This window comes from Proteus sp. fly-1067, assembly GCF_040139345.1.
GTDB classification, from domain to species: domain Bacteria; phylum Pseudomonadota; class Gammaproteobacteria; order Enterobacterales; family Enterobacteriaceae; genus Proteus; species Proteus vulgaris_B.
The window spans coordinates 57,672-173,014 of sequence record NZ_JBEEUL010000007.1; the positions used below are offsets into that span (position 1 = coordinate 57,672).

Below are 115,343 nucleotides of genomic sequence, written 5' to 3' on the forward strand. Positions count from 1 at the left end.
TACGATAAAAATTATTTAAAATTAAATTTTAATTTAATCAAAAGATTTAAATAAAATTTAAAGTTTTAATAAGAATTATTCCCACTAATTATTCTATCTATATTATTAGAAACTCTTCTTTTAATGACTACCTTTTATAAAGTATTGTTACCATGATATTTTAATCTTAATGCCATTTGTAACAAAATATATTTTCCATAAAGTAAATTTGAACTATCTCCCTTTCTTCCTTTCACTACATGAAAAATCAACCATATGAAAAATAAGCATAAATAATTTTATTTTCATTATCTTATTAATGTTTTTTCTAAATCACATAAGAAAACTTTGTAACACTGTACATAAGACATTATTAAATAAACTACATAGAATCCACCTGTACAGAAATTGAAGTCATTTTCTATATTCAGAATTAGTATTAATTATAAAAAGCAAAGTAATAAGAGTTGATTGTGAATTTTATGATTAATACTAAAAGCTATTGTATCTAAGATTATATTTCTATTAGAACTATCTTTTTTAATTTCTTATATCTATTGGTTCTTTTAGTTAACTTATGAGCAATAAGGATAAGCGGATCTTAGAGTAAATAGCACTTAATATGATTTATTAAATACTATTTATATCAATCACTAGGGGTCAACAATGTCTATTTTAACAAAAAAATTACTTCCAATGGCTTTCGTTATTTCAGCAATAACGGCAAGTACAACAGTTTCTGCTGAAGAGCAAACAGGTCAAATTTCTTTCACTGGTTTAATTTATGCATCAACTTGTACCATTGATATTAATGGCACCGGTTCTGATGGTAACGTTAATATGGGGCGTTATGCTACCAGTGAATTTGACGGTACAGGTAGCGAAGTAGGAGGAACTGGCGGTAATGGTAAATTAGATATCTCTTTAATTAATTGCCCACCTCAAGGTAAAGTTAAATTAAAACTAGAGGGTAAAACAGATAGTAGCTCTAACCAAATTTTGGCATTAGATAATCCTAATGATACTAACACCGCAAAAAATGTCGGTATTCATATTTATGATCATGATGATTTAGATGTTCCTTACAATATTAATTTTGCTGAAGAATATGACATTAAAGATAATGGAGATCTTAAATCTAAAACATTATCTTTTATTGCCAAATATGTCAGCACTGATAATGACGTTGAAGCAGGTCGTGCTGATGCAACATTAAATTATACTCTGACTTATCAATAATAAATAAATGCAGGTTAATTATTATATTAACCTGCATATCTTAAAGAGGTACTTTTTGATGATATTTAAAAAAATGCTATTAGGACTAGGCTTAATATTTAGCTCAATCACATCTAGCTTTGCTGGATTTGGTTTAGAAACAACCCGTGTTGTTTATAATGAAAGTAATAATAATGAAGGATTTGTTGCATTTAATAGCGATAAAAATACTAATTATTTATTACAATCTTGGGTCGAAGATCTTAATGGGAAACTTACCCAAGATTTTGTTATTACACCACCATTAATTAAATTAATAGCTCAACAAAAAAACACATTACAAGTGACTAAAAATACAATCTTACCTAATGATATTGAATCTATGTATTGGATAAATGTTAAATTTGTCGCACCAAGTAATGAGAACTTAGAGAATGTACTTCGCTATTCTATGACCAATAGAATTAAATTAATTTATAGACCTCAATCTCTTAAAAATGCCAATATTGAAAAAGAAATCAAAACGTTAAATTGGAATATAAAAAATGAAAACCTCGTAGTATCAAATAAATCACCTTATTTTATCAATATTGGGAAGCTAATAATCGATGGTAAAGAGATTGAAAATATACCTAGTTTTCTTTTACCAAAATCAGAAACAACAATTAATGTAGGTAAAACACTTCCGAGCAATAAGAAAATAGAATTATTTTATATCGATGATTTTGGAAAAAGTCTTCCAGTGGAATTCTCATTATAATAAGAGACGTTATTCAATATGAAAAAGACAATGGATAATTATTTAAATAAATCGCCACTCCATTTATTTATTGTTGGTGTTTTATTCGCTTCTTTTAATACATCTGCAAACGATTATTATCCTGCTAATCTATTAAATATTGAAGGAAGTACACAGCAAGTTACCAATGAAGATCTTAATGTCTTTAGAGAGAATAATATTGCTCCAGATAGTTATACTGTAACACTTTTTGTGAATGACAATCGCATATTAACTCGTGAATTTGATTTCATTCTGATGGAAGATGAGGATGGTAATAAAATATTAGCACCTCGCCTTTCCGCTGAAGAATGGTATAACGCAGGTATTGATCTCCCTCATGATGTGATTAATAAAAACAAAAATAATGATTTTATTAATCTCAACGATATTAACAATACCAGTGGTTATCTTGATCTAAATAGAAAAAAATATATTTTAACAATACCACAGTTATATGTTAACGAAGATAGACTAAAAGAAAATGAAATAAAAAATTGGGATTCAGGTATTCCTGCATTATTAGTTAACTATGCCTTATCTTCATTCAATAGCCGTAGTCATGGTAATACAACAGACAGTTATTATGGCAATATTCAAACCCAAGTTAACTTAGGACCTTGGCGCTTTAATAACTATTCAACCTGGACAAAGAATGAGAATGGCGATAAAAAATGGAATACGCTAAGTAATGTGATTTCTAGAGCAATCACCAGTATTAATAGTGAATTAATGATTGGTGATCTTTATTCTTCTTCACAACTATTTGATTCAGTAAAATTTAGAGGCATTAAATTAGTCACTGATAGATTAATGACACCAACACAAAATAGAACTTATGCACCGAGTGTTTCTGGTATTGCCAATTCAGAATCTATAGTGACTATTACCCAAAATGGCCAAGTCATTTATAAACGCAGTGTACCTGCCGGGCCTTTTAATATCACTGATTATTATCCGATGAACAGTGGGGGAGATTTACATGTTAGCGTTACTGAAGCCGATGGCTCTGAAAAAAATTTCATAGTCCCCTTTTCTTCTATTGCCAATCTTGAACGAAAAGGTGAAATAAAATATAGCTTTTCAACCGGTAAATATGACGGTAACAATAGCGGTGATGGCGCCTATGTTGTTCAAACTGAGGCTTTCTATGGTTTAACTGACTACGTTACTCTTTATGGCGGCGTGCTTGTTGGTGAAAAATATCAATCTGTTGGTATCGGAACTGGGCTCAATTTAGGTAGCTATGGTGCAATAACCTCTGATTTACTATACGCAAAATCTTCCACTAATCATGGTAATGACGCATTACATGGTAATGCCATTAGAGTAAATTATTCTAAAAATATATCAGTTACAGATACAACACTTTCATTAGTCGGCTATCGTCATTTTGATGCCAACTTTCTTAATTTTACGCAAGCAATGGAACACAAGGATACAAAATATAATCCTAATAATGGATTAAAAAATGAATATACATTCTCCATTAACCAGCCTTTATTTTCTAATAATGCATCAATTAATTTAAACTCTGTTATTTATAAGTATGTCGATGGCAAAACTGTTCACTCTTATAATACAGGTATTAATAGCTCTATTAATAAAGTTAGCTATAGTATTTATTATACTTATTATGATGGTAGTCGTTATAACGATAAGAATAAAAATAGTCATGATTTAAGTATGAATATTAGTATTCCATTCTCATGGAATGAAAACTACATTTGGGCTAATTATGGTATTTCGACTAATAATGATAGCCAAGTATTACAAACCGCACGTCTAAGCGGAACCTATGGTGATAAAAACCAAGCCAATTGGGATGTTTACCAAGGATATGGCAATAAAGGTGTTAATTATAGTGGTGGTTTAAACGGCTCTTATAAAGCACCAAACGCTGTCGTTAATGCAGGATATTCATATACAGAAGATAAACAAAATATTAACTACGGTATTAGTGGAGCATTAATAGCAACACAATATGGAGCGGTATTTACGCCTTCATTACAACAAACAAACGCATTAATATTGACCAAGGATACCTCTGGTATAGAAGTGATTAATGGTCAATCTATTAAAACCAATAATAGTGGGTTAGCGGTTGTTTCTGGCATGTCTCCTTACCAAAAAAATAGCATTAGCGTTAATACCAATTCAATACCTAGTAACACTGAAATCTCGAACAATATTATTAGTAATATTATTCCGACCAAAGGTGCATTAGTGTTGGCTGATTTTGATGCCAAAAAAGGATTTAAATTCCTACTAACATTACAGACACCGGATAAAAGTACCATTCCAATGGGCGCTAAAGCCGTGATTGATAATGATGATACACAATTAGTAGCAAGCTTCCATCAACTCTATTTTGTTGCCAATAAACCACAAGGCAACATTCAAGTTTCATGGACTATTCACGGTGAGCAGAAAATCTGTCATGCAACTTATGACATTAATAACAAAGCGCCAGTTAATGGTTTATATATTTTAGATACTGAGTGTAAATAAGGAAATAAAATGACTAACTTAAAAAATAAGATGAATAAATTATTATTTCTAATTTTTATCCTTAGTTTATCTTCTCTCTCTTTTTACAGCCATGCGGCACCAGATTGTGTTAATAACGGGGGTATTAAACATGGCACGATGGATGCGAGAGGTGGCACAATTGAACTAAAAGGAATGGTCAAAAAAAATCAAGAAGTAGCCCGTTTTACATTTAAACGTGATGGCTCTGATGTTGCTGTTGCGGATTGTCCTGATGGTGCTGAGTTTTATGCTTATGCAACATATAGCGAGGCAAGTGGTGTAATGCCAACGTATTATATGGATATTGATGGTAGACCAGCTTATTACGTTGTTCGAAATGCCCCTATAGTCGGCTTAGATGATTATGCTTATGTTCTAATCGAAAACCAGTCTGGTCTTGCATTTAGAAGCCAACCAGGGCAAGAAGTCCCCGTTAATGCACCCAAGCTTAATACTAGAGACGCGACGGTAATTGTTTACGCCACTAAAGATAACCCTAAATCACAGCGTTTTACGACTCAATATATTGGCTCTATATTAATTAATCGGTTTAATTCAGGTGGTGGTACGACAGCCGTTGGCTTTAGTTACCGTTTATCGGTAAATATTATCAGCGCTCCCACATCATGCAGTGCAGAAAATACTAACCTTGAAATGAATCTCCCTAAAATGCCAATTACTGCATTTTCTAGCCTTGGTTTTCCACGCGATAATCAATATGCTGAAGATAATCTTAGAATAAATTGTACTGGTAATGCTTCCGCTAAAATTAAATTGATGGCACATAATACGACAAGTTATGACGGGCAAAAAACAATTATAAAGCCAGATAATGAAGGTGACGGTAATAATGCCAAAGGTGTAGGCTTTGTGGTTTCAGCCCCTCTAAATGATGATACAGTATTAATTAATAATCAGTTTGTGAAACTGGCTGATTTAACCAGTGGGATCAATAATGTTCCATTAAAAACTGAATATTATCGTTATGGTGATGAGGTAAAACCCGGCAAGCTTAGTGCCTCTGCAAACTTTGTATTGGAGTTTAATTAAAAAGTCTTTGATAATTAAATAATCCACAATCTTTAAAAGAAAAAAACGCTATTCATTTTAATAGCGTTTTTTAATCAATAAGAAAGAATTAAGGATAAGCAGCTATTAATACGGCTGTACCACTATAATTACCCCCACTAGCATTTGTTCCTTTTAAAATACTTTCTATTTGGATCTGCTTATATTGCCCCACTCTAGAAGTAAATTTCTGTCCTCGATGACCAGTCTCAGCATCAATCATTTCAATTTTGCTATAGATAGTACTATTTGTGCCATCGACTTTTAAAGGTAAACGCTGTTGAGGATCACCATCTTTGGTATAAAACAGTTCAAATTCAACGGGGGTTGGAACAACGTGATCACAAGAGAAATTAATTGGTCTAACAACTCGGCTTTCATACTTTTCAGCATTTAATACACCGTGATTAATAATTAGACTTCCACCTACATCAGTTCGACATTCTGCTGGGGAAATAATAGTACCACCAATTAAACGCATAGGTGCCGTTACGCTAGATACTGGCATCATTTGTGGTAACTTAGCCATCGTTTGAGCTAATGGGAATGTACTGTATGCACGAGAATATCCCGCAAATTCAGAAGAAGGAATAACCGTGATCCCATCTAGGTTTCTCTTTTTTACATAAACAGATACTTCAAATGGAAATTGATAAACAAAGCTTTTCATAGTAGCAGTACCACTACCTGTTTGGCATATACTAGCTTTATAATTTATCCAATTATCCACCATTCCTTTATTTGAATAAATAGTCACAAAAGTATTAAAACTTAATTGATAGAGAGGTAATCCATTAATTGTTGCAGCACCCGGTGCACGAGGAATATAAGTAAAAATCCTATGAAAACCTTCTCTCTTAACCGGTTTTACACTAGCATCCTCTTGATAAAAAGCCCCCGTACAATTAACTCGTCCTGATGGGCGTAATCCCTTATCACTGATAACATAAGTCTCACCGACTTTATAATAATAAACACCATCAGTACCAACAGTAGGTATATTGGATATTTTCGCATTCCGACTTAAGTCAATAATATATCCATCTTGAGAACTTTGTGCCGTGCTTGTATATATTTTAGCAGGTGCCGCTACTGCATTGTTTGTTAACAATAGTCCCGTTACAAAAATAGTGTAAGAAATTTTATTTAGCACTATTAAAAAACTCTTCATATCAACCTCTAATTATAATCAACTAATAACGAGACATTAGCTGTAAAAGGTCCCATTTTAAGCTGTGAGCCAGCTTGATTTGATACCAACTGAGTACTTAGTGAAATTTTTCCTGAATTACTACTACTAAGGATCGGTGTAATACGTTCATAACGCTGAACATTAATTTTACGTTTACCACTGGTAATATCAGAAAATTCAATACCTAATTGAGCTGTTGTTGTAGCTAATACATCAGTACCATTATAAGAAAAATAACCATTATCTTTAGGAGAAAGATATAAGTTCATCATTTTATTTAAGTTACAATCTTTAATTAATACATCAAAGGTTTTAGGTGGTGTTTTTACTATTGCATTAACATCTACATTTTGAAAATCAACAAATAGCTCTTTCGCGCCTTTAGCATCCGTCACTGTACATGCCGGATTAATTAAGGTCGCATTAACTGTAATATAAATTTCAGCAGATGAAATAGGTACATATAATAAGCTAATAGTTAGCGCTAGTATTATTTTTTTCATTATCGCCTCCTATTGATAATCAATATTAAATGTAATTGTCGATGAAAATGCACCCTCTTTTAAATCCCCAGTGACAGGTGGGCGTGCATAAACCTTAAAATTCAATAAATTTTGTTCATTTTGACCTGTCACCAAAACACGAGCCATATCAATTTTTTCATTAAATTTAATGACTGTATCGTTATTATCCAGTAGACCTAATAAAACATTAGAGCCACCTTCTGTTTTTAAATAGCTAATACCTTTATCTGTTACAAGAGTATTGCTATTTAATTTTATTGAAATTGTTTTATTTAAATCACTCACATAACAATCAATAATGGGTATAGAAAAATCGACAGGTTGAGAACGGCCATATTCATAAAGATATTTGCTACTAATTTTATTAAGCTGAACCTCTAAGTTATAAGGTGATTCAGGGAGCTTACACCCTGTAGAAACTAGATTTCCCATAAAAGAAATATCTAATGAACCACCCGCATAGCTATAAGTAGAAAGGCTACATAATGGCAATAGTAGATAAATCAACTTATTCATAATATATCTCCATCAGATAGCTATGAGCACCTAATTCTCGCGCTTCAAATTGCAATGCATTTTTACCATTTTGTAATGAAAATTTATGCTTTGATAAAACACGATCATATTCAATAAAAGATAAATTAATCGGTGTCGGTGCTGTCATATTTTTAACAGTCTGTGGAGCAAAAGAATTACCCATACCACATTCAGATAAATTCGCTGTAATTAAAAAAGCGTCATAACTTAGAAATTTATTTTTTGGACGATAAGTTTTTATTTTGTAGTCAATAAATTCACAGGGCGAACTGACAAGATTTGCAGTGACATAAATATAGCCACTGCTTTTATTGTTATATGCACTTTCTATCGTCTCAGTAGAATTTAATAAAGGTTTTGTTTCAATAGTAATTATTTTGGCATAGGCATAACTCCCAGATAATAAAATTATCATAGATAAACAGCTATTTTTTAGATAACGAAATTTCCGGGAATTCATATTCTATTCCTTATGTTACATTTCTTTTGCTACTGTGCATTTAGCTTGATCACACTTAAATTGCAGCGTCGGTTTTCCGCCATAATCATTAATAATGGTCATATAGGGAACATTTGTTTTAGGTACAGCAACTTCATAATCTGATTTAGGTGGGATCATCACAACACTAAAGGCGCCTGTTTCAGATGCTTTTTGTGTTGAAGCCAATCCAATCACAGTTAAATAAAAAGGTGTCACGTTATTCACGGTATACCCTTTCGCGGATGGTGTTAATGTCACATTATGGAACCACATGCTGTCTGCTTGTGACAGAATTTCTGCAGGACGATAGAACAGTTTTACTCTACTTTGTAATGCAATTTGTAAAACATTCGCTTCTTCAGATTTAGGCGGAACTTCACGTAAGTTATAGTAAAAAACAGTCTCTCTATCTTTTGGTAATGATGCGATAGAAGGTGTCGTACTAATTTGTACAATACTTGATGATTTAGGATCTAGACGCTGGATTGGTGGCGTCGCAATTAATGGCCCTGTTGTTAATTTTTTTTCATTAGCATCATCAATCCACGTTTGTGCTAAATAAGGAAGTGTTGGATTATCATTACGAATAGTAATGTTAATCGATTTTTCAGTTCCAGGAAAAATCACTCTCGTTCTATCTAGTGTTACTGCACTTTGAGCAACACTAGAGATCCCCATTAATGAGATAAAAAGAGTGGAAATGACAGTTTTATTAAATTCTTTTTTCATTTACGGTTAACCTTATTAGTATCACTTACATGGCATTAATAGCATCTGTGTTTTTGGATCAATGGTTTCAGGTAAATTAATGGTGCAACGCTTTTCATTTCCCCAGAAGACGCCCAGTTCTTCATTTTCAGCAACACCCACTACCCAAGCTATACCTTCGTCTCCAACAATACCTAATTCCACATTATCTTTATTACGAATACTTGCCCCAAATGGTGGGTGTTTACCATCACTCATATTAACTGTGGCAAATAACTTATAACCTTTAATTACTTTCATTTGGCGATAACCAATTGCACCTCTTGTTAAAGTGACATCTGTCATCGTATCAATAGCGTCATAGTTATCCGGTAATGCACTTACATCAATCGCTGCTGATGAACTACGGAAACTAGTAACACTTGGTATAACTGCTAATCCAAATGCGTTTGTTTTTACTGATTCACCTTCAATTGGAACACCCGCTATTCCCGGAGTTTCAATAAGTAAGCGTGTATCCCCATAAGCAGGTTGATGAAGCACAAGGCCATGAGATGTTCCTGTTAAACCACCAGAAAGTGTTCCGCTTAAACTTTTATATTGACTAGGTACATAACTTGCACTTGCAGCAAGGTTTGCAAGACTCATATCTTTACTGACATAACCACTAAATGAAGATTCTGAATCCACTTCTTTTCCATGTGTTAAGCCTGCATTCATACTGTAGCTTAAACCTTCATCATATCCACTATAGCCCACGTTATGGTTGTAACGTCCTTTTCCATCTGTTTTTGTATATTGTTCAGAGAAAGTCAGGTTGCCACCTTGATCGAAAGGCACTGATACATACAAACTTAACGTATCATCATTCACACCTTCACGCTGAGAGCGAAAAGCTGAGAGTGTTAAGTTAATATCGCGGATCTTCACTTTAGATAAAGAGAATCGCGTATTTGCATAAATACCATATTGCGTTTGAGAACGACTATTCCAGAAAGTATTATGTTGATAATTAAGTGATAATGAGAAATTATCAAAATATTTATTTAAATAAATTTGGTAACTTTCTTTTGGAGAATAAGCATCCTGCCCAGTTCTTCGCTCTTCCATAGCTTGGCTTAAGGTGCGATAGTCTTCATCCGTAAAACGATAACCAGCAAAGGTAATATTGGTTTTTACTTCATCAAATGATTTCGAGTAGTTCACACGATATGAACGACCTTGTTTATCACTCTCTGATAATTTGGCAAATGATTGGTTGATATCAAAAGAGAGCGCACCAAACATAGAAAGGTCACGCCCAACACCAACGGCAACAGATTGGTAGTGTTGAGATAATTGGCTACCACCATATAAGCTCCATGCATTACTCACACCATAGGAAATTTCACCGCCAATTGCTGTATCACCCGTTAATCTATGATCTTCATAACGTGATTTACCCCCCACCAATTTATAGCGGATTTGCCCAGGACGAGTTAAGTAAGGCAGTGTTGCAGTAGAAATAGTAAATTTACGCTCTTCACCATTATCTTCACGAATAGTGACATCTAATTGCCCTTGGATAGAGCTATCCAAAGTCTGAATTCTAAATGGTCCAGGTGGAACCGTTGTTTCTAAAATAATACGATCTTGGCTTTTAACAATAATGGTTGCATTCGTTTTTGCTACACCAACAATTTCTGGCGCATAGCCCACCAACTTAGGTGGTAACATACGATCGTCACTTTCTAAGGTGATACCCGTGTATTGCCAAGCATCAAATAATTGTGAATAAAAATAGTTTTCACCAACAGTTAATGTCGCAGCCAACGCTTTAATAGAACGATAAGCATAGAAACGATTGAAATCAAAATTATGTGATTCATGTTTATCACTGCTATTTCCGCCGTTTTCTTTCTGGTAACTCATACTATAGTCACTACGAAAACGCCAAACGCCCATATTAAAGCCACTGGTACCATTCATAGATGCATAAACAGATTTAGAACCTGAATTATATTTAGCACCGCTGAGTGATAACGTGTAATCAATAAATGCACCTACAATACCTTCCTCCCAACGCGAAGGAGGTACCCATGAAGGATCTGAATATTGTAACCACGTTTGTGGAACCGTTAATTTAAGCGCGAGTGCGGGCAAATCAAATGTTAAATTTGTCCCCGTTAATGGGGATAAATCTAAACATTGACCATCATGATGTGTTAGAACTTTTTTTTCTGCTTCTTCTGTTAATCCTAATTTTTCAAGATTATTACTAGGCACACAGACAGTATTAAATATATTTTCTGAAGATGCTGTTTTTTCAATTGGATAAACAGAGACTTTTTGACTAGGGCCGATCCTTTCACCATTACTAAAAATAGTAAGATGGTAATCCCCTGGCATAATATAGCCAGCACTATTAAATTGGCTGATATCAATATTTGCAGCATCGGAAGCATCAAGAATATCTGTATTAAATTCGACAGAATAAGCGTAGAAGCACGGTGACATTGTGAGTAATAAAACTACTTTTGCCATATTTTTTGAAATTAGCATATTCATTCACCGTGATAATGTGATCAAAAAAATAAATTTATTATCTATTTATAATCGATTGAAAAATACACAAATGCAGAGTGCTTTCCTGCTTCTATTATTTGATTAGTAAAAGCAAGTTCAATTTGATAATTTAATATAGGTTCTCTTTTTGCATCTTTAGTATGATATATAAGATGATCAATATAATAAGGCTTATTAGGGGTAATTATATTCTCATCTTCATCTAAAATATAAAAACCTAGTCCATTAGAGCTTCCAGACATCGAAAATATAGAATCATTATTAGCTTCTAATCCATTAAATTGAATATTTAATGCTTTCTTATCTGTATCACTATATTGACTAACACAACTCGATAATCTTATATAAAATTTCTTTCTTAAATTTTCTCTCTTTACTTTATTATCAATGGCAGATAACGATATATCTCCAAATTGGATGTATTGATAACGATCTTCCATTTCAATAGAGCAAGGCGATGCTATAATTGAGCCAACTAATGATGCATTGCCTTTGAGAACTTTAGGTTTTACCACGTCATCAAAAGCAAAAGAGACTGATGATACAAAAAATAGTACTCCCATCGTATTTAAAATAGTCAGATACTTATTTTTATTAAATTTCATCATCTCATTACCATTATTTAAATATGTATAGGGGAAAATCCCCTATACATATATTGGTGCATTATTCGTATGAAATACGGAAGTCAGCGATAGCAGAAAATTCGCCTTCTTTAACTTCTTTAGATGCATCAACAGCTTTAGCTAAAGCAGTGAACTCAAGTACGTTAGTACCTTGTTTGTTACGCATTTTAGCTAAGATATCAGTAGCTTCACCAAATTTGTAAGTATCGATAGCGATACCAACGTTGTTAGCTTTAGTTCTGTCAGTTGCTAACAGTGTATTTGTTGCATCTGCATATGAACGTCCGTCAAATTGGATTTTCATAGTTTTAACAGGTAACCAGTCGCCATTTTCATCTTTTTTGAATTTGTCGAAGTTACACTGTTCTAATTTAATAGTGAATGCTCTTTCTCTTTCATTACCTTGCTCTAAGAACACACGAGAAATTTCACCAAATTTAACTGTTTGATTTAGACTTTCGTCAGCGATGTTACATGGAGAATCAACAACTGAACCAACGAAGTTAACTACGCCATTATTATCAGCAATAGAACCGAAAGATGCTAAAGATAATGCAACTGCAGCGCCAACGATGCTTAATTTCTTAAATGTCATTATGTATACCTCAAAAGTAAGTTAATATCTGACTAGCGTCATTTTTTAAAATAGTAGAGCTTATCTTTATTAGATTAAGATATTTAAAAAACCTTGATCTAATTACCTAGATATTATTAATGGAATAATTAATTTATATTTTCTAATTACTCCACCAAATTTCGTTACGCACATACTATAACTTGAAATATTTCTTTTCAATTTGTAAAAAAACTTAAGGTTAAATAAAAAATAGTAATTATTTTTAATGAAATATAGGGATAAAAGATCAAAAAACATCAAAAAACGATCAATAACAAGTGTAATAAACTAAAAAGCAAATTAGGATAATCCGCATATGAGCAGAAGATTAATTTATTGATACTCGCATTGTGATTAAAAATAATATTATTTACCATAAATTAAGACTATTCTTGGTCATTGATATTCAATAAGAAACATCAAAATTACACGTAAAACACGTAAAAAATACACATATTTAATTTTATTAACAATCTTGAAACAAAAGTGGAGAAAAATATGGAATGAATATATATCAATAATCACATTTAATATTACTAATCCAGATAACTTTTTAAATCAAAAAAACAACAATAGAATTATTGTCTAATAAATTCTATTATTAAGTCCTTATTTACCCATCTAAAACAGAACGCCAACATAATTGTATGGTTATATTTTCACACACAAATAAATTAAGTATTATTACCTAATTATTTAAATCTCTTCTTTCAGAGAAGAAACTTTCGTTTGTTAAAAACAAGTAGCAAAAAAAACATTTTACTCACAATCAATATTGAGATACTTAACTCAACTTAATATATTAAATCTCACTTAAATTAATCTATTAGTTATTAAATAAAGTTAATTATCGTAATGTTATACTTGTAAATACTAAAAATAGAATATCTGATAACTACTTATTATTAGAATAATCATGTAACTATTTTTTATATTTTGGATAAATAATAATATCTATATTTCCTTCATAAACATTTATTATCTTAATTCGATATACATTAAACAATGATAGAAAGAAAAGTGAATTTATTCTCTTTAGTAAGCTTTTCATAATCACTGATAGGTTTGCACTATTCACTAACTGAGTAGTAGGAACTGGCTAGTTATATTATAAGTAGAGTTCTAATCAATTAAGCTTCACTGTGTTACATTGCATACAATCGTTATCACATACTGTTATAATTGTGTCGCAATATCACGTATCCATGCCTTTAATGGGCTCGACAGCTATGCCTGATCACTTCTTATTGGTCGCGCATTGATCACAGAGAAGCTTATCGAATGCATTAAATTCTTTTTCTGTTCTTCTTTAACTTGATGCTATTGAGTATACATTGGAAGCTCGAAAAGCAGGTAACATACTAATATGTCAGGGATTCCAGACATAAAAAAAGACGCTTTTAGCGTCTGATTTTTGGTGCGAAGGCCGGACTCGCAAAACAAGACTAACAACATGAAATTTAAATAATATATTTTTAGTGTTTATTTTTATACCCGTAAATGTACCCATATTAAAAACATTGCATTGATAGATATAAAAATTAGGACAATATTTGGTTTATACTTTATCAGCCTAAAACATGCTAATAAGTCGAAACCATGAAAACGATAAACGAGCTCAGAAAAGAAGCATTAAAATTTCGAGAACTACTTAACAACTGTGATAAATCAAATACGGAACTCGTAATAGATTGTTTTCCTATTATGAGCTGTAAGCTTTCCTCGATGCTTGTAGCATACCATTTTAAAAAAAATGGAGATTCGTTATAATCAACTACATACCCTAAAATTATTTAATCGCTTTCAATATTCAAAGTAGCACTCATCAATAATATAAAATAGGTGATACCAAGGAGTATATTTGCTAAATAATAGTTTTAACACTAAATAGTATCATTTAGTTGAATGAATAGTAGCCATTCCATTAACACCCCTAGATTTTTTGAATGAAGAATAAGGATTGAATATACTTCTTATTATCTGCTAGGACGTTAACCTAAGTTGCAAAAAAAGCTTCATTAATTCTACATATTCAGAAGATCTCTGCTCAATCTCATTTTTATCAGCTTCTGACAACCCATGTAGATAACCATTCCTAAGTTGTCTGGCACTCTTGCTCCCTCTATTTCCAGTCCCCCCCTTATAAATTAAATCTAAAGACTCATATTTAAAATATAAGTTAAAATGTTCCAAAGCATTTCTTAAAGTACCTATATTTAATGCACTTTTATTATTTAAATTTTTATCTTTTTGATAAAAAGATTGCAATTTTGCAGCAAAAACTTCACAACGAAGATAAAAGTCAATAAATTCACCAACCTTTCCTTGGCATGAAAAACCAGGGGCTGCTTTAACTACACTCTCTAATCCTAAATTTCTTCGAGCAGATAATACTGAGTTCTGTCGATGACTTCTTTCTCTATTAATCATAAATACCCATAGTTAGCTAAAACCTTCGAGAGTACATATCACATATCACATATCACATATCAAAAGTCCCACTTTTTCGAATTATATCTTACTTCTTTAAGCATTTATGTGACTAAATTTACAATGATTAAAACGTAAATAAATTTTATATATAATCTTCTAGTTTTAGCGTTCTAACCTAAACTCAACACTTTGTAGTGTCATATTTATAAATAGGTTATATACTTAAAACAAATAAATCTCTATGTAGATAGAATCTTAGCTAATGTTTAATTATATTTATAAGGGATCTCATGGCAGTAGCTCCTCAAGTTTTTCCACACACAGCTATTTCTACGTGGAGTGGATTTGTCTATCAGGGCAAGTTGGCGCTGTACCATTGTCTGAAGATGATGTCCTCAGACTATGAAGCGAACCGGGATTTGAAGCTGCAGTTGGAAAGTCAGGATGACTTCGCGATTTTTCGTCACCAGCAATGCCTGTCAATGCATCAGGTCAAAGCGTACAAGGATACGCGTTTTTCTGCCTACAGTGATGGAATCACGACTCAACGGGATAATGCGAGGCAGCGGAGAGTGCCACTCGCTTATTTTCATGTTGCCCGCTCAGTAACAAATATCCCAGCAACATTTGATGCTGACTATACACCAGTGAGATTTTATGCTTATCCCATTCCCCCCGATGAAGCCGGTAATGTCACCCAATCATTTTGCCCGCTGAACCAAGTTGACATATTTATTCGAAATGAACTCTCCAACCTACTTATTAATATTGCAAGACAACCCTCCTGGAAAAATAATATTGTTGTCAATATTCAGAACACGCTGGAAGCAATGATAAATACGAAGGTCATTATGACCCATAGCAAGATACACGAGTCCACTCGTCATCAAACTGTAATCGCTGCCAGCGAGTTCATCGAGTTTTCAGAACTGTATCGCGTAATCGAAGCTGATGATTATGCCCCGTATGAGAATGAAGCATTCTTCCTTAGCCGTCTACAGATTGATATTGGTACGTACTACCAAGAATTTTGCGAACGCCAAGACGGCCTCTCTCAAACAGCATGTCAAAAATTAGATGACTATCTGGCTACCATTACTACACTAAATGCTGAGGGAATGAAGACATTTCTACGAGCAACTATGCCGCATAAAAAGGGACGTTTTAAAACACTGTTTGAATTTAAAGACCAATCACTCGATCGTGATGCAATGCGACTTGGGATGTTTACGATTTTCTGGAAACTAGTTCAAGCTGCACGTAATGATAGTTCTGCCGTTACATTTTCGTGGTTGAATGAAGGAGTTTTTTATTATCCAACAGGTATTTACCATGCTACAGAACATCAGGATAGTATTTGTCGTGACATCATGGAACAGGCTATTAACGAAGATGTGGAGTGCTTATTTGAATCTGGTGCACTTATCACTAGCGCCATAGATAGACCTTCAATCTCAAATGTGATCGTAGGTATTGACTCGGCGGAGGGAGTTGATACTCCTGAACGCGAATTACTAAAGGAAAACCGCATAGGGAATTATAAGAAGATAGCTATGATTTCTTTAAACAATGTACCTGAGAGTTTGAAAGATGCAGAACTTGATTGAACAGCTATTTGAGTCAAGAGGCTTGACTCGTAATCTCTCCACAGACTTACCACTATACCAATATAATTGTACTAAAAAGACAAATTATTGGCTAATAATCCATGATGAACCAACAATCACCCCTGAAAGTCAAGCTGAGTGGTTACATAAATGCAAAAATGCTACTGTCGATCCTGCTATTGAAAAAAATATTAACTTATTGATTGTATGGAACACTAGCAGCAGCAAAGTGCTCGCCAGTAAGCAAGCTCACCATATAGAAGAAGATTACTACTTCTTTAAAAAGCATGTACTTCCTTACACGACCAAAGAATTCGAAGCACTACGTGAGCAGATTGATCTTCAGGGCTTTACAACCATTTTTCAAGAATCAATTACTGCCACAGATACCTTTACTGAGTATAAAATGCGCTACCTAGAAGGAGGCTGGCAAAGTCTATTATACAGAATTGCAATAAAGCTTCCCTTTATCTCCATTAATAGCTCGGGTACTTCCGATCTAACCAGCCTCGAACGCAATATTCGAGAAAAGATCCTGCGGACAACTAATCCTAATATACTGGTTGCAACAGATTCGGCTATTGACTCTCTAGCAAATCAGATCTCCTCGCCGAATATGCTGCCAGAAGATTTATTAACTTTAATGGATGAAAAATTATCTGAGGCCGGCTATGAAAGTGATTATTAAACGCCTAGAAGTACGTAACTTCAAAGTTTTTGAAAGGCTTGAGTTAACGCTTGAAAGTGACCATCTCATCGTTCTTGATGGCCCTAACGGTTTCGGTAAGTCATCTTTTTTTGATGCCATAGAGCTCTTGCTAACAGGAAAAATCCGTCGCTATATCGAGCTTGAAGAACTAACTGTAGATCGACGCCGCCTGAAAACAGGCTGTCCTTGGTTATTTAAACAAGCTAACGACAATGACTGGCTTTCAATCCGTGCAGAGATTGTAGTAGATGGTCAGAGTCATTTTCTTGAGAGAGCAGCCAGTAAAGCCGCACTAGACGAACATAAAGGTATCGCTGATCTGAGTTTATCCCTTTATAGACTAGTAAGCTTCAATGCCGAACGGGGTGAAGCCATTGTACAGGAGGAAAGTTATATTTCGGCCTTACTTGGTGAGCAATATAAGCGTGATTTTGAATTATTTCATTATGTCGAGCAAGAAGAAAATACTCGGTTATTAAAACAAAAAGAAAAAGACAGGCAGGGTCAAATTGCACATCTTTTTGATATTGGAGAAATTCAGGACAAAATTGATAACATTGAACAAGCATCGGCCAAAATAGGAAATTTGTGTAATCAACAGAAAAAAAACGAGCTGAAACAACTTCTGAATAAATGGGAAACAGCTAAGCACCAGTTGTTACCTGCAGGTAGTTCTGTCACATACGAAAGAATTATTGAAGTTACGGATCAACCATGGGACCGTGATATAGTAGCGTTTGATGTCCAACAATTTGAATAGTGGCTATCAGTAGATGGAGAATTATTTCGAGTAGGACGATTTGTAAGTAATTTCGAACATTACAAAAACCAACTCTATAATAATGACTTGGTGAATAAACTCCTACCGAAAAAGGAACTACAACAGCGTCTTTTAATGTTTTATCGTCCTCTTGCACACATAGAAAAGTGGGTAGCAGAGGTCGCTTGCTTTGATGCCGCACTAGCAATAAGTAATGCCTTCAAAGATATAATAAAGGCCATTAGTGAAGATCGCCTATCGATTACAGCTCCATTGGCGCTGCTCCTTCCACCCAATATCACGGCTGAGGAGTTTCAGCAACAGGTCGTAGGACTTAAACAGCTGTTAACCACCACAGATAAAGTTCAGGAATGCCATGCAAAACTGATACAGACACGTGAACAATTATTAAATGCATTCAAGGAGCATCAATCGCATTGCGATCCTACAAATATTTGTCCGACATGCGGGCATTCTTGGCCGACTGTAGCAACACTTATTGAAGGAATTGAAAGCCAGAGCAAATTACTTGAAGCTTTAGCTGCTCAACAAAATAATCAATTCACACAAGCGCTAGCAAGCTTCCGATACAACTGGCAGGAGCCCATCGAACTTGCTCTGCAGTTCTATCTGGAGCAAAATAAAGAGATCATTGAGCGTAAGCGTCAACTCGTAAGCTTCACTGAAGTACAAATCCATTGGCTGAAAAATTATTATCAACAACTTCAGACCGCAGGTATCAGTATTCAGGATCTTCTATCTGAAAATTTCGAGCTTGTAACACAGCAGGCAACAGACGAACTAGAACGTCAGGTTCGGAAAAAATTTAAACCCTTAGACGATAGCTGCATTTTTGATGACTACGAGAGGATTTATCGTGAAATCTTTAAAAACGATCCACAAGCTGTTAAACAAGTTACCCCGCAACGACTTGAATCAAAAAAAATCTATCTGGGACAACAGCATGCAATTGCATCTTCTAAATTTATCTTAGAGCGTGAACAAGAGTACAAAAAAGCGGAGCTTCTATTTAAAAAATCTACTAAGCTTAAAGCTCATCTACGTAAGCTAAAAGAAATCTATGAAAATGAGAAAAGATTATATCTTGAATCCATCGTTAAAGAAATTGAGATTCTTTTTCATATCTACTCTGGCCGACTTATGCAAAATTATCAGCAAGGGCTAGGTATTTTTATAGAAAATGACGGTAATTCAATTGCTTTCAATGAAACACCAGGTCATGTTCATGATGCGGTATTTTCCATGAGTTCAGGACAGCTTTCAGCACTAGTGCTATCATTTACGCTCGCGCTGAACCAACGGTACGCAAAACACTCTCTATTACTTGTAGACGATCCTGTCCAAACGCTAGATGAAATTAATGTAGCAGGATTTATAGAGTTACTGCGTACTGAATTCCAAGATCGCCAGATCATTATGTCAACGCATGAAGATCGTATGTCAGCATATTTCCGTTATAAATACAAAAAATTCGGTATGTATGCCAGTCGGATCAACTTTATGGAACAATCTCGTTTTCCCTTTGATACCCAATAAATAAAATTGTTATAAAATAGATAGTAGTACATTATTTTGTGAAAACAATGTACTACTATTCTATTGCTATATTATTTCTCTACCAGAAAAACACTCATACATCTTTTCTGTCATTACCCACAGTGCCTTATTCAATTTAATATCCCCATCTATACCATTCACAGAACGAGTACGAGCGCGTTTACCTTTTGCATTTCTGCCTGACAATCCCCCCTTGATTAAATTCTCCTGCAAACGTTGGTACACAGTCCACAGATCATCTTTCTTATCTTCCCAACGGCGAGGCTGTAATACTTGTTCTTCGGTAATTGGTTGATACTCTTCGCCATAACGATATGTGAGTGCCGCTTGTGCCAAAGCTTGTTGTGCTGGTGGCGGTAACAATAAAGACTGCATCTGTTCTCGCTTTTCAGCGACAGCATCAAACGTTTCCAGTACTTCATAAGCCCCTTCAATCACCTTGCCAACAACATCACCTTTGTGCGGTACACGCACTTCGCCGAAGGTATCTCCACACACTAGCCCATTTTGGCACACGGCTCTAAATAAGCCCGGTAACATTTGATAACTGCTTGAGCCATCATGACTATTAAGTAAGATAATTTCAGGCACTTGGATTCCTGTGATTTGGTCATGACGACGTAGGCGTAACATATGCTTGGTATGCTCTCGACGACTCGTATCACGTACACGAGTTTGGCAAGCAAAGAACGGATAGAATCCTTCTTTTTGAAGGCTATCGAGTAATGTAATGGTAGGGATATAGGTATAACGGTCACTTCTCGACTCATGTTTTTCTTCAGAGAAAACACTGGGTACGGTACAAAATAATTCTTCCATCGTTAATGGCCGGTCACGACGAATACTATTGGCACGCCCAAAGCGTGAGGCTAATCGACTCATCATCAATTCCTTAAATAATGTATTGGGTTGGATAACTAAACGAGTTAAATACAGTGAAATAATGCAGACAAAGATAAGAAAAACAGGGTGAATATAGGGGAAAGAGTAAATCGTAAAATGCGTAAAATAGATTAATCAATCAAGTAGAAGATGGAGTCCGCTTCAGGGTGTTGCGAAGCAAAATCCCGCAGTTGATAAAAACGTTCACACATCACCTCGCTTTCGGTTTTAAATGACCACAGACTAAAAACCAATAAACACACGACAATCCCCATCGCGTGAGGGGAAACCTGTGCTTCATGCCCGTTATTAGGATTGATTAATAGTAGTTTCTCTTCCGATAAATCTGGGTAAAGGTAAGCACCTTGATTTGATAACGTACAGAACGACCAAAAACCGCCGTGATAATCAGGGCATAATTGGTCGAGCGTGTGGAAGATAACGGATTCTATTTTTAACCATTGTGGAATAGCACCGAAGTGCTTAAACCAAAAATTATCACGATGACGTAACGAAACTTCTTTAGAAATAATTTGTTCAAATGAAGACATCATTAATTTCCTTGTTGAGGGCATAAAAAACGAGGCGTGATGAGCCTCGTTAATTGGGATTAAAATGTTAATGAAGGCAAATCAGGATGAAGTGAAATCAACCCCCTATCTCGATAATTAGGATTTAAAAAGAGCTTGTATACTTTTATCCACTACACTGCCAACGATAACAGCACACGTAAACGCCGCACCTAAGCGCGCGGTTTGGCGGTTATCATCACTGAGTTCAGGGCATTGTTGTAACGCTTCATCCACTGCCTTTTGGGCACAGTAAGCGGACGCTAAAACCACCAATGCCCCACTGGCTTGGGCTACCCATCGACATAACGACATAGAAAAACCTCAAAAAAAGCCACTCAATGTGAGTGGCGAGTTAAAGGATAATGTGTTGAAAAAACCATCAACGTATATTGACTCATTGAGGACCAGACCACGTATCTGATTCTAAGGTTAGAAAGGATGCACATTGAGGCTCACCCACTTTACAGACCTTAGTAGCAATAGATTTAGCAGGCCATTGGCGTGAAGCGCTATACTCAAGTCCTTGGTTATCCACACATCCCACTTTTAACCAATTGGCTTGCGCCCCTGTATTAAAGTAAATACTGCTGATACAGGTAATAGCTTTTGGGGCGGGCTTATTTCCCGATTTTCGCCAATCAGTTTCTGAAATAAGTTGCCCTGCTGGCAATCCTGTGCGCCATTTGCCTTCCCGTTTATCATTTTCAACTTTTAACGTTTGGGCAAATTCTGGCGTTAAATAATAGGTATAACGGTCAGGTTGAATTTCACCCGTTAAATAAAGTGCACTTGCGGAAGGGATAATCACTGCACTCATCATGAGTAAACCGATTTTCTTAAACATCATAAAATTCCTTAATTAGATTATTCATACGATAATGAAAAACACCTATCACTTATAAAGAAGAGAACGTGGCTTTAATGATGGCGTCAGATATTCCACCAATAATCACTACCGTTATAAAGGCCATTAGCAGTCGCACAGCGCGTTGTAAGGGAATGGAGACATCATCGCGCAACATATTCACTTCACAGCGAGCTTGGGCTTGATAGGCGAGATAAAGCGTAGTGACGGTGCCCAATAAGCTTGCGACACCTCGATTAAATGAAAACATCATAAAACTCCTTATTGTTCACTGGACTAAGAAGGCGAAGTCAACGCCTTGATATAGTGAAAGTGAGGTAATGCGGTAATAAATTGCGGTTGTTGTATTAAGTGTTCTATCTCCTTTTGTTTTATAAAGGTGCGTTGGGTGACAAACACATCACTCATCTCTTTCATGTAGAAAACCTGTATCGCTTTCTCTTTGGCACCACAAAAATACCAATAACCATCAAAGTAAATCAGCTTATAAGGGGCAATCCCTTTAACGGTGGTCTCACGATACAAAAACTGAATGCAGCGTTTATCAATGATGGCTTGAGTCAGTACGGCAAACGCCCCAAATAATGAAGGTGAATGCTGGGGAGCCTCGTGATAAATCAGATAAGGTGGTGCTTCCTCGGTGTCTAATAACACCGAGATAAGTTTTCTATCGAGAGAAGGAAAGAACGGCACCATGCTCGTCATGGACGCAAATTGCAGAATATCTTTATCGGTTCTAAAAAGACGTTGTGATTTTGCCAACCAATAACAACCGTCTTTGTATTCCAAATCGAGATAAATCAATCGTTCATTAAAATCACGCTGTAAGGTACGCACTGACACATTAAACTCTTGTGCCAATGCCACCAGAGACAACGTTTCACCTTTAAACAACTGAGTCATAATAAAGGCCAACCGTTGTGCTAAGCGGTCATGACGATGTTGAGACAATGACATAGACGTTATTCCATTAAAGCCAGCAAGAGAAAATTGACATTAGTCGTGAGAAAGGTGTTTTTGGCGTAAGTAAGCCACAATAATGCAAGCTGGTACCGTGACACGGTAGGCGGGCCCTGCGATATCAGACAGTAACCAAGCCGAACTGAGCGCAAGGCCAATAGGTCCTGCGATAAACGATAGTGCGCGTTGAGCCACAAACAGCGTACCAAAGGTAGCAACACCACCTAAGGCGTTAATCACACTGATAGCCGATAAGGTTGCAAGTTCTAAGGCTGCAAAACCGGATGTTCTGATGGCTGCCTGCATGGCAATTAACACCAGTTGCGGAGTGGGATTGGTGAGATTTAATTGTAATTCTTGAGCCAGTGTTTTTAATTCCTCCTGCGTCATGTTGTCTAAGCTTTTTTCAAAGACTTTTAATAAGAGATTTAATTCAATAGTTTCTGTTTCACTGTTTTTAGCGTAATTCACCGCCAACTTACCACAGACGTCCGTTAATATTTCACGGTATAGCACGCCTTTATTGCCGCGAAATAAACTGACGACACTATTAGCACCATAGGTTTGTAATTCAGCACAAATGGCAGGCCAGTATTTTTGGTGATTAGGATAGAAGAGTTGATATTCTGGTGTGCTTGTTAAGGTTTCAGACCACCGTTTTTCACCATCTTTAACGTCATGTATTAATACCGATAATAATAACGATAAGTCTTCATTACTGCATTGCCCAATAAAGGATAAATCTGTATCAATACGATAAGTTGCCATCTTTGTATACCTCATTAAATATAAGATGGCATTACTATAAAATACTCATCTGACAGGATATGGCAGGCAAATTGATTATTTTCGACAAATAAAAAAGCTGAAACGACAGGGTATGTCGTTTCATTAATAAAGCTTTTTGTTTGGCTTCGAGTTATTAATATATATCTAAGATTTTTTTGATTTATTATCTAGTTTATATTCATCTTCAATAAGTTTTGTAATTAAATCAACAATAGTCATATCATAAACTTTTGATAATTCATCAAGATGCTCTTTTACACTAGCATCTATATCACAATTAAGTGTTTTTTTACCCTCTCGTTTTTTCCTATAAACACTCTGTTTATAAGCACGAGTTGCATCGTTTATTAATTGTTTCTTTATTGCAGAATGACAATTCCAACTTCTCAATACACCGTATATAGAAAAATAATACTCATCACCTGAATTAGGACTAAATAAATGAAGGGTATCTATCCTATCTCTTCTTAAAAAGGCTTCATTATTATCGTATCTTTCAATATAATTCCACATCCACTTACAAATACGTTCATCATTTATATCAAGCCACTTTATTTCTTTTACCTTTTTATTATTTATCACCCATTCATTTCGCATCCATTCCATTAACTCCTCTTTATTTTTAAAACAATCATAATCACTACTAATAGGCTTATCATTATAGATAACATACTCATCAAAAAACCTTTTTATATTTTTATATCTTTCCTTATGTGAAAAAGTATTCTCACTGATATTTAAATCACTCAACCATTTAACTTCTGAATATACACCAATAATATTAAATTTAAGTCTACTCGCTAACATCCCCCAACAAAAAGCACATGCTAACTCATCACTCAACCAATCAAAATTATCTTTAGGAAGAAGATTATTATTTAAATTAAAAATAAAATCCTTAATATCGTATTCATCTAATCTATCTCTATCATAAATATCATTTGCCATTTTTATTGATGAATTAATGTTGCTGGGATCAAATTCATCCAAATCATTTCCCCTACCAAAATAATAAATAAAATAAGTGATCTTTCTAATATCTTTTTCTTTTATTAATGCTTCAAACTCTGTCATGATTAATCCTTGTACAATACTACGTAGTTAAAACGTACTAACAATATAGTTATTTTGTATTAATTAATGTGACATAGTCTTGAATATGTATAAATAAAGTATAAAAAAAGGATTAATTACGTACTTATTTTGTAGTAGATTTTTATGATTTAAACTATACAACACAGCGTGAATCCTGGGGAAATACTATTAAATTTTCAAAAACACATCATTAATATACTACCTATTATTAACAAATAACTTCAGAGTGAGAGATTTCAATCAACACATAAAAAATTAAACCATAGGTTTCATAAAGCTTCTCTCAGTGCTTATTAATATGTTGGTATAGTAATATACCTAAGATTATTACATGATTATCTTTGTTACATATTCACTTTACTTATATGACTACCTTACTGATATACCTCGCTCTCAATGATAAAGATGAGTAAGTCATCACTAAGCACTCTCGCAGTAATATATATTAAGCATTCATATTAACTCACCAATAACGGTTCAATTAAACCATTAACAATAAATTACAAAGTAAAAAATAAACATTCTATCCATTGATATGAACAAACCCATTATCAAGGATAAATATCATGTTTATTAACTACCCTGACGAGAGTTACAATTCGTCTTACCTAACAATCATTCACGGTGTGATTAATGATGCGATAAATTCATTATCGCGTATTATTGCTATTCGTGTTGATCTCCGTTTTCCTTATTCCTCTATTGATATTCCACCTAATAATAAAGTGATGACACGCTTTATCGAATCACTCAAAGCAAAACTAATCAGTGACACGAGAAGAAAAGAGAAAGCTTGGGGTAGGCGTCTCAATAATCCATTACATTATGTTTGGGTAAGAGAGTACGGTGAAAGGAATAAACAAAAACATTACCACCTTCTTTTATTACTGAATAAAGACATCTATTACACATTAGGTCGATATAATGAAAGTGATAATAGCTTATCTTCTATTATTCAATCTGCTTGGTGTAGCGCACTTAATATTAATTATCCTGCCAATGCTTCTTTAGTCCATTTTACAGAGCACGGGAAATATTATTTAGATAGAAACTCACCTTCTTTTAAACAAGACGTAGATTCCCTTTTAACGCGTGTAAAATACTTGGCTAAGCATCATACAAAAGATTATAACGATGCTTACCGTTCGATTGGTTATAGCCTCTAATAGTCTTTTTTTACACAGAAGGGTAATGATATAGAAGTCATACTCTTCCCTTAATTAAGAGACGACTTCTGCTTTTTCATTCCCATAAAAGACAGGAGTATTATCATGAGTACACAACCCACTTCTTTATTAGACGGTGAATTAATCGATATGAAATTTATTACTCGATTTACTAAACTCACCGATAAATGGTTTTATGCACTGATTCAAAAGGGTGAATTTCCTGAGCCCATTAAACTAGGGCGAAGTTCACGCTGGTACAAACACGAAGTAGAAAATTGGCTGAAAGAACAAATTGCTAAATCAAGAAAATAATCACCTCCTATTTTTATTTATTATCTTCTTATCCATTAATTAAATTATTCCATTTCAATCACGCTTATCATGTTAATCCATGAGGAATAACTGTATCTGTCGCTTCTATCATTAATACATTTATCTATAATCTGTAACCCACCAGCCTAAATATAGCTGGTAGGTTACAGGAATCATAAGATCATTATTTAATTAAGGTAACTCGACTTCACTGATACTTGGTGTTGCATTCGTGCTACCTTGATAAATATTGGCATATCCTTGCTGCGGATAAATGATTACGGCATTTTTTTCAATATCAAAATCACAGTTAGTCATATTAGGCATTAAGACTGCTTGCTTTTTTTTTACGTTAACAACCCAAATTCCACCTGATTCACAATCCCTTCCTAACTGAGTCTGTACCACACTGTATCGCCCATTCTCTGCTAAAAGCTCACATGAAATAGACTCATCACATCCTTCAAAAGGTGAAACGCCTTGCGAAGTCTTTACCACCTCCAATTCATCCCAAGTTACTGCATAAACATTTATAGATAACAGTGATAAACTTAATCCTAGTATCAGTTTTAGCTTATTGTTCATTACGACATCCTATTTTGTCAAATTTCACTGAAAAACATAAATTATCTTAATATTGTAGCCGTTTTTTTCTGATCTTTTTATCTCATTTACTCTTATAGCAAATTTATAAAAATACTTTCTTTTCTTACCAATGAGCCTGAGTCTAATCTATCGTTTTATGGTATTATCTGAACAATAATTATTTAAACAAAAAATAAAATTAGGCATTATTAATCAGTAACTAACTGTCTATTTTCAGTATTATCATGGTCACAATAACCAATCAGTACTACTGCAAAAGTTAGCTATTTTCCACTGGTACACCAGATAAATAGGCAACTTAGAAAATGGATCTCGTTATTGTTGGAAAATAGCTCTGACTATTTGATCGATACATAGATAACGAACTAATTTAACTGACATAAGAATATACGATTAATAAATCTAAACAGGATAAGAAATGACAAGTCAACAACAACGTGCTGAATTACATCGCCAAATCTGGCAAATCGCTAATAATGTCAGGGGATCCGTTGATGGATGGGATTTTAAACAATACGTTCTAGGTGCTCTTTTTTATCGTTTTATCAGTGAAAACTTTGCTAACTATATTGAAGGTGGTGATGAGAGTATCAAGTATGCAGTGCTTGATGACAATATTATCACAGACGATATCAAAGAAGATGCAGTGAGAACGAAAGGATATTTTATTTATCCGAGCCAACTGTTTTGCAATGTAGCCGCAAACGCGAATAATAATGACAGGCTGAATGCAGATTTAAACAGTATTTTCGTCGCAATTGAAAGCTCTGCGTCAGGCTACCCATCTGAACCCGATATCAAAGGCTTGTTTGCTGATTTTGATACTACCAGCAACCGATTAGGTAATACCGTAAAAGATAAAAACTTACGATTAGCGGCTGTTCTCAATGGTGTAGAAGACCTGAAGTTGGGGGATTTTGATGAACACCAGATAGACCTATTTGGTGATGCGTATGAGTTTCTGATTTCTAACTATGCAGCAAATGCGGGTAAGTCAGGTGGTGAATTTTTTACCCCTCAGCATGTTTCAAAGTTGATAGCGCAATTGGCTATGCATGGTCAAACCCATGTCAATAAAATCTACGATCCGGCTTGTGGCTCTGGCTCACTCCTCCTTCAAGCAAAAAAACATTTTGATAATCACATTATCGAAGATGGCTTTTTTGGTCAGGAAATTAACCATACGACGTTTAACCTCGCTCGTATGAACATGTTTCTACACAACATCAACTACGACAAATTTAATATAAAACTAGGTAACACTCTGCTAGTGCCTGAGTTTAAGGATGATAAGCCATTTGATGCGATTGTTTCTAATCCACCGTATTCGGTGAAATGGATTGGTAGTGATGACCCAACACTGATTAATGATGATCGCTTTGCACCTGCGGGAGTATTAGCACCAAAATCAAAAGCAGATTTTGCTTTTGTTCTTCATGCTCTAAATTACCTGTCGTCTAAAGGACGAGCAGCCATCGTCTGTTTCCCAGGGATTTTCTACCGAGGCGGTGCAGAGCAAAAAATCCGCCAATATCTAGTTGATAATAACTATGTCGAAACGGTGATTTCATTAGCGCCAAATCTGTTTTTTGGAACCACCATTGCCGTAAATATTTTAGTACTGTCAAAACATAAAACAGATACCCATGTGCAGTTTATTGATGCAAGTGAGTTATTTAAAAAAGAGACCAATAACAATATCCTGACGGATGAGCATATCAAAAAAATCATTCAGGTATTTGATAGTAAAGTAGATACTGACTACTTGGCAAAGTCTGTCGAGTATAAAACTATCGCAAGTAATAATTATAACCTGTCTGTCAGTAGCTATGTGGAAGCCAAAAATACACGTGAAATTATCGATATCGCTGCACTTAATGCTGAGCTAAAAACGACCGTTAGCAAAATTGACCAGTTACGCAAAGATATTGATACGATTGTAGCGGAGATTGAAGGTAGTGAGGTACAGGAATGAATCAGTTAAGCTATCTGGAAAAACTGCTGGATGGGGTTGAGGTTGAGTGGAAGCCTTTAGACGATGTTTGTGATTTTAAAAATGGATTTGCATTTAAAAGTAACTTATTTAAAGAAGCTGGATTACCAATAATTAGAATCACAAACATAGATGGATTTAACGTTATTTTAGATAACGTTAAATACTTTTCACCGAATGATTACAAGGAAGATATCTCGTCCTTTGAAATATCCATAGGGGATATATTAATTGCAATGTCAGGTGCCACGACAGGAAAGGTGGGGATCTATAAAAGTGAAAAGAAATGTTATCTTAACCAACGAGTTGGGAAATTTATACCGAAAGATAACATTTTAAATAATAAATTTTTATACCATTTCTTATTATTAAATACAGAATCAATCTACATCCTTGCTGGAGGAGGAGCACAACCAAATCTAAGCTCAAATGTATTGATGTCAAAATTACTTATCCCCATTCCTTGCCCAAATAACCCAGAAAAATCCCTTGCAATCCAATCTGAAATCGTACGGATTTTAGATAAACTTACCGCCCTTACCGCTGAGCTTACCGCTGAGCTTACCGCACGTAAAAAGCAATACAACTACTATCGTGACCAGCTATTGAGTTTTAAAGAAGGTGAGGTTGAATGGAAGACATTGGGGGATGTTACTAAAAAATGGTATTCTGGCGGAACTCCAACAGCAGGTAACCCTGAATATTATGTAAATGGCAAAATTCCATGGCTAAGAACTCAAGAGGTTAAATTTACTGATATTTCAACAACTGACGTTAAAATAACTGAAGCTGCATTGAAGAATTCATCCGCAAAATGGATACCTAAAAACTGTGTCATTATAGCAATTTCTGGGGCAACGGCAGGTAGATCAGCTATTAATAAGATACCATTAACTACAAATCAGCACTGTGGCTGTTTAGAAATAGATAGTAAAAAAGCTCTATACCGCTATGTATTTCATTGGGTTAGTTTTAACTATGAAAGTATTAAAGTACTTGGGCAGGGAGCTAGAGGGGATCTTAACTCCACAATCATAAAGAATTTCAAACTACCGATTCCTTATGCCACTAATCCTGAAAAATCACTACAAGAACAAGCAAAAATTGTTGCTGTTCTTGATAAATTTGACACCCTAATAAACTCAATTTCCGAAGGCTTACCCCGTGAAATTGAACTACGGCAGAAGCAATACGAATACTATCGAGATTTATTATTCAACTTTCCCAAACCAAAATCCGTAACCAACTAATATAATCACCTCCTTGTCAGTAAGCGTATTTTGCTGACAAGGGGATCATTTATTTAATCGCCTGATACTCTATACCGTACAAGTATCACTGGCTCACCGAAAAACAGAATAATGAAAGCAGGGAGCAGTATGATGCAACAGACTAAAACGATTGCCGAATCGAATCACTTTATTGTGCTAGATAAATACATCACTGAATGGGATGCGAATGATCGCTATCAAAGTGAGGCAGAGTTAGAGCGTGAATTGATCCAAGATTTACGTAATCAAGGCTATGAATTTGTGCCCGATTTAACATCACAATCGGCTATGTTGGCGAATGTTCGAGTTCAACTCGAAACACTGAATGATGTTGTTTTTACAGAAAGTGAATGGCGACGCTTTACCGAGCAATATCTCGATAATCCCAGTGATACGATTGTCGATAAAACACGAAAGATCCACATCGATTATATTTGTGATTTTACTTTTGATGATGGCCAACTAGAAAATATCTACCTTATTGATAAAAAAAACCTGCTTCGTAATAAGGTTCAAGTTATTCAGCAATTTGAGCAAACAGGCTCACACGCTAATCGTTATGATGTCACTATATTAGTCAACGGTTTACCATTGGTACAAATTGAGTTAAAAAAGCGTGGCGTAGCGATTAAAGAAGCATTTAACCAGATACACCGTTACAGCAAAGAGAGCTTTAACTCCGATAATTCCCTGTTTAAATATCTACAAGTTTTCATTATCTCAAATGGCACAGATACCCGCTACTTTGCTAATACCACTAAACGCGATAAAAACAGTTTTGATTTTACTATGAACTGGGCACGCAAAGATAATACCTTAATTAAAGATCTCAAAGACTTCACGGCAACTTTTTTCCAAAAAAACACATTATTAAACATTTTGTTCAATTACAGTGTATTTGATATTAGTAATAATCTGCTTATTATGCGTCCTTATCAAATAGCGGCGACTGAACGAATTTTGTGGAAAATTAACAGTGCCTATCAAGCTAAAAGTTGGAGTAATGAAAATAGTGGTGGATTTATTTGGCATACAACGGGTTCAGGTAAAACCCTGACCAGTTTTAAAGCTGCACGACTGGCGACCGAACTCGACTTCATTGATAAAGTGTTCTTCGTGGTTGATCGTAAAGATCTTGATTATCAAACAATGAAAGAATATCAGCGTTTTTCCCCTGATAGTGTTAATGGTTCTGATAGTACTGCGGGGCTGAAACGTAATCTGGAAAAGAATGATAATAAAATCATCGTGACGACTATCCAGAAACTGAACAACCTGATGAAAGGTGAAACGGATTTACCTATCTACCAACAGCAGGTTGTTTTTATTTTTGATGAATGTCACCGTAGCCAGTTCGGTGAAGCGCAAAAGAATCTGAAAAAGAAATTCAAACGATTTTACCAATTCGGTTTCACGGGTACACCGATTTTTGCGGGTAAAAATGCCTTAGGAGCAGAAGATACAGCAAGTGTTTTCGGTACTGAGTTACACTCTTACATTATCACCGATGCGATTCGTGATGAAAAAGTGTTGAAGTTTAAAGTAGATTACAATGATGTTCGTCCACAGTTTAAAAGCATAGAAACTGAAACAGACGAGAAAACGCTCAGTGCTGCCGAAAACAAACATGCTTTACTTCACCCTATGCGGATCGGTGAAATCACCCATTACATTCTGAAAAACTTTAGGAAAAAAACACATCGTGCTTTTTCTGGCGCAACGGGTTTTAATGCCATGTTTGCCGTTAGCAGTGTAGATGCAGCCAAAGCGTATTATGACACTTTTAAGCATCTTCAACAGGTGGCCACTGAGCAAGATAATCATTATAAAAAACTCAAAGTAGCAACTATCTTCTCTTTTGCTGCCAATGAAGAGCAGGACGCTATTGGTGATATTAACGATGAGAGTTTTGATATTACTGCAATGAACAGTAGTTCACGGGAATTCTTAGATTCAGCTATTGACGATTATAATACTGAATTCAAAACCAACTTTAGTACTGATGGTAATAGCTTTCAAAACTACTACCGAGATCTTGCAAAACGAGTTAAAGGCCAAGAAATTGACTTACTGATAGTCGTCGGCATGTTCTTGACAGGCTTTGATGCTCCAACACTCAATACCCTGTTTGTAGACAAAAACCTACGCTATCACGGATTAATGCAAGCATTTTCTCGTACCAATCGAATTTATAATGCAACTAAGACCTTTGGTAATATTGTCACTTTCCGTGATTTAGAGCAGGCAACCGTCGATGCAATTACTCTGTTTGGAAAAAGTAATACCAAAAGTGTTGTAATGGAAAAAAGCTACATCGAGTATATGGAAGGCTTTACAGACAGCTTAACAGGTGAAGCACGACGCGGTTTTATGGATATTGTAAGCGAATTAGAAAACCGCTTCCCTAACCCTGCTGATATTGAATCCGAGAAAGAGAAAAAAGCCTTCATCAAACTATTTGGAGAATATTTACGTGCTGAAAATGTTCTGCAAAACTACGACGAATTTACCTCATTAAAAGCCTTACAAACCGTTAATCTTGATGACCCTGATGCAGTAGAAGCCTTTAAAACCGAACATTATTTGGATGATGAGAAATTTGATGAACTTCAAATAATACGTTTACCCGCAGATCGCAAGATCCAAGATTATCGCTCAAGTTATAATGATATCCGTGAATGGCAACGCCGCGAACGCGACGCTAATGCTAAAGACAAAAATACCGTTGACTGGGATGATATTGTCTTTGAAGTAGATTTGCTGAAATCACAAGAAATTAACCTCGATTATATTTTAGGGTTAATTTATGACTACAACAAAAACAACACAGATAAAGAAACGCTCAAAGAAGAAGTTAAACGTTTAATCCGTACCAGTTTAGGTAATCGAGCTAAAGAAGGATTAGTCGTTGATTTCATAGAACAAACGAACTTTGATGATATACCAGATAAAACAAGTATCATTGAAGCGTTCTATACCTTTGCACAACAAGCCCAACAACGTGAAGCAGATGCGTTAATCAAAGAGGAAAATTTAAACGACGCGGCTGCACGACGTTATATCAGTACCTCATTAAGACGCGAATATGCCACTGAAAATGGTACCGCGTTAAATGAAACGCTCCCCAAACTCAGTCCGCTTAATCCTCAATACAAAACTAAAAAGCAAACTGTATTTCAAAAAGTTGTGGCTTTTATTGAGAAATTTAAAGGGGTGGGGGGGAACGTATAACATATCATCTAATTTACTAGTACATCTGATTTTGACAATCAAACTCGTGATCATGCTAAATACAATTAGACATAGCACTACATTTTATCGTTTACGATCCCCTTATGACCGTAATTTAACCCCTTTCTAATAGGTTAGTAATACGTTTGAGGAAAAGTATATGACTAATTTTTTACCTTTTATTGGTCGTAAATATAACAATAGTATCTATGGAGTGAGAGTTATGATCTTAGGATTATCTCATTATGGTGATTACGAAGATCAATATCCCGAATTCACAAGAGATGTTATAAATGAAAATGCTTATTCAGAAGGAAATAGATTTTTTACGCTTTTAACTAACTTATTACGTTTATCTAAAATAGCACCAAGTGATGATGAAAGAAAAGCTGCATGGGAGCATGTTGTTTTTTATAACTATATACAAGATATTGTTGGAGCTACAGGAAGGATATCACCCACAACAGAAATGTGGAATGCAGCAAAACGTTCATTTTTAAATGTAGTTCAAGAATTGAAACCACAATTAATCATTGTTTTAGGTACCCAATTATGGGATCAACTTCCTGAAATTAATGGGATTGAGTGGTGTTATGTAAAGCACCCTAGCTCAGGAAACTTTTCATATGATGAAGCTTTTCAAAGTTTTCAAGAAGCGCTAAAACGTATAAAAAAATAGCTTTCACATTAGCCATCTTTACATTTAGATGTAAAGATGGCTAATGTATTCTTTAAAATCTGTGTTCATTAATATGAGCAAACTAGGTTTCGATACACAATCTCCTGTTAGATTTTCTTTATCACTTATGCATTGGATTATGAATATCAGCAAATGTGAAAGGTGAAATTTCCTTCTCTTTATTCACATCCAAATAATCAGCCCACCATTGCACCATCAAGCGCCTTTCCTCAATATGCTCTGCCTTATGAATATAAGCCGCACGCACTGAGTTTCGCTCTTGGTGGCTCATTTGCCTTTCTACTGCATCCTTCGACCATAGCCCTGACTCAATCAACGAGCTACATGCCATCGTTCTGAAACCATGCCCACACACTTCCGTCTTAGTGTCATAGCCCATCACACGTAAAGCGTTGTTTACCGTGTTTTCACTCATTGGTTTTCTTGGATTATGATCACCGATAAAGATCAGTCCGTGATTACCGCTGAACTGATAGAGCTGCTTTAATATCTCAATGGCTTGTCTACTTAAAGGCACTAAATGGGTAGTACGCATTTTTGATCCGCGATGCGAGTGCTTAACCCCTTCTATCGCTTCGCGTTCAGCGGGGATCGTCCACATGGCATTATCAAAATCGATTTCATCCCAACGGGCGAAACGCAATTCACTGGAACGAATAAAAACTAACAAGGTGAGTTTTACTGCAAGTTTAGTTAAAGGTCTTCCTTTATAATCATCGATACGTTGTAATAACTCGGGTAGACGTTTGAGCTCTAAAGCGGCTCTATGGACTCGTTTACCAGTGGCAACTGCACCTGCCATATCTTGAGCTGGGTTATAGTCGATTAAACCGCTTTGTACTGCGTAACGCATTATCGCCGTCACACGTTGTTGTAAACGAGTCGCCACATCAAGACGTCCAGACATCTCTACGGCTTTAATCGGTTCGAGGAGATCGCGTGTTTTCAGTTCGGCAATATTGCGTTTACCAATAGCAACAAAGATATTGTCCTCTAGACTTTTAAGTACTCGATGGCTATGTCCTTCAGACCACTTCTTATTGGTTGCATGCCAATCACGAGCAACCTTCTCAAAGCTATTGAATTCCTTTTGTTGCTCTTCTTTAACTTCTTTGCGTTTCTCACTAGGGTCTACCCCACTGGCGACAAGCTTTCTTGCTTCATCTCGTTTTTCGCGAGCATTAGCGAGGGAAACATCAGGATACACGCCAAATGCTAGCATCTTTTCTTTACCACCAAAGCGATAACGGAAGCGCCAATATTTAGAACCATTGGGATGAACCAGAAGAAATAGTCCGTTACCATCTGTCAGCTTATACGCTTTATCTTCAGATTTTGCAGAACGAACCTTAGTATCGGAAAGTGCCATTTTAACTATCCTCATAGCCGAATTGCGGGTACAAAACTTTATCGAATCGGCATATACCCGCAAATGTACCCACATTATTAACTTGATGTCGGTTGAGTTGAGTATACGTTGGTAGAGTTAAAATGCGAGGAAAGCCTTGCAAACACTGGATTTTAGATACAAAAAAAGACGTCTGTTGACGTCCATTGATGTTCTTATGGTGCCGAAGGCCGGACTCGAACCGGCACACCCGAAGGCGGTTGATTTTGAATCAACTGCGTCTACCAATTTCGCCACTCCGGCACTGAAGTGTATTTGGAAAACCTGCCCATTATACTTGCGTGAAGAAGCCTCGCAACAATTATTGTTAGTTTTCAGTTTGATTGGCGAAAAAAAGTGCACTTATGTTGTAGAGTTACCATAAAAGTACAATTGTGTGTTACGCAAAAGCGACTACTGTGTAGGTTTAAGTCGCATTGTATCAATCATCAAAATTCTTTGAGACAATTTGACCTGTTTTTTATTTATTTTTATTCTTTTTATGTATTTTTTATTTCACTCTAATTTATTTAAGAATAAATTAATAGCAATTATATTTACTTACTCTTCTAGAGTAATATCTTTTTTCATTAAAGTAATCTTTTAATTATTATTATCCAATAAGATCGAAATATTATTTTTTATATAACGATAAATAAAAAAAGGATCAAAACTTGGGTTAGTGTTTTGATCCAACAGTACTGCTAATAGAGGGCTTAATTTTATTTTAATGACTATAAGTTATTTTTATAGTGTCACTGCCCTTTTCTTCCCTGGTGTGAGGAAGGAGGTAGTTATATTTTAATATGATAAATAAACTTCTTTATCGGTACTGCATTTTATTGATATAAAGGTACTTATTACTAAACTAACAAACTTACTTTTAAAACAAAGGTATACATTACTACTATAACGAAAATTCTACTATCTAATATAAAGGTACTTTTTTACTGCTATAACGAAGGTACTACTATCTAATATCAAGGTATTTATAACTAAATTAATAAACTTAATTTTAAAACAAAGGAACTACTATTTAATATAATGGTGTTGAAATACTACTACTAATATATAAATAATTTTATTATTTAAGAGGCCATTTTATAATATGCCTTCTTATTGCTTCACTCTATTATTGCTGTGTTATCTTTGCTCTGTAACGCTTATATTCTCAGTCTCTCGACTTGATGTAACTATAATAAGTTTAATTTCACGTTCCCACAATCACTAAATTATTACAAAATATGACACAGTCTTATATTGCATTTATAAAATATTGCAAATAACTCTAAATTAGAATCAACTTGGATTAAAATCTTAAAAAACCAAAATTTATAGAAATTAAACACCATCCATTAACATTTGCTTGATATACACATTTTAACTTAATAATAAAGAAAAATTAATAATAGAGTTAAAATATACGATAAACGAGGGAGATTGTAACTTAACGGTAATACTTATCTCATTTTTAGATGAGAAATAGGAGAGAATTATCTTTTTATGATGCAGTTTTTCTTCACTATCTTTATATCAGAGACAATTTGACACATTTAATGTCAACTTTCTGATAACTGGCACTTGCACTGATAGACATTCTTATTTCTGATAATATAATCAAAATTTGGTTTAAATCGGATTAGAAGGCGGTGTTATGGGCATTGTTGGCTGGATTATAACGGGTATATTTGTTGGTATTATCTTAGGTGCCGTATTAAAAATGATAAAGAAAAAATAGCGCGACGCGATAAGAAAAGCACCAAATTAAAACATAAACCACTTATGTTGATCGCACTCCTTTCACCTCACTGACTTCTGTTGAAAGTAAAAATGAAAAAACATTTTCTAAAATATCTTATGATCCCAGTCGCTTTGCTGACATTGAATGCCTGTAGCCAGCATTCATCGCTGCCACCAGCAACGCAACCTTCTATGTTAAATCAGCAGAATAATAATGTACCTGAACTTACACAATGGCCTACAGCATTAAGCCCTAATGTGAGTAATGCGCGAGTGTTGTTTGATAAATACTCGTCTCAAATCTATCAAAAAAGTAATCCTCAAGGCATGGTTATTGTCATGATCAATAACTCTCAAACCTTAAATCGTGCTTTTGGAACCACAACACCAGAAAGCCGCAATACACCATCCATGAATTCACTTATTCGTATTGCTTCAATTACAAAGTTAATGACCAGTGAAGTCATGTTAAAACTACAAGATGATGGGAAATTATTAGTTACTGATCCATTACAGAAATACAATTACTATGGTGTTGATATCCCATTAGTGAGAACTCAATCACCTATCCGTCTTTATCATTTAGCTAGTCATACCAGTGGTTTTCCTCGAGAACAACCAGGTGGAAAATGGGGAAGACCCGTTTTTATTTGGCCAACTCATGGCGACCGTTGGAACTGGTTAAAAAAAGCAACATTAACATCGCCTGCTGGAGATCAAGCTGCATATTCAAATTTAGCGTATGACTTATTAGCAGATGCCTTAGTGAAAGCATCCGGTAAAAGTTATCCGCAACTATTAAAACAATATGTTACTCAACCGGCAGGAATGACCAATACCACATTGACGCCAACCCCCGCACAATGCCAACGATTATTAGTCGGGTATAAACCAAGCCCATGTTCTGACACGATAGCAGCAGCAGGAAGTGGTGGTGTGTATTCAACGCCAGCAGATATGCAACGTTGGATGCAAGGCTTTTTGACCTCTCATAATGCCATGCGAAAAGCAACAGCAAGTAAAGAGCAGTCTGTCTATTTTCCTCGTAATCGGCTCTCTTCAATAGAAGGAATGGATGTTGCGGGTCGTGCCGATGGTGTAGGTTTAGGCTGGGTTTATATGGCTCCAGCTAATGGAGTTCCAGCTATCTACCAAAAAACTGGCGGTGGTGGTGGATTTAATACCTATATGGCAACAATACCTGAATTAAATATTGGTGTATTTGTTGTGATCACTCGTAAACCAAATGGCACTAAATTTAGTGAAGTGACTCAAGGTACTAATGCTCTTGTTCGCGCACTTGCCAAAGACTTCTATCAGTAGTGTTCAGTCTCTCGCAATAGTGCTAAAAAAAGCGCCTTTAAGGCGCTTTTTGCTTTTTAGTCTGCTGCTATCTAACGATTACGCCTCATCAATAGCCATAAACTTAATGTTAGGAATAATATTCCTGGCACTAATGCTGCAATCACAGCAGGTATGCCATAAACCAAACTTAATCGTCCTGAAACTTCATTGACGATATAGAATAGGAAACCAAAAGAGATACCTGTTAAAACTCTTAATCCCATTGGCACCGTACGTAATGGGCCAAAGATAAATGACAATGCCATCAGCATCATTACTGCAACAGAGACTGGTGCAAAGATTTTTTTCCAGAAATTCAGCTCATAGTTTGCTGATTCCTGTCCACTCTGTTTGAGATATTTAACATATTGATAGAGCCCACTAATCGATAATGCATCAGGATCTAAGGCCACAACGCTCAATTTTTCTGGCGTTAATCGTGTTGGCCATTCAAGTGATACTTGTTTTTTGCCTGTGATTTTTTGTGGATCTGTTAAGTCTGACTGTTCGACTTGTTTTAACATCCACGTTTTTTTATCGACATCATAGGTTGCACTTGATGCATAACGCACAATTTCTAGTTTTCTATCATTATTAAAATCATAGAGTGTGATGCCTTGCATCTCATTTTGGCTCTTTATTCGGTTGATATGAATAAATTGGTTGCCATCTTTAGCCCACATACCACGGTTAGTGGAAACTAAAGAGTTACCCATGATTTTTTCAGCACGATAGTTACGTGCATATTGTTCACCTTGTGGTGCCCCCCATTCGCCAATCAGGACTGTCAACAGTACTAATGGAATAGCGGTTTTCATCACAGAGCCAGCAATTTGCAAACGTGTAAAACCAGATGCCTGCATGACCACCAGCTCACTACGAGTTGCCAATGCGCCTAACCCTAATAATGCACCAAGTAACGCAGCCATGGGGAAGAAAATCTGCACATCTTTAAGGATATTTAAGATCGCATAAATACCCGCATCAAGTGTAGTGAAATCCCCTTGCCCTACTTTACGGAGTTGATCGACAAATTTGATAATGCCAGATAAAGAAACCAGCAAAAATAGTGTCATCAAAATCGACTGTAAAATAGTACGCCCGATATATCTATCTAATACACCAAACATCAGGCAACTCCTTTCTTAAAGCGAGCTCGGAATTTACGCATAGGCAAGGTATCCCAAATATTCAATAAGATAGCTAAGCCAAGATAAACACCATTAACACTCCACATCGCAATGAGAGGATCAACTTTTCCTTTTTCGCCATTAGAATGTAGCGAACTTTGTAATAAGAAAAAGACCAGATAAAGCAACATTGCGGGTAACATACTTAATACTCGGCCTTGGCGTGGATTAACCTCACTTAAAGGCACTACCATCACAGCCATAATGACAACAGAGAAAATCAAGGTTAATCGCCAATGGAATTCAGCGATAGATTCTGTTTCATTAGAATGCCAAAGTTCTGTCATCGTTTTTTGTTCTACACGATTACTGCTAATGGTAGATTCACGATGCCCGATAACAGCTTGGTAGTCATTAAAATCGGTGATACGAAAATCACGTAATACAGCCGTACCTTCATAGCGAGTTCCCTCACTGAGCACAACAATCTGATTTCCGTTAGGCAATTCCTTGGTATAGCCTTTATCTGCCACCACAACCGATGGACGCTGATCTTGCGTTGGACGTAACTGTGCGAGGAACACATCTTGGAATTGGTTACCTTTCACGCTACCAAGATAAAGCACCATATTACGGTCACTGGACATTTTAAATTGTCCTTCCATCAAGGCCGCCAAACTTGGGTTTGCCTTGGCATCTTCAAGCACTTGCTCTTGATGTGCTGATGACCATGGAATAAGCCAAATAACATTCCCTGCGGCTAATGCGCTGGTCAGTAATGAAAGCAATAGTGCTGCTTGCACTAATGCTTTTTTACCTATCCCACACGCATTCATGACGGTTATCTCACTTTCAACATAAAGTTTGCTGTAAGTCATCAGAAGCCCAAGAAAGAGGCTTAATGGAAGAATAAGCTGTGCCATCTCTGGAATTCCCAGCCACAGCAGAGAAACCACGAGGTTTGTAGGAATGTTACCTTCAACAGCAGCCCCTAAAATTTCAACCAGTTTCTGGCTAAAGAAGATAAGCATCAAAATAAATAAGATGGCTATCTGACTTTTAAGGGTTTCCCGAGCTAAATATCGAATTATAATCACGCTAGTTATGCCTGTGAAAACTTGTCTTTTTGCAGGAAAATCGCTAACTTCGTTGTATATCTATCATTTGTGCATCTCAGTTAGACATTCTTGCAGCCCAAATGATATCAAAACATGCTATAAACAGGTTCCCAATAAGAACAAGCTTATAAGTTAGCTAAATTAGTTGTGTTCAATTAATGCATTTAGCTTAACATAAAAAGTAAACTTTCTATGGGGTAGATTAATGCGGATCACTATTCTAAACGATACTTTCCGTTTTTGTCTTTAATATTCAGGAGAACGCATGGAGTTTAATGTAAAAAGCGGCAGCCCAGAGAAACAACGCAGCGCTTGTATTATCGTGGGGGTGTTTGAGCCTCGTCGTTTATCTCCGATCGCGGAGCAACTTGATAAAATCAGTGATGGCTATATCAGCGCCTTATTACGCAGAGGTGAGCTGGAAGGCAAAGTTGGACAATCATTGCTGTTACATCATGTACCTAATGTTCTCTCTGAGCGCGTTTTACTGATCGGTTGCGGTAAAGAGCGTGAGTTGGATGAACGTCAATATAAACAAATCATTCAAAAAACCATTAATACGCTCAATGAAACTGGCTCAATGGAAGCAGTCTGCTTTCTCACTGAGTTACATGTTAAAGGTCGTAATAACTACTGGAAAGTACGTCAAGCGGTTGAGACTGCAAAAGACTGCCTCTATACTTTTGATCAGCTAAAGAGCAATAAGACAGAATTACGTCGTCCATTACGTAAGATGGTCTTTAATGTTCCTACTCGCCGAGAACTACCTAGTGGCGAACGTGCTATTGCTCATGGTTTAGCTATCGCATCAGGCATTAAAGCATGTAAAGATTTAGCAAACATGCCACCCAATATCTGTAATGCAGCTTATTTAGCTTCTCAAGCACGTCAATTGGCAGACTCTTCTTCAAATGTTTCTACGCGTGTTATTGGCGAAGAGCAAATGAAAGAGCTCAACATGAATGCTTACCTTGCAGTAGGCCAGGGCTCTCAAAATGAATCTTTAATGTCTATCATTGAGTACAAAGGCAGTAAAGATCCTGAAGCTCGCCCTATTGTATTGGTGGGCAAAGGGCTAACATTTGACTCTGGTGGTATTTCTATCAAACCTGCTGACGGTATGGATGAGATGAAATATGACATGTGTGGTGCTGCAACAGTCTATGGTGTGATGCGTGTGGTTGCAGAACTGCAATTACCGATTAACGTCATTGGTGTACTAGCAGGTTGTGAAAATATGCCGGGTGGAAAAGCCTATCGTCCTGGTGACATTTTAACAACCATGTCCGGCCAAACCGTTGAAGTATTAAACACTGATGCTGAAGGTCGCTTAGTGCTATGTGATACGTTAACTTATGTTGAACGTTTTGAGCCTGAGTTAGTTGTCGATATCGCAACATTAACAGGTGCATGTATGGTGGCTTTAGGTCATCACTACAGTGGATTAATGTCTAACCATAATCCATTAGCACATGAGTTAATGAATGCATCAGAACAAGCTGGTGACCGCGCTTGGCGCTTACCATTAGGTGATGAGTTCTATGAACAAATCGAATCTAATTTTGCTGATTTAGCCAATACAGGTGGTCGCTTAGGTGGTGCAATTACTGCTGGTTGTTTCTTAGCGCGTTTTGCGACGAAATATAACTGGGCTCACTTAGATATTGCGGGTACAGCATGGCGTTCTGGTAAAGCCAAAGGCGCAACAGGTCGTCCTGTTTCTTTACTGTCTCAGTTCTTACTTAATCGCGCAGGTTTGAATAGCGACGAGTAATACCGCATAATTATCAGGGTTAAGGTATTACCCTATTATTATGGTAAATAGCGCAGACTCCAAGAAGGGTATTGCAACGCAATACCCTTCTGTTATCGGGATATCATGAAAAACGCCACGTTTTATTTAATGGAACACCCATCAATACACGATGATTTACAGGCTCATGAGTGGCTTGCCTGTCAACTTACCGCTGAACATTGGCGATTAGGCAAACGTATTTTATTGGTTTGTGAGTCTCAGGCTCAAGCTGAATTGCTTGATGAGGCATTATGGGCCAGAGAACCTCATCAGTTTGTTCCTCATAATCTTGCAGGTGAAGGCCCTCGTTATGGCGCTCCTGTTGAATTATGTTGGCCTGGAAAACGTGGTAACGCACCTCGTGATCTCTTGATTAATTTGCAATCGCAATTCGTAGACTTTGCCACAGCTTTCCATGAAGTGATAGACTTTGTACCTATTGATGAACAATTGAAACAGTTGGCGCGTGAACGATATAAAATTTATCGTAGCGTCGGCTTTACTTTGACAATGGCTACGCCGCCAACCTATTGAATACGTAAAAAATATGGAAAATAAATCCGCACCGAAAGAGCCATCGCTCGACACAACTTATAATCCAGCAGAGATTGAACAACCTCTGTATCAGCATTGGGAAAAAAACGGCTACTTTAAAGCCAATGGCGATACCACAAAAGAAAGCTTCTGTATCGTGATCCCACCGCCAAACGTCACTGGTAGCCTACATATGGGCCATGCTTTCCAGCAGACCATTATGGATACCATGATCCGTTATCAGCGCATGCAAGGTAAAAACACTTTATGGCAATCAGGGACTGACCATGCGGGTATCGCAACTCAAATGGTCGTTGAGCGTAAAATTGCTGCTGAAGAAGGTAAAAATCGTCATGACTATGGTCGTGATGCATTTATCGACAAAATTTGGGAATGGAAAGCTGAATCAGGTGGCAACATTTCTAACCAAATGCGTCGTTTAGGTAACTCTGTTGATTGGGAACGTGAACGTTTCACAATGGATGAAGGGTTATCGAAAGCGGTTAAAGAAGCTTTTGTTCGCTTACATAAAGAAGATCTTATCTACCGTGGTAAACGCCTTGTAAACTGGGATCCTAAATTACATACTGCAATTTCTGATCTAGAAGTTGAGAACCGCGAAGTTAAAGGATCTATGTGGCATCTGCGTTATCCTTTAGCGGATGGGGCAAAAACAGCAGAAGGTAAAGATTACCTCATTGTTGCAACAACACGTCCTGAAACCATGTTAGGTGATACTGGTGTTGCGGTTAATCCAGAAGATCCTCGTTATAAGGATTTAATTGGTAAAGAAATTATTCTACCAATCGTAAACCGTCGTATTCCTATTTTAGCGGACGAACACGCTGATATGGAAAAAGGTACAGGTTGCGTAAAAATCACCCCTGCCCACGACTTTAATGACTATGAAGTTGGACGCCGTCATCAATTACCCATGATTAATATCATGGACTTTGATGGCAATATCCGTGCTAGCGCAGAAGTCTTAGACACCAATGGTGTTGAATCAGATGTTTACAGTACTGAAATTCCAGAAGCCTACCAAGGTATGGAACGCTTTGCTGCACGTAAAGCAATGATTGCTGAATTTGAACGTCTAGGTTTATTAGAAGAGATCAAACCTCACGATTTAACCGTACCTTACGGCGACCGTGGTGGTGTCGTTATCGAGCCTTTATTAACAGACCAATGGTATGTTCGCGCGGCGCCTTTAGCGAAACCTGCGGTTGAAGCGGTTAAAAATGGCGATATCCAATTTGTACCAAAACAGTATGAAAACATGTACTTCTCTTGGATGAATGATATCCAAGATTGGTGTATTTCTCGTCAACTGTGGTGGGGTCACCGTATTCCGGCTTGGTACGACAATGAAGGTAATGTTTATGTTGGTCGTGACGAAGAAGAAGTGCGTCGTGAAAACAATATCGCCGCTGATGTGGCATTACGCCAAGATGAAGACGTACTCGATACGTGGTTCTCATCTGCACTGTGGACATTCTCAACATTAGGCTGGCCTGAAAATACCGAAGCACTGAAAACATTCCATCCAACGAATGTATTAGTCAGTGGCTTTGATATCATTTTCTTCTGGATTGCTCGCATGATCATGATGACCATGCACTTCATCAAAGACGAAGACGGTAAACCGCAAGTTCCATTTAATACGGTTTATATGACGGGTCTTATCCGTGATGAAGAAGGCCAGAAGATGTCAAAATCCAAAGGTAACGTACTTGATCCTCTGGATATGATCGACGGTATTTCATTAGAAAACCTGTTAGAAAAACGTACTGGTAATATGATGCAGCCACAAATGGCTGAAAAAATTGCTAAACGTACTAGCAAAGAGTTCCCAGAAGGTATTGAAGCACACGGTACAGATGCCCTGCGCTTTACCTTAGCGGCATTAGCTTCAACAGGTCGCGATATTAACTGGGATATGAAACGCCTATCTGGTTACCGTAACTTCTGTAACAAGCTGTGGAACGCAAGCCGCTTTGTTCTGATGAATACTGAAGATCAAGATTGTGGCTACCAAGGTGGTGAGATGACATTCTCACTGGCTGACCGTTGGATCTTAGCTGAATTTAACAATACCGTTAAAGCCTATCGTGAAGCGTTAGACAACTATCGTTTCGATATCGCTGCGGGTATTTTATATGAGTTCACTTGGAACCAATTCTGTGACTGGTATCTTGAGCTATCAAAACCTGCGGTACACAAAGGTAATGATGCACAAAAACGTGCAGCACGTCATACACTGATTGAAGTGTTAGAAGGCTTACTGCGTCTTGCTCACCCTATTATTCCATTTATCACTGAAACAATCTGGCAACGAGTGAAGGAAGTTAAAGGCATTGAAGGTGAAACCATCATGCTACAAGCTTTCCCTGAGTTCGATGCTTCATTAGTGGATGAACACGCACTTAGCGATCTTGAGTGGATCAAAGAAGTGATTGTTGCAGTTCGTAATATCCGTGCTGAAATGAATATAGCTCCGGGCAAACCACTTGATGTTATTTTACGTGGTGCGGATGACAATGCTAAGCGCCGTGTCAGTGACAATATTGGTTTCTTAAAAGCGATGGGTCGTTTAGCTGATATTCGTCCATTAGCAGAAAGTGAAGAAGCGCCATTATCAGTGACTAAATTGGTTAGCGGTGCCGAATTGCTTATCCCAATGGCAGGCTTTATCGATAAAGATGCAGAACTTGCACGTTTAGATAAAGAGCTTGAAAAAGTAGAGAAAGATATCACAACTTTAGACAGCAAATTATCTAACGATGGTTTTGTTAGCCGTGCGCCAGAAGCGGTTGTTGCTAAAGAGCGTGAACGCTTAGCAACATGCTTAAGCGCAAAAGAAAAGCTAATCGCACAGAAAGTCTCTATCGCCTCTTTATAAGCACTATCGCTTTAAAGGCACAGAGATTGTTAATAAAAACCCGCGTTTATCGCGGGTTTTTGCTTAGTTTTTTTCAGCAAAAAATAAAACCATTTTTCACTTCATTTTTTACTATTCTCGGTTCTATACTCGTTAATATATCTTTCTATCCCTTATTTTCGCTTAAATTTAATCACCCACTAAAATATAACGCTAGAAATAAAGGGAATAGGTAAGCAAAGAAAACGAGCTAACGGTTTACAAACACGCTTAATCAATTAAGATAGTTTTCGTAGCTATCCGTGCTACTTTCAATGAAGAAGTTCCTTTCCGGTGCTCTCTCAATACGTAATCAAAAAATATTCTACTAATAAGTGAAACGATGAGTGCAACTATGACTGCAACCCAAATTATAGCCCCAAATATTATTATTCGAGCGATTGAAGAAAAAGACAATGCAGGTATTGCACGCGTTATTCGTGAAGTCTCTGCTGAGCACGGTTTAACTGCTGATAAAGGCTTTGCGGTTGCCGATCCGATTTTAGATACTCTCTATGAAGTTTATCATCAGCCACGTAGCGCTTACTGGGTTGTTGAAATGGAGGGAGAAATTGTTGGCGGTGGCGGTGTCGCACCACTTGCTGGTGGTGATGGCAATACCTGTGAATTACAAAAAATGTATCTTTCATCCAAACTGCGTGGCAAAGGCATTGCAAAAAAAATCGTTCTACAATCTCTTGAGTTCGGTAAAGCACAAGGCTTTAGCCGTTGCTATTTAGAAACCACCGACATCTTAAAAGCGGCGGTGAGCTTATATGAGAAATTAGGATTCGAATTTATTGATGAAGCCTTAGGTAATACAGGACATAGTGATTGTGAAATTCGTATGGTGAAATCACTTTAAGCGTTCTCGTTGTTCCCTACGTAATACAATAAATAAAATAAGTACGACTTTACCCGCATTTCTTATGCGGGTTTTTATTATCAAAAATAGCATCTATAAACACAAATTCTATTTTTTAAAATGATATAAAAGAACTCTATTTACCCTCTATTTGTTCAAATTGATTTATTATTAAATTATTAGCCATTTATTATTCAATAATTCCTTATCTTAAATATCATTAAAAAACACAAGTTTATTTTTTTACTCATTTCACTCTGGATAATTATATTTCACTTCTTAAGTTAAATATTTTTTAGCATCTTTTCTATTTTAAATTTTCTTATTTTTTAGATTGCTATTTATCGCTAATTTAATATCTTTATGCAGATAAAGTCATGTAATGGCTTTTATAACTCTAAAATTTAAAAGGAATTTTTCATGAAAAACTTTGTTAAAATTGCACTTATTGCTTCTGTAATTACCGTAATGACTGGTTGTACTGGTAGCGTGTACAATAAAGAAAAAGACTGTAACTACGACTACTTACTGCACCCAGCAGTTTCTATTTCTAAAATCATTGGCGGTTGTGGCGACACAAGCAAATAAGATTTAAGAAATAAACGTATTAATAAACTACATTCTGACTTATTGTTGCTAAGAAAGAATGTGGTTTTTATTATTTCATATTTTATATTTTCAACCATTTTTTATGGTTCGCATTCCTCACCACCATAAGAAATCAGAGCTTAGTGTTTCCATTTTAATGGAAGATAGATTAAATTAATCATTAATAAAATCTATTTTAGGTAATTTTATATGACATTAAGCTACAAGATTATTATCGTCACATTATTTTTATCTATTCCTATATTGGCCTATTCCTCCCCCCAAGTTAAATGCATTTCCGAAGAAAAAAACTTTTCCACATGTGAGATATTAGCAAAACAAGGAGACGATAAGGCATTATTAGTACTTGGACGTTTCTATGAAACGGGTACTGGAATTGAGAAAAATGTAGAGAAAGCAGAACAAATCTATCAACTCTTAGCAGATAAAAATGATGCTGATGGATTTAATCAACTGGCAATGCTTAAAGAAGATCAGGGTAAAAAACAAGAAGCTATCAAAGATAGGAAGGATCTAATTACAATGAATTTGCTAGATTTACTGTACTAATATGGTTTTGGTAAAAAATGTGATATCAGCCAAGCGATAAAAATATACTAAAATGCGGTAAATAAAGATGTATAAATATTTAGCCTTTCGTAGTCACCAAATTACACATTCAATCAATATGCCTATTTATTTTTAGAAGTTTGTTCATTTTTTTTGAACACCATCAACAAATTCCCCCTATTTTGTTCATCATGAGAACACTTTATGATCAGCTTCATTAAGAAATCGCAATAATCTGTATTACCTCCTTCTGTGTCTTGGTTATTGCGGTTTCTTTCCTTAACTCGGAGAACAATCATGACTATCAGACAGATTAATCATATTTATTCGGCGCCAAATTCACACTGGGTAGGTAATGGCTTTCCAGTCAGCACCTTATTTTCCTATCAGGAAAATGGTGAGAAACATAGCCCGTTTCTGCTGATGGATTATGCCGAGCCAACACTGTTTAAACCTGTTACCAATGCCCGTGGTGTAGGAGCACATCCTCATCGTGGATTTGAAACCGTAACAATCGCCTATCAAGGTGAGGTTTCTCATCATGACTCTAAAGGCCATGCAGGAACTATTACCGCAGGTGATGTGCAATGGATGACAGCCGCTTCTGGCATTTTGCATAAAGAGTATCACTCTGAAAAGATGACTAAAGAAGGTGGTGTACTGGAGATGGTGCAACTTTGGGTGAATCTGCCGACAGCGTACAAAATGACACAGCCTCGTTATCAGGCGCTGAAAGCAGAGGATATCCCTCATGTTGGATTACCTAATGATCAAGGCTATGTCCGAGTGATCGCAGGTAATTATGCTAATACCCAAGGTATCGCAATGACCTACTCACCACTTAATGTGTGGGATCTGCGCTTAAATCGTGCTGGTGTTTCACACTACAGTATTCCTGAAGGTCATAATGCAATGCTGTTTGTGGTGAAAGGTGCTGTACATATCAATGACAGTGAAATTGCCCGTCAACATGACATGGTAGTATTAGATAATTATGGCGATACACTGACATTAGAATCAATGGGTGACACCATTGTTTTAATTCTCACTGGTGAGCCAATTAATGAACCAATTGCAGGACAAGGGCCTTTTGTAATGAACACTCAAGAAGAGTTACAACAAGCTTTTGATGATTATGACAATGGCAAATTTGGTGTGATGGATTAATGGCTCTCCCCTTAAAACCAATAACACCAGTCACAAAGCAGTAATTTTGTGGCTGGTGTTATTATTTTGCACTGATAAATCAGGTACAAAGGGACAACATTTAGCAAAAATTAATGTAAACGTGATGACTTATCAGACTCTCCATCTTCGCCGTCTTCGTCTTCACCGTCTTCATCATCATACTCAGCGTCAGGATCTTCAAAGTAAGTTCCCCAACCATCGTAATAAACACCCATTTTTTCAGCTAAATTCATTAACTGTTCAACTTGAGCATCAATAAGCTCAGCATTTAAACCGCTTTCACTCACAGCATCAAAGCAAACTAAAATTTCACCTGATTCTACTTCAATTTCTTCAGGTTCAGTCACTTCATAACCTAATTTAAATACTTCAACTGCCGCTTTTTCTAGTGTTTCGAAGTTTTCACAAGAGATGTGGTGTTCGATAGCATACAGCGCATCAGGATCACTACCATCTTCAAGTAATTCTTCAATAATAAGACGTGTTTCTTCACGTTGTTCTGCTAATTCTTTGCTGTCCGCCATAATCATGCTCCGCAATAGTCTGAAAAGGTATCTTGTTCATTCTCCCACAGGGCGAATCAACACTCCATACCTAATATGATGTGCTTATCGCAGACTGTCTAAATTAAAAGTTTTTCTCTAGGGGTTGATGATGAATATTTATTGATATAAATTGAATATAAATTCAATGACAGGATATCACTCTATGAACCCTTTTTATCAAAAATCATTCTTACGTTTACTGGATTTTTCACCCGCTGAAATTCAACAACTACTTACATTGTCAGCACAATTAAAAAAAGCCAAAAAATCAGGTAAAGAAACTCAATATCTTGCAGGAAAAAATATTGCGCTTATTTTTGAAAAAGACTCAACACGTACTCGTTGTGCCTTTGAAGTTGCGGCTTTTGATCAAGGCGCCAGAGTGACTTATTTGGGGGGCGGAAGCCAAATTGGGCATAAAGAATCCATCAAAGATACCGCTCGAGTATTAGGCCGTATGTATGATGGTATTCAGTATCGGGGTTATGGGCAAAAAACGGTAGATGCCCTTGCACAATATTCAGGTGTACCTGTTTGGAATGGTTTAACCAATGAATTTCACCCAACCCAGCTGTTAGCAGACTTACTGACTATCACAGAACATCAAACCAAGCCATTATCAAAAACCGTATTTGCTTACCTTGGTGACGCTCGTAATAACATGGGAAATACTATGCTGGAAGCAGCAGCGTTAACAGGTATAGATTTACGTTTAGTTGCACCTAAAGCATGTTGGCCTGATGCAAGCTTAGTGGCTCAATGCCAAGATGTTGCCAACAAAAATGGTGGAAAAATCACACTTACTGAAAATGTGGCTGAAGGTGTTAAAAATGCTGATTTTCTTTACACCGATGTATGGGTCTCTATGGGTGAACCAAAAGAAGTTTGGAAAGAGCGTATTGCGTTACTGAAGCCTTACCAGGTCAATATGAATGTTGTTAAATTAACAGGAAACCCAGAAGTCAAATTCCTTCACTGTTTACCGGCTTTTCATGATGAAGAAACCACAATGGGTAAAGCATTAGCGGAAGAGTTTAACCTATATGGCGGTTTTGAAGTCACTGATGAAGTATTCGAATCAAAACACAGTATTGTGTTTGATGAAGCAGAGAACCGTCTTCACACCATAAAAGCCGTGATGGTAGCGACCCTTGCCAATCCGTTCTGAAATACATAATCATGCAAAACACCTATTTTTTCTCGATTAAAAAATAGGTGTTTTCTTCGTTTTATCTCAAGCTTATTGATTTTTAAATCAAAAAAAAAATTTTAGAAAAAAATAAAAGCAAACGCTTGCGTGCAAAGCTAAGATGCGTATAATGCGCCACAATTTGTCAGGAGGAAAGATGAAACAGCGCCTATTCCAATTTTTCACAAAAACACGCACCTTAATGGGTCGCAAGCGCATTCACTTTTTTCCAATAGCCCAATTTTTTGAAACCCCTCTTATTGAGGGGTTTTTTTTGGCCTATAAGAAACCACTCATCGCACAATTCATCGCTAAAGGAGAACTCTAATGACTAATCCGCTCTACCAAAAGCATATTATCTCCATCAATGATCTGGACAGGGAAGATTTGGAAGCAGTTCTTCGCGTTGCTGATAAATTAAAACAGCAGCCTAATAACGAATTGTTAAAAGATAAAGTGATAGCAAGTTGCTTTTTTGAAGCATCAACACGAACTCGTTTATCATTTGAAACAGCGATCCACCGCCTTGGCGCATCTGTTGTCGGCTTTTCTGATGGAAGCAACACATCATTGGGAAAAAAAGGTGAAACATTAGCGGATACCATTTCTGTTCTACGCACTTATGCCGATGCCATTGTGATTCGCCATCCTCAAGAAGGTGCAGCACGTTTAGCCTCTGAGTTTGCTGGTGATATTCCTGTTCTAAATGCAGGTGATGGTGCAAATCAACATCCAACACAGACTTTACTGGATTTGTTTACCATTCAAGAAACACAAGGCCGTTTAGATAATCTCAATATCGCAATGGTTGGTGACTTAAAATATGGTCGAACTGTGCATTCACTGGCACAAGCATTAGCGAAATTTAAAGGTAATCATCTCTATTTTATCGCCCCTAAAGTACTCGCGATGCCAGAGCATATTCTTCACTTGCTGGAAGAAAATGGTGTTGAATATAGCCAGCATGAAACAGTAGATGAAGTCATGCCAGAGCTGGATATTCTCTATATGACACGTGTACAAAAAGAACGTTTAGATCCTTCTGAATATGCAAATGTTAAAGCTCAGTTTATTTTAACTAGCGCTGATTTAGTGAATGTGAAAGATAATCTCAAGATTTTACACCCACTGCCGCGTATTGATGAAATCACAACGGATGTAGATAAAACACCTTATGCTTACTATTTCCAACAAGCTGGAAATGGTATCTACGCACGTCAGGCATTACTTGCCTTAGTTCTGAATAAAAACTTAGTTCTTTAATAAGGAGCACACCATGACACATGATCACAAACTAAAAGTTGAAGCTATCAAACGTGGGACTGTTATTGATCATATTCCAGCGCAGGTGGGCTTTAAAATTCTTTCACTGTTCCGTTTAACTGAAACTGATGAAAGAATAACCGTAGGTTTTAATTTACCTTCAGAAAATTTAGGTAAAAAAGACCTCATTAAAATCGAAAATGTCTTTTTAACCTCAGAACAAGCAAACCGTTTAGCAATGTATGCGCCACAAGCCACTGTCAATATTATCGATGATTACCAAGTGGTTAATAAGATGGCGTTAAGCTTACCTGAATTACTTGAAGATGTGGTGCCTTGTCCTAATAGCAACTGTATTAGTCATAACGAGCCAGTACAAAGTAGTTTCCGAGTCAAAAAACTGGCCTCAGATGTGGTATTAACCTGTAAATACTGTGAAAAAGAGTTCGAACGCCACGCGGTTATTCGTTAATTATCTTCACTATCTGCTCGCAAGGGCAGATAGTTTTTTATAAAAAGAGAATAATTACCTATTAAAAGCTTCAAGGCTATTTATATTAAAAATGAAAATAGCCTATCCTTTCTTTTTTATAAAAAAATTTACTATAACTTCGCCACTTTTATGGGCTAAAAATAGCGTCAAACCGCACTACTACTCTTCATTTATTTTCTTTTTATACTTACAGACTTTATGATAAAGCCTGACATCTGTCATATTGCTAACTTACAGCGCTGGCTATAATAGCGCCGTGCTAATCAAGCGTTAGTCTTAATCTTATAAAAACAGGAGTTCTACATGTCTTACGAAATTAATACCGATAAAGCCCCTGCAGCAATTGGCCCTTATGTACAAGGCGTTGATTTAGGTAATTTAGTGATCACTTCAGGTCAATTACCTGTTGATCCAGCTACAGGTGAATTTGTTTCTGATAATGCTGCAGAACAAGCTCGTCAGTCTTTAGAAAATGTAAAAGCAATTATTGAAAAAGCGGGTTTAACTGTTGCTAATATCATCAAAACTACTGTTTTCGTAAAAGATTTAAATGATTTTGGTACCATTAATGCCGCTTATGAAGCTTTCTTTAAAGAGCATAATGCAGCATTCCCAGCTCGTTCTTGTGTTGAAGTTGCTCGTTTACCAAAAGATGCAAAAGTAGAAATCGAAGTTATCGCTATCCGTTAATTTCATTTCAAGAATCGATCATAAAAAAGCAAAGGTCTCTTTATGAGCACTTTGCTTTTTTTATGTTCTCATTTTTTCATGATTAATTTATCGTTTCTGTTTTGGCGTATATTTACAATTCAGCTAACCCCTCTTGATGCCTGATGTAGCAAAAATACCTTGATTTAGATCAGTTTTAATGAAGATTATTTCCCTTTCAATTACTATATATTGTGTTTTAATACATCTCGATATACAACATATAGTAATTATACACATCTTATCCACAATAAGCCTGAATGCTGTGCCATCACCTGTTTTTATGGGATTTGAGCCTGTGGATAAATAGTTAAGGAGCAAGATTGTGAAAACCATAGTGATAAAACGAGACGGATGTAAAGTCTCTTTTGACCAAACCCGCATCAGCGATGCTATCAAAAGAGCCGCCGTAGCTTGTGAGATCACTGATGATGATTATTGCGATTCTGTCGCGCAATCCGTTTCACAATCTCTCGCAGGACGTTCGAATGTCGATATCCGTGAGATCCAAGACGCCGTAGAAAATCAGCTGATGGCTGGCGAGCATAAAGATGTCGCCAGAGCCTACATTGAATACCGTCATGACCGGGATGTTGCCCGTGAGCAACGCGGAAGATTAACTCAGGAAATTCGAGGTCTTATCGAACAAAGCGATGTCTCTATTCTTCATGAGAATGCGAATAAAGACAGTAAAGTTATCCCTACCCAACGTGATTTACTTGCGGGTATTGTGGCTAAACATTACGCAAAATTGCATATCCTGCCAAGAGATGTGGTACTCGCTCATGAGCGAGGTGAAATTCATTATCATGATCTCGATTATTCACCGTTTTTCCCTATGTTTAACTGTATGCTAATTGACCTTAAAGGCATGTTAAACAATGGCTTTAAAATGGGGAATGCAGAAATAGAGCCTCCTAAATCTATTTCAACAGCAACCGCAGTAACAGCACAAATTATTGCACAAGTGGCGAGCCATATTTATGGTGGTACAACGATAAATCGTATCGATGAAGTATTAGCGCCATTTGTAAAATCAAGTTATGACAAACACTATAAAGTAGCGCAAGAGTGGCAAATTGCTGATAAAGAAGCCTATGCCAATGCGCGCACTGAAAAAGAATGTTATGACGCATTCCAATCTTTAGAGTATGAAGTTAATACACTACATACCGCTAATGGACAAACGCCATTTGTCACTTTCGGCTTTGGTCTTGGTACGTCAAAAGAAGCACGTCTAATTCAACGTTCTATCCTTGAAAACCGTATGGCTGGTTTAGGCAAAAACCGCAAAACAGCTGTTTTCCCTAAACTTGTTTTTGCCATCAAAGATGGCTTAAACCATAAGTTCGGTGATCCTAATTACGATATCAAACAACTTGCGCTTGAATGTGCAAGTAAACGAATGTATCCGGATATCTTAAATTACGATCAAGTGGTTAAAGTAACGGGATCATTTAAAACTCCAATGGGTTGCCGTAGCTTCTTAGGTGTTTACGAAGAAAATGGTGAAATGATCCACGAAGGCCGTAATAACCTAGGTGTTATCAGTCTGAACTTACCGCGTATTGCCATTGAAGCCCAGGGTGACGAAGCCGCATTCTGGTCACTACTTGATGACCGTCTTGAATTAGCTAAAAAAGCGCTAATGACACGTATTGCACGTTTAGAAAATGTTAAAGCACGTGTTGCCCCAATTCTTTATATGGAAGGTGCATGTGGCGTGCGCTTAAAAGCAGACGATAACGTGTCTGAAATCTTTAAAAATGGCAGAGCGTCAATTTCATTAGGTTATATCGGTGTTCATGAAACCATCAATGCACTGTTTGGTACTGAAAAACACGTTTTTGATGATGAAACCTTAAGAAAAAAAGCGGTGGCGATTATTAATCGCCTACGTGAAGCAACAGACCAATGGAAAGCAGAGACTGGCTATGGCTTCAGTCTTTACAGCACACCGAGTGAGAACTTATGTGATCGTTTCTGTCGTTTAGATGCGGCTGAATTCGGCATTCTACCGGGTGTAACGGATAAAGGTTATTACACCAATAGCTTCCACTTAGATGTTGAGAAAAAAGTAAATCCATACGACAAACTGGATTTTGAAGCACCTTATCCTCCATTAGCCAATGGCGGTTTTATTTGCTATGGCGAATATCCAAACTTACAACATAACCTTAAAGCATTAGAAGACGTGTGGGATTACAGCTATACCCGTGTTCCTTACTACGGCACAAACACCCCAATTGATGAATGTTATGACTGTGGCTATACCGGTGAATTCTCTTGTACTAGCAAAGGCTTCACTTGCCCGCGTTGTGGTAATCACAACCCCGCGAGAGTCTCTGTTATTCGCCGTGTCTGTGGATATTTAGGTAGTCCAGATTCACGCCCATTTAATGCAGGTAAGCAAGAAGAAGTTAAACGCCGTGTAAAACATCTGGCAAATGGTCAGTTAGGTTAAGATTGTGAATTACCATCAATATTACCCTGTTGATGTTGTGAATGGTGAAGGTACACGTTGCACCCTGTTTGTTGCAGGGTGCATACACCAATGCCGAGGCTGTTATAACAAATCAACGTGGTCATTAACGTCAGGTAAGCCGTTTACCCAAGAGATGGAAGATCAGATCATTGCTGATCTACAAGACAATCGTATTAAACGCCAAGGATTATCACTTTCAGGTGGCGATCCTCTACACCCTCAAAATCTTTCTGCTATATTAAAATTGGTAAAACGCGTTAAAACGGAATGCCCTGAGAAAGATATTTGGGTTTGGACTGGCTACTTACTGGCTGACTTAACCCCAGAGCAGCAAGAAGTCGTTAACTATATTAACGTACTGATTGATGGGAAGTTCGTGCAAGAACTTTATGATCCCGCATTACTGTGGCGTGGTAGTAGTAATCAGGTGATCCATAAATTGAAATAATACACATTGAATTAACTGGAGGATGTATGCCTTTAAGTGATAATAAATATGTAAGCTTTTCTGAAGATCATGAGCTGAACTACCATTTAAAAAAATGGGGTAAAAAGCAGTCTAAAGCGAATCGAGAACAACTCGTGAAGCTAGGTACCGAATTGAAAAAGAAACTCGGTGCTAAACATCTCCAGCATACTGAAATAGATGCTGAGATAGAAAAAAATCTTTCATCATTTGAGTAACGCCTAAAAGCCCATTTCATAATGGGCTTTTTTCTTTCATCATTATCATTTAATCACCTCCGTTATCAAATGCGAATCATTTTCAAAAAAGATAGTCAGAGTGATTAGTTTTGTTTTATTATTAACACTCTTAACTATTCTTTTTATGATGATATTTGATATGAAATTAGCACTCTTCCCTTTATTTTCAATAGTTTTACTTTCTGGTTGTAGCAGTACTTGGGAACCTAAAGGTGCATCAGATTACACATTACAAGAAGCTAAAATGCTTTGTGAACTTGATGCAAATACTCGCTACCCTATTCGTAAAGAAGTACTACAACGTACTGTTTATCGCGATGTACAAAAAACATGTCGTAAAGATGATAAAGATCACTGTGGGGATAAAAAAACCTACACTGAACGTGTACCAATGACAGAAAGCTATGTTGAAGACATTAATCAAGAAGACAGAAAAACCTTCTACACCTCTTGTATGTCTTTAAAAGGGTGGGAACAAAAAAGTCATTATTTTTGGGAATAATAAGAAGTTAAGAACATAAGAGGCTTAATGACGTTGCCAATACAGCTTAGTCCCAAAACCTAACTGATTATTGACCATCTTAATTTCTTGTAATTGTAATTCCCATAAAGGCACATGGATGGCGGCTAATGCGACAGGAAAACGTAAACAATAATGTTTTCTTGCGTTGATGTCGTCCTTACCTGCCAGTAAAGCAACAGAACCTGTGAATTGAATACCTTGCAGATCGGATACTGCAATTTCTTGTGTGCTAATACTCCCTGCAACTAATAAATTTTCCTGCATCATTTGAGCATGACGAGTTTTCTTTTCAGAAAGGAAAACGAGCCTCATCTGACATTCATCAAACCAATAAAAACAATTAGCACACCAAATATCACTCAATGAACATGTTGTACATAAGGTGAACACATAGTTATTGTGTATATATTGTTTAATTAATTTGATCGAGTCTAGAGAAGTCATTATATACCTGCATAGAAACAAAAAGAGACGCTGTTTAGATGATAATTATATCATCAAAACGAGCGTCTTACCGCGTGTCTCTTATTACAGATTATTTATCGAAAATAGTTAAAATTAACGATAAATTTCAGCATTAACAGTGAGGTAATCTTCACCAGTTGCGCCAACAACTTTAAAGCCTTTTGCTCCTTCATCTTTTGCGATTTGAGCAATTTTGGTGGTTAAGCCATCTAAAGTATCACTACCTGTGATTGTGATATACTCACCATTGACAGAAGGACTTTTTGATACGCTATCAGCAGCCATTGAACCAAATGAAATAGCACTTAAAGCGAATGTTGCAGCGATTAATGTAGATTTTTTCATAATAAACTCCAATTTAATTCTAATTTTGTCAGATATCGCGGAGTGTGTCTCTGTGATGTGGATCATATTATGCGCTTTAATTTAACTTTAAAATTAGCAATAATTGCTGTTCATTTTCAAAAAAATTGAATGTTATTTTTTAAATTATAAATTTTATTGTCACAAAAATTTCACAACATATTGATATATTTAATAGATTTATTTTTGACATGGTTTAAATTACTCACTTCAAAAACTAAGAAATATTATTTATCAAAAGAAAAAGTAGCACGAAAAGGAAAAAATGATGGCTGACACAATGTGGTCACTCTATATTGTTAGAAATCGTCTTGGCTATCTTTATACCGGGATCACAACAAATGTTGAGCGCCGTTTTCAACAGCATCAGGATGGAACTGGCGCGAAAGCATTAAAAGGAAAAGGACCTTTATTATTAGAATTTTATTGTCAGGTTGGCGATAGGCAACGAGCCTCTCAGCTTGAATACCAATTAAAGCAGTTAAAAAAATGGCAAAAAGAAAAGCTGATCACAGACCAGCCTTCAGACATTGCACTGTATTTAATACAGGATAAATAAAATGAGTTAAGCGGATCAGCTAAACTGGTCAAATAAAGGTGAGTAGTTGACTAAACCGTGGATCTCTTCAACATTGCCATTATCTAACGCATAAAGCTGAAATGCCTCTTCTGTATCAGGCCATTTACAATGTAAGCCTTGAGATTTAGCAGGAATAAAACCCGATACTTGATAGTATTTAGGATCTCCCAACACTACGACTGCGCCATACCCAAATTCATTTAGGCTATCTAACCCTTCATTAATCAGTTGGCGTCCAATACCTTGGTTTTGGAACTCTGGTGCAACAGCAAGTGGCGCAAGACCAACCCACTGACAATCTATTCCATCAACATCAACTGGTGTAAAACCGATATAGCCAACTAATTGGCCTTCATCGCTAATAGCCACCATGCCTAATGTTAATAGACCTTCTTCACGTAAATGCCCGACTAAATCAGCTTCAGGGCTTGTCGGAAACACTTGGCGCAAAAGGCTATCAATAGCAGGAATATCAACAGGAATTTCAACACGTATTAGCATGAAGTTGAGCTCAGTTCATGGCTGTGCATTTTGTCTTCAGTTTCTTCTTGAAGTCCACTTTTTACAAATTCAGCCAGTTGTAATAAACCAAAACGCAACACAGATGGCATTGAGTCTAATTCAATTGCATCCATCAGGTTCTTAACATATAACCCGAGTTCTGTATCACCCTCAATTTGTAGACGGCGTTGGAAAAATAAGGTGTCAGGATCTTCTTTGCGAGCTGCAATTAAAATAAGATCATTAGCATTACCACTAAAGCTGACATCTTCTTTTTCTAAGCGACTAACCACTAATTTATCATCACGAACACTGATAAACCACTGTAAATGTAAGTCTCTTATCTCTACTTTTAGCCATTTATCTTCTAAAAAGTGTAAATCACCTTCTGCAAGAGATTCACGAAACTGCCAACTTAAAAACTGTTCTAAAATATCGCGTTGCAAAGCAAATGGGGTAACTTGTAAAGGGTAACGTAAAAAACGAGGCCCCTCTTTTACCAAATGGGTACGAATTTTGTTAAACACGTTCGGACTCCTATAAATAAATTTAGGGGCTATTGTGCCAGAAATGAACAGATATTCTGCGATCCTATATCAATATTCTGTTAATCCATTGTTCGCTTTTTGAGTTCTTTGATTTTACTTAAGTAAAAAACAAACTTCTCTGCCTTAAATCAAAACCTTTTTTTATCTTACTCATTACAATTTCCGATCATTCTTAATTTCTAAAGGGAAGTGAAGATGGAATTGCTGTGCCCTGCGGGTAATTTACCTGCCTTAAAAGCAGCCATAGATAATGGTGCGGACGCCGTTTATATCGGCTTAAAAGATGATACTAATGCAAGACATTTTGCAGGTTTGAATTTCACAGAAAAGAAGCTACAAGAAGCAGTTAATTATGTTCATCGCCACCAGCGAAAACTACATATTGCAATAAACACCTTTGCTCACCCTAATGGATTTGAACGCTGGCAAAAGGCCGTTGATATGGCGGCATCTTTGGGTGCTGATGCGCTTATTTTGGCAGATATTGCGATGCTAGAATATGCGGCTGAGCGTTATCCTCATATTGAACGCCATGTTTCTGTACAAGCCTCAGCAACCAATACACAGGCAATTGAGTTTTATCAACGCAATTTTGATGTTGCTCGTATTGTTCTTCCTCGTGTTCTATCTATTCATCAAGTGAAACAATTAGCACAAACTAGCCCAGTACCTTTAGAAGTTTTTGCCTTCGGAAGCTTGTGTATTATGGCTGAGGGCCGATGCTATCTTTCTTCCTACTTAACCGGTGAATCACCCAATACGGTAGGTGCTTGCTCTCCTGCGCGTTTTGTACGCTGGCAACAGACACCACAAGGAATGGAATCTCGCCTTAATGATGTTCTGATAGATCGCTATGCGCCTGATGAAAATGCAGGCTACCCAACACTGTGCAAGGGACGCTATTTTGTTGATGACCATTGTTATCATGCATTAGAAGAGCCAACTAGCCTAAATACCCTTTCCCTATTACCTGAATTAATGGCAATGAATATTGCCTCTGTCAAAATTGAAGGTCGCCAGCGTAGCCCCGCTTATGTCACAGAAGTCGCAAGAGTTTGGAGAACGGCAATTGATCAATGTAAGAAAGATCCCCAAAGCTTTAACACTGATCCTCGTTGGATGAATGCCTTAGGAAAAATTTCAGAAGGAACACAAACAACATTGGGTGCTTATCACCGTAAATGGCAATAATAAGGATAAGAAAATGAAATATGCATTAGGCTCTGTACTTTATTATTGGCAAAAATCTACACTCGAAGCGTTCTATGAAAAAGCAAAACAATGTGATGCTGATATTATCTATTTAGGCGAAACAGTTTGCAGTAAACGCCGAGAAACTAAACCTCAAGATTGGATTAATCTCGCCAAAGAAGTCGCTAAAAGTGGCAAACAAGTGGTTCTTTCTACCTTAGCGTTATTACAAGCGCCTTCTGAATTGAAAGAAATTACTAAGCTGGTTGATAACGGCGAGTTTTTAATTGAAGCCCATGATTTTGGCGTCATCAATATGCTTTATGAGCGCAATCTTCCTTTTGTTGCGGGTCACGGATTAAATTGCTACAACGCTTATGCGCTACGTTTATTGTATAAACAAGGCATGATACGTTGGTGTATGCCTGTAGAACTTTCTCGTGAATGGCTAAGTAACCTTCTAAACCAATGTGAAACATTGGATATTAGGAATAAATTTGAAGTCGAAGTCTTGGCTTATGGACATCTTCCTTTAGCTTATTCAGCACGTTGTTTTACTGCTCGTTCTGAAAATCGCTCTAAAGATGATTGTGAAACTTGTTGCCAAAAATACCCACAAGGCCGTGAAGTATTATCACAAGAAAATCAGCAAGTTTTTGTATTAAATGGTATTCAGACACAAAGCGGTTATTGTTACAACTTGGGTAACGATCAAACATCAATGGCAGATTTAGTGGATATTATCCGGCTTTCACCTGAATCTGACGCTATTTTTGATACCTTGCAACAATTTCGCCAAAATGCAGAAGGCCAACATCCTCTTACAACTATCCATCACCATGACTGTAATGGTTATTGGCGTAAACTAGCTGGATTGGAGTTGGTAGAATAAGTCTTTTATCCACTCTGTTTCATCTATAATAGAGTGGATTTGTCATGTTCTAAGCCAACTACTCTTAGCGTTAGCTGGCGCCTCATTTAAATAAATCTTGAGATATTTCTTGAATTAAAACCTATTTAGATCCACGGTGATGTAACCAATGTTTAAATTGGTGTGTAATATGTCTTAACTCACCATTACGTAGCATACCCACCAGCACACCTAATACCGTATAAATCACACCTAAAACAAGCATCATCACGATATCACCCAATATACTTTGGAATGACAGCCCCATTTGGTTAATCCCTGCCATCGCGTTTACAGCCCATGTAGACGGTAATGCAGATGAAATGGCAAACACCCAATCTGGCATAGCTTGTAGTGGCCATATCGTGCCAGAAATATAAAACACAGGTGTTGTTACAAATGCCAATGTCAGATAAATCATCTCAACACTGCGTAAGCATTCTGTAATTAATTTACCTAACCCTAAGACCGCTAATAAGAATGGAAATGTCAGCATCCAGACTTGATAAAGTGGAGCCTCTTGGCGATAACCCAATACCCAAGGCCATAATGCAAAGAATACAGCCGACAAAAATAACCAAATAGGAATAAGTGCAGATAATGCCCCTAAATAAACCGCTAGTGGTGGTTTTCCTTTCGGCGTACTTCTTACTGCAATACTGACTCGTACACAGGCAATTAAAAGGGAGTGTTGCAATAACATAACTAATAGACCAGGAAAAATAATCGCAGCAAAACTAACACCAGGGTTATACATTGCGATCGTTTCACCTTGGATAGGTTTTAGCAAAATCGTTGATTGTTCAATGCTAAAACCAGCATTTCTCAAAATACGTCCATTATAAGCATCTAATAACTGCTGATAAGCCAACATCAATTCTTGCTGAATTTGCCCACTGGCAAGTCGGTTTGTAGCATCACCAAACACAGGAACAGTGACATCTTTACCATTAAGAAGTTTCTTTTCAAAATTCGTTGGCACAATAATGATGGCAAATAGCTCGCGCATGATCATATCGTGGCGAGCTTCATCTAAACTATCGTAATTCTTGATACTGAGCTTTGGTGTTGCATTTAATGAGCGAATAAGAGAGTAGCTCGCAGGGCTGTGATCTTGATTAATGACCGCAACGGGTAGATCCCATAACACGGGTTTAGCATAAACCAAACTCATAACGCAAAGTGACACAATCAATAGCATCCACATCGGTTTTTCTAACATACCGAGTAATACACGCTTAAAGGTTTGGAAATACATTTGCATCATGCAACACCTACCTGTAATTCTAATCGTTTAAAAATACGTTTACGAATTAAGAAGGCGATAGCAAAAGGATAAATCAGCAAGAGCGAACAAACATACAAAATACCTTGTAGTGATACTTCTCTTAAGAAGATATCAAACATCGCATTTAAAGCATGTGTTAAAGGCTCTAGATTAGAGATAATTTGTGCAGGCAATATCATGGAAAGTTCTGGTACCGCCATACCTGAAAAAGCTAAGGCAATACTCACTAACATACCTATCATACTGTATGCAGTGATCGCACTATTGGTAAACGCAAAAAGCAGTAACCCCACACTTTGTGCCGCGATAATATAAAAGAACCCAACAAGTACCATATAGAGTGGATTGCCATTTACTTTGGCACCTGAAAAATGCACCAATGCTGCAAGCTCTATAATTAATAATGTTAAGAAAAATAACGTATAAGGAGAAAGTTTACCAATCAATGCAAACGTAAAAGGCTTAATATTCAACAGCATATTTCCTCGTGACAACGAATAAATCGTGCAGGTCACGACAAATAACTGAAGCATATGGATCGTAGCGGCAAATTGCTGATAATAGATATAACTACCGCTGGCATTAAATAAGCTGTCATAAGAGAGCGTGACTTTTGCCAATGGCGGTACAGGCTTATTCATTTCTTGTGCTAAAACAGTGCGATACTGTGCATTAAGTTCTGCAATAAGGCCACTAAAATCCTGTATCGCGTAACTCCCCGCGGCATAATACAACCCATTGTAATACATCCGTGTGGTGGGTTGCTTTCCTGCTAATACATCACTTTCAAAATGGCGAGGAATGGTCAATATAGCGTAATCTTTTGCACTACCTAACCGCTCCATTGCTGTACGAGGGTTGCCATCTAGTGTATTTAATTGCGCATGGGAGCCAGCATTTAAGTCTCTGATCAGTGTTCTCGATAATGGGCTATTATCGTTATTGATCACTGAAACGGGCAAATTCAGCAATGTACCTTCAGAAAAGTTAGCACTAATTAACGTGAATAACATCAATGGAAACAGCCAGCTCAGCCAGTGAAAAACGGGGCTACGAACTGCCATATGAGTTTCTCGTGAAAATGCGCTACTAAAGCCACGCCAAGCTGCTTTTACTCTCATTATTCGCCCTTATTTATCCCAGCGCCATAACGCACTCATTCCAGGACGTAGTCCCTCAATCGGCGTCACAGGATACAGTCGAATTTCAAACGTTTTTAAATCGAAATCACCCGTTGCTCTTGTCGCTCTTTTTGTTGCGTAGTCACCCATCGGAGCGATATAGCGAATTTCCGCTTCGACTTCTTTGTTGCCCAGAGCAGGAATAATGATAGTAATGCGATCACCTTTGCGAATATCCGCTAAAATATCTTCGCGAAGGTTATAAACAAAATAGGCATCAGGAATGCGAATGAGTGTCGCAAGTGGGCTATTAGCATTAAAAAGCTCACCAATTTCTGCCGGAATTGGCCCAACCTCACCATCAACAGGTGCTTTGACGTGTAAATCGTCTTGTTGGATCTTCAGCTCGATAAGTTGTTGTTCTGCTTGTTGTACCGCAGCCATGTATTTATGACGTAACTCAATGCGATCGCCATTTTTAGCTTCATCTAATTCTGCTTGGGCAGCTCTTACTCGTTGTGATGCAACATCACGACTACGACGTGCATTGTCCAGCTCGGTTGCTGAGACATAACCTTGATTAGCTACTGCGTTAATACGCTGATAATCTCGTGTCGCATTACTAGCTTCTACTTTGGCTTGAGATAACACTGCTTCTAAATTACGAATGCTCTCTTCTCTTGTGCCATGTAGTGATAAATCTAATTGAGCTTGCGCTTGTGCTTTCGCCGCTTCGAGTGCCGCAACTTGTGCATTAAGTTCAGGGCTTTCTAATGTGATCATTAATTGCCCGGCTTTGACATCATCACCTCGCTCTATATGGCGCTCAATTACACGGCCTTTAGCTTTTGAGGCAACAATCACTTCTGGTGCATCGACTTCCCCTTGCAGTAATAAATATTGATTATGCGCGCGGAAAAGTACGGCTAATGCAATTAGTATTAGCATTAATAAAATAAGATAAATGGTTCTTTTTTTCATATAACGATTAGACCTTAATAGTGAAGTAGAACACTCACTGACAGAGTTATATTACACAATAACTCAGAATTTCTTTAAGAATTTTGTGCGCCAGATCACTGATGCAAAGGAATATTTTCTTTGAAAGCGCGATTAAGTTACTCTTATATCAAACTTTATTGCCTAATTAATAGCCCCGTTTTATCTGAACTTTTTATATTAATCAGATGAAAAAGAGAACGGTACTCAATACCTATGTATGAATTTGATCTTATTTTGCTGTTATTACAGCAAATGTGTGTTTATTTAATTATTGCTTGGTTTTTAAGTAAAACACCTCTATTTACGCCGCTTTTACAGGTCACAATAAAGCTACCTCATAAGTTGATGTGCTATGTCATTTTCTCTATTTTTTGCATTATGGGTACCTATTTCGGATTGCACATTAATGACTCTATTGCTAACACTCGTGCGATTGGCTCCGTCTTGGGGGGATTACTCGGCGGCCCATATGTTGGCTTTCTTGTTGGCTTTACGGGAGGATTACATCGTTATTCTCTCGGAGGTATGACAGCACTGAGTTGTATGGTTTCTACTATTGCAGAGGGATTAATTGGTGGATTAGTTCACCGCTATTATGTCAAACGTGGCCAAATGCATCGAATATTTAATCCATGGACTGCGGCAGCGGTAACTTTCTTTGCCGAAATAATACAGATGAGTATTATTTTATTATTAGCCCGCCCGTTTAATGAAGCTCTTGCCTTAGTTAAGGATATTGCAGCACCAATGATTGTTGCAAACACTATTGGTGCGGCAATGTTTATTAGAATATTACAAGATAGACGGGCAATATTTGAAAAATACACCAGCGCTTTCTCAGCACAAGCATTAAAAATTGCCGTTTGCACCGAAGGTATTTTGCGTAAAGGATTTAATCAAGACAATAGCACTCGAGTTGCAAAAGTCATTTATCAAGAATTAAGAGTCAGTGCTGTTGCTATTACTGATAGAGAAAAACTGCTCGCCTTTATTGGCATTGGCGCTGATCACCATTTACCTGGTACCCCTATTTCATCAGAACAATCGAAACAGGCAATTAATAATAATGAAGTTGTTTATGCTGACGGTAATGAAACTCCGTATCGTTGCACTCTTTCTCCTCATTGCAAGCTAGGATCAACCTTAGTTATTCCGCTAAGAGGTGAAAATAACCAAGTCATTGGGACAATAAAACTCTATGAAGCTAAAAATCGCCTGTTTAGTTCAATTAACCGTACTTTAGGGGAAGGTATTGCCAGTTTATTATCTGCACAAATTCTGGCAGGGCAATATGAGCGAAATAAACAATCACTTTTAGAATCAGAGATTAAACTTCTACATGCACAAGTAAATCCACATTTTCTTTTTAATGCGTTAAATACACTACAAGCCGTTATTCGTCGTGATAGTGAACAAGCAAAACAATTAGTTCAATTTCTTTCTGCTTTCTTTCGTAAGAACTTAAAAAGACCGGAAGCAGTTGTGACATTAAGTGATGAAATCGAACATGTAAATGCTTATTTGCAAATTGAAAAAGCCCGTTTTCAAGATCGTTTACAGATTGATATTCACATTCCAGAAACTTTAGCCAATGCTCGTTTACCGGCTTTTTCGCTTCAGCCGATGGTCGAAAATGCAATTAAACATGGAACATCACAGTTATTAGACACCGGAAAGATTACAATTAGAGCGCACCAAGAGCATCATCTGATCATTATTGAAATCAGTGATAATGCGGGGCTTTATCGACCTCAATCTTCTTCCCATGAATTAGGATTAGGCATGAGGTTGGTGGATAAGCGATTAAAATTACGCTATGGCGAGCTTTATGGTGTTTTAGTCGAATGCCAAGCTGATGAATATACAAAGGTGAAAATTTGCTTACCTCTAGAAAAAAGCATGGATAACGTTACATAACAATGAATATATTAATCGTTGATGATGAGCCACTGGCTCGTGAGAATTTACGTTGTTTACTTGAAGTTGAAAAGGATATTCATATTATTGGTGAATGCAGTAATGCTATTGAAGCCATAGGAGAAATACATCGTAAAAAACCTGATGTTGTTTTCCTTGATATTCAAATGCCTCGCATTACTGGACTTGAAATGGTCACAATGCTAGATCCTGAACATCGCCCTTATATTGTTTTTTTAACTGCATTTGAAGAATATGCGATCCAAGCCTTTGAAGAACATGCTTTTGATTATTTACTCAAACCTTTAGAGCAGGAACGTCTCACAAAAACATTAAACCGTTTACGCCAAGGTAATAAACAAAATATTGATTTATTAACCCCGCCAGAAGAACGCTTAAAATGCATTCCATGTACCGGACATAGCCGTATTTGGTTAATGCCAATTGATGAAGCCATATTTGCCACCTCAAGACTCAGTGGTGTTTATGTCACGAATAATCAAGGCCAAGAAGGTTTTACTGAATTAACACTACGTACACTAGAAACACGCACACAATTAGTTCGTTGTCATCGCCAATATTTAGTCAATATGGATTATGTTAATGAGATTATTTTTGGTGATAATGGGCAAGCTGAACTGATCTTACACAATAACAGCCAAATTCCTGTTAGCCGTCGATATCTAAAACCGTTAAAAGAAGCGATTGGCTTAAGTTAATTAATAAAATCCCATAATAAATGAGTATTTAGATAATTATAAGTATTGTTCTAAATACTCATCAAAAACTTGTTGGTACTGCTTACGGTTAAAAATAAGTTGTTTAATCGGAGTAATTCCATGTTCATCAAGCTCTAGGGCATCTTCTCTATCTAATCCATCTTCATAAGTAATATTATTCCATTGCACATAATCTTTCGTAATATCTAAATCACAAGAAATCACAGAGCAATAATCACAACCACAATGGCAACGATATAGCACCAGCCTATTATTATCTAATTGGGTATAAAGTGGTTTAGTACCCAAAAACTGCTCTATTTTGCTACAAATAATTTTATGGCGATCGTAATTAGGGAAATAAGCTTTATCAACCACAATAAGGTCTAAATCAAAGTCTGAAAAGCGCAAATCTGTTTGTTTATCAAATCCCAACCACTCATCCAGGGCTTTACCATCAATATAAAAATTAAAATCTGTATGTTGAGTATTCGCCCCATGCTGAATACAACGTAATTCTAGTTTATTTATTTTATTCATTATAATTTCATACCCTGTTAATAATTCACTTTTTTATTATTACTTAAATCTTATTTATCACCAACGCATTGATAAATATATATTCTTTATTTAACTCAATAAAAATTAAAATATTTACACATAATTTTTAATTAAAAACCACAAGTTATAAACGGTGACTACTAACCTAACCATTAAATCTTAATTAAATAAAAAATAAACAGAAAGTTAATTATTCTAATAAAAACCATAAGTAGACAAATTAAAAGTTTAATTTTAGTTTAATAATAAATTTATTTTTTTAACATAAATCTTAGGGATAAGAGATCATTATGAAAGAGAAAAAGCACTATTCAATTCATAAAGTAGAAGATATGAATATTTACGGTGAATATAACGGAAATTTTTATTATAGTAAATATGGACATCCTGAAGTAACAATATTCGTTGCCCCATCAGGCAGTAAAATCTACCATGAACATGGAGAAACAGACCAAACTTCAACTTTTGGGCATACATTTATTGGTATTAGAGGCTGGGATCCTGTTACCGAAGAAAGGGAAGTTATTACCATCGGTTTTAGCCCTGGTGATAATATGAAGACAAGTGAGGATAATTTTTCATTTAATGATCACCTTCGTTATCCAGATGCATCCACTCTATCAATTAGATCATACAATTGGCCCTTTGCTAAAAATTTTGAAAAACTGTTCACACTATTACATACATATAAAACAGGTGAAAAACTTCCACCAAAATATAATCTTCTTTTTAATAATTGCGGTCAATTCGTTCAACATGTTTTGGATATATCAGGATTTAAAAACATTTATATTGCATTTCAACCAGATGATCTTTATGAGAATCTAAAACATGCAGCAGATAATTATAGAACACCATTAGCTATCGATTTAAATGCTAATGGAATACAAACACTTTCTAGCAATTCAAATATAGCGTTTGACTTTGATAGTAATAAGACTCCTATTCAAACAGGCTGGATCCATCCAGATGATGGTTTTTTAGTTTGGGATAAAAATAATGATGGGGTTATAGATAATGGAGAAGAATTATTTGGTGATAGAAGTTTGTTACCAAATAACACTAAAGCTCAAGATGGATTTTTAGCACTTTCATACTTAGATAGTAACAGGAATAAATTAATAGATAAAGGTGATAATCTTTGGTCTGAATTAAAAGTATGGCAAGATAAAAATTCAGATGGAATAACACAAAAAGATGAACTCTATTCGCTAGATAAAGCTGGTATTAATTATATAGAACTTAATATAACTAAAAGCCATTTCTATGATTTAAATAATAATTTTCATCAATTAGAATCCTTTGTAAACTGGGATAATGGAAATAGAACATTGATTACTGATGTTTTATTGCATCAAAAACCTAATACTGATAATAATAAAATTTCTCAACAATTAATGAACAATATTATCAATGAGATGGCTCGTTTTCCTTCTTCTCATCATAGTGAATCAATCCCAATAAATCAATTTATAAATCCAATTAAAAATACAATTTTAGCAACATCAAATCTATTGGGACAATAGAATGAAAATATTTAATAAGTTATTTTTTAGTTTATTCATTATTAGTAGCTCTTCATTTGGAAATGAATATCCTATTGTTACAGATAAAATGTTAATTTCCGGATATAATAAATTAGAGTTACGGTATAACCCTCAATTACCTTTTATTGCCCCTTATCCTGAAAATAAAAAACTTGTTTTTTCTCTTATTGAAAAAGCAAAAAAAAATAATAATGCTAATGATAGCTATCTCATTGCTTCAATTTTCTTTATTGGATGTTCTAATTTAAAATATAAAATCACTCATGAAAGTGATAAAAATCAATGCGAATTATCACGTCATTTTTTAAATAAAACATTAATATTGGAACCTAATCATGGAGCAGCTCTTTTCTATCAAGCTGCTGTTTTTAAAAATGGGTATGGTGTTAAAAAAGATATTAGCAAAGCAATTAAATACTATGATAAAGCATGCCGAATAAAAGGAAATCGAGTTATTATTGCTTGTGAGAATCTTTTTTCTATCTATTTACATGGTGAAAAAGGTATTCCTCAAGATTTAAACAAAGCTAAAGAATATGCAAAATGGACTGCTGAAAATGGTAGTAAAGAATATCAAGAATATATAAAAAAATGGGATTACATTTTATTTTCTCTAGAATTAAAGACAAAATTAAAAGAATGTAAAAGAAGTGGGATAGATGCATCTATATGCATCCGCAGAAGTAATAATGCACTCATGGAATATGCCAATAAAATGTACCCAATGGAATAACTATTTATCTCTACTTTATAAAAAAACCAGCCAACTTTCATTGACTGGTTTTATTTTTTATCATCAACTCAATTTAAAATTAAGTTAATTACCAACTCTTATTGGTTATGAGAACTGCTACGACGACGTGGAGTACCTTCGTTGTTACGACCACGGAAGTTACCGCGCTCGCCACCACGATCGTTGCTACGCTCACCACCGCGGTCATTATTACCACGACGTTGTGGTTGATCACCATTGTTAAAACGACGACCACCTTGTGGTTGACCATCACGACGGCTATTATTACGACGCTCACGGAAAGGCTGAGATTGAGCATCACCCACTAATTGCATATTCAGTGGTTTGTTCATGATACGTGTACGTGTAAAGTGGCCTAATAAGTCAGTTGGCATACCTTTTGGCAACTCGATTGTTGAGTGAGAACCATACAGTTTGATATTACCAATATAACGGCTGCTAATATCGCCTTCGTTAGCAATTGCACCGACGATATGACGAACTTCAACACCATCATCACGACCCACTTCAATACGGTATAAATCCATTTCACCAGCATCACGACGTTCACGACGAGGAGCACGTTCACGATCGTTATCACCGCGACGACGATCATCACGATCGTTAAATTCACGACGAGGGCGACGAACTGGATCAGGTGGCAGGATAAGCGCACGCTCACCTTGAGCCATTTTCAATAATACCGCAGCCAGTGTTTCCATATCTAACGCTTCTTCGCCTTGTGGCGCTAATTTAGGTAACAGAGCGCGATATTGGTCAAGGTTGCTTGTTTCTAATTGCTGAGCAATTTGCTGTGCAAATTTTTCCTGACGACGTTGGCTGATAAGTTCTGCATTTGGCAGTTCTACTTCAGGGATAGTCATCTTCATTGTACGTTCGATGTTACGCAGTAAACGACGTTCACGGTTATCAACGAATAAAATTGCACGACCCGCACGACCCGCACGACCTGTACGACCAATACGGTGAACATAAGATTCTGAATCCATAGGGATATCATAGTTCACAACAAGGCTAATACGGTCAACGTCAAGACCACGAGCGGCAACGTCAGTTGCAATAAGAATATCTAAACGACCATTCTTCAGACGCTCTAAGGTTTGCTCACGCAGTGATTGGTTCATATCACCATTCAATGCAGCACTGTTATAACCATTACGCTCTAATGCTTCTGCAACTTCTAATGTTGCATTTTTGGTACGTACGAAAATAATCGCCGCATCAAAATCTTCAGCTTCTAAGAAACGAATTAATGCTTCATTTTTACGTGCACCAAATGTCATCCAGTAACTTTGGCTGATGTCTGGACGAGTTGTTACGCTGCTTTGAATGCGAACTTCTTTAGGATCATTCATGAAGCGACGTGTAATACGACGAATAGCTTCTGGCATTGTTGCAGAGAACAGCGCAGTTTGGTGTTCTGCTGGGATCTTACTTAAGATATTTTCAACATCTTCAATAAAGCCCATACGTAACATTTCATCAGCTTCATCTAAAACTAAACCTTTCAGTTTAGATAAATCTAATGTGCCACGATTTAAATGGTCTAATAAACGACCAGGTGTACCTACAACCACTTGTGGCCCTTGGCGTAATGCACGTAATTGAACGTCATAACGCTGACCACCATACAGTGCAACTACATTTACTTTTGGTAAATGCTTAGAGAAATCTTCGATGGCTTCAGCAACCTGAACAGCGAGCTCGCGAGTTGGTGCTAAAACTAAAATTTGTGGTGCTTTTAATGATTCATCAAGATTGTGTAATAACGGCAGGCTAAATGCAGCGGTTTTACCACTACCAGTCTGTGCCATACCTAAAACATCATTGCCGTTTAAAAGGAAAGGAATACATTGTTGCTGAATTGGAGAAGGCTTCTCGTAGCCTAAGTCATTCAGTGCAGTCAAAATAGGTGCTGATAAACCTAGATCAGCAAAAGTCATATCGGTTTCAGTAGTCATGTCACTGTGCCTCATTCATTATGGCAGCCAGTTGACATAACATACCGCATGGTTTGTCGGTCTTTATCATCTAAAATGTGAACTGGCTCAAATTATATTATTAAACGAACAAACAAGCCCTCATCCTATGCAGATGATGGCTTTCAAACTGATCAGAGAAATGTTCGTCAGCTATTGCTGGTCCGATTCCGCTAGGTCTTCTTGTTGGCCTAACAGTGCTAATTCCAACAATGCGTAGCGGTGCTCAACAAAGTTATGTGCGTTGTTGGCAACCGTCAGCTTGAATAACGCTTCTGCGCTATCCATGTCCCCCAGACTTAGGTAATACTTACCTAAATAGAAGTTAGTTTCACTAAGATGCTCAGCGAGCGAAGTGTTATCGGTTGAGGCTTCATGTAGTTTTGACATTAACGCTTTTTCATTAATGTTGCCTAAATAAAACTCAACTATATTCCATCCCCATTGCCCCGTTTTATCCGCCTGCTGGTATCGCTGTTTTAACTGTTGTTTAGCTAAATCAGTGTTTATCTCTTTTTCGACAAGATATAACCAAAGCGAACGAATGGGGTCATTTGGATCGACCTGATAAAACGCCTGCAGATCATCCTGCGCCAATTTCAATCGGCCACCGTAGTATAAAGCGATACCACGATTAAAACGCGCATTATTGTAAGTTGGATCAAGCTCTAAAACAGAATCAAACGCTTCATAAGCAGCATCATAGTTCGCTGCTTGCGTAAAATAGATACCTAGAAAATTAAAAATTTCTAGCATATCTGGTCTTATTGATAGCGCCATTGAAAAATCATTACGCGCTAAAGCTCGTAAACCGAGACTATCATACAGCACACCACGCTCATATAAAAGCTGTGCGTATTCATCTTCGGTTAATGAGCGACTCGCAAGAATTTGTTCTATACGAGCCAATATCACTTCTTGTTGTAAAGAAGGTTGTAATGGAGTGGCGAAAATCGCATTCTGACGCCATTCTGGACTAGTGCTGCATCCGGAAATAAAGATGAAAACAGCAATAGAACAACTGCGCAGAAATGTTTTCATTTCTCACTCCCAAAGTCAGACCTTTCAACAAAAAGCGTTCTGGACGTCCTACTTGTCAATCATAATAAGTCTCTACCGATACCTATGTCTAGATATCGGTAGTAGAATATCATTAATTCGCAGAATCTTCAGAAGAAGTTTCTGTTGCTTCCTGCTGATTAGCTTGAGCTTCTTTCATGCTTAAGCGAATACGGCCTTGGCGGTCAATTTCCAGCACTTTAACTGGAACTTCTTGGCCCATTTCCAAGTAATCACTCACTTTCTCAACACGTTTATCTGCAATTTGAGAAATATGAACCAGGCCTTCTTTACCGCCACCGATAGCAACAAACGCACCGAAATCTACGATACGAGTTACTTTACCGTTATAGATACGGCCCACTTCAACTTCAGCTGTGATTTCTTCGATACGAGCAATTGCCATTTTAGCTTGCTCATTGCTTGTTGCCGCAATCTTCACAGTACCATCATCTTCAATTTCGATAGTTGTGCCCGTTTCTTCCGTTAATGCACGGATAACTGAACCGCCTTTACCGATAACATCTTTGATTTTGTCTGAATTAATTTTGATAGTATGAATACGTGGTGCGAATTCAGAAATATCAGCACGAGGTTGGCTAATAGCATCTTCCATAACACCTAAAATATGTAGACGTGCGCTTTTCGCTTGGTTTAACGCAACTTGCATAATTTCACGTGTGATACCTTCGATTTTGATATCCATTTGTAATGCGCTGACACCGTTACGGCTACCCGCAACTTTAAAGTCCATATCGCCTAAATGGTCTTCATCACCCAGAATATCGGAAAGAACAACAAAGTTGTCGCCTTCTTTTACCAAGCCCATTGCAATACCAGCAACAGATTCTTTAATTGGCACACCCGCATCCATCAGTGCTAAAGAAGCACCACATACAGACGCCATTGAAGATGAACCATTTGATTCAGTGATTTCAGAAACCACGCGAACAGTATATGGGAATTCTTCAATAGTAGGCATTACTGCTAATACACCACGTTTTGCTAAACGGCCATGGCCAATTTCGCGACGTTTGGGTGAGCCCATCATACCTGTTTCACCAACAGAGTATGGAGGGAAGTTATAATGCAGTAAGAAAGTATCAGTATGCTCACCCATGATATCATCAATAGTTTGAGCATCACGCGCAGTACCTAATGTCGCAGTCACTAAAGCCTGTGTTTCACCACGTGTAAACAGCGCTGAACCGTGAGTACGTGGTAATAAACCTGTGCGGATATCTAATGCACGTACCATATCTTTTTCACGACCATCGATACGAGGTTCACCTGCTAATACACGGGCACGAACAATGTTTTTCTCTAAGCTAGAGAATAGATCGTTGATTTCACCTTCATCTAAGGTTTCATCTTCAGCTAATAACGTTGCAACAACTTCATCGCGAATTGCTTCGATTTGTTCATAACGTTCTTGTTTTTCAGTAATACGGTAGGCATCACCGATGCGTGCTTGCGCTAATTCTGCAATACGATCATGTAAAGTTTGGTTAACGGCCTCTGGTGCCCAATCCCATTTTTCTTTACCGACTTCTGCAACTAATGCATTGATATTTTCAATCACAACTTGTTGTTGTTCATGGCCAAATACCACTGCACCTAACATTTCTTCTTCTGATAATAAATCAGCTTCTGATTCTACCATCAGCACTGCACCCGCAGTACCTGCAACCACCAAGTCTAATTTACTTACTTTTAGTTCATCAACGGTCGGGTTAAGAACATATTGACCATCGATGAAACCAACACGAGCACCACCGATAGGGCCATTAAATGGAACACCTGACAGAGCTAATACAGCAGAAGCACCAATCATTGCAACGATATCTGGGTTAACTTGTGGGTTAACAGAAACAACTGTAGCAACGATTTGGATTTCGTTTAAGAAACCTTCTGGGAATAATGGACGTAGAGGACGGTCAATTAAACGTGCAATTAACGTTTCGCCTTCACCTGGGCGACCTTCGCGACGGAAGAAACTACCAGGAATACGACCAGCAGCGTATGAACGCTCTTGGTAGTTCACTGTTAATGGGAAGAAATCTTGACCAGCTTTAACTTTTTTCTTTGCAACAACGGTAACAAAAACAGCAGTGCCGTCCATGTCAACCATAACAGCAGCTGTTGCTTGACGAGCCATCATACCCGTTTCGATTGAAACCGTATGTTGACCGTATTGAAATTTACGAACTGTAGGATTCAGCAAAATAATATCCTTTATCTTATTGTCGCCAGATGTTTAGCGACGATGAATGATCTTTTCTCCGCTACGTCCCCTCGCGACTAATGAAAATCTTTATTTACTACCTAGCAATAAAAACTTTCATTAGCCGCGCGAATTGTCGTAACTAGAGAGACTAAATAACAATCACCACATTAAAACATAACGACTAATATTAAAAATAGCACTTTCTAGTAGAAAAGGGGCCAACAGGCCCCTTTCCACTGAAACTCGCTTGATTAGCGACGCAGACCTAAACGTTCAATCAGTGCAGAGTAACGAGCAACATCTTTACGTTTCAGGTAGTCCAGCAGATTACGACGGCTGGAAACTTTACGTAGCAGACCACGACGGCTGTGGTGATCTTTTTTGTGCTCTGAAAAGTGACCTTGCAGGTGGTTGATTTCTGCAGTCAGCAGTGCAATCTGAACTTCGCTTGAGCCAGTATCGTTAGCATCACGACCAAATTCAGCAACGATTTGTGCTTTCGCTTCAGTACTTAGAGACATAATAAACTCCAATTTAATTAAAATTTTTAGGGTAGCCAATCTCTAATTCAGCTACCCAACTCAGCCACCTAAACAGATAGCCGCATTATTCTACGCTTCAAACACTTTTAGCGCAAGATTGCTATTAAGTGTTATCTTGTGCGCTATAGTCTACAACGACTCTTTTCGGAGCAACTAGGCCATCTTTAATGATAGCAAGACCAATGAATTTTTTTTCATCACCTTCAGTTACTCTCACCCATTCGCCTTCATTGATATCATGATTAACGCGAACAGGCTGTCCCAGCTGGAGATAACCCGCAATAATCGTGGTTAAATTCACGACAGGGAAATGGGCAACAGCGGTATCCATAGGCAATAACAGTGCATCAAGTGCTGTGAAAGGATCTTCTTGTGCAGTTTGTGCATTTTCTATCATCGCTCTTAATTGCTCTAACGTTACCATTCGCTCTTTAGGATAATCTGCAACTTCTAATCGCCGTAAGAAAATAACGTGGGCACCACATTGTAATTTCTCACCGAGATCATCAATGATAGTCCGGATATACGTTCCTTTAGAACAATGAATTTCTAGTTCTAATTCGTCACCTTCCCAGCGAATAAACTGAAGTTCATAAACGGTAATCGGTCTTGCTTCTCGTTCAACTTCTATGCCTTGTCTTGCATATTCATAAAGCGGTTTACCTTGATGCTTTAAAGCAGAGTACATTGAAGGAACCTGCAATGTTTCACCACGAAAGCTCTCTAAGGCATCGTCTAAAGCTTGTTGCGTAAATTGCACTGGGCGCTCTTGGATAACTTCACCATGCGCATCAGAAGTATCTGTTCGTTGGCCTAAGCGGGCAATAACACGATAACGCTTATCCGAATCCAATAGAAACTGTGAAAACTTCGTTGCTTCACCTAAACAAATAGGTAGCATACCTGTTGCTAAAGGATCCAATGCCCCCGTATGTCCTGCCTTACTGGCATTAAACATACGGCGGACTTTTTGGAGTGCGTCGTTAGAGGAAATATCTTGGGGTTTATCGAGTAGCAATACGCCGTTAATCTCACGCCCCTTACGACGACGCCCCATTATTCTTCCTCTTTATGACGACGCTCTTCGTCGTTTTTAACGACATTAGAAACTAAGTTAGACATGCGCATACCTTCAACTAATGAGTTGTCATAAGCAAATGTCAGTTCTGGCACAATACGTAAACGCATTGCTTTACCTAATAATGAACGAATAAAACCTGCCGCTTCATTCAAGGCAGTTAAGCCATCATCAACCATCTCTTCTTCGCTTTTTTCACCACCAGATAAGTTCAAGAAGGTGACAAACACTTTGGCATAAGCCAAATCGCGAGAAATTTCAACGCCAGATACAGTGGCCATTCCAATACGTGGATCTTTCACTTCACGCTGTAGAATGATGGCGATTTCTTTTTGCATTTCCTGAGAAACACGCTGACTACGGCTAAAATCTCTTGCCATTTTATCTCTCCCGGACAATAGGGTATTGCCCTGATTGTCACTATTAATTCAGATCTAAAATCAATGATATCTAAAGAGTATACATGAAGTGGTATTTAACAACCGCTTTCTCTGATTTCTTTCTTTAGAAATAAAATGTTTCTTTGTTGCTATTTTACCCTGTTATCCCACTTTCATAAATTACTGAAAGCCAATCTATTTCGGTTATGTTGAAAAATGAAGAGGAAAATAAAAGAGAATACAGCAAAGAAGGGAATAAGAAGGGAGCCGTTAAGCTCCCTTTTAAAACAAGACGTACTAGATTAATCAATAGAACGTTTGATTTCGATAACTTGGAATACTTCAATCATGTCGCCAACACGAACATCATTGTAGTTTTTCACACCGATACCACATTCCATGCCGTTACGCACTTCGTTGACATCATCTTTAAAGCGACGTAATGACTCAAGTTCGCCTTCGTAGATAACCACGTTATCACGTAGAACACGAATTGGGTTATTACGTTTGATGTTACCTTCAACCACCATACAGCCCGCAATTGCGCCGAATTTTGGTGATTTAAACACATCACGGACTTCTGCAAGACCCATGATTTCTTGTTTATATTCAGGAGCCAACATACCGCTCATTGCCAGTTTGATTTCGTCAATCAGGCTATAAATAACGGAGTAGTAACGTAAATCAACACTTTCTTGTTCAATGATACGGCGAGCAGATGCATCTGCACGAACGTTGAAACCAAGAATAATTGCGTTAGAAGCAGCCGCTAATGTTGCGTCAGTTTCGGTGATACCACCTACGCCAGAACCGATAATTTTCAGTTTAACTTCGTTAGTAGACAGTTTAACTAATGCATCAGTAATCGCTTCACAAGTACCTTGAACGTCTGTTTTCAGAACGATGTTCAGTTCAGAGGTTTTACCTTCTTCCATGTTAGCAAACATGTTTTCCAGTTTAGATTTCTGCTGACGAGCCAGTTTAACATCGCGGAATTTACCTTGACGATATAATGCAACTTCACGCGCTTTCTTCTCATCACGAACAACCGTTGCTTCGTCACCTGCAGAAGGAACGTTAGACAGACCTAAAATCTCAACTGGCATTGATGGGCCAGCAGATTGAACGTCTTGGCCTAATTCGTTACGCATTGCACGAATACGACCGTATTCGAAACCACAAAGAACGATATCGCCTTTATTCAGTGTACCTTCACGAACAAGGATAGTTGCCACAGGGCCACGGCCTTTATCGAGATAAGATTCGATAACAACACCGCTTGCCATACCTTCTTTAACTGCTTTCAGTTCAAGAACTTCAGCTTGTAAAAGAATCGCATCTAGCAATTCGTCAATACCTAAACCTTGTTTTGCAGATACATGCATAAACTGAGTTTCACCGCCCCACTCTTCTGGCAGGATGCCATATTGAGACAGTTCAGTTTTCACGCGATCAGGATCAGCTTCGTGTTTATCGATTTTGTTCACAGCAACAACAACAGGTACGTTTGCAGCTTTTGCGTGTTGAATAGCTTCGATTGTCTGAGGCATTACACCATCGTCAGCCGCAACAACCAGAACAACGATATCCGTTACCTGAGCACCACGAGCACGCATTGATGTAAACGCGGCGTGGCCTGGAGTATCCAGGAAGGTGATTTCACCTTTATCTGTTTTAACGTGATAAGCACCGATATGCTGGGTGATACCACCCGCTTCGCCTGATGCAACTTTTGTTGAACGAATGTAGTCCAGTAATGATGTTTTACCATGGTCAACGTGACCCATGATAGTCACAACTGGCGCACGAGATACGGCACTTTCTTCGCCAGTATCACGATCACTCATGACTTGTTCTTCTAACTCGTTTTCACGACGTAAGATAACTTTGTGGCCCATTTCTTCAGCAACAAGCTGTGCAGTTTCTTGGTCTAAAACCTGGTTAATGGTTGCCATAGCACCCATTTTCATCATGGTTTTGATAACTTCAGACCCTTTTACTGCCATTTTGTTAGCAAGTTCAGCAACAGAAATAGTCTCACCGATAATAACATCACGGTTTACAACAGCGGCTGGCTTATTGAAGCCTTGTTGTAATGAGCTACCTTTACGTTTACCTTTCTTGTTAGTACGGCCAGCAGCACGTGCTTCTTCACGATCTGCTTTTTCAGAATGGCGGTTGTTTTTCTTAGGACGAGGAGCCTTAGCATTGCGACCACGACCACGGCCACCTTCAACTTCAGCATCACTTTCATCTTCTGCATCACGAGCATAACGTGATGTTGTTACATGATAGTCTGAGCCTTCAGTTTCTGGTGCTTTAGGTTCAGCAGTCCATTTTTCAGCATTCTCTTCAGCTAAAAGACGTGCTTTTTCTGCTGCAACTCGTGCTTCTTCTTCCGCTTTACGGCGCTGTGCTTCTTCCGTTTTACGCTTCAGTTCAGCCTGTTCAGCATTGCGACGTGCTTTTTCCTGATCTGCTGCTTTATCAGCTTTTGGTTTATCGTTTTGTTTCACTTTATCTTTTTCCGCTGCTTCGCGCTTAGCTAATTCCGCTGCTTCACGTTTTGCTTCTTCAGCTTCACGTTTCGCTTTTTCTTCGGCGTCTTTCTTTGCCTTTTCAGCTTCACGTTTTGCTTTTTCTTCAGCTTCGCGCTGTGCTTTCTCTTGTGCTTCGCGCTGGGCTTTTTCTTCGGCTTCGCGATGCGCCTTTTCTTCCGCTTCACGCTGGGCTTGCTCATCCGCTTGCGCTTTTTCAACGGCGTCACGGTTCACATAAGTGCGTTTTTTGCGGACTTCGATGGCTACTGATTTACTTTTGCCACCTGTACCAGGAACACTTAACGTACTACGCACTTTACGTTGTAACGTTAACTTTTCTGGTTGGTTGGTTGATACGTCTTTATCACGATTCAACCAAGCCAGTAAGGTTTCTTTCTCTTTTTGGGAGACAGAATCAGAGACGGTCTTCTTAATACCGGCATCAGCAAACTGCTGTACCAAACGTTCAACCGGTGTCTGAATCTCTTCTGCCAGTGATTTTACTGTTTCATCTGTCATTCTGTTCCTTCCTGCTCAGTTGTTACGCATCATTCCCAAACCAGCAGATATTACGTGCGGCCATAATGAGTTCGCCTGCGCGCTCACTATTTAAACCTTCAATATCAGTTAGGTCGTCGATACCCTGTTCGGCAAGATCTTCCAGTGTGCAGATACCACGGGCAGCTAGATCAAATGCTAAAGAGCGCTCCAAGCCTTCGAGAGCTAATAAGTCCTCGGCTGGCTGGTTATCGCCTAGGCTTTCTTTTTGAGCCAATTCAATCGTTGTTAGTGCTGCTTTTGCTCTTTCACGTAGAGCTTCAACGGTGTCTTCATCTAATCCGTCAATAGCCAGCAGTTCACTGATTGGCACATAAACTAACTCTTCAAGGGTAGAGAAACCTTCTTCAACTAAAACAGTTGCGAAGTCTTCATCAATGTCGAGATGCTTAGTAAATATTTCAATGGCTGCGTTTGCTTCTGCCTGATGTTTCGCATTCAGTTCATCAGCAGTCATGACGTTTAATTCCCACTTGTCATCACCACGATGTTTTTTCAGTAACTGAGCTGCCAGACGTACGTTTTGACCATTACGGCCAATAGCCTGAGCAAGGTTACTGCTTTCAACTGCAACATCCATTGTACATTTGTCTTCATCGACAACAATAGAAGCAACATCTGCCGGAGCCATTGCATTAATCACGAATTGTGCAGGATTATCATCCCATAAAACAATATCAATTCGCTCGCCGCCCAGTTCACTGGAAACGGCTTGTACACGTGCGCCACGCATACCAACACAAGCACCCACTGGGTCAATACGCTTGTCGTTAGTTTTTACTGCGATTTTGGCACGAGAACCTGGATCACGCGCTGCAGCTTTAATTTCAATGATTTCTTCGCCAATTTCTGGCACTTCAATGCGGAAAAGTTCAACCAGCATTTCAGGGCGAGAACGCGTCACGAAAAGTTGTGCACCACGAGTTTCTGTACGTACATCGTATAATACACCGCGTAAACGGTCGCCTGGACGGAAGTTTTCACGCGGCAACATATCTTCGCGTAAAATAACAGCTTCTGCGTTATTTCCTAAGTCTAAGGTGATGTTTTCACGGTTTACTTTCTTCACAACACCCGTGATAATTTCGCCTAATTGTTCGCGGAATTGATCAACAACCATCGCTCTTTCAGCTTCACGTACTTTTTGTACGATAACTTGTTTTGCAGTTTGTGTTGTTATACGGTCGAAAGTAACTGATTCAATCTGATCTTCAATATAACCACCTAGTTCGATACTAGGATCTTCATATTGAGCAGCTTCAAGTGTAATTTCACGAGTAGGCTGAGTCACTTCATCTACAGCGACCCAACGACGGAATGTATCAAAGTCGCCGGTTTTACGGTCGATACATACGCGAACATCAATTTCTTGCTCGTATTTTTTCTTAGTTGCTGTCGCTAGTGCGGTTTCCAGTGCTTCAAAAATCTTTTCACGAGGAAGAGATTTTTCGTTAGAGACCGCTTCCACAACAGCCAGAATCTCTTTGTTCATCCTAGTTGCCTCTTCAAAACTTAAAAGTGGGGTACCAGGTTAGCTTTCTGGATGTTGCTCAGTGCGAACACTTCGTCTTTACCATCCACAGTAACCGTGATCATTTCGCCAGCGACAGACTTAATAATGCCCTGCCATTTACGGCGGTTTTGCATTGCAATTCGTAATACGATAGCGGCTTCTTCACCGATAAATTGCTCATAATGCATTGCAGTGAATAAAGGTCGTTCTAAACCAGGAGAAGAAATCTCAAGGTTATAAACTGTTTGAATTGGATCTTCAACATCCAGTACAGCACTGACCTGGTGGCTAACATCAGCACAATCATCAACAGTGATACCGTCTTCACTATCAATATAGATGCGCAATGTTGATTCTCGGCCACGAATAAACTCAAGACCGACAAATTCAAAGCCTAATGCTTCTACTGGTGCTGAAATCATCGCTGTTAATTTTTGCTCTAATGTGGACAAACCCACCCCCAAGGCATAAAAAAAGGGCCTATAGCCCAGTATTCTATTCTCTGATAACAAAAAACCCCGAAATTCGGGGCTTTATGCAACTGGACCCTGTAACTTGCCATTCGAGAATAACCTCTTCTTACAGCACATTCCACTCAGGATCATAATCGGTTCAAAAGATGATTAATGAGAAAAGTGCTGTATTATTAGAAGTGGTTGCGGGGGCCGGATTTGAACCGACGACCTTCGGGTTATGAGCCCGACGAGCTACCAAGCTGCTCCACCCCGCGTTCGAAAAACGTGGCAAATTTTACGCTGATAACAAGCAAAACGCAAGCTATCTGGAATAATGGTGCCGAGAACGGGACTTGAACCCGTACGCCCGTTTTATAGGCACTACCACCTCAAGGTAGCGTGTATACCAATTTCACCACCTCGGCACTTTAATGAGACTGTTATTGCGTAAATATTAACAATCTCATTTAAATATTTACTTAGTTTACTGCGGAATATCTGTATTTGCTGGCGCTACAGGCGCTGCTAATTGCTCAGCTTTTTTAGCTTCTTCTGTAGTCTGCTCGATAGACATCCATTTGCTGTCTTCACGCACAGTTTTATTGGCACTTAGATTACCTAAAATAAGGGCAAGTACAATAAAAGCTGTCGCTAAAACAGCGGTCATACGGGTCATGAAATTAGCTGAACCGCTTGAACCAAATACTGTACCGGAAGCACCTGCACCAAAAGAAGCGCCCATATCAGCACCTTTACCCTGCTGTAACAGGATCAAACCAACTAGCCCTGTTGCTACAATGATAAGAATAACAATGAGTGCCGTATACATTTGCGTTACCTTTTCTATGGAACTTATCGTATTAACGATAACCTTCGATTGCTTCACCCGCTTTAGTTCAAGACCTTACTAAGCGGGTGTGAATACTAACCAAAGCTGAACTGACAAGCAAGGTTATTTTGCGACAAAGTGATTGATTGAAGAAAAAATCATCAATTAGCCTACGTGCTTCACAGCGTCGGCAATACGATTAGCCATCGCTGTAACTTGTTCTTCATTTTCGCCTTCAACCATCACTCGAATTAAAGGCTCTGTGCCTGATTTACGTAACAGTACACGTCCTTTACCTGCAAGTTCTTCTTCAACCGCTTTAGCGACTTTCTGAACTTCAGGTGTTTGTAATGGATCATGACTTCCAGTGAAGCGAACATTCACTAAAACTTGAGGTAATAGTTTCATGCCACTGCATAAATCATGCAAGCTCATATGGTTACGAACCATTGCACTTAAAACTTGTAAGCCTGCAACAATACCGTCACCCGTTGTTGTTTTATCCAATAAAATAATATGACCTGAGTTTTCAGCACCTAAACGCCAACCTTTTTCTTGTAATTTTTCAAGCACATAGCGGTCACCCACTTTAGCTCGTACAAAAGGAATACCTAGTTGTTTAAGTGCAATTTCCAATCCCATATTACTCATCAGTGTACCAACGGCACCACCACGTAATTGGCCTTGGCGCAACGCTTCTCTTGCAATAATATAGAGAATTTGGTCACCATCAACTTTTAAGCCTTGATGGTCAACCATAATAATACGGTCACCATCACCATCGAATGCTAAACCAACGTCTGCACCTTCTTCAAGTACACGTTGTTGCAACATACGAACATCGGTTGCACCGCATTCAGCATTAATATTAATACCTGTTGGTTCACAACCAATCGTAATAACTTCTGCGCCTAATTCACGAAATACATTAGGTGCAATGTGGTATGTTGCACCATGTGCGCAATCAACAACCACTTTTAAGCCATTTAGGTTATTTTCGTTAGGGAATGTGCCTTTACAAAATTCAATATAACGACCTGCCGCATCCACGATACGATTTGCTCGACCCAACTCTGCTGATTCAACACAAGTAATTGGCTTTTCCATTTCGGCTTCAATAGCTTCTTCTACTTCATCTGGTAATTTTGTGCCATCAATAGAGAAGAATTTGATCCCATTATCGTAATAAGGGTTATGAGAAGCTGAAATCACAATCCCTGCTTCAGCACGAAATGTACGTGTTAAATAAGCAACCGCAGGTGTTGGCATTGGTCCCGTAAATGAAGCTGATAATCCCGCTGCGGCTAAACCTGCTTCTAATGCAGACTCCAGCATATAGCCTGAAATTCGAGTGTCTTTACCAATAATGATTTTACGAGAGCCGTGACGTGCTAATACTTTGCCCGCAGCCCAACCCAGTTTTAATACAAAATCAGGTGTAATTGGACTATCACCTACTTTTCCACGGATACCATCTGTTCCAAAGTATTTACGTTCGCTCATTCATTATTTTCCTTTGCAGAAAGAGTCGCTTGTACGACTTTCATCGCATCAACTGTCTCTTTAACATCGTGTACACGAATAATTTGTGCGCCTTGCATTGCCGCAATAACAGCACAGGCCACGCTACCAGCAACACGCTCTTGTGGTGGCACATTCAATAGTTGTCCAACCATTGATTTGCGTGATATCCCAGCAAGTATAGGTAGACCAAAGTGATGAAGTTCACTTAAGTGTGCTAATAATTGGTAATTATGCTCTAAATTCTTACCAAAGCCGAACCCTGGATCAAGAATAATTTGATTTTTTTCAATACCAGCATCAATGCAACGTTGAATATTTTCTCGTAAAAAACAATCCACATCTATCATCACATTCTCATAATGTGGTGATTGTTGCATAGTTTTAGGGTCGCCTTGCATATGCATAATACACACAGGTAAACCCGTTTTAGCTGCGGCTTCAAGCGCTCTTGGTTCTTGTAAAGAGCGAATATCATTGATAATTGAAGCCCCTACATTTGCCGATTCAGTAATCACTTGAGCTTTGGATGTATCAACAGAAATCCAAACATCAAAACGCTGACGAATTGCTTCAACAACAGGAACAACACGCTGTAACTCTTCATCTATAGAGACATCATTTGCGCCTGGTCTTGTCGATTCACCACCTATATCGATGATAGAAGCCCCTTCAGCAATTAATTTTGCTGCGTGGTTAACCGCATCATTAAGTGAATTATGAGTGCCACCATCAGAGAAAGAATCCGGAGTGACATTCAAAATCCCCATAACTTGAGGTGTTGATAAATTAAGTTCTCTTCCTCTAGCAATTAATTTCATTTCATTGATACCTTCATAAAAAAACCCCAGAAACCTGGGGTTTGTATTTATAGCTTACTCAATATGTATAACCCAATGAGGATTAGTGAGTATTTTTATCAGAAGGCGTATCACTTTCTGACTCAGGCTTATCTTTTGGCTCACTTGCCACATGCGTTTGTGTCGGCTGGGCTGTAGTTGTTGCATTACTATTGCCATTATTGCCTTCCCAACCAGCAGGTGGGCGAACATCACGACGATTCATCAAATCATCAATTTGAGGCGCATCGATAGTTTCATAAGTCATCAGTGCATCTTTCATTGAATGAAGAATATCAAGATTATCCATTAAGATCTGACGAGCACGAACGTAGTTACGATCAACAATAGCTTTAATTTCTTCATCAATAGTACGAGCAGTTTCATCAGACATATGCTGCGCTTTCGCAACAGAACGACCTAAGAATACTTCACCATCTTCTTCTGCGTACAGTAATGGCCCTAATTTTTCAGAGAAGCCCCACTGTGTCACCATGTTACGTGCAATATTTGTTGCTACTTTAATGTCGTTAGATGCGCCTGTAGAAACATGTTCAACACCATAAATGATTTCTTCTGCTAAGCGTCCACCATACAGTGTTGAAATTTGGCTTTCTAATTTCTGACGGCTAGCACTGATTTGGTCACCCTCAGGTAAGAAGAAAGTCACACCTAATGCACGCCCGCGAGGAATAATCGTCACTTTATGCACAGGATCATGTTCTGGTACTAAACGTCCAATAATCGCATGACCGGCTTCATGATAAGCTGTTGATGCTTTTTGTTCTTCCGTCATCACCATGGAACGACGTTCAGCACCCATCATTATCTTATCTTTTGCTTTCTCAAACTCGACCATTGAAACAACACGTTTATTACCGCGAGCAGCAAATAAAGCAGCCTCATTAACTAAGTTAGCTAAGTCTGCACCAGAGAAACCTGGTGTACCGCGTGCTAAAATTGCAGGATCAACATCTGGCGATAAAGGTACGCGACGCATATGGACTTTAAGAATTTGTTCACGTCCACGAACATCAGGTAACCCTACAACCACTTGACGGTCAAAACGGCCAGGACGGAGTAACGCAGGGTCTAAAACGTCAGGGCGGTTAGTTGCCGCAATAACGATAATCCCTTCATTTCCTTCAAACCCATCCATTTCAACAAGCATTTGGTTCAGTGTTTGCTCACGTTCATCATGACCACCACCTAAACCAGCACCACGCTGACGCCCTACGGCATCTATTTCATCGATAAAGATAATACAAGGCGCGGTTTTTTTAGCTTGTTCGAACATGTCACGAACACGTGAAGCACCAACACCCACAAACATTTCAACGAAATCAGAACCTGAAATGGTGAAGAATGGAACTTTTGCCTCGCCTGCAATGGCTTTCGCTAATAACGTTTTACCTGTACCAGGAGGCCCCACCATCAGAATACCTTTAGGGATTTTACCTCCTAATTTCTGGAAGCGACCTGGATCACGTAAATATTCAACTAATTCGCTTACTTCTTCTTTTGCTTCATCACAACCAGCAACATCAGCAAAGGTTGTTTTGATTTGGTCTTCCGTCAACATGCGAGCCTTGCTTTTACCGAAAGACATCGCACCTTTACCGCCACCACCTTGCATTTGGCGCATAAAGAAAATCCAAAGACCAATAAGTAATAGCATTGGGAACCAAGACACAAAAATTTGAGTCAGAAGGCTTTGACCTTCAAGTGGTTCACCCGTTACTTTTACATTACGGTTCATTAAAGTGGTCAGCAGGTTATCATCACGCATAGGCATATACGTGCTGTACTTTGAGTTATCTGTTTTAGTTACATTAATATCATAACCACTTATGCTGACCTCGCGTAATTGGTTATTAGTTAACTCATTGATAAAGGTAGAGTAATCCACCTTACGACTATTCGAATCGCTGGGTCCGAAGCTCTGGAATAATGACATCAAAACGACTGCAATAACTAGCCAGAGGATCAGGTTTTTCGCCATGTCACTCAAGGGATTAACCTCATATTACAACTGTGTTAACAAATAGCTTTAGGGTACTAAAGTTTACGCCCTGTGGCTACAATATATACCTCACGAGAACGAGACCGCGAAGCGTCTGGTTTACGAACTTTCACTTTCGTAAACAGGGAGCGTATTTGCCCCAGGTACTCATCAAAGCCTTCTCCCTGAAACACCTTGACAATAAAACTTCCCCCGGGAGCCAGTACATCACGACACATATCAAGTGCTAACTCTACTAAATACATGGATCGAGGAATATCGACCGCGGGTGTACCGCTCATGTTTGGAGCCATGTCAGACATGACAACCTGGACTTTATTTTCACCTACTCTATCAAGCAATGCCTTCAACACAAGTTCATCACGAAAATCGCCTTGAAGGAAATCGACTCCGACGATAGGATCCATAGGCAAAAGGTCACATGCGATGATTCGACCTTTGCTTCCTAACTGCTGTACAACATATTGAGACCACCCACCTGGGGCTGCTCCTAAATCGACAACGGTCATACCTGGTTTAAAAATATTGTCACTTTGCTGAATTTCTTCCAGTTTAAACCAAGCACGAGAGCGAAACCCTTTTTTCTTTGCTTGCTGAACATATTTATCACTAAAATGTTCTTGTAACCAGCGACTAGAGCTTGCAGAACGTTTCTTATTGGCCATTGCGTTTTCCAACTATCATACACTTAGCTATCAAAATTTTTACTCTTTCACTCATTTAACCTCGTCTTAACGACATTTTATGGTGATAAGTGAGAGATGGCGTTAGAATAGTGTGTTTTCAATCCCAACAAAGCAAAAATTAATGATGACTCTTAACAAAAAACAAATTCAACACCTGAAAGGGCTCGCTCATCACCTGAATCCAGTCGTTATGATTGGTAACAACGGGTTGACTGAAGGCGTTCTTGCAGAAATTGAACTCGCTCTGGCACACCATGAGCTTATCAAAGTCAAAATCGCAGGCGAAGATCGAGATGTTAAAAACTTGATCGTTGCAGCGATTGTACGCGAAAGCGGTGCACAGAATGTACAAGTAATCGGAAAAATTCTTGTTCTTTATCGTCCTTCAGAAGCACGCAAGATTATTTTACCGAAATAATACTTGTATTTTTATATAAAAATGCCATAAGTAACTCTATGGCAAAAAAGGCCTTTTAAGGCCTTTTTTATATTACCACAGGATAGCGGCCTAGTTTTCTATAGAAACGTAAAATTATAAATTAAATGTATTCTACGTTTAAAACTTCGTACTCAACTTGTCCACCCGGTGTTGTGATAACGACAACATCATCTAACTCTTTACCAATTAATCCACGCGCAATCGGTGAATTTACAGAGATTAAGTTAACTTTAATGTTTGCTTCATCATCACCCACGATGCGGTAGGTCTGCTCTTCTTCAGTTTCAACATTTAACAATGTCACTGTTGAACCAAAAATAATACGGCCATTGTTATTCATCTTAGTAATATCAATAACCTGAGCATTTGATAATTTTGCTTCAATTTCTTGTACTCGCCCTTCACAGAAACCTTGTTGCTCTCTTGCTGCATGATATTCTGCGTTTTCTTTTAAGTCTCCGTGCTCACGCGCCTCTGCAATAGCCGCGATAATTTCGGGACGACGAACACTTTTTAAATATTCCAGCTCTTCGCGTAGTTTTTCCGCACCAAGAACGGTCATAGGGATCTGATTCATGTGTTAATACCTCAATACTATTCCTAATAAAAAATAGGTATCATCCTGATTTTTTATACTAACAACACAGAGAAAAGGATCTATTTACTCTTCTCAAGACAAAAAAAGACACAGGCAACCTTAAATTGGGCCTGTCTCTACATATATTCGGTGAATAAGGAAAGACGTTTATTCCCTTATTCATGCTGTTGGGAAGCAAACTTAGCCCCCAGACCTAAAACTAAATCTAACACAACAGACGCATTGCTTCACGCCTTATCTCTCTTTATAAATCAATAAACAGATATTTTCTGATAATGCAGTAATCACTCGTTATATCGTTTACTTTTGCCCTCATTGCCCTTTAGTATTAGCCTCTGGCAATCAATACTGTAACGTTTGTACGCTATAGTCACGGACAGAGAAATTATGCGCTTATTATCAACATTTCGACGGATACTTTACACATTAAGTATCATCAGTTTTTCAACCCAAGCAATACCCGTTGAAAACTATACATCCCTTCTTCCTGAAGGAACACAAGTGGGTTTGATTACCCAGCCTGTGGGCGCAGCTTCTCCTAATCTCAATTATCATGCAGATCAATTAGCTCTTCCTGCCAGTACTCAAAAAGTGGTTACAGCCTTGGCTGCATTACTTCAATTAGGGGGTGATTACCAATTCACCACAACAATGGAGACGGAAGGCAAAATAAAAAATGATCAACTCAATGGAGATTTGATCTTTCGTTTCAGCGGTGATCCAACATTAACTCGCCAACAGTTAAGAGGAATGGTCGCTGTATTAAAGCAATCCGGTGTCACTAAAGTTCATGGTGATTTACTGATTGATACTTCTGCTTTTTCGAGTCATGACAAAGCGCCAGGTTGGGTTTGGAATGATATGACTCAATGTTTTAGTGCACCACCTAGTGCCGCAATTGTTGATAAAAACTGTTTTTCTGTCTTATTGCAAAGTGGCAATAAAGATGGCGATATTGCAACAATACGCAAAGCTTCATTTTACCCAGTTACCGTTTTAAGCGAAGTTGAAACCTATGAGAAAGGCTCAACTCGTACACGTTTTTGCGAATTAGATGTCACTGTCCGTGATTTAAATACCTATGTGATAACAGGATGTATTCCTAAACGTGACGATGCAGTGCCTTTAATGTTTTCTATTCAAGACGGTGCGCATTGGGCAGGCACAATTTTAAAAGAAGAGTTACAAAGAGCCAATATTGAACTTGATGGTTATATAAAACGTCGCTCTTACGTTAAAGCACCTGTTACTGTATTAGCACAAACACAATCTAAGCCTCTACATAATTTGCTCACTACAATGTTAAAAGAGTCTGACAATATGATTGCAGACACTGTATTTAGAACCATTGGACGTGAATATTATGGTGTTGCCGGAACGTGGCGTTCAGGCGCAGAAGCAACTCGTACGATTTTAAAACAAAAAGCAGGAATTGACTTAGGTAATACAGTAATGGTTGATGGTTCAGGCCTTTCTCGCCATAACCTCATTTCACCTGCAATAATGATGCAAGTCCTTCAATATATTGGCCAACATGACAGTGAACTCAACTTTATTACTATGCTTCCCCTCTCTGGGCATGATGGAACATTACAATACCGTGGTGGTTTTCATGAAGCGGGTGTCGATGGCAAAGTTTCTGCCAAAACGGGTTCTCTAAAAGGGGTCTATAATCTTGCAGGCTTTATGACGACAGCTAATGGGCAAAAAGTTGCTTTTGTTCAGTATATATCAGCATATTCACCACCAACGCAAAATCGTAATGCAGGGCGCGCCTATTTAGTACGTTTTGAAACTAATCTGTATAAAGATATGTACAATAACCGTTAAGTCTATAATATCAGATAAAAGAAAACGCCTGATTAATCAGGCGTTTTTTTATTTTATTATGATAATAATGATAATTAACGTTGGTAGATAAACTCTATACCATCATCATCTTCTTCATCCCAATCATCATCATCTTCTTCTTCAAAATCAGGGTTTTCAAGCTGTTCTTTGTGGTAATCATCCCACATAAAGTCAACTTTTCCTGGCTCTGCAACTGTCGCCACTAAATCTTGCTCACGTGGTGTTACGTTCAGGAATTCCATGATATTCCAGCAAAGTTTTTTCACACCTTCTTGGTTAATGGCCGCTATCATGTAATAGTTTTCATCCCAACCCAGTGCTTCAACAATCGCTTTTGCCTTCTCTTTTGCTTCTTCGGCATCAAGAAGATCCACTTTATTGAATACTAACCAACGTGGTTTTTGTGCTAATTTTTCGCTGTATTTCTCTAATTCAGAGACAATAATTTGCGCGTTCTCAACAGGATCTGATCCATCAATAGGATCGATATCGATCAAGTGCAATAACACACGACAGCGTTCTAAGTGTTTTAAGAATTGGATCCCAAGACCTGCACCATCAGCAGCACCTTCGATTAACCCAGGAATATCAGCAACAACAAAGCTTTGATGATTATCCATACGCACCACACCTAAGCTCGGTACTAAGGTGGTAAAAGGATAATCGGCAACTTTAGGTTTTGCTGCTGATACTGCACGAATAAACGTTGATTTACCCGCATTCGGCATACCTAGCATACCAACATCGGCTAATAACATTAGCTCTAAGAGAACTTCTCGAGATTCACCCGGAGTACCCATAGTACGTTGGCGTGGAGCACGGTTAACCGAAGATTTAAAGCGAGTATTACCTAAACCGTGAAAGCCGCCTTTAGCGACCATCTGTTTTTGGCCGTGAACAGTTAAGTCAGCAATAATTTCATTGGTGGCTAAATCACGGACACGTGTTCCAACAGGAACACTAATTGTAATGTCTTGACCACGCTTACCGGTACAGTCACGACTGTGACCATTTTCACCACGTTCTGCGCGATAAGATTTTGTAAAACGGTAATCAATTAGAGTGTTGAGGTTTTCGTCTGCAATCATGTAGACATCACCACCATCACCGCCATCACCACCGTCTGGTCCCCCATTAGGGATATACTTTTCGCGACGAAAGCTCACACAGCCGTTACCACCATCGCCCGCGACGATCAGGATCTTGGCCTCATCAACAAATTTCATGATTTTACTCCGTATAGTAGCCATTAACGTGCTGGATGGCCGAAATTACCCAGAGATGGCCTTTTTTAAATATAAAAAGCCCCGCAACAGACTTGCAGGGCTTTTGACTCGGTGATTAAAGGACCGGTAATTATTCAGCTTCGATGCTGATAAATTTACGGTTGTTTGGACCTTTAACTTCGAACTTAATTTTTCCGTCAGCTAATGCAAACAGGGTGTGGTCACGACCACAACCAACGTTAGTACCTGCATGGAACTTAGTACCACGTTGACGAACGATGATGCTACCTGCTAATACAGCTTCACCACCGAAACGTTTAACACCCAGACGTTTTGCTTCGGAATCACGACCGTTACGAGTCGAGCCGCCAGCCTTTTTATGTGCCATTGAACTACTCTCCTAAACCTTAAGCGATACCAGTGATTTTAACATCAGTAAACCACTGACGGTGGCCCTGTTGTTTACGGCTATGTTTACGACGACGGAACTTAACAATCTTAACTTTCTCGCCGCGACCGTGAGCAACCACTTCCGCTTTAACTTTAACGCCCGCAAGGATTGGAGCGCCAATTTGAATATCATCGCCATTAGCGACCATCATTACAGTGTCAAACTCGATTGTTTCGCCAGTAGCTACTTCAAGTTTCTCTAAACGAATAGTTTGACCTTCGCTGACTCGGTGTTGTTTACCACCACTTTGGAAAACCGCGTACATATAAACTCCGCTTTCCGCACACTCCCAATATGTATAATTTGAGTGCACAATTAAAATATTCACATAGGGCGCGAATTCTACGCAAATTTAGTGCCGATGACAAGTACAGATCGCAAACTAGCGTTAAAAAAAAGAGTTTTTTATGCGATATTTATTTCAGCCATTTTTAAAGTACAATCTAAATTATAAGAGAGTAAAATCTATGGCATGATCATTTTTTATTAATAATAACGCGCTCATTGGCGAGCCAAAGTCGAAAAAACATGAATTTAGAATCTATTATAAAACTAACATCCGCTGATATGGCTGCGGTAAATGAGGCAATCCTTTACCAGCTTAATTCAGATGTTTCTTTGATAAACCAACTTGGTTACTACATCATTAGTGGTGGTGGTAAAAGGATCCGACCAATGATCGCAGTGCTCACTGGACGAGCATTGGACTATCAAGGTGACAAACATATCTCGGTCGCAGCGCTTATCGAGTTTATTCATACTGCAACGTTGTTACATGATGATGTTGTTGATGAATCTGATATGCGCAGAGGAAAACAAACGGCAAATGCTGTCTTTGGAAACGCAGCAAGTGTGCTTGTTGGTGACTTTATCTATACACGATCTTTTCAGATGATGACGGATCTTGATTCAATGCGTGTATTAAAATTAATGTCTAGCGCCACCAACGTGATCGCCGAAGGTGAAGTCTTACAATTAATGAATTGTAATGATCCTAACATTTCCGAAGATGACTATATGCAAGTTATTTACAGTAAAACAGCGCGCCTATTTGAAGCAGCTTCTCATGCGTCAGCCATCCTTTCTGGAGCAACACCTGAGCAAGAAAAAGCATTCCAAGATTATGGACGTTATCTTGGTACTGCTTTCCAGCTCATTGACGATCTGCTTGATTATGATGCTGACAACAGTCAGTTGGGTAAAAACACAGGCGATGATCTTGATGAAGGCAAACCTACGTTGCCATTACTTCATGCCATGCATAATGGTAATGAAGAAGAATCTCAATTAATTCGCCAAGCGATTGAACAAGGTAATGGTCGCCATTTATTGGATACCGTTTTAAAGACCATGAAACAAAGTGGATCTTTGGAATATACCCGCCAAAAAGCAGAAGAAGAAGCAGACAAAGCAATTGAAGCTTTATCTATCATACCTGATTCACCTTATAAAGAAGCGCTTATTGGGCTTGCTCACGTTGCTGTACAACGTCAATCGTAATCCTAATAACACTACCCCATTAATGGTATAGAAAAGCCAGCCAGAGCGACTATGTCGACTCTGGTGGGTTTTTTAATTTATTGAGCACTTCTTCATTTTCTCGCTCAATTGCATCTTGATTATCAGCATCAATATAGCTAATGAGCTTTGCTAACCCTTCTCGAAGCACAAACTTCACAATTTTTTCACGTTCTGATTTAGTTAATTGATAATACGCTTCAACCCAAATCAAAAAAGCATCCTGACGCTTTGATAAATACTCGGCGGGAGGTTCATGTGCGGCTAATACACCAATAACCTCATCAGGTAGGCTTTTCACTGAATACTCGACAGCTTTCCCCTGTACACCTCGTTTACGGCGATTTTCCCACCCTTCACGACGCGCCATCAAGTTCACTCCCTGCGGTGAGTTAGGTAACCCCGCAAGCCCCACTAATTCTTTCGCTGTATACCATTCTTTTTTCATGATCTCATCTCACATTCAACTAAGAGGTTAGTCAGATAGATATCTGTTGCGGATAACGCAATAATAGATTCTTTAAACTCGCCTAATCATTGACGAGTTTTTCTAAAAAACTTCTAATACCATCCCGCAATATCAGCTCTGTTAATGTTTTTTGTTCACCATCATTTAGTTGTTGGAATGCTTTCACCCAGATAACGAGTGGCTCCTCTTTTTTATTTAGTTTGTAATGTGCTAATGGTTCATAAAGTTCCAGAGCAATTAAAGTTTTATCTGGTAAACAAGAATAATGATATTCAACACCATTACCTTGCTTATTCTTTATCTTTTGTTTTTGCCAAAATTCACGTTTAGCTTTTGCATTTACACCTTGTGGTGATTTAGGTAATCCACCTATACCCGTCAATTCCTTTGCCGTATACCACTCTTTTTTCATTATGTTTCTCTAAAATTGTTATCAACTTCAAAAAAGAAATTATTAAGAAAAAAATCAGAAATCTTTTTAGAAAAATAATGTTATTTTATTTTCTAAATAATCAGTTTAAATGCTTTAAGACATTTCTAATAAACTGTTATTTATACCACTAACACAGCAATTAATTTTATAGAAAAAGGATTAAAAATGATTTCAAGGAAATCTGATTGGCATCCTGCCGATATTATTGCCGCACTTAGAAAACGAGGAACAACACTTGCTGCCATCTCTCGCCAAGCAGGGTTAAGCTCTTCAACACTCGCTAATGCACTGTCACGCCCTTGGCCTAAAGGAGAAAAAATCATTGCTGATTATCTTGGTGTTGCCCCTTCTGAAATTTGGCCAAGCCGTTATTTTCATCCTGAAACAGGAGAATTACTTGAACGAAAGATACGTGACAAAACTAATAATTAACTAATAATTACATACATTATAATTAATAAAAAAAACCGCTGATACTATATCAGCGGTTTTTATTTAATTTTGCATTATTTTTATAGCAAAAAAAGTATATCTTTATTTATTAATAAATTCTTCACCAAGAATTATATCTTTTTTCAATACGTCTAACATGCCATTAAGAGATTGTTTTTCAAAATCACTTAATTTACCAATAGATAAATATTCCTCTACACCGTTTTTACCTAAAAGAATAGGTTGTGCAAAGAAACGGGCATATTCTCCGTCACCTTCTGTATAGGTACATTCAATAACATTTTTCTCGCCATTTAAAGCGCGAATTAATGAAAGACCAAAACGAGCGGCTGCTTGTCCCATTGATAATGTTGCTGATCCGCCACCAGCTTTTGCTTCTACAACTTCAGTACCTGCATTTTGGATACGTTTTGTCAGTGCTGCGACTTCATCATCTGTAAATGATACACCAGCAACTTGAGAAAGTAGCGGAAGAATAGTGACACCCGAATGCCCACCAATAACAGGAACATTGGTTTTCTGAGGATCTTGGCCTTTTAATTCAGCAACAAAAGTATTAGCACGAATGATATCAAGTGTGGTGATACCGAAAAGACGTTTTTTATCGTAAACACCCGCTTTTTTAAGCACTTCAGCAGCAATAGCAACTGTCGTATTTACAGGGTTAGTAATGATACCGATAAGTGCTTTAGGGCAATTTTGTGCTACTTTTTCAATTAAGTTACGCACAATGCCTGCGTTAACATTGAAAAGATCTGAACGATCCATACCAGGTTTACGTGCAACACCCGCAGAAATCAGAACAACATCAGCGCCTTTTAATGCAGGAGATGGATCTTCGCCGGCAAAACCTTTTACAGTCACTTGAGTTGGGATATGGCTTAAGTCAGCTGCGACACCCGGTGTGACGGGAGCGATATCATATAAAGAGAGTTCACTACCAGCTGGAAGCTGATTTTTAAGAAGAAGTGCCAGTGCCTGACCAATACCACCCGCTGCACCGAGAACTGCTACTTTCATTCTGATACTCCTTAGTTACGAGATAGTGGAACGCCTTAGAGAGACTCACTATTACGCAATACACCTTTTGAAAAACAATTATTTAACAGCAATATTGCATAATAAGGCATTTACAGTGGAAAATAATACTTGGGTTATTCTAAACAAATTGCTTATCTGTTAATGAGATAGCGGGCACTCTTTTGATAAATAATTCCAATAAATTGGGCAAAGTGTTAAGTGGCTCTATCTCCTTACGATAATCATTTAAGCTTATCATTTATTTAACAAATATTTCACTTCCTTAAATTATCACATTCAAAGTCGATAAATAAAATTTTTTTGTAGTACATTCTACTTTACAATTTTCAGTAGATTACCTCTCACCTTTCATCGTCTTTTGTTGCATAAAAATTCACTCCTCTGCATAATACGCAGGTTATTGATAACTCACTAAAGGTGAACTATGCGCGTTCCTTCTAAGCAAGAAGACTTGGTTAAAGCGTTTAAAGCCCTGCTGAAAGAAGAAAAATTCAGTTCACAAGGCGAGATTGTGACGGCATTGCAAGAGGCTGGATTTGATAATATTAACCAATCCAAAATCTCTCGTATGCTAACAAAATTTGGTGCAGTAAGAACCCGAAACGCCAAAATGGAAATGGTATATTGCCTTCCAACTGAACTTGGCGTGCCAACAGCAAGTAGCCCATTAAAAAATCTGGTACTCGATATCGACCATAACCATTCGGTTGTGGTGATAAGAACTAGTCCAGGTGCGGCACAACTTATTGCACGTTTATTAGATTCATTAGGCAAAGCAGAAGGGATCCTCGGCAGTATTGCAGGTGATGACACTATATTCTCAACACCAGCGCCTGGATTTTCAACAGAAGAGTTGCGAGATGCGATCCTAAACCTGTTTGATCAGGAATTATAATCTCTTTACTCTAACGTCCTAAAATAAGCCACTAAACATTCAGTGGCTTATTTTTATTTATTACTAATACTGATCCTCTGATCCTTTAGGCTGAGCTAATTTTTTAAGCAGCTTTTCATGTATCCCACCGAAACCACCATTACTCATAATTAAAATATGATCGCCCACTTGGGCTTCTTTCGCAATCATATCCACTAATGCATCAAGGTCAGTACTCCAACGAGCTGGTTGTACGCAATGCTCTGCAATATCACTCACTAACCATTGAATATTCGGTGGCTGGAATAGAAACACTTCATCAGCTCGACCTAATGCTGGAGCGATATCATCCTTGCTAATTCCCATTTTCATGGTATTTGAACGAGGTTCTAACACCGCAATAATACGCGCGGTTCCACCGACTTTACTGCGTAGTGCTTCAAGCGTTGCTAAAATCGCCGTAGGATGATGTGCAAAATCATCATAGACACTGATCTGGTTTACTTCGCCACGTAACTCTAAGCGACGACGCGCATTAACAAACTTATCTAATGCTTCACAAGCGTCAGCAGGTAAAACACCAACATGATGCGCAGCAACTATTGCCATTAAGCCATTTTGCATGTTGTGTTCTCCAGAAAGCCCCCAACACACTTCTCCAACCTGCTCGCCTTTATGAAACACCTCAAAATGACTACTGTCATTAGTGAGTTTTTTAGCTTGCCAATCGCCTGTTTCACCCGTGAATTCTTGTTCGCTCCAACATCCCATTCCAATGGTCTGTTTTAAATTCATATCGTTGTCAGGCATGATGATTTTCCCACTGCCAGGAACGATACGAACTAAATGATGGAATTGTTTTTGAATTGCCGCTAAATCGTCAAAAATATCGGCATGGTCAAATTCAAGGTTATTTAAAATCAGTGTGCGAGGCGAGTAATGCACAAATTTAGAACGCTTATCAAAGAAAGCGCTATCATACTCGTCGGCTTCAATCACAAAGAAAGGGCTTTCACCTAATTGCGCTGAAACTTGGAAATTACCGGGCACACCACCAATCAAAAAACCCGGCTTATAACCACAATCTTCTAAAACCCAAGCTAACATACCTGCCGTTGTTGTTTTGCCATGGGTTCCTGCAACCGCTAATACCCAACGTTCTGGTAAAATATAATCATGTAGCCATTGAGGGCCCGAAGTATAAGGCAGACCTTTTTCAAGTACAGCTTCAACACAAGGATTTCCTCGTGTCATTGCATTACCAATAATTACCATGTCAGGAGCAGGTTCTAATTGTTTAGGGTCATATCCCTCAATCAGTTCAATTCCCTGCTTTTCTAATAAGGTACTCATTGGTGGATAGACATTAGCATCAGAGCCTGTGACTTTATGTCCCTTCGCTCGAGCTAAAATGGCAAGACTTCCCATAAAGGTGCCACAAATACCAAGAATATGAATGTGCATGAATTTCTGTCCAATAGCATGAAGTTGGTCACTATTCTAACGATCAAAAAGCAGATAAGGAACGGATTAACCTTTGAATCATTCGATTCTTTGGCTAAACTTGCCACCACCAAGGAGATTTTCCTCCTTTTTTACTTTACCCACTCACATTCAGGACCTGCGTCATGAAAACATTAGGCGAATTTATCGTCGAGAAACAACAAGATTTTCCCCATGCAACTGGCGAACTTACTGCATTGCTTTCGGCAATTAAGCTTGGGGCTAAAATTATCCACCGTGATATTAATAAAGCAGGGTTAGTCGATATTTTGGGTACTAACGGTGTTTCTAATGTTCAAGGTGAAGCCCAGATGAAACTGGATCTTTACGCGAATGAGAAACTAAAAGCGGCATTAAAAGCACGTGGTGAAGTTGCGGGTATCGGATCAGAAGAAGAAGATGATATTGTAATCTTTGAAGGTGATCGTGCTGAAAATGCTAAGTATGTTGTACTAATGGACCCTTTAGACGGTTCGTCGAATATTGATGTAAACGTTTCCGTCGGGACAATTTTCTCTATTTACCACCGTATTACGCCTATTGGCCAATCTGTAACATTAGATGACTTCTTACAACCTGGTCATCGTCAAGTTGCAGCTGGCTATGTCGTTTATGGCTCATCAACCATGTTAGTTTATACAACAGGTTGTGGTGTTCACGCCTTTACATATGACCCTTCTTTAGGTGTATTCTGCCTATCTCATGAAAGTGTACATTTCCCACCAACAGGAAATATGTACTCTATCAATGAAGGTAACTACATCAAATTCCCATTAGGTGTCAAAAAATACATTAAGTATTGCCAAGAACAAGATGCAGCCACTAATCGCCCTTATACCACTCGTTATATCGGTTCTTTAGTCGCTGATTTTCACCGTAACTTACTAAAAGGCGGCATTTATATCTATCCAAGCACTGCAAGCCACCCTACTGGTAAATTACGTTTACTCTATGAATGTAACCCAATGGCGTTTTTAGCAGAACAAGCTGGCGGTAAAGCAAGTAATGGTAAAGAACGTATTCTTGATATCGAACCTAAAGAGCTTCACCAACGTATGCCTTTCTTTGTAGGTACTAAATCGATGGTTGAGCAAGCTGAAAGTTTTATGGCGCAATATCCAGACGAAGAATAATTCATTGGTCTAGCACCAACATAGATAAACCGGGCTTCTTTTTCGTCCGGTTTTTTCATCTTTGAAAATAGAACTTCTTTTTATTTACTGCTTATTTTTACGTCATAACGCAACATGTTCGGCAAAAAACGGGTATTGTTAAAAACTTTTCGCTATACTACAGGCCACGTAAAATTAATTTTTTTATAGGAAATTTTTTATGAGCCTGAATCATGTTCCTGCTGGTAAAGAACTACCAGAAGATATCTATGTTGTTATTGAAATCCCAGCAAATGCTGATCCTATCAAATACGAAGTTGATAAAGAAAGTGGCGCACTGTTTGTTGACCGTTTTATGTCAACCGCAATGTTCTACCCATGCAACTACGGTTACATCAACAACACATTATCTTTAGATGGTGACCCAGTAGACGTTCTGGTTCCAACTCCATACCCATTACAACCAGGTTCAGTTATTCGTTGCCGTCCTGTTGGCGTACTGAAAATGACTGACGAATCAGGTGAAGATGCAAAACTGGTTGCAGTACCACACACTAAACTGAGCAAAGAATACGATCACATTAAAGATGTGACTGATTTACCAGAACTGTTAAAAGCACAGATCAAACATTTCTTTGAGCACTACAAAGATTTAGAAGCTGGCAAATGGGTTAAAGTTGACGGTTGGGAAGGCGTAGAAGCTGCTAAAGCTGAAATTCTTTCTTCTTTCGAACGCGCTAAAAAATAATTCTGACACTATCAGAATAACTAAGTAAGTTATTATTTAATAATTTACTGATGAAAAAGCTCTTCATTTTATTGAAGAGCTTTTTATTATGGTACGACTCTTTTCTTCAAACACATTATAAGCAATCCACCACTTATCAATGTAATAGCAATGGCGGCTATCATTAATGTATAAACCACTGAAACATCCCCTGTTGAAAAAAATAAAAGTCCTCCCACAATCGGTAAGATCAATTGATTCAATAAGATGATTAGAGATGACACACTTGCTAATTGATTGAGAGGAATAATCTCAATTCTAAGCATTCTTAAAATATTTCCTGAAAAGACTTTCCCAATAATTGAAATTGCATAACTAATAAAAAACAAGATCATGGAACCTTGGAAAAATACTAGGAAAGAAGAGCTGATAGCAATAATCAAAATTGAAATAATGGTGAGTGGCCTTCTACTTATATATTTACTTAAATAGCTATATAAGTATGTACCTAATACACCACAGATCCCCGCTGCAATATCAATAAAACCATAATATTTTATAGGTAATTTCATAGAGCGATCAATTAACGCTGTACCACTAGATTCAATTAAGCCATCAAACATATTGTTACCAAGAGCAACAAAAATAGAAAATAGAATTATCGGTGATGATATAATGTAAGTAATCACCTTATTAGAAAAAGTTATTTTTTCAGAATTATTTTCATTAATTCTATTTTTTTCCTTATAAAGGAACAAAAAGAAACAAGCATTAATAAAATAAAATATAATTGGTATAACAAGTAAATATTTATAGCCATAATCAATAAAAAAAATGCCAATGAGAGGGCCGATAATCATCCCTAAGAAATCCATTCTAGACATCATATTAATATGGTGTTCTTTATTATTACTTATCGATGCTATGATTTTTTCATACGAAATAAGCGTTTGAGAATTTCCAATCGAAATTAAACTTCCAACTAATCCAAAACTTACTGCTATCATCATTTCAGACGTAAAATCTGCATATAATAAAAATAAGCATCCTGTTATTTTAAAACCATCAGAAATAATAGATATAGGACGAACACCTAGGCTATCTATATATTTACCAAGCAGAGGAATTAAAAAAATCCGAGGTAACCACCATAGTGCGTATGTCAATCCTGCATATTCAATACTCGTTGTTAACTGATAGACAATAACAGGGGTAAGAAAAACCATTAACCCATCAGCAGTTAATACAAAAAAAAGCATATAAAAAAAGACAATACGCATAATGAATACTAAACCTTTTCTTTAATTAACACTTTAATTGGCTGGTTATTTTCATCATAAACAATAATTGATTTTGGCGTATGATGAGTGGGCTTATGTTTCATTAACTCTTGTTGTTTAGAAACAAGGAATTGATAATAACTTAAATCTGCTGCTATTTTATTAACACGATAAGATTGATAATTTTTATTAGCAATTTTCCAGTCGATCACATCATGGCCTGGAATATATTCTTTTTCTTTGTCTAAATAGATAACCGGCCGATTAACAGTAATAATATTCGCCATATTAAATAAAGCATGAGCAACACCACAGGGGATCACTAATTCAATATTTGGTGCAGGATTAAAAACAATTTTATCTTCATAAAAAAGCGTGGGTGAATTTTCACGCATATCCACCAGCTTAACGGTAATTTCATGAGATATATCGCCTAAAAAAGTTAAATGATCTTCTTGCCCTAAATGTAATCCATAAGAGTCAAAATCATAATCCTCATGACCATGCTCAACCAGATACATAGGGGATTGCCGCGTTAATGGGACAATCCCACTCTCTTTGCCAGTATGTAGAGTCGCCATTTCACAAAATTCAACGCCTAAAATAATCGATGTAGGTAATTGTTGTTTTTGAGCATCTGCCATTTTCTCTCGAAACCTTAAATTAATCTCATCGCCATTATCTAAGCGGATTTTGCGGGTTTCAGAGTGTAGAAATCGATGTTGACTTAACCATTGTTGTTGTATCTCTGCAATCCGATGATAGACCAGCGCAGAGGCTTCTTCTGTCATTGGTTCATAGCCTTCAATCTCATTAACATCGACATTTTCAGGGAGATTTATCACATCATTATTAGGTGACCAATTTAATGTTTCACTTGCTAATTGCTCGATTGTGGGTAAAAAAAGAGAATAGCTATTTAAGGTAAAAACATTCTCTAGATGAGAAAAAGTATGAGCGACCCCAGGGGGAATAATGAGTGTTCTTGCGGATGATGGCGTTATCTCAAAACTTAATTCTGATTTAAATGTTGGTGAGTTTTTACGACAATCAATAAATTTAGCTAATATTTTTTGTTTTTCATCACCTAAAAAAGTTAATGTATCTTGTTGACCAAGATGAATGCCATACTGCCCATAGTTAAATTCACTTTTACCATGGTAAACAATATTAATAGGATAGGTTGTTGCGAAAGGAATAACATAAGATTGTTGTTTTCCATTATTTACTCGCCAGCGAGCAATCCAATATAATCCTACAATATTAATATTTTTATTTAATTCATTAATATCCTTATTCACTACTGCCTCCTATGCAGTTAAAAAAGCAGCCTTATGGCTGCTTTTTTTATTAAATACTGACAATTTCAATATCATATCCAAGTAACTTTGCACTTTTTTTTAATGCATCTAAATTAGTTGTATTTAATTTTAAATACTTATCATCGGCGGGTGCATTTTTAATACCGGCAAGATAGGCGAGTTTATCTAATGCATCTGTTGTTACCGTTTTTGTTTGTAATATCATGTCAGTAAAACGATTATTTACTATATTATGTTTTACGTCTTTTGGTGGATTATTATAAAGTTGAGTAATATCATTTAATTTATCCATAAAATTACCTTATTTCACTATATTAATAATAGGATGGTTATCTCTGTTCCTCTTAAGCAAAACTGTTTTAACATTAAATTTATTTTGTTGTCAATCAGGCCTACTATTAATAATATTCATATCATTATAGATAAAAATAAAATAAATAATTACCAACTTAAATTTCAAAGTAAAACAATATAAATATTTATGAGCATTATAAATATGACTACCTCTACTATAAATAATAAAATAGTAATAAAAATTAAAGCTTGTTATTAATTTTATAGAAATTATATTTTCACTAAAAATAAAAAGCGCGATATAAATATCGCGCTTTCTATCATTACTGAGTCATCTATCGTAATAGCTAAAATTTGCCAATTACTCTTCTTCGTGACGTTTTAACCAATCTCCGCTTTTGATTTCTCTCAACCCATCAACTGGCTTTTGATACAGATAGATCCAAGCACTGCCATAAGGCGTTGAAATCAATTGTCGCTTGTAATCCTGATCATTCTTTTTCAATTCATCAAGTTCTGTCAAGATAGAGGGAGTTATCCGATAGACTTCGCACTCTATCTCTCCTTCACCTTCAATAACCGCAGGATAAAACCCTAAATCATAGAGTTTGTACCCCACTAACGTATGCTCACCTAAAAGTTGTGCATATGTCATCCAGTGATGGTTACCTTGGTTTTGCCGTAAACTTCCATAAACAATAATTCGCATATAATTTAAAACTCAAATTGATAAAGCAGATCTATTGCCTGATTCATACCAGACACTGCTTGTAAATACAACCTGGGCATCAAGCGATAACGTAAGGTTAACGTCGCTAGCGAATCAAATATACCCACTCCATACTTCACTTGTAGATCGTTCGTTATCTTACCGCTGACCACGACTTGTGAGTTATCCCCCACACCTTGTGTATCAAGCGCTAAATCCGAAACACCAAAGGTTTCACCTATGCGCCCTACAAGCTGGCCACTCTGACCAACGCCTAATCCTATCAACATTGCTGTCATTTGTGATGAATCAGCATCACCACTGTCTAGACCTTCGCCTCTTAACAAATAAGATAATGCTTCTTGTTGTGTTTTAGCAGGCTCAGAGAAAATCTCCACTTTAGGCTGGTCAGCAAGCCCAGTTACTCGAACCCCCGCAATCACATTATCTGCGGTATTATCTGGGTTACGAATAGCCTCGATATTTAAGTAAGGTTGATCAACGGGTCCAGAGAACAAGATTTGGCCCTTACGGACTTGTAAGTCTTGCCCATAGGCTTTGAATTCCCCTCTTGGAATATCAACTTGCCCATTTAAACCTAGTCCTTGTTTATTCTGATTGACTTTAAGTGTTCCCGTCAATCTTGCTTTAAGCCCAAATGCGTCCAGCGTCACATCATCACCAATATTAATCGCTAAATTGCTTTGAATTGGAATCGATGTCTCTTTTGGTGCTATAGGTTGTAAGTTTTTATCTAGCATCACTTCATCAGAGGATGCCGATACTGCTGATTCCGGTAATTCTTGAACCACAATACGAGCCCAAGGGATATCAATACGACCATCTAATTTCAGTAAATGAGGGCTAGCCTCAAAGACGAGATCAGGATTAACATCAATACGCACCATTGGAGGTAATGACACGCGTAGTTTATTACCATTAGCAGCTACCACTGCGCGCCATTCATCTAACTGACGCCAATCTGCATTCCCAGTAAGGTTTAAGTAACCTTCTGGTGTCTCAATTCTGCCGCCTAAGTCCGATGTTGCGCCATTGAATCGAACATCAACATTACCTTTCGTAATATCAAATGGGATCCAATGCCCGACCACTTTTAATTGATTAATCCCGAATTGACCAAATAACAGTGGCGATTGAGCACTTCCTCCTAAACGTAATTGGGCACCAATATTCCCTTGAGCAATTTCACCTTTACCTAAGAACGGTTTGATTAAATCTAATGTCAAATTATCAATATCAACCGTACCTGATAGTTGGCGCTTTTTCTCAAGATCGGCAACATGTACGTTACCTTTAAAATCACCATTACCTGCAATGCTAATCAGCCATTGCAATGTGGCTTTACCATTATTCATACCTGCATTTAAGGTAATAGCATCAAAATCAATAGGTAAAATCGTTCCTTCAATATTCTGTTTTACCGCAACACCTTGCCCTTTTAGATTGACAGATGCCTTCGGTAATCCACCTTTTGAATTCCATGTTGCAGTGGCATCCCCTGTAAATACGCCTCGAACAGAAGTTTCAGGTGGTAAGAACGGCTTTATCATTGCTAAATCAAAACGTGTTAGCGTAATTGCAGCAGTTCCACTTTCACCCACAGTTATCGCTTTAGGAACACAGACTTGTGCATTTGGGTTCACCCAGCAATGAGAGCCAATCGTAATCTCTTGCTTTTCTGCCAACAAATTCAGCGCCATTGCTTTATTTAAACGCCACTCACCCACTGGGGTATCAAAAGCCGTATTATTTAGCGTTCCTTTCCACTGTTGGTTCTCCTTATCGAATGATCCTGCTAATGTCAGCCCACCAGAAACAGGTTCGCCATCCATTTTCAACGTGAGTTTATGTTGTTTTTCTGTACCTGCTGCATCTAACGTTAAATTACGGATAATTAAATCTGCTTGTCTTAACTGACGTGCAGTAATAGCCAGTTTGCCACCAATCTCTTTATCAGACTGAACATCGCCTTTAATCGTAATAGATCCAACACTCACTTGATCTTGCCATTTAATGCCCTGAGCGTTGATATCAGCAATAATCTTCGGTGCATTAATGTCACCTCGAATATTCACCTTACCTTTTACAACACCAGCAAGTCCTGGCACTAAACCATTTAATCCTGGTGCATTAATATTGGCATCTAATGCCCACTTGTCACCTAGATGTCCTTCGATATCAAGCTTATTCTTACCCAGTATCAGATTTAATTGAGGAATATTCCATTGCCCAGAATCATTACCATAGGCATTCCCTCTCGCCTTGATAAGATTATTTTTGATATTGCCATCTAACGTAATTTCAGGAACACGTAATTGCCAACTTCCACCATACAGGCTTCCCGTTGTAGCAATACGCCCATCTAATTTGGCAGGCATATCAGGATACTGTTTTGCGGTATTAATTCCTGAAATAGTGAGCAACGCATTCCAACTAATTGCTTTACTCCAATCAGCCACACCTGTGATATCAGCGTGGCCTTGTAATGCAGCTAAACGCAGGCGTGTTAACTCTATTTTTTCTTCATTACCTTTTGCATCCAACATTAATTTGGCTGGCGGGATCTCCTGACCTTGGATATCAGAACGCAATGAAAGGGTATAATTATCCGTCTGACCATTGAGACGTAGTCGAGTGTCATTAAGTTGATACTGTACATCCCCAGTTAATGGCCAACGTACTGTTTGACTCTCTAAGGTCAGTTTTAATGGAAGATGTGGCTTGGCGAGCTCAGCCTGTGCATCAAGTGTAGCAGTTACTGTTCCAGTTAAAGAAAGTGCTAATTTAAGCTCTTCGAGCAACGCACCTTGTAAAGAAAGTGTCGCTTTTTGATCTTTAAAATCTTCCAAGCCCACAACATCACGAATGGTAGCGTTGATATCTAAATTAACAGGCCATTGTTTATCAAGCGTGATCCCCCCTTTTAAACTGACCTCACCTTCTGACGCATCAACACGTAATTTAGTGAGATTAACTTGCTTACCTTGAGTATTCGCTTCAAAAGATAATTGTTTGATAGTAACTGGGGCATCCCCACTCACTTGTAATTGCTTACCTTCAATACCTTCAATATTGATATCTACAGGAATAATAATTTCAGGTAATTCAGCCAATAATGGCTTAGCAAAGATCGTTTTAATTGTGTCTGCTAATGCCTGTTCTTTTTCTTCTGGTGTTTTAGGTTCAGCTTTAGGTTTTGCAGTTACGACTTCTTTTACATCTTGGGTAACCGCTTCAACACTACCTTCTTCCGGAGTCTTAGGTAACGCCACCAGCAAATCATTAATAACAGTTGGATTTAATGTGACTTGGCGACCTTCCCACTGTGCACCTGTTTTAAACTCATCCAGCGAGATTGCCATATCGTCAATCTTCACATGCGTATTTTCTAATGAGAGCGAGTTTAAATAGATAGGTAACGGAGCATTAAGCTCAGTTAAAGGATCTGATGGTGGGGTTTCTTCAGAGGGTGGGAAAGCACTAGTATCAACATTAACAACCACATCGCGTGTCGCCAATGTATCAATGCAAACTTGTTTATCCGTTAGGCATGCTAAACGTAATCCTAACGATAACTCACCCACATTCACATCAACTCCGGGCATTTGATATTCAACACCCGTTAAACGCAGATCTTTCCAGCCACCATTAACATCTTTGATAACTAAGCCTGGAACCCAGCGAGCCGCACTATTAATGGCAAAATGCAAACCTGATTGTGTTCCTAAGATCCAAGCTACAGCACCAAATGTAAGCAAAATAATGATAAGGAGTGTTAACGCAATCCATTTCAACCACTTTTTTATCATAACTCTGCTCCTAACCCGATATAAAACTGGAGTCTACGTTTATCAACGTCACTCACAGGTAGTGCTAAATCAAATTTAATTGGCCCAACAGGTGATGCCCAACGTACACCTGCACCAGCACCGGTTTTAAAATCGCTGCGAGTAAAATCATTAACGGCTTCACCACTATCAATAAAGACAGCACTCCACCAATTACCCGTAACGTTATATTGATATTCTACCGATCCAACGAGCATCCTTGATGCCCCTGTTAAATTACCTTTACTATCTTCTGGTGAAATACTTTGGTATTTAAAGCCTCGAACACTTCTATCACCCCCTGCAAAGAAACGTAATTCAGGAGGTACTCGTTCAAAAGCATTGGTTTCAATCCAACCAAAATTGCCTCTTACAACAAAGCGGTGCCCTTCCCATGGTGTACGTATCCACACCTGTTGCGCTTGGAATGCAGCAAACTCAACATCTGAACCCCATATTTTATTGGAGTAGTCTAATGAGTAACGTTGGCTATCTCCCCAATAAGGCATCATACCGCCACGTTGACGTACTCGACTGGCAGTTACACCGGGATAAAGCAACATGGTGGTATTTGTGACTTCACCTTGGGTAAAGTGGCTGAGACTCCAACGTGTATTCACACTGTATTGCCAGCCTGTAGACATATCCCAGTTACGAGACACATTTAACGTTGTGGTATCAGAGCGAGTATCATTTAAATCAGTACGTTTAAAACCACCTTGAACACCATAATATTGCTCTAATGGATTGACCTTAAGTGGAATTTTATAGTTTGCTCCAATAGATTGTTCAGGCTGAGAAACACTAATGTTGGAGGTTAAACTATGGCCACGCGAATTCATCCATGGTTTATCCCACTGCATATTAAGGCGAGGACCAACATCGGTGGCATAACCGCCACCAAGCTCTACATAGTTACGAGAACGAGGTGTTACAACTGCGCTCATCGGTAAAAGATGAGAACCTTCAGCCCGTGCTTTTGCAATATCAGGAGTAACAACCGCAGAGTTAAACCATCCTGTTGCGGCTAAGCGTCGGTTGAATTCAGCCAGATCTTCAGAGGCGTAATACTGTCCTTCTTTAAAAGGAACAATATTTTGCAAATAGTCTTCGCGGATTTGAGAGCCAGTATAATTTACTTTGCCAAAACGATAACGTTCACCACTATTAAAGACAAAATCCCAATATGATGCATGGTTATCTAACGAGACGCCTAGCTGGCTTTTATCCATTTCTGCATCAAAGTAACCACGACGGATAGCAAGTCCTGTTAATGAACCTTTGAGCTTTTCATAATCACCATGGTTTAAAACACTATCAAGAGGAGGAGTATTTTCTTTAATTACTTTTGCGTATTGTTCGTCTGTTTTAGCACCACCTTCAAGAACAATATCGACCCCTTTAAGTAAAATAGGAATGCCTGGTTCAACTTTAGCGGTTAATACAGAGCGCGTTGGTGGTGTATTTTCTTGGTAAGAAAATGTCACACTAGGCTGATAATAGCCTAAAGGGCGAAGTCCTTCTTGAATTGCTTTTTCAACACGCGCACGAAAACGCCCGTCAGGTGCAACTTCTTCTGTTGTAATGTTTGATAGCTGGACTCGTGCATTTTTTTCGAGTTGCCCTTCTAAACCTTCTACTTTTAAACGCAAACTTGCCCCATAAGCAACAGGTGCGATAAAAGACAGACAGAGAACGTAGATAACGGAGTATCTCGGCACGTTTTCTCCTCAATATGATTTAATCCATGTGATAAATTGACGACAAACTGTTTTAAGCTTTATTGTAGATTTAGTTTATAACAATATTAAGCCTTTACCATAGTAAAGCGTTTACAAATATAAAAAATGGAGTCTACCTTGCAACATAAAGCTTACCAACCAGAGAATGCCTTAAGGGGTACCTCGACACCATTAGAAATATCTGCTAATCATGCAGTAAATGGGCATTCTATTAATGACATTCCTGAAAAGATGAGTGTCGCTTATTTTGCCATGGGTTGTTTTTGGGGCGTAGAACGTCTGTTTTGGCAACAACCCGGTGTTTACTCAACAAGTGCAGGTTATAGCGGCGGTGTAACAGAAAATCCAACCTACCAACAAGTTTGCCAAGGTTTAACTGGCCATAGTGAAGTGGTGAGAGTTGTTTTTGATCCCACAATAATTAGCTACCAACAACTTCTGGCTCTTTTTTGGGAAAATCATAATCCATCACAAGGTATGCGCCAAGGTAATGATATTGGCAGCCAATACCGTTCTGCCATTTATACTGTTAACGCAGAGCAATATAAACAAGCCATTGAGTCAAAAACACGTTATCAACAAGCAATGAATACTCAAGGTGCAACAACGGAAATTACGACAGAAATACAGCCAGCTGGCCCTTTTTATTTTGCTGAAGATTACCACCAGCAATATTTACACAAAAACCCACAAGGTTATTGTGGATTGGGCGGGATTGGTATCTGTTTTCCACCTGAAAAGTAACACTAGCAGAAAATAGTAGGGCGATGATATAATTACGCCCTCTTATCTATCTTTGTGAATAATTTCATCACAATATATTGATTTATCTTCTATTTTTAACACTCTAGTATTGCCCTTTGGATTGAATACTCGGGGTGATGTGAGCCTTATATGCTTAATAGTTTACTCATTGTGCTTTTGCTTTGTGCCATCAGCGCCTTTTTTTCGCTGTCTGAAATTTCTCTTGCCGCCTCTCGTCGAATTAAACTCAAACAACTCGTTGATGAAGGTAATATTAACGCTGCCCGCGTCTTAAAAATGCAAGAAATGCCAGGCATGTTTTTTACTGTCGTTCAAATTGGATTAAATGCAGTTGCCATTTTGGCGGGTATCGTTGGCGAATCTGCATTCTCTCCTTCACTAAAAAGTTTCTACCTACAATTTTTTGAAGAGCCTCTAGCTCAACAACTTGGATCTATCTGCTCTTTTATTATTGTCACATCAATGTTTATTTTACTGGCTGACTTAACCCCAAAACGTATTGGTATGATTAAGCCTGAAGCCATCGCATTAAGAATTGTGAATCCAATGCGTTTCTGTCTTGCCTTTTTCCGCCCTCTAGTATGGTTATTCAATGGCATGGCTGATCTCATCTTCAAGCTGTTTAAAATCCCGATGGTCAGAAATGAAGATATTACTTCTGATGATATCTTTGCCATTGTAGAAGCCGGCGCTGTTGCAGGGGTTTTACGTAAACAAGAACATGAACTTATTGAAAATGTCTTTGAATTAGAATCACGCACCGTTCCTTCAGCAATGACTCCTCGGGAAGATGTGGTTTATTTTGATCGCGAAGAAACTGAAAGTGATATTAAAGAAAAAATTGCCACCCAACCCCACTCTAAATTTTTAGTTTGTGAAGGTGATATCGACCATATTATTGGTTATGTGGATTCTAAAGAGCTTCTTAATCGAGTTATTAATGGACAAAGCCTAAATCTCAATGAAGGTGTTCATATCCGCAAAGCACTCATTATTCCTGATACATTAACACTCTCAGATATGTTAGAAAGTTTTAAAACATCAGGTGAAGATTTTGCCATCATCCTCAATGAATATGCCATGGTAATGGGCGTTATTACGCTAAATGACGTGATGACAACATTGATGGGCGATTTAATTGGACCAGGACAAGAAGAGCAAATTGTCAGTCGTGATGAGCATTCATGGTTAGTTGAAGGTGGTACACCAATTGATGATGTGATGCGCGCACTTGATATTGACGATTTCCCTGATTCAAGTAATTACGAAACTATTGCTGGTTTTATGATGTTTCGCTTACGCAAGATCCCAAAACGTACAGACTATGTGAAGTTCTCAGGGTATAAGTTTGAGGTTGTCGATATTGATAATTATAAAATTGATCAATTACTTGTGACAAAAATTGATGATATTCCTCCCGTTAAACCCGTCTTACAAGAGCATGTTCCTGTTACACAGACAACAACGACGGAAGTAGAAATCAAAAAAGATGAAAATAAAATTGCAGATTAGTAACTAAATGAAATTAATAACTGAGTCTTATCTGAAAACTCAAAGAGAAAGACTCAGTTATCTATCAGATAAAAGTTAACCCATTTCAGCCTTAAGCAAAATAACCTGCTGGTTTACTTCACTCATAACATTAAAATGTAGCTTATCTTTTATTTTAGGCAGTAAAATTTTGCCGTAATCGAATTCAAATGCACCCATTCCTTTGATGTAAAACCGTCCACGAAATAACGTCTTAACGTAGAGAGCAATTTTTTCAGGGTTATAGCGATTGAAGATTTTCATCTTTCAGTTAGTCTCCCATGCTCGTTGTTGAGTTTAATAAGTCATAAAGACTTATCTTTATATATCAAATTTAAAGACCTAATTATAAGTACTAGGTTCAACTTATTTAAATTTCTTATCTATTTTTACATTTATTGACAGTAAAGAATATAAATCAAGATAACGTAAGCAATATCTTACCCACTCAATGTTAAATAAATGTATCAAAAATGCGGTATTATTCTTCACTAGCTTCTATGCTTAAATAGAACCAAACGTCATCTCAATCATAGGACAATGGCTATGCACAAACTCACCTTAGCTGCACTTTTACTTAGCACATCAACATGGGGATTTGCTCATAACATCACTGAAAATACCGTACTACCAGCAGTCACCATCAATGACAAAGGTGAACTGCTTTATGACACAACTAAAGATAAGTTTAGCTACCAAAATTGGAACAGTGGTCTGCTTAGTGGAAAAGTACGAACAGTTCAGCATATAGCAGGACGTAGTAAGGCAAAGGAGATGAATGCACCGTTTATTGAAGCGGTTAAATTGGCCAAATTCCCGCAAGCGAGTTATCAAACAACGACAATCATTAATACAGATGATGCCATATTTGGTACCGGTCCCTTTGTACGTGGCAGTGTTGAAGACAGCAAAAAAGAGTTTCCTTGGTCACAATTTATTGTTGATGCTGATGGTATTGCACAAAAAGGATGGGGATTAGAAAAAGAGAGTTCAATGATTGTCGTACTTGATAAACAAGGTAAAGTCCGCTTTGCTAAAGAAGGTGTTTTGAGTGGTGCTGAAATAACGACGGCAATTAATCTTATCAACGATTTAATAAAAGAGTAATTTTCTGTGTCAGAGCCCTCATGAAACAAAGGGCTCCAACTTCATTTTATTACACTAAAATATTGAAACTCTAAAACCCGGATTAATCAGAGACTCTTTGGGAGAATAATCCAACGTTATGCCTTTCCAATCTGTGACATGTGCGCCAGCAGCAATCGCTATGGCATGACCTGCCGCCGTATCCCATGTATGTGTTGGTCCAAAACGAGGATAAAGCTGTGCTTTACCTTCCGCAACAAGACAAAATTTTAGGGATGAACCAACGGCGACCGTTTGATGTTCACCTAGCTGTGATAAATATTCTTTTAACTCGTCATCTTGATGAGAACGACTGATCACTATCACAGGGGGTTCTGCTCGACTTGCATGAATGGGTAATCGCTGGCCACACTCCTCTTTCCACGCTTTTTTATTGGCAGCTGCATATAACACATTTTGCACTGGTGCATAAACTACCCCTAAAACAGGAATGCCTTTTTCGATTAAGGCGATATTCACCGTAAACTCACCATTTTTACTAATAAATTCTTTAGTACCATCTAGTGGATCAATTAGCCAATACCGCTCCCAATGACGGCGAACTTCCCATTCAGGTGGATCTTCTTCAGATAATTGAGGTATATCAGGAGCAATAGAAGCAAGTCCTATTTTGATAATTTGATGAGCTGCTAAATCTGCTTCTGTAACAGGTGAATTATCACTTTTCTCCTGCACTTGAATTGGCTCGGATTGCTGATAAATCTGCATTATCGCCATACCGGCTTGGCGAGCTAATTTGCTGACTTGTTCTAACATAATGCACCTCTCTTATTTCTATAAGCATGATCACTTCTCTTATAAAAATCAATTACCCTACGATCTCTTTATTTTAGTATAGAGACAAAAATAGCCGGCAAAACCGGCTATTTT

109 protein-coding genes and 3 tRNA genes (1 of these 112 only partly in view) are annotated in these 115,343 nt (G+C 37.8%); 49 read left to right on the top strand and 63 right to left on the bottom strand.

Annotated features, from left to right (window positions below; genetic code table 11):
* The 5 genes from ABN217_RS11155 to ABN217_RS11175 form a co-directional block, all read left to right on the top strand.
* Nucleotides 1-8, top strand: the 3' portion of a protein-coding gene (locus tag ABN217_RS11155; protein ID WP_197269617.1) for a sigma-54 interaction domain-containing protein. The gene continues 1,795 nt to the left of window position 1, outside the view; only the last 8 of its 1,803 coding nucleotides appear in the window; its start codon lies beyond the left edge, outside the window; the stop codon is at nt 6-8.
* Nucleotides 9-645: 637 nt separating this feature from the next.
* The gene (locus tag ABN217_RS11160; RefSeq protein WP_196554313.1) at nt 646-1,218 is read left to right on the top strand and encodes a fimbrial protein; all 573 of its coding nucleotides are present in this window, start codon (nt 646-648) and stop codon (nt 1,216-1,218) included.
* A 58-nt stretch (nt 1,219-1,276) separates the two neighbouring features.
* Nucleotides 1,277-1,957, top strand: a complete 681-nt coding sequence (locus ABN217_RS11165; RefSeq protein ID WP_349439535.1) for a fimbrial biogenesis chaperone — start codon at nt 1,277-1,279, stop codon at nt 1,955-1,957.
* 18 nt (nt 1,958-1,975) lie between these two features.
* A complete protein-coding gene (locus tag ABN217_RS11170) occupies nt 1,976-4,486 on the top strand; it encodes a fimbria/pilus outer membrane usher protein (RefSeq protein ID WP_349459406.1) in 2,511 nt (836 codons plus the stop codon).
* Between the two features lie 9 nt (nt 4,487-4,495).
* Nucleotides 4,496-5,557, top strand: coding sequence for a fimbrial protein (locus tag ABN217_RS11175; protein ID WP_072069527.1), 1,062 nt, complete (start codon nt 4,496-4,498; stop codon nt 5,555-5,557).
* A gap of 88 nt (nt 5,558-5,645) precedes the next feature.
* Here ABN217_RS11175 and ABN217_RS11180 read toward each other — a convergent pair whose 3' ends face one another.
* The 9 genes from ABN217_RS11180 to ABN217_RS11220 all read right to left on the bottom strand — a co-directional run bounded on the left by ABN217_RS11180 (nt 5,646) and on the right by ABN217_RS11220 (nt 15,254).
* Nucleotides 5,646-6,746: an MrpH family fimbial adhesin gene (locus ABN217_RS11180; RefSeq protein ID WP_196554311.1), complete on the bottom strand. Its 1,101-nt coding sequence runs from the start codon at nt 6,744-6,746 to the stop codon at nt 5,646-5,648.
* A gap of 8 nt (nt 6,747-6,754) precedes the next feature.
* Nucleotides 6,755-7,270: a fimbrial protein gene (locus tag ABN217_RS11185; RefSeq protein ID WP_196554310.1), complete on the bottom strand. Its 516-nt coding sequence runs from the start codon at nt 7,268-7,270 to the stop codon at nt 6,755-6,757.
* A gap of 9 nt (nt 7,271-7,279) precedes the next feature.
* Nucleotides 7,280-7,807: a fimbrial protein gene (locus tag ABN217_RS11190; RefSeq protein WP_072069530.1), complete on the bottom strand. Its 528-nt coding sequence runs from the start codon at nt 7,805-7,807 to the stop codon at nt 7,280-7,282.
* Nucleotides 7,800-8,288 (bottom strand): hypothetical protein, encoded by a 489-nt coding sequence (locus tag ABN217_RS11195; RefSeq protein ID WP_196554309.1) that lies wholly within the window; start codon nt 8,286-8,288, stop codon nt 7,800-7,802. Before ABN217_RS11195 ends, ABN217_RS11190 begins: the two co-directional genes overlap by 8 nt.
* Nucleotides 8,289-8,303: 15 nt before the next feature.
* Complete coding sequence (locus ABN217_RS11200; protein ID WP_196554308.1) at nt 8,304-9,038, bottom strand: fimbria/pilus periplasmic chaperone; 735 nt, start codon at nt 9,036-9,038, stop codon at nt 8,304-8,306.
* Nucleotides 9,039-9,059: 21 nt separating this feature from the next.
* On the bottom strand, nt 9,060-11,564 hold the full coding sequence (locus ABN217_RS11205) for a fimbria/pilus outer membrane usher protein (RefSeq protein ID WP_419775797.1): 2,505 nt from the start codon (nt 11,562-11,564) through the stop codon (nt 9,060-9,062).
* Between the two features lie 38 nt (nt 11,565-11,602).
* Nucleotides 11,603-12,190: a fimbrial protein gene (locus tag ABN217_RS11210; RefSeq protein ID WP_072069534.1), complete on the bottom strand. Its 588-nt coding sequence runs from the start codon at nt 12,188-12,190 to the stop codon at nt 11,603-11,605.
* A gap of 58 nt (nt 12,191-12,248) precedes the next feature.
* Nucleotides 12,249-12,803 (bottom strand): fimbrial protein, encoded by a 555-nt coding sequence (locus ABN217_RS11215; RefSeq protein WP_072069535.1) that lies wholly within the window; start codon nt 12,801-12,803, stop codon nt 12,249-12,251.
* Nucleotides 12,804-14,807: 2,004 nt separating this feature from the next.
* A complete protein-coding gene (locus tag ABN217_RS11220) occupies nt 14,808-15,254 on the bottom strand; it encodes a hypothetical protein (RefSeq protein WP_349459408.1) in 447 nt (148 codons plus the stop codon).
* Nucleotides 15,255-15,547: 293 nt separating this feature from the next.
* Here ABN217_RS11220 and ABN217_RS11225 point away from each other — a divergent pair, with 293 nt between their 5' ends.
* From ABN217_RS11225 to ABN217_RS11240, 4 genes are all read left to right on the top strand, one after another.
* Nucleotides 15,548-16,864: an ABC-three component system protein gene (locus ABN217_RS11225; RefSeq protein ID WP_349459409.1), complete on the top strand. Its 1,317-nt coding sequence runs from the start codon at nt 15,548-15,550 to the stop codon at nt 16,862-16,864.
* Complete coding sequence (locus tag ABN217_RS11230; protein WP_161682269.1) at nt 16,848-17,552, top strand: ABC-three component system middle component 1; 705 nt, start codon at nt 16,848-16,850, stop codon at nt 17,550-17,552. Before ABN217_RS11225 ends, ABN217_RS11230 begins: the two co-directional genes overlap by 17 nt.
* Nucleotides 17,536-18,333 carry an AAA family ATPase gene (locus ABN217_RS11235; RefSeq protein ID WP_349459410.1) on the top strand — a complete coding sequence of 266 codons (798 nt, stop codon included), beginning with the start codon at nt 17,536-17,538 and terminating at the stop codon, nt 18,331-18,333. Before ABN217_RS11230 ends, ABN217_RS11235 begins: the two co-directional genes overlap by 17 nt.
* Nucleotides 18,334-18,468: 135 nt before the next feature.
* Nucleotides 18,469-19,890: an AAA family ATPase gene (locus tag ABN217_RS11240; RefSeq protein ID WP_349459411.1), complete on the top strand. Its 1,422-nt coding sequence runs from the start codon at nt 18,469-18,471 to the stop codon at nt 19,888-19,890.
* 66 nt (nt 19,891-19,956) lie between these two features.
* On the opposite strand, the gene ABN217_RS11245 is transcribed toward ABN217_RS11240, so the two are convergent.
* From ABN217_RS11245 to ABN217_RS11280, 8 genes are all read right to left on the bottom strand, one after another.
* Complete coding sequence (locus tag ABN217_RS11245; protein ID WP_349459412.1) at nt 19,957-20,793, bottom strand: DUF932 domain-containing protein; 837 nt, start codon at nt 20,791-20,793, stop codon at nt 19,957-19,959.
* 131 nt (nt 20,794-20,924) lie between these two features.
* Nucleotides 20,925-21,347, bottom strand: a complete 423-nt coding sequence (locus tag ABN217_RS11250; protein WP_349459413.1) for an antirestriction protein — start codon at nt 21,345-21,347, stop codon at nt 20,925-20,927.
* Between the two features lie 114 nt (nt 21,348-21,461).
* Nucleotides 21,462-21,677: a hypothetical protein gene (locus tag ABN217_RS11255; RefSeq protein WP_349459414.1), complete on the bottom strand. Its 216-nt coding sequence runs from the start codon at nt 21,675-21,677 to the stop codon at nt 21,462-21,464.
* Nucleotides 21,678-21,759: 82 nt separating this feature from the next.
* Nucleotides 21,760-22,209: a hypothetical protein gene (locus ABN217_RS11260; RefSeq protein ID WP_349459415.1), complete on the bottom strand. Its 450-nt coding sequence runs from the start codon at nt 22,207-22,209 to the stop codon at nt 21,760-21,762.
* A 52-nt stretch (nt 22,210-22,261) separates the two neighbouring features.
* On the bottom strand, nt 22,262-22,483 hold the full coding sequence (locus ABN217_RS11265; RefSeq protein WP_349459416.1) for a hypothetical protein: 222 nt from the start codon (nt 22,481-22,483) through the stop codon (nt 22,262-22,264).
* Between the two features lie 23 nt (nt 22,484-22,506).
* On the bottom strand, nt 22,507-23,187 hold the full coding sequence (locus ABN217_RS11270; protein ID WP_349459417.1) for a helix-turn-helix transcriptional regulator: 681 nt from the start codon (nt 23,185-23,187) through the stop codon (nt 22,507-22,509).
* A 39-nt stretch (nt 23,188-23,226) separates the two neighbouring features.
* Nucleotides 23,227-23,958 (bottom strand): YaaW family protein, encoded by a 732-nt coding sequence (locus ABN217_RS11275; protein ID WP_349459418.1) that lies wholly within the window; start codon nt 23,956-23,958, stop codon nt 23,227-23,229.
* Nucleotides 23,959-24,123: 165 nt separating this feature from the next.
* Complete coding sequence (locus tag ABN217_RS11280; protein ID WP_349459419.1) at nt 24,124-25,053, bottom strand: hypothetical protein; 930 nt, start codon at nt 25,051-25,053, stop codon at nt 24,124-24,126.
* Nucleotides 25,054-25,640: 587 nt separating this feature from the next.
* Here ABN217_RS11280 and ABN217_RS11285 point away from each other — a divergent pair.
* Together ABN217_RS11285 and ABN217_RS11290 are read left to right on the top strand one after the other, a co-directional pair.
* Nucleotides 25,641-26,240 (top strand): inovirus Gp2 family protein, encoded by a 600-nt coding sequence (locus ABN217_RS11285; protein ID WP_239739344.1) that lies wholly within the window; start codon nt 25,641-25,643, stop codon nt 26,238-26,240.
* 105 nt (nt 26,241-26,345) lie between these two features.
* A complete protein-coding gene (locus tag ABN217_RS11290; RefSeq protein WP_349459421.1) occupies nt 26,346-26,555 on the top strand; it encodes a helix-turn-helix transcriptional regulator in 210 nt (69 codons plus the stop codon).
* A 192-nt stretch (nt 26,556-26,747) separates the two neighbouring features.
* Here the strand turns inward: ABN217_RS11290 and ABN217_RS11295 are convergent, their stop codons facing one another.
* A complete protein-coding gene (locus ABN217_RS11295) occupies nt 26,748-27,140 on the bottom strand; it encodes a hypothetical protein (protein WP_349459422.1) in 393 nt (130 codons plus the stop codon).
* A 439-nt stretch (nt 27,141-27,579) separates the two neighbouring features.
* Here ABN217_RS11295 and ABN217_RS11300 point away from each other — a divergent pair, with 439 nt between their 5' ends.
* The 4 genes from ABN217_RS11300 (at nt 27,580) to ABN217_RS11315 (ending at nt 34,335) form a co-directional block, all read left to right on the top strand.
* Nucleotides 27,580-29,136 carry a type I restriction-modification system subunit M gene (locus ABN217_RS11300; protein WP_349459423.1) on the top strand — a complete coding sequence of 519 codons (1,557 nt, stop codon included), beginning with the start codon at nt 27,580-27,582 and terminating at the stop codon, nt 29,134-29,136.
* Nucleotides 29,133-30,404: a restriction endonuclease subunit S gene (locus ABN217_RS11305; RefSeq protein WP_349459424.1), complete on the top strand. Its 1,272-nt coding sequence runs from the start codon at nt 29,133-29,135 to the stop codon at nt 30,402-30,404. The genes ABN217_RS11300 and ABN217_RS11305 overlap by 4 nt, the downstream gene beginning before the upstream one ends.
* Nucleotides 30,405-30,533: 129 nt before the next feature.
* Nucleotides 30,534-33,656 carry an HsdR family type I site-specific deoxyribonuclease gene (locus tag ABN217_RS11310; RefSeq protein ID WP_349459426.1) on the top strand — a complete coding sequence of 1,041 codons (3,123 nt, stop codon included), beginning with the start codon at nt 30,534-30,536 and terminating at the stop codon, nt 33,654-33,656.
* A 160-nt stretch (nt 33,657-33,816) separates the two neighbouring features.
* The gene (locus ABN217_RS11315; RefSeq protein WP_349459427.1) at nt 33,817-34,335 is read left to right on the top strand and encodes a uracil-DNA glycosylase family protein; all 519 of its coding nucleotides are present in this window, start codon (nt 33,817-33,819) and stop codon (nt 34,333-34,335) included.
* A gap of 121 nt (nt 34,336-34,456) precedes the next feature.
* On the opposite strand, the gene ABN217_RS11320 is transcribed toward ABN217_RS11315, so the two are convergent.
* Both ABN217_RS11320 and ABN217_RS11325 read right to left on the bottom strand, forming a co-directional pair.
* Nucleotides 34,457-35,725 carry a tyrosine-type recombinase/integrase gene (locus ABN217_RS11320; protein WP_349459428.1) on the bottom strand — a complete coding sequence of 423 codons (1,269 nt, stop codon included), beginning with the start codon at nt 35,723-35,725 and terminating at the stop codon, nt 34,457-34,459.
* Between the two features lie 197 nt (nt 35,726-35,922).
* A tRNA-Leu gene (locus ABN217_RS11325) sits at nt 35,923-36,007 on the bottom strand.
* A gap of 1,566 nt (nt 36,008-37,573) precedes the next feature.
* Between ABN217_RS11325 and ampH the strand changes: the two genes are divergently transcribed.
* Nucleotides 37,574-38,806: a D-alanyl-D-alanine-carboxypeptidase/endopeptidase AmpH gene (gene ampH, locus ABN217_RS11330; protein ID WP_197269636.1), complete on the top strand. Its 1,233-nt coding sequence runs from the start codon at nt 37,574-37,576 to the stop codon at nt 38,804-38,806.
* Nucleotides 38,807-38,877: 71 nt separating this feature from the next.
* On the opposite strand, the gene lptG is transcribed toward ampH, so the two are convergent.
* Complete coding sequence (gene lptG / locus ABN217_RS11335) at nt 38,878-39,957, bottom strand: LPS export ABC transporter permease LptG (RefSeq protein WP_115351194.1); 1,080 nt, start codon at nt 39,955-39,957, stop codon at nt 38,878-38,880.
* Nucleotides 39,957-41,054, bottom strand: coding sequence for an LPS export ABC transporter permease LptF (gene lptF / locus ABN217_RS11340; RefSeq protein ID WP_072069541.1), 1,098 nt, complete (start codon nt 41,052-41,054; stop codon nt 39,957-39,959). The genes lptG and lptF overlap by 1 nt, the downstream gene beginning before the upstream one ends.
* A 286-nt stretch (nt 41,055-41,340) precedes the next feature.
* On the opposite strand from lptF, the gene pepA reads away from it, so the two are divergent.
* From pepA to ABN217_RS11375, 7 genes are all read left to right on the top strand, one after another.
* Nucleotides 41,341-42,849 (top strand): leucyl aminopeptidase, encoded by a 1,509-nt coding sequence (gene pepA, locus ABN217_RS11345; protein WP_036939243.1) that lies wholly within the window; start codon nt 41,341-41,343, stop codon nt 42,847-42,849.
* Between the two features lie 105 nt (nt 42,850-42,954).
* Entirely contained in the window at nt 42,955-43,404 is a 450-nt protein-coding gene (locus ABN217_RS11350; protein WP_006535638.1) for a DNA polymerase III subunit chi, read from the top strand.
* Between the two features lie 13 nt (nt 43,405-43,417).
* Nucleotides 43,418-46,306, top strand: a complete 2,889-nt coding sequence (locus ABN217_RS11355) for a valine--tRNA ligase (RefSeq protein ID WP_196554284.1) — start codon at nt 43,418-43,420, stop codon at nt 46,304-46,306.
* 373 nt (nt 46,307-46,679) lie between these two features.
* Nucleotides 46,680-47,189: a GNAT family N-acetyltransferase gene (locus tag ABN217_RS11360; RefSeq protein ID WP_502935126.1), complete on the top strand. Its 510-nt coding sequence runs from the start codon at nt 46,680-46,682 to the stop codon at nt 47,187-47,189.
* 420 nt (nt 47,190-47,609) lie between these two features.
* Entirely contained in the window at nt 47,610-47,777 is a 168-nt protein-coding gene (locus ABN217_RS11365; RefSeq protein WP_036914671.1) for a YhfL family protein, read from the top strand.
* A 210-nt stretch (nt 47,778-47,987) separates the two neighbouring features.
* Entirely contained in the window at nt 47,988-48,347 is a 360-nt protein-coding gene (locus ABN217_RS11370; protein ID WP_197269637.1) for a tetratricopeptide repeat protein, read from the top strand.
* Between the two features lie 297 nt (nt 48,348-48,644).
* Nucleotides 48,645-49,514: a pirin family protein gene (locus ABN217_RS11375; RefSeq protein WP_197269638.1), complete on the top strand. Its 870-nt coding sequence runs from the start codon at nt 48,645-48,647 to the stop codon at nt 49,512-49,514.
* Nucleotides 49,515-49,624: 110 nt separating this feature from the next.
* On the opposite strand, the gene rraB is transcribed toward ABN217_RS11375, so the two are convergent.
* Nucleotides 49,625-50,059 (bottom strand): ribonuclease E inhibitor RraB, encoded by a 435-nt coding sequence (rraB, locus tag ABN217_RS11380; protein WP_072069545.1) that lies wholly within the window; start codon nt 50,057-50,059, stop codon nt 49,625-49,627.
* Between the two features lie 184 nt (nt 50,060-50,243).
* On the opposite strand from rraB, the gene argF reads away from it, so the two are divergent.
* From argF to ABN217_RS11425, 9 genes are all read left to right on the top strand, one after another.
* Nucleotides 50,244-51,248, top strand: a complete 1,005-nt coding sequence (argF, locus tag ABN217_RS11385; RefSeq protein ID WP_196554281.1) for an ornithine carbamoyltransferase — start codon at nt 50,244-50,246, stop codon at nt 51,246-51,248.
* A 178-nt stretch (nt 51,249-51,426) separates the two neighbouring features.
* Nucleotides 51,427-51,597 carry a hypothetical protein gene (locus tag ABN217_RS11390; protein WP_176694712.1) on the top strand — a complete coding sequence of 57 codons (171 nt, stop codon included), beginning with the start codon at nt 51,427-51,429 and terminating at the stop codon, nt 51,595-51,597.
* Nucleotides 51,597-52,532: an aspartate carbamoyltransferase gene (pyrB, locus tag ABN217_RS11395; RefSeq protein WP_072069547.1), complete on the top strand. Its 936-nt coding sequence runs from the start codon at nt 51,597-51,599 to the stop codon at nt 52,530-52,532. The genes ABN217_RS11390 and pyrB overlap by 1 nt, the downstream gene beginning before the upstream one ends.
* Before the next feature lie 13 nt (nt 52,533-52,545).
* Nucleotides 52,546-53,004 carry an aspartate carbamoyltransferase regulatory subunit gene (pyrI, locus tag ABN217_RS11400; RefSeq protein ID WP_006535648.1) on the top strand — a complete coding sequence of 153 codons (459 nt, stop codon included), beginning with the start codon at nt 52,546-52,548 and terminating at the stop codon, nt 53,002-53,004.
* A 324-nt stretch (nt 53,005-53,328) separates the two neighbouring features.
* On the top strand, nt 53,329-53,715 hold the full coding sequence (locus ABN217_RS11405) for a RidA family protein (RefSeq protein ID WP_006535650.1): 387 nt from the start codon (nt 53,329-53,331) through the stop codon (nt 53,713-53,715).
* Nucleotides 53,716-54,058: 343 nt separating this feature from the next.
* The gene (gene nrdD / locus ABN217_RS11410) at nt 54,059-56,197 is read left to right on the top strand and encodes an anaerobic ribonucleoside-triphosphate reductase (protein ID WP_349459430.1); all 2,139 of its coding nucleotides are present in this window, start codon (nt 54,059-54,061) and stop codon (nt 56,195-56,197) included.
* A 4-nt stretch (nt 56,198-56,201) separates the two neighbouring features.
* The gene (gene nrdG, locus ABN217_RS11415; RefSeq protein WP_072069548.1) at nt 56,202-56,666 is read left to right on the top strand and encodes an anaerobic ribonucleoside-triphosphate reductase-activating protein; all 465 of its coding nucleotides are present in this window, start codon (nt 56,202-56,204) and stop codon (nt 56,664-56,666) included.
* Nucleotides 56,667-56,692: 26 nt separating this feature from the next.
* On the top strand, nt 56,693-56,902 hold the full coding sequence (locus tag ABN217_RS11420) for a hypothetical protein (RefSeq protein WP_023583554.1): 210 nt from the start codon (nt 56,693-56,695) through the stop codon (nt 56,900-56,902).
* Between the two features lie 160 nt (nt 56,903-57,062).
* Entirely contained in the window at nt 57,063-57,425 is a 363-nt protein-coding gene (locus tag ABN217_RS11425) for a hypothetical protein (RefSeq protein WP_082151806.1), read from the top strand.
* 24 nt (nt 57,426-57,449) lie between these two features.
* Here ABN217_RS11425 and ABN217_RS11430 read toward each other — a convergent pair whose 3' ends face one another.
* Together ABN217_RS11430 and ABN217_RS11435 are read right to left on the bottom strand one after the other, a co-directional pair.
* Entirely contained in the window at nt 57,450-57,890 is a 441-nt protein-coding gene (locus tag ABN217_RS11430) for a YhbP family protein (protein ID WP_196554278.1), read from the bottom strand.
* A 114-nt stretch (nt 57,891-58,004) separates the two neighbouring features.
* Nucleotides 58,005-58,256, bottom strand: a complete 252-nt coding sequence (locus ABN217_RS11435; RefSeq protein ID WP_115351203.1) for a YdgH/BhsA/McbA-like domain containing protein — start codon at nt 58,254-58,256, stop codon at nt 58,005-58,007.
* Nucleotides 58,257-58,542: 286 nt separating this feature from the next.
* Between ABN217_RS11435 and ABN217_RS11440 the strand changes: the two genes are divergently transcribed.
* Nucleotides 58,543-58,833, top strand: coding sequence for a GIY-YIG nuclease family protein (locus ABN217_RS11440; RefSeq protein ID WP_196554277.1), 291 nt, complete (start codon nt 58,543-58,545; stop codon nt 58,831-58,833).
* A gap of 15 nt (nt 58,834-58,848) precedes the next feature.
* Here the strand turns inward: ABN217_RS11440 and ABN217_RS11445 are convergent, their stop codons facing one another.
* The gene (locus ABN217_RS11445; RefSeq protein ID WP_196554276.1) at nt 58,849-59,355 is read right to left on the bottom strand and encodes a GNAT family N-acetyltransferase; all 507 of its coding nucleotides are present in this window, start codon (nt 59,353-59,355) and stop codon (nt 58,849-58,851) included.
* The gene (gene ubiT / locus ABN217_RS11450) at nt 59,349-59,882 is read right to left on the bottom strand and encodes a ubiquinone anaerobic biosynthesis accessory factor UbiT (RefSeq protein WP_072069553.1); all 534 of its coding nucleotides are present in this window, start codon (nt 59,880-59,882) and stop codon (nt 59,349-59,351) included. The genes ABN217_RS11445 and ubiT overlap by 7 nt, the downstream gene beginning before the upstream one ends.
* A 216-nt stretch (nt 59,883-60,098) precedes the next feature.
* Between ubiT and ubiU the strand changes: the two genes are divergently transcribed.
* Nucleotides 60,099-61,094 (top strand): ubiquinone anaerobic biosynthesis protein UbiU, encoded by a 996-nt coding sequence (ubiU, locus tag ABN217_RS11455; RefSeq protein ID WP_072069554.1) that lies wholly within the window; start codon nt 60,099-60,101, stop codon nt 61,092-61,094.
* Nucleotides 61,095-61,107: 13 nt separating this feature from the next.
* Nucleotides 61,108-61,986 (top strand): U32 family peptidase, encoded by an 879-nt coding sequence (locus ABN217_RS11460; protein ID WP_196554275.1) that lies wholly within the window; start codon nt 61,108-61,110, stop codon nt 61,984-61,986.
* A 121-nt stretch (nt 61,987-62,107) separates the two neighbouring features.
* Here the strand turns inward: ABN217_RS11460 and ABN217_RS11465 are convergent, their stop codons facing one another.
* The 3 genes from ABN217_RS11465 to ABN217_RS11475 are packed head-to-tail and all read right to left on the bottom strand — an operon-like array spanning nt 62,108 to nt 65,394.
* A complete protein-coding gene (locus tag ABN217_RS11465) occupies nt 62,108-63,268 on the bottom strand; it encodes an ABC transporter permease (protein WP_164525868.1) in 1,161 nt (386 codons plus the stop codon).
* A complete protein-coding gene (locus ABN217_RS11470; protein WP_340894807.1) occupies nt 63,268-64,413 on the bottom strand; it encodes an ABC transporter permease in 1,146 nt (381 codons plus the stop codon). Before ABN217_RS11470 ends, ABN217_RS11465 begins: the two co-directional genes overlap by 1 nt.
* A 9-nt stretch (nt 64,414-64,422) precedes the next feature.
* The gene (locus tag ABN217_RS11475; RefSeq protein ID WP_072069558.1) at nt 64,423-65,394 is read right to left on the bottom strand and encodes an HlyD family secretion protein; all 972 of its coding nucleotides are present in this window, start codon (nt 65,392-65,394) and stop codon (nt 64,423-64,425) included.
* A gap of 234 nt (nt 65,395-65,628) precedes the next feature.
* On the opposite strand from ABN217_RS11475, the gene ABN217_RS11480 reads away from it, so the two are divergent.
* Together ABN217_RS11480 and btsR are read left to right on the top strand one after the other, a co-directional pair.
* On the top strand, nt 65,629-67,332 hold the full coding sequence (locus ABN217_RS11480) for a sensor histidine kinase (RefSeq protein WP_072069559.1): 1,704 nt from the start codon (nt 65,629-65,631) through the stop codon (nt 67,330-67,332).
* 2 nt (nt 67,333-67,334) lie between these two features.
* Nucleotides 67,335-68,051, top strand: a complete 717-nt coding sequence (btsR, locus tag ABN217_RS11485) for a two-component system response regulator BtsR (RefSeq protein WP_072069560.1) — start codon at nt 67,335-67,337, stop codon at nt 68,049-68,051.
* A 36-nt stretch (nt 68,052-68,087) separates the two neighbouring features.
* Here the strand turns inward: btsR and ABN217_RS11490 are convergent, their stop codons facing one another.
* A complete protein-coding gene (locus ABN217_RS11490) occupies nt 68,088-68,591 on the bottom strand; it encodes a hypothetical protein (RefSeq protein WP_340894797.1) in 504 nt (167 codons plus the stop codon).
* A 311-nt stretch (nt 68,592-68,902) separates the two neighbouring features.
* Between ABN217_RS11490 and ABN217_RS11495 the strand changes: the two genes are divergently transcribed.
* A complete protein-coding gene (locus ABN217_RS11495; RefSeq protein WP_340894795.1) occupies nt 68,903-70,138 on the top strand; it encodes an SPM autocatalytic domain-containing protein in 1,236 nt (411 codons plus the stop codon).
* A gap of 1 nt (nt 70,139) precedes the next feature.
* A complete protein-coding gene (locus tag ABN217_RS11500) occupies nt 70,140-70,892 on the top strand; it encodes a tetratricopeptide repeat protein (RefSeq protein ID WP_197269640.1) in 753 nt (250 codons plus the stop codon).
* Nucleotides 70,893-70,990: 98 nt separating this feature from the next.
* Here ABN217_RS11500 and ABN217_RS11505 read toward each other — a convergent pair whose 3' ends face one another.
* The 16 genes from ABN217_RS11505 to rlmE all read right to left on the bottom strand — a co-directional run bounded on the left by ABN217_RS11505 (nt 70,991) and on the right by rlmE (nt 89,121).
* Nucleotides 70,991-72,874 (bottom strand): DEAD/DEAH family ATP-dependent RNA helicase, encoded by a 1,884-nt coding sequence (locus tag ABN217_RS11505; protein WP_072069562.1) that lies wholly within the window; start codon nt 72,872-72,874, stop codon nt 70,991-70,993.
* 171 nt (nt 72,875-73,045) lie between these two features.
* Complete coding sequence (gene nlpI / locus ABN217_RS11510) at nt 73,046-73,933, bottom strand: lipoprotein NlpI (protein WP_197269641.1); 888 nt, start codon at nt 73,931-73,933, stop codon at nt 73,046-73,048.
* A 112-nt stretch (nt 73,934-74,045) separates the two neighbouring features.
* Nucleotides 74,046-76,175, bottom strand: coding sequence for a polyribonucleotide nucleotidyltransferase (gene pnp / locus ABN217_RS11515; RefSeq protein WP_197269642.1), 2,130 nt, complete (start codon nt 76,173-76,175; stop codon nt 74,046-74,048).
* A gap of 254 nt (nt 76,176-76,429) precedes the next feature.
* The gene (gene rpsO, locus ABN217_RS11520) at nt 76,430-76,699 is read right to left on the bottom strand and encodes a 30S ribosomal protein S15 (RefSeq protein WP_023583571.1); all 270 of its coding nucleotides are present in this window, start codon (nt 76,697-76,699) and stop codon (nt 76,430-76,432) included.
* Between the two features lie 124 nt (nt 76,700-76,823).
* Nucleotides 76,824-77,777 (bottom strand): tRNA pseudouridine(55) synthase TruB, encoded by a 954-nt coding sequence (gene truB, locus ABN217_RS11525; protein ID WP_349459431.1) that lies wholly within the window; start codon nt 77,775-77,777, stop codon nt 76,824-76,826.
* Nucleotides 77,777-78,178 (bottom strand): 30S ribosome-binding factor RbfA, encoded by a 402-nt coding sequence (rbfA, locus tag ABN217_RS11530; protein WP_072069566.1) that lies wholly within the window; start codon nt 78,176-78,178, stop codon nt 77,777-77,779. Before rbfA ends, truB begins: the two co-directional genes overlap by 1 nt.
* Before the next feature lie 302 nt (nt 78,179-78,480).
* On the bottom strand, nt 78,481-81,237 hold the full coding sequence (infB, locus tag ABN217_RS11535; RefSeq protein WP_072069567.1) for a translation initiation factor IF-2: 2,757 nt from the start codon (nt 81,235-81,237) through the stop codon (nt 78,481-78,483).
* Nucleotides 81,238-81,259: 22 nt separating this feature from the next.
* Nucleotides 81,260-82,768 (bottom strand): transcription termination factor NusA, encoded by a 1,509-nt coding sequence (nusA, locus tag ABN217_RS11540; protein WP_006535691.1) that lies wholly within the window; start codon nt 82,766-82,768, stop codon nt 81,260-81,262.
* 20 nt (nt 82,769-82,788) lie between these two features.
* On the bottom strand, nt 82,789-83,241 hold the full coding sequence (gene rimP / locus ABN217_RS11545) for a ribosome maturation factor RimP (protein WP_196554270.1): 453 nt from the start codon (nt 83,239-83,241) through the stop codon (nt 82,789-82,791).
* 201 nt (nt 83,242-83,442) lie between these two features.
* A tRNA-Met gene (locus tag ABN217_RS11550) sits at nt 83,443-83,519 on the bottom strand.
* A 60-nt stretch (nt 83,520-83,579) separates the two neighbouring features.
* Nucleotides 83,580-83,669, bottom strand: a tRNA-Leu gene (locus ABN217_RS11555).
* Nucleotides 83,670-83,728: 59 nt separating this feature from the next.
* Nucleotides 83,729-84,073, bottom strand: a complete 345-nt coding sequence (secG, locus tag ABN217_RS11560; RefSeq protein ID WP_036914692.1) for a preprotein translocase subunit SecG — start codon at nt 84,071-84,073, stop codon at nt 83,729-83,731.
* A 165-nt stretch (nt 84,074-84,238) separates the two neighbouring features.
* Nucleotides 84,239-85,576: a phosphoglucosamine mutase gene (gene glmM / locus ABN217_RS11565; RefSeq protein ID WP_197269645.1), complete on the bottom strand. Its 1,338-nt coding sequence runs from the start codon at nt 85,574-85,576 to the stop codon at nt 84,239-84,241.
* Nucleotides 85,573-86,415: a dihydropteroate synthase gene (gene folP / locus ABN217_RS11570; protein ID WP_349459432.1), complete on the bottom strand. Its 843-nt coding sequence runs from the start codon at nt 86,413-86,415 to the stop codon at nt 85,573-85,575. The genes glmM and folP overlap by 4 nt, the downstream gene beginning before the upstream one ends.
* An 82-nt stretch (nt 86,416-86,497) precedes the next feature.
* Nucleotides 86,498-88,444, bottom strand: coding sequence for an ATP-dependent zinc metalloprotease FtsH (ftsH, locus tag ABN217_RS11575; protein ID WP_072069571.1), 1,947 nt, complete (start codon nt 88,442-88,444; stop codon nt 86,498-86,500).
* 47 nt (nt 88,445-88,491) lie between these two features.
* On the bottom strand, nt 88,492-89,121 hold the full coding sequence (rlmE, locus tag ABN217_RS11580) for a 23S rRNA (uridine(2552)-2'-O)-methyltransferase RlmE (protein WP_036939360.1): 630 nt from the start codon (nt 89,119-89,121) through the stop codon (nt 88,492-88,494).
* Nucleotides 89,122-89,266: 145 nt separating this feature from the next.
* Here rlmE and yhbY point away from each other — a divergent pair, with 145 nt between their 5' ends.
* Nucleotides 89,267-89,560, top strand: coding sequence for a ribosome assembly RNA-binding protein YhbY (gene yhbY, locus ABN217_RS11585; RefSeq protein WP_036914752.1), 294 nt, complete (start codon nt 89,267-89,269; stop codon nt 89,558-89,560).
* A gap of 121 nt (nt 89,561-89,681) precedes the next feature.
* On the opposite strand, the gene greA is transcribed toward yhbY, so the two are convergent.
* Nucleotides 89,682-90,158, bottom strand: coding sequence for a transcription elongation factor GreA (greA, locus tag ABN217_RS11590; RefSeq protein WP_072069572.1), 477 nt, complete (start codon nt 90,156-90,158; stop codon nt 89,682-89,684).
* A 408-nt stretch (nt 90,159-90,566) separates the two neighbouring features.
* Here greA and dacB point away from each other — a divergent pair, with 408 nt between their 5' ends.
* Nucleotides 90,567-92,009: a serine-type D-Ala-D-Ala carboxypeptidase gene (dacB, locus tag ABN217_RS11595; RefSeq protein WP_072069573.1), complete on the top strand. Its 1,443-nt coding sequence runs from the start codon at nt 90,567-90,569 to the stop codon at nt 92,007-92,009.
* Nucleotides 92,010-92,083: 74 nt separating this feature from the next.
* Here dacB and cgtA read toward each other — a convergent pair whose 3' ends face one another.
* The 3 genes from cgtA to rplU all read right to left on the bottom strand — a co-directional run bounded on the left by cgtA (nt 92,084) and on the right by rplU (nt 93,972).
* Nucleotides 92,084-93,256, bottom strand: coding sequence for an Obg family GTPase CgtA (cgtA, locus tag ABN217_RS11600; RefSeq protein WP_197269647.1), 1,173 nt, complete (start codon nt 93,254-93,256; stop codon nt 92,084-92,086).
* Between the two features lie 130 nt (nt 93,257-93,386).
* Nucleotides 93,387-93,644 carry a 50S ribosomal protein L27 gene (gene rpmA, locus ABN217_RS11605; RefSeq protein WP_006535706.1) on the bottom strand — a complete coding sequence of 86 codons (258 nt, stop codon included), beginning with the start codon at nt 93,642-93,644 and terminating at the stop codon, nt 93,387-93,389.
* Nucleotides 93,645-93,663: 19 nt separating this feature from the next.
* On the bottom strand, nt 93,664-93,972 hold the full coding sequence (gene rplU / locus ABN217_RS11610) for a 50S ribosomal protein L21 (protein WP_036939370.1): 309 nt from the start codon (nt 93,970-93,972) through the stop codon (nt 93,664-93,666).
* Between the two features lie 263 nt (nt 93,973-94,235).
* On the opposite strand from rplU, the gene ispB reads away from it, so the two are divergent.
* Nucleotides 94,236-95,207 (top strand): octaprenyl diphosphate synthase, encoded by a 972-nt coding sequence (gene ispB, locus ABN217_RS11615; protein WP_072069575.1) that lies wholly within the window; start codon nt 94,236-94,238, stop codon nt 95,205-95,207.
* Nucleotides 95,208-95,256: 49 nt separating this feature from the next.
* Here ispB and ABN217_RS11620 read toward each other — a convergent pair whose 3' ends face one another.
* Together ABN217_RS11620 and ABN217_RS11625 are read right to left on the bottom strand one after the other, a co-directional pair.
* Nucleotides 95,257-95,673 carry a DNA-binding protein gene (locus ABN217_RS11620; RefSeq protein ID WP_036939375.1) on the bottom strand — a complete coding sequence of 139 codons (417 nt, stop codon included), beginning with the start codon at nt 95,671-95,673 and terminating at the stop codon, nt 95,257-95,259.
* An 82-nt stretch (nt 95,674-95,755) separates the two neighbouring features.
* On the bottom strand, nt 95,756-96,106 hold the full coding sequence (locus ABN217_RS11625) for a DNA-binding protein (RefSeq protein ID WP_072069576.1): 351 nt from the start codon (nt 96,104-96,106) through the stop codon (nt 95,756-95,758).
* Between the two features lie 186 nt (nt 96,107-96,292).
* On the opposite strand from ABN217_RS11625, the gene ABN217_RS11630 reads away from it, so the two are divergent.
* The gene (locus tag ABN217_RS11630) at nt 96,293-96,559 is read left to right on the top strand and encodes a helix-turn-helix domain-containing protein (RefSeq protein WP_072069577.1); all 267 of its coding nucleotides are present in this window, start codon (nt 96,293-96,295) and stop codon (nt 96,557-96,559) included.
* Nucleotides 96,560-96,661: 102 nt separating this feature from the next.
* Here the strand turns inward: ABN217_RS11630 and mdh are convergent, their stop codons facing one another.
* On the bottom strand, nt 96,662-97,600 hold the full coding sequence (gene mdh, locus ABN217_RS11635) for a malate dehydrogenase (protein ID WP_072069578.1): 939 nt from the start codon (nt 97,598-97,600) through the stop codon (nt 96,662-96,664).
* 445 nt (nt 97,601-98,045) lie between these two features.
* Here mdh and argR point away from each other — a divergent pair, with 445 nt between their 5' ends.
* Nucleotides 98,046-98,516, top strand: coding sequence for a transcriptional regulator ArgR (gene argR, locus ABN217_RS11640; protein WP_006535714.1), 471 nt, complete (start codon nt 98,046-98,048; stop codon nt 98,514-98,516).
* Between the two features lie 63 nt (nt 98,517-98,579).
* On the opposite strand, the gene mpl is transcribed toward argR, so the two are convergent.
* On the bottom strand, nt 98,580-99,959 hold the full coding sequence (mpl, locus tag ABN217_RS11645) for a UDP-N-acetylmuramate:L-alanyl-gamma-D-glutamyl-meso-diaminopimelate ligase (RefSeq protein WP_349459433.1): 1,380 nt from the start codon (nt 99,957-99,959) through the stop codon (nt 98,580-98,582).
* A 164-nt stretch (nt 99,960-100,123) separates the two neighbouring features.
* Between mpl and fbp the strand changes: the two genes are divergently transcribed.
* Both fbp and ppa read left to right on the top strand, forming a co-directional pair.
* Complete coding sequence (gene fbp / locus ABN217_RS11650) at nt 100,124-101,131, top strand: class 1 fructose-bisphosphatase (RefSeq protein ID WP_023583589.1); 1,008 nt, start codon at nt 100,124-100,126, stop codon at nt 101,129-101,131.
* A gap of 199 nt (nt 101,132-101,330) precedes the next feature.
* On the top strand, nt 101,331-101,858 hold the full coding sequence (ppa, locus tag ABN217_RS11655; RefSeq protein WP_072069581.1) for an inorganic diphosphatase: 528 nt from the start codon (nt 101,331-101,333) through the stop codon (nt 101,856-101,858).
* 86 nt (nt 101,859-101,944) lie between these two features.
* Here ppa and ABN217_RS11660 read toward each other — a convergent pair whose 3' ends face one another.
* The 6 genes from ABN217_RS11660 to tamA all read right to left on the bottom strand — a co-directional run bounded on the left by ABN217_RS11660 (nt 101,945) and on the right by tamA (nt 111,011).
* Entirely contained in the window at nt 101,945-103,117 is a 1,173-nt protein-coding gene (locus ABN217_RS11660) for an MFS transporter (RefSeq protein ID WP_340894766.1), read from the bottom strand.
* An 8-nt stretch (nt 103,118-103,125) separates the two neighbouring features.
* A complete protein-coding gene (locus ABN217_RS11665; protein WP_349459434.1) occupies nt 103,126-104,418 on the bottom strand; it encodes a dTDP-4-dehydrorhamnose 3,5-epimerase family protein in 1,293 nt (430 codons plus the stop codon).
* Between the two features lie 49 nt (nt 104,419-104,467).
* Nucleotides 104,468-104,731: an XRE family transcriptional regulator gene (locus ABN217_RS11670; protein ID WP_340894760.1), complete on the bottom strand. Its 264-nt coding sequence runs from the start codon at nt 104,729-104,731 to the stop codon at nt 104,468-104,470.
* A 363-nt stretch (nt 104,732-105,094) separates the two neighbouring features.
* Nucleotides 105,095-105,442: a gamma-glutamylcyclotransferase family protein gene (locus ABN217_RS11675; RefSeq protein WP_196554262.1), complete on the bottom strand. Its 348-nt coding sequence runs from the start codon at nt 105,440-105,442 to the stop codon at nt 105,095-105,097.
* A gap of 5 nt (nt 105,443-105,447) precedes the next feature.
* A complete protein-coding gene (gene tamB, locus ABN217_RS11680) occupies nt 105,448-109,272 on the bottom strand; it encodes an autotransporter assembly complex protein TamB (RefSeq protein WP_502935125.1) in 3,825 nt (1,274 codons plus the stop codon).
* The gene (gene tamA / locus ABN217_RS11685) at nt 109,269-111,011 is read right to left on the bottom strand and encodes an autotransporter assembly complex protein TamA (RefSeq protein WP_072069587.1); all 1,743 of its coding nucleotides are present in this window, start codon (nt 111,009-111,011) and stop codon (nt 109,269-109,271) included. Before tamA ends, tamB begins: the two co-directional genes overlap by 4 nt.
* Nucleotides 111,012-111,137: 126 nt before the next feature.
* Between tamA and msrA the strand changes: the two genes are divergently transcribed.
* Nucleotides 111,138-111,776 (top strand): peptide-methionine (S)-S-oxide reductase MsrA, encoded by a 639-nt coding sequence (msrA, locus tag ABN217_RS11690; RefSeq protein WP_197269648.1) that lies wholly within the window; start codon nt 111,138-111,140, stop codon nt 111,774-111,776.
* Between the two features lie 150 nt (nt 111,777-111,926).
* A complete protein-coding gene (gene paeA / locus ABN217_RS11695; RefSeq protein ID WP_115351217.1) occupies nt 111,927-113,309 on the top strand; it encodes a polyamine export protein PaeA in 1,383 nt (460 codons plus the stop codon).
* Nucleotides 113,310-113,384: 75 nt separating this feature from the next.
* Here paeA and ABN217_RS11700 read toward each other — a convergent pair whose 3' ends face one another.
* Nucleotides 113,385-113,591 carry a DUF1107 domain-containing protein gene (locus ABN217_RS11700; RefSeq protein WP_036939412.1) on the bottom strand — a complete coding sequence of 69 codons (207 nt, stop codon included), beginning with the start codon at nt 113,589-113,591 and terminating at the stop codon, nt 113,385-113,387.
* Between the two features lie 282 nt (nt 113,592-113,873).
* Between ABN217_RS11700 and ABN217_RS11705 the strand changes: the two genes are divergently transcribed.
* Nucleotides 113,874-114,434 (top strand): YtfJ family protein, encoded by a 561-nt coding sequence (locus tag ABN217_RS11705; protein WP_196554260.1) that lies wholly within the window; start codon nt 113,874-113,876, stop codon nt 114,432-114,434.
* 54 nt (nt 114,435-114,488) lie between these two features.
* On the opposite strand, the gene cysQ is transcribed toward ABN217_RS11705, so the two are convergent.
* Nucleotides 114,489-115,229 carry a 3'(2'),5'-bisphosphate nucleotidase CysQ gene (gene cysQ / locus ABN217_RS11710; protein ID WP_072069591.1) on the bottom strand — a complete coding sequence of 247 codons (741 nt, stop codon included), beginning with the start codon at nt 115,227-115,229 and terminating at the stop codon, nt 114,489-114,491.
* Nucleotides 115,230-115,343: the final 114 nt, after the last annotated feature.

What these genes read in the sequence shown, in the direction of transcription:
- dacB (WP_072069573.1), top strand. Translation starts at nt 90,567, where the DNA reads ATGCGCTTATTATCAACATTTCGACGGATACTTTACACATTAAGTATC.
- cysQ (WP_072069591.1), bottom strand. Translation starts at nt 115,229, where the DNA reads ATGTTAGAACAAGTCAGCAAATTAGCTCGCCAAGCCGGTATGGCGATA.
- ABN217_RS11280 (WP_349459419.1), bottom strand. Translation starts at nt 25,053, where the DNA reads ATGACAGAGTTTGAAGCATTAATAAAAGAAAAAGATATTAGAAAGATC.
- ABN217_RS11300 (WP_349459423.1), top strand. Translation starts at nt 27,580, where the DNA reads ATGACAAGTCAACAACAACGTGCTGAATTACATCGCCAAATCTGGCAA.
- ampH (WP_197269636.1), top strand. Translation starts at nt 37,574, where the DNA reads ATGAAAAAACATTTTCTAAAATATCTTATGATCCCAGTCGCTTTGCTG.
- lptG (WP_115351194.1), bottom strand. Translation starts at nt 39,957, where the DNA reads ATGTTTGGTGTATTAGATAGATATATCGGGCGTACTATTTTACAGTCG.
- ABN217_RS11225 (WP_349459409.1), top strand. Translation starts at nt 15,548, where the DNA reads ATGGCAGTAGCTCCTCAAGTTTTTCCACACACAGCTATTTCTACGTGG.
- rplU (WP_036939370.1), bottom strand. Translation starts at nt 93,972, where the DNA reads ATGTACGCGGTTTTCCAAAGTGGTGGTAAACAACACCGAGTCAGCGAA.
- greA (WP_072069572.1), bottom strand. Translation starts at nt 90,158, where the DNA reads ATGAATCAGATCCCTATGACCGTTCTTGGTGCGGAAAAACTACGCGAA.
- ABN217_RS11285 (WP_239739344.1), top strand. Translation starts at nt 25,641, where the DNA reads ATGTTTATTAACTACCCTGACGAGAGTTACAATTCGTCTTACCTAACA.
- ABN217_RS11465 (WP_164525868.1), bottom strand. Translation starts at nt 63,268, where the DNA reads ATGCAAATGTATTTCCAAACCTTTAAGCGTGTATTACTCGGTATGTTA.
- ABN217_RS11370 (WP_197269637.1), top strand. Translation starts at nt 47,988, where the DNA reads ATGACATTAAGCTACAAGATTATTATCGTCACATTATTTTTATCTATT.
- ABN217_RS11470 (WP_340894807.1), bottom strand. Translation starts at nt 64,413, where the DNA reads ATGAGAGTAAAAGCAGCTTGGCGTGGCTTTAGTAGCGCATTTTCACGA.
- ABN217_RS11255 (WP_349459414.1), bottom strand. Translation starts at nt 21,677, where the DNA reads ATGTCGTTATGTCGATGGGTAGCCCAAGCCAGTGGGGCATTGGTGGTT.
- ABN217_RS11445 (WP_196554276.1), bottom strand. Translation starts at nt 59,355, where the DNA reads ATGCTAATACGTGTTGAAATTCCTGTTGATATTCCTGCTATTGATAGC.
- ABN217_RS11475 (WP_072069558.1), bottom strand. Translation starts at nt 65,394, where the DNA reads ATGAAAAAAAGAACCATTTATCTTATTTTATTAATGCTAATACTAATT.
- ABN217_RS11245 (WP_349459412.1), bottom strand. Translation starts at nt 20,793, where the DNA reads ATGAGTCGATTAGCCTCACGCTTTGGGCGTGCCAATAGTATTCGTCGT.
- yhbY (WP_036914752.1), top strand. Translation starts at nt 89,267, where the DNA reads ATGACTCTTAACAAAAAACAAATTCAACACCTGAAAGGGCTCGCTCAT.
- pyrI (WP_006535648.1), top strand. Translation starts at nt 52,546, where the DNA reads ATGACACATGATCACAAACTAAAAGTTGAAGCTATCAAACGTGGGACT.
- infB (WP_072069567.1), bottom strand. Translation starts at nt 81,237, where the DNA reads ATGACAGATGAAACAGTAAAATCACTGGCAGAAGAGATTCAGACACCG.
- ABN217_RS11700 (WP_036939412.1), bottom strand. Translation starts at nt 113,591, where the DNA reads ATGAAAATCTTCAATCGCTATAACCCTGAAAAAATTGCTCTCTACGTT.
- ABN217_RS11705 (WP_196554260.1), top strand. Translation starts at nt 113,874, where the DNA reads ATGCACAAACTCACCTTAGCTGCACTTTTACTTAGCACATCAACATGG.
- ABN217_RS11305 (WP_349459424.1), top strand. Translation starts at nt 29,133, where the DNA reads ATGAATCAGTTAAGCTATCTGGAAAAACTGCTGGATGGGGTTGAGGTT.
- glmM (WP_197269645.1), bottom strand. Translation starts at nt 85,576, where the DNA reads ATGAGCGAACGTAAATACTTTGGAACAGATGGTATCCGTGGAAAAGTA.
- ABN217_RS11630 (WP_072069577.1), top strand. Translation starts at nt 96,293, where the DNA reads ATGATTTCAAGGAAATCTGATTGGCATCCTGCCGATATTATTGCCGCA.
- ABN217_RS11240 (WP_349459411.1), top strand. Translation starts at nt 18,469, where the DNA reads ATGTTTTATCGTCCTCTTGCACACATAGAAAAGTGGGTAGCAGAGGTC.
- ABN217_RS11215 (WP_072069535.1), bottom strand. Translation starts at nt 12,803, where the DNA reads ATGACATTTAAGAAATTAAGCATCGTTGGCGCTGCAGTTGCATTATCT.
- argR (WP_006535714.1), top strand. Translation starts at nt 98,046, where the DNA reads ATGCGCGTTCCTTCTAAGCAAGAAGACTTGGTTAAAGCGTTTAAAGCC.
- ABN217_RS11230 (WP_161682269.1), top strand. Translation starts at nt 16,848, where the DNA reads ATGCAGAACTTGATTGAACAGCTATTTGAGTCAAGAGGCTTGACTCGT.
- argF (WP_196554281.1), top strand. Translation starts at nt 50,244, where the DNA reads ATGAACCCTTTTTATCAAAAATCATTCTTACGTTTACTGGATTTTTCA.
- cgtA (WP_197269647.1), bottom strand. Translation starts at nt 93,256, where the DNA reads ATGAAATTTGTTGATGAGGCCAAGATCCTGATCGTCGCGGGCGATGGT.
- rbfA (WP_072069566.1), bottom strand. Translation starts at nt 78,178, where the DNA reads ATGGCAAGAGATTTTAGCCGTAGTCAGCGTGTTTCTCAGGAAATGCAA.
- ABN217_RS11625 (WP_072069576.1), bottom strand. Translation starts at nt 96,106, where the DNA reads ATGAAAAAAGAGTGGTATACGGCAAAGGAATTGACGGGTATAGGTGGA.
- rlmE (WP_036939360.1), bottom strand. Translation starts at nt 89,121, where the DNA reads ATGGCCAATAAGAAACGTTCTGCAAGCTCTAGTCGCTGGTTACAAGAA.
- ABN217_RS11500 (WP_197269640.1), top strand. Translation starts at nt 70,140, where the DNA reads ATGAAAATATTTAATAAGTTATTTTTTAGTTTATTCATTATTAGTAGC.
- ABN217_RS11270 (WP_349459417.1), bottom strand. Translation starts at nt 23,187, where the DNA reads ATGTCATTGTCTCAACATCGTCATGACCGCTTAGCACAACGGTTGGCC.
- rpsO (WP_023583571.1), bottom strand. Translation starts at nt 76,699, where the DNA reads ATGTCTCTAAGTACTGAAGCGAAAGCACAAATCGTTGCTGAATTTGGT.
- ABN217_RS11180 (WP_196554311.1), bottom strand. Translation starts at nt 6,746, where the DNA reads ATGAAGAGTTTTTTAATAGTGCTAAATAAAATTTCTTACACTATTTTT.
- ABN217_RS11505 (WP_072069562.1), bottom strand. Translation starts at nt 72,874, where the DNA reads ATGACTACTGAAACCGATATGACTTTTGCTGATCTAGGTTTATCAGCA.
- ABN217_RS11185 (WP_196554310.1), bottom strand. Translation starts at nt 7,270, where the DNA reads ATGAAAAAAATAATACTAGCGCTAACTATTAGCTTATTATATGTACCT.
- nlpI (WP_197269641.1), bottom strand. Translation starts at nt 73,933, where the DNA reads ATGAAAACATTTCTGCGCAGTTGTTCTATTGCTGTTTTCATCTTTATT.
- ABN217_RS11495 (WP_340894795.1), top strand. Translation starts at nt 68,903, where the DNA reads ATGAAAGAGAAAAAGCACTATTCAATTCATAAAGTAGAAGATATGAAT.
- secG (WP_036914692.1), bottom strand. Translation starts at nt 84,073, where the DNA reads ATGTATACGGCACTCATTGTTATTCTTATCATTGTAGCAACAGGGCTA.
- ABN217_RS11315 (WP_349459427.1), top strand. Translation starts at nt 33,817, where the DNA reads ATGACTAATTTTTTACCTTTTATTGGTCGTAAATATAACAATAGTATC.
- fbp (WP_023583589.1), top strand. Translation starts at nt 100,124, where the DNA reads ATGAAAACATTAGGCGAATTTATCGTCGAGAAACAACAAGATTTTCCC.
- ABN217_RS11675 (WP_196554262.1), bottom strand. Translation starts at nt 105,442, where the DNA reads ATGCGAATTATTGTTTATGGAAGTTTACGGCAAAACCAAGGTAACCAT.
- ABN217_RS11460 (WP_196554275.1), top strand. Translation starts at nt 61,108, where the DNA reads ATGAAATATGCATTAGGCTCTGTACTTTATTATTGGCAAAAATCTACA.
- mdh (WP_072069578.1), bottom strand. Translation starts at nt 97,600, where the DNA reads ATGAAAGTAGCAGTTCTCGGTGCAGCGGGTGGTATTGGTCAGGCACTG.
- ABN217_RS11620 (WP_036939375.1), bottom strand. Translation starts at nt 95,673, where the DNA reads ATGAAAAAAGAATGGTATACAGCGAAAGAATTAGTGGGGCTTGCGGGG.
- ABN217_RS11375 (WP_197269638.1), top strand. Translation starts at nt 48,645, where the DNA reads ATGACTATCAGACAGATTAATCATATTTATTCGGCGCCAAATTCACAC.
- ABN217_RS11290 (WP_349459421.1), top strand. Translation starts at nt 26,346, where the DNA reads ATGAGTACACAACCCACTTCTTTATTAGACGGTGAATTAATCGATATG.
- pepA (WP_036939243.1), top strand. Translation starts at nt 41,341, where the DNA reads ATGGAGTTTAATGTAAAAAGCGGCAGCCCAGAGAAACAACGCAGCGCT.
- msrA (WP_197269648.1), top strand. Translation starts at nt 111,138, where the DNA reads ATGGAGTCTACCTTGCAACATAAAGCTTACCAACCAGAGAATGCCTTA.
- tamB (WP_502935125.1), bottom strand. Translation starts at nt 109,272, where the DNA reads ATGATAAAAAAGTGGTTGAAATGGATTGCGTTAACACTCCTTATCATT.
- ABN217_RS11200 (WP_196554308.1), bottom strand. Translation starts at nt 9,038, where the DNA reads ATGAAAAAAGAATTTAATAAAACTGTCATTTCCACTCTTTTTATCTCA.
- ABN217_RS11320 (WP_349459428.1), bottom strand. Translation starts at nt 35,725, where the DNA reads ATGGCACTTTCCGATACTAAGGTTCGTTCTGCAAAATCTGAAGATAAA.
- mpl (WP_349459433.1), bottom strand. Translation starts at nt 99,959, where the DNA reads ATGCACATTCATATTCTTGGTATTTGTGGCACCTTTATGGGAAGTCTT.
- btsR (WP_072069560.1), top strand. Translation starts at nt 67,335, where the DNA reads ATGAATATATTAATCGTTGATGATGAGCCACTGGCTCGTGAGAATTTA.
- ABN217_RS11670 (WP_340894760.1), bottom strand. Translation starts at nt 104,731, where the DNA reads ATGGATAAATTAAATGATATTACTCAACTTTATAATAATCCACCAAAA.
- ABN217_RS11435 (WP_115351203.1), bottom strand. Translation starts at nt 58,256, where the DNA reads ATGAAAAAATCTACATTAATCGCTGCAACATTCGCTTTAAGTGCTATT.
- rraB (WP_072069545.1), bottom strand. Translation starts at nt 50,059, where the DNA reads ATGGCGGACAGCAAAGAATTAGCAGAACAACGTGAAGAAACACGTCTT.
- ABN217_RS11235 (WP_349459410.1), top strand. Translation starts at nt 17,536, where the DNA reads ATGAAAGTGATTATTAAACGCCTAGAAGTACGTAACTTCAAAGTTTTT.
- ubiU (WP_072069554.1), top strand. Translation starts at nt 60,099, where the DNA reads ATGGAATTGCTGTGCCCTGCGGGTAATTTACCTGCCTTAAAAGCAGCC.
- rpmA (WP_006535706.1), bottom strand. Translation starts at nt 93,644, where the DNA reads ATGGCACATAAAAAGGCTGGCGGCTCGACTCGTAACGGTCGTGATTCC.
- ABN217_RS11210 (WP_072069534.1), bottom strand. Translation starts at nt 12,190, where the DNA reads ATGATGAAATTTAATAAAAATAAGTATCTGACTATTTTAAATACGATG.
- ABN217_RS11250 (WP_349459413.1), bottom strand. Translation starts at nt 21,347, where the DNA reads ATGATGTCTTCATTTGAACAAATTATTTCTAAAGAAGTTTCGTTACGT.
- ABN217_RS11165 (WP_349439535.1), top strand. Translation starts at nt 1,277, where the DNA reads ATGATATTTAAAAAAATGCTATTAGGACTAGGCTTAATATTTAGCTCA.
- ABN217_RS11660 (WP_340894766.1), bottom strand. Translation starts at nt 103,117, where the DNA reads ATGCGTATTGTCTTTTTTTATATGCTTTTTTTTGTATTAACTGCTGAT.
- ABN217_RS11350 (WP_006535638.1), top strand. Translation starts at nt 42,955, where the DNA reads ATGAAAAACGCCACGTTTTATTTAATGGAACACCCATCAATACACGAT.
- ABN217_RS11195 (WP_196554309.1), bottom strand. Translation starts at nt 8,288, where the DNA reads ATGAATTCCCGGAAATTTCGTTATCTAAAAAATAGCTGTTTATCTATG.
- ABN217_RS11405 (WP_006535650.1), top strand. Translation starts at nt 53,329, where the DNA reads ATGTCTTACGAAATTAATACCGATAAAGCCCCTGCAGCAATTGGCCCT.
- ABN217_RS11480 (WP_072069559.1), top strand. Translation starts at nt 65,629, where the DNA reads ATGTATGAATTTGATCTTATTTTGCTGTTATTACAGCAAATGTGTGTT.
- ABN217_RS11355 (WP_196554284.1), top strand. Translation starts at nt 43,418, where the DNA reads ATGGAAAATAAATCCGCACCGAAAGAGCCATCGCTCGACACAACTTAT.
- ispB (WP_072069575.1), top strand. Translation starts at nt 94,236, where the DNA reads ATGAATTTAGAATCTATTATAAAACTAACATCCGCTGATATGGCTGCG.
- ABN217_RS11310 (WP_349459426.1), top strand. Translation starts at nt 30,534, where the DNA reads ATGATGCAACAGACTAAAACGATTGCCGAATCGAATCACTTTATTGTG.
- ABN217_RS11295 (WP_349459422.1), bottom strand. Translation starts at nt 27,140, where the DNA reads ATGAACAATAAGCTAAAACTGATACTAGGATTAAGTTTATCACTGTTA.
- nusA (WP_006535691.1), bottom strand. Translation starts at nt 82,768, where the DNA reads ATGAACAAAGAGATTCTGGCTGTTGTGGAAGCGGTCTCTAACGAAAAA.
- ABN217_RS11275 (WP_349459418.1), bottom strand. Translation starts at nt 23,958, where the DNA reads ATGGCAACTTATCGTATTGATACAGATTTATCCTTTATTGGGCAATGC.
- ABN217_RS11440 (WP_196554277.1), top strand. Translation starts at nt 58,543, where the DNA reads ATGGCTGACACAATGTGGTCACTCTATATTGTTAGAAATCGTCTTGGC.
- ABN217_RS11190 (WP_072069530.1), bottom strand. Translation starts at nt 7,807, where the DNA reads ATGAATAAGTTGATTTATCTACTATTGCCATTATGTAGCCTTTCTACT.
- ABN217_RS11425 (WP_082151806.1), top strand. Translation starts at nt 57,063, where the DNA reads ATGAAATTAGCACTCTTCCCTTTATTTTCAATAGTTTTACTTTCTGGT.
- truB (WP_349459431.1), bottom strand. Translation starts at nt 77,777, where the DNA reads ATGGGGCGTCGTCGTAAGGGGCGTGAGATTAACGGCGTATTGCTACTC.
- paeA (WP_115351217.1), top strand. Translation starts at nt 111,927, where the DNA reads ATGCTTAATAGTTTACTCATTGTGCTTTTGCTTTGTGCCATCAGCGCC.
- ppa (WP_072069581.1), top strand. Translation starts at nt 101,331, where the DNA reads ATGAGCCTGAATCATGTTCCTGCTGGTAAAGAACTACCAGAAGATATC.
- ABN217_RS11260 (WP_349459415.1), bottom strand. Translation starts at nt 22,209, where the DNA reads ATGTTTAAGAAAATCGGTTTACTCATGATGAGTGCAGTGATTATCCCT.
- folP (WP_349459432.1), bottom strand. Translation starts at nt 86,415, where the DNA reads ATGAAATTAATTGCTAGAGGAAGAGAACTTAATTTATCAACACCTCAA.
- ABN217_RS11420 (WP_023583554.1), top strand. Translation starts at nt 56,693, where the DNA reads ATGCCTTTAAGTGATAATAAATATGTAAGCTTTTCTGAAGATCATGAG.
- ABN217_RS11490 (WP_340894797.1), bottom strand. Translation starts at nt 68,591, where the DNA reads ATGAATAAAATAAATAAACTAGAATTACGTTGTATTCAGCATGGGGCG.
- ABN217_RS11170 (WP_349459406.1), top strand. Translation starts at nt 1,976, where the DNA reads ATGAAAAAGACAATGGATAATTATTTAAATAAATCGCCACTCCATTTA.
- ABN217_RS11360 (WP_502935126.1), top strand. Translation starts at nt 46,680, where the DNA reads ATGACTGCAACCCAAATTATAGCCCCAAATATTATTATTCGAGCGATT.
- ABN217_RS11390 (WP_176694712.1), top strand. Translation starts at nt 51,427, where the DNA reads ATGAAACAGCGCCTATTCCAATTTTTCACAAAAACACGCACCTTAATG.
- ABN217_RS11430 (WP_196554278.1), bottom strand. Translation starts at nt 57,890, where the DNA reads ATGACTTCTCTAGACTCGATCAAATTAATTAAACAATATATACACAAT.
- pyrB (WP_072069547.1), top strand. Translation starts at nt 51,597, where the DNA reads ATGACTAATCCGCTCTACCAAAAGCATATTATCTCCATCAATGATCTG.
- ABN217_RS11220 (WP_349459408.1), bottom strand. Translation starts at nt 15,254, where the DNA reads ATGATTAATAGAGAAAGAAGTCATCGACAGAACTCAGTATTATCTGCT.
- ABN217_RS11265 (WP_349459416.1), bottom strand. Translation starts at nt 22,483, where the DNA reads ATGATGTTTTCATTTAATCGAGGTGTCGCAAGCTTATTGGGCACCGTC.
- ABN217_RS11205 (WP_419775797.1), bottom strand. Translation starts at nt 11,564, where the DNA reads ATGAATATGCTAATTTCAAAAAATATGGCAAAAGTAGTTTTATTACTC.
- ABN217_RS11160 (WP_196554313.1), top strand. Translation starts at nt 646, where the DNA reads ATGTCTATTTTAACAAAAAAATTACTTCCAATGGCTTTCGTTATTTCA.
- ABN217_RS11365 (WP_036914671.1), top strand. Translation starts at nt 47,610, where the DNA reads ATGAAAAACTTTGTTAAAATTGCACTTATTGCTTCTGTAATTACCGTA.
- ABN217_RS11175 (WP_072069527.1), top strand. Translation starts at nt 4,496, where the DNA reads ATGACTAACTTAAAAAATAAGATGAATAAATTATTATTTCTAATTTTT.